Annotated in this window: 103 protein-coding genes, 2 other RNA genes and 1 pseudogene (1 of these 106 running past the window's edge); 67 read left to right on the top strand and 39 right to left on the bottom strand. The window is 65.3% G+C overall.

Features of this window, described 5'->3' with window-relative positions; all coding sequences use genetic code 11:
- The 15 genes from FG93_RS07710 to FG93_RS07640 form a co-directional block, all read left to right on the top strand.
- Positions 1-518: the final stretch of an amidohydrolase family protein gene (locus tag FG93_RS07710; protein WP_052513479.1), read on the top strand. It extends 985 nt beyond the left edge of the window; 518 of the gene's 1503 nt are visible here — the last part of the coding sequence; its start codon lies beyond the left edge, outside the window; its stop codon occupies positions 516-518.
- Positions 515-1507, top strand: coding sequence for an ABC transporter ATP-binding protein (locus FG93_RS07705; RefSeq protein ID WP_244448528.1), 993 nt, complete (start codon positions 515-517; stop codon positions 1505-1507). Before FG93_RS07710 ends, FG93_RS07705 begins: the two co-directional genes overlap by 4 nt.
- On the top strand, positions 1500-2468 hold the full coding sequence (locus FG93_RS07700) for an ABC transporter ATP-binding protein (protein WP_052513478.1): 969 nt from the start codon (positions 1500-1502) through the stop codon (positions 2466-2468). Before FG93_RS07705 ends, FG93_RS07700 begins: the two co-directional genes overlap by 8 nt.
- 107 nt (positions 2469-2575) lie before the next feature.
- Positions 2576-4030, top strand: coding sequence for a methyl-accepting chemotaxis protein (locus FG93_RS07695; protein WP_081881374.1), 1455 nt, complete (start codon positions 2576-2578; stop codon positions 4028-4030).
- A gap of 76 nt (positions 4031-4106) precedes the next feature.
- Complete coding sequence (locus FG93_RS07690) at positions 4107-4595, top strand: PleD family two-component system response regulator (protein WP_141740141.1); 489 nt, start codon at positions 4107-4109, stop codon at positions 4593-4595.
- A gap of 95 nt (positions 4596-4690) precedes the next feature.
- The gene (locus FG93_RS07685) at positions 4691-4987 is read left to right on the top strand and encodes an STAS domain-containing protein (protein ID WP_043233421.1); all 297 of its coding nucleotides are present in this window, start codon (positions 4691-4693) and stop codon (positions 4985-4987) included.
- 5 nt (positions 4988-4992) lie between these two features.
- Positions 4993-5352, top strand: a complete 360-nt coding sequence (locus tag FG93_RS07680) for a response regulator (protein WP_043233420.1) — start codon at positions 4993-4995, stop codon at positions 5350-5352.
- A 9-nt stretch (positions 5353-5361) separates the two neighbouring features.
- Complete coding sequence (locus FG93_RS07675; RefSeq protein WP_043233419.1) at positions 5362-7668, top strand: chemotaxis protein CheA; 2307 nt, start codon at positions 5362-5364, stop codon at positions 7666-7668.
- A gap of 2 nt (positions 7669-7670) precedes the next feature.
- Positions 7671-8180, top strand: coding sequence for a chemotaxis protein CheW (locus FG93_RS07670; RefSeq protein WP_052513505.1), 510 nt, complete (start codon positions 7671-7673; stop codon positions 8178-8180).
- 77 nt (positions 8181-8257) lie between these two features.
- The gene (locus tag FG93_RS07665; protein ID WP_081881372.1) at positions 8258-10258 is read left to right on the top strand and encodes a methyl-accepting chemotaxis protein; all 2001 of its coding nucleotides are present in this window, start codon (positions 8258-8260) and stop codon (positions 10256-10258) included.
- A 24-nt stretch (positions 10259-10282) separates the two neighbouring features.
- The gene (locus FG93_RS07660; protein ID WP_052513476.1) at positions 10283-11131 is read left to right on the top strand and encodes a protein-glutamate O-methyltransferase CheR; all 849 of its coding nucleotides are present in this window, start codon (positions 10283-10285) and stop codon (positions 11129-11131) included.
- Positions 11128-11724: a hypothetical protein gene (locus FG93_RS07655; RefSeq protein WP_043233417.1), complete on the top strand. Its 597-nt coding sequence runs from the start codon at positions 11128-11130 to the stop codon at positions 11722-11724. Before FG93_RS07660 ends, FG93_RS07655 begins: the two co-directional genes overlap by 4 nt.
- Entirely contained in the window at positions 11721-12833 is a 1113-nt protein-coding gene (gene cheB / locus FG93_RS07650) for a chemotaxis-specific protein-glutamate methyltransferase CheB (RefSeq protein ID WP_043233414.1), read from the top strand. The genes FG93_RS07655 and cheB overlap by 4 nt, the downstream gene beginning before the upstream one ends.
- 10 nt (positions 12834-12843) lie before the next feature.
- A complete protein-coding gene (locus tag FG93_RS07645) occupies positions 12844-13227 on the top strand; it encodes a response regulator (RefSeq protein WP_043233413.1) in 384 nt (127 codons plus the stop codon).
- A gap of 125 nt (positions 13228-13352) precedes the next feature.
- On the top strand, positions 13353-13922 hold the full coding sequence (locus tag FG93_RS07640) for a glutathione peroxidase (RefSeq protein WP_043233410.1): 570 nt from the start codon (positions 13353-13355) through the stop codon (positions 13920-13922).
- 8 nt (positions 13923-13930) lie between these two features.
- On the opposite strand, the gene FG93_RS07635 is transcribed toward FG93_RS07640, so the two are convergent.
- The 5 genes from FG93_RS07635 to FG93_RS07615 all read right to left on the bottom strand — a co-directional run bounded on the left by FG93_RS07635 (position 13931) and on the right by FG93_RS07615 (position 19395).
- Entirely contained in the window at positions 13931-15349 is a 1419-nt protein-coding gene (locus FG93_RS07635) for a mannose-1-phosphate guanylyltransferase/mannose-6-phosphate isomerase (protein ID WP_043233409.1), read from the bottom strand.
- Positions 15350-15452: 103 nt separating this feature from the next.
- A complete protein-coding gene (gene mog / locus FG93_RS07630) occupies positions 15453-15998 on the bottom strand; it encodes a molybdopterin adenylyltransferase (protein WP_043233407.1) in 546 nt (181 codons plus the stop codon).
- A 364-nt stretch (positions 15999-16362) separates the two neighbouring features.
- On the bottom strand, positions 16363-17505 hold the full coding sequence (locus FG93_RS07625; protein WP_043233405.1) for a GNAT family N-acetyltransferase: 1143 nt from the start codon (positions 17503-17505) through the stop codon (positions 16363-16365).
- Between the two features lie 46 nt (positions 17506-17551).
- Positions 17552-17845, bottom strand: coding sequence for an EscU/YscU/HrcU family type III secretion system export apparatus switch protein (locus FG93_RS07620; protein ID WP_043233404.1), 294 nt, complete (start codon positions 17843-17845; stop codon positions 17552-17554).
- Entirely contained in the window at positions 17842-19395 is a 1554-nt protein-coding gene (locus tag FG93_RS07615) for a flagellar hook-length control protein FliK (RefSeq protein WP_043233402.1), read from the bottom strand. Before FG93_RS07615 ends, FG93_RS07620 begins: the two co-directional genes overlap by 4 nt.
- A 148-nt stretch (positions 19396-19543) precedes the next feature.
- On the opposite strand from FG93_RS07615, the gene FG93_RS07610 reads away from it, so the two are divergent.
- Together FG93_RS07610 and FG93_RS07605 are read left to right on the top strand one after the other, a co-directional pair.
- The gene (locus FG93_RS07610) at positions 19544-20554 is read left to right on the top strand and encodes an aldo/keto reductase (RefSeq protein WP_043233401.1); all 1011 of its coding nucleotides are present in this window, start codon (positions 19544-19546) and stop codon (positions 20552-20554) included.
- A 218-nt stretch (positions 20555-20772) separates the two neighbouring features.
- Positions 20773-22590 (top strand): monovalent cation:proton antiporter-2 (CPA2) family protein, encoded by a 1818-nt coding sequence (locus tag FG93_RS07605; RefSeq protein ID WP_052513475.1) that lies wholly within the window; start codon positions 20773-20775, stop codon positions 22588-22590.
- Between the two features lie 102 nt (positions 22591-22692).
- On the opposite strand, the gene FG93_RS07600 is transcribed toward FG93_RS07605, so the two are convergent.
- Entirely contained in the window at positions 22693-23301 is a 609-nt protein-coding gene (locus tag FG93_RS07600; RefSeq protein WP_348270470.1) for a TetR/AcrR family transcriptional regulator, read from the bottom strand.
- A gap of 100 nt (positions 23302-23401) precedes the next feature.
- Between FG93_RS07600 and FG93_RS07595 the strand changes: the two genes are divergently transcribed.
- The gene (locus tag FG93_RS07595; protein ID WP_043233400.1) at positions 23402-24142 is read left to right on the top strand and encodes a 3-oxoacyl-ACP reductase family protein; all 741 of its coding nucleotides are present in this window, start codon (positions 23402-23404) and stop codon (positions 24140-24142) included.
- 20 nt (positions 24143-24162) lie between these two features.
- Here the strand turns inward: FG93_RS07595 and FG93_RS07590 are convergent, their stop codons facing one another.
- The 3 genes from FG93_RS07590 to FG93_RS07580 all read right to left on the bottom strand — a co-directional run bounded on the left by FG93_RS07590 (position 24163) and on the right by FG93_RS07580 (position 26014).
- Positions 24163-24489: a hypothetical protein gene (locus FG93_RS07590; RefSeq protein ID WP_043233398.1), complete on the bottom strand. Its 327-nt coding sequence runs from the start codon at positions 24487-24489 to the stop codon at positions 24163-24165.
- Positions 24490-24602: 113 nt separating this feature from the next.
- Positions 24603-25409, bottom strand: a complete 807-nt coding sequence (locus tag FG93_RS07585) for an MBL fold metallo-hydrolase (protein WP_043233396.1) — start codon at positions 25407-25409, stop codon at positions 24603-24605.
- A gap of 170 nt (positions 25410-25579) precedes the next feature.
- Positions 25580-26014, bottom strand: a complete 435-nt coding sequence (locus FG93_RS07580; protein ID WP_043233394.1) for an Lrp/AsnC family transcriptional regulator — start codon at positions 26012-26014, stop codon at positions 25580-25582.
- A gap of 130 nt (positions 26015-26144) precedes the next feature.
- Here FG93_RS07580 and FG93_RS07575 point away from each other — a divergent pair, with 130 nt between their 5' ends.
- Both FG93_RS07575 and ettA read left to right on the top strand, forming a co-directional pair.
- Entirely contained in the window at positions 26145-27056 is a 912-nt protein-coding gene (locus FG93_RS07575) for a DMT family transporter (protein WP_043233392.1), read from the top strand.
- Positions 27057-27444: 388 nt separating this feature from the next.
- On the top strand, positions 27445-29097 hold the full coding sequence (ettA, locus tag FG93_RS07565; protein WP_043233389.1) for an energy-dependent translational throttle protein EttA: 1653 nt from the start codon (positions 27445-27447) through the stop codon (positions 29095-29097).
- Between the two features lie 83 nt (positions 29098-29180).
- On the opposite strand, the gene FG93_RS07560 is transcribed toward ettA, so the two are convergent.
- Both FG93_RS07560 and FG93_RS07555 read right to left on the bottom strand, forming a co-directional pair.
- Positions 29181-30326, bottom strand: a complete 1146-nt coding sequence (locus FG93_RS07560; protein ID WP_043233387.1) for an alpha-hydroxy acid oxidase — start codon at positions 30324-30326, stop codon at positions 29181-29183.
- Between the two features lie 69 nt (positions 30327-30395).
- Positions 30396-31022 carry a YitT family protein gene (locus FG93_RS07555; protein ID WP_043233385.1) on the bottom strand — a complete coding sequence of 209 codons (627 nt, stop codon included), beginning with the start codon at positions 31020-31022 and terminating at the stop codon, positions 30396-30398.
- Positions 31023-31144: 122 nt separating this feature from the next.
- On the opposite strand from FG93_RS07555, the gene FG93_RS07550 reads away from it, so the two are divergent.
- The gene (locus FG93_RS07550; protein WP_043233383.1) at positions 31145-33343 is read left to right on the top strand and encodes a glycoside hydrolase family 3 N-terminal domain-containing protein; all 2199 of its coding nucleotides are present in this window, start codon (positions 31145-31147) and stop codon (positions 33341-33343) included.
- A 130-nt stretch (positions 33344-33473) separates the two neighbouring features.
- Positions 33474-33677: a cold-shock protein gene (locus tag FG93_RS07545; RefSeq protein ID WP_043233603.1), complete on the top strand. Its 204-nt coding sequence runs from the start codon at positions 33474-33476 to the stop codon at positions 33675-33677.
- A gap of 136 nt (positions 33678-33813) precedes the next feature.
- On the opposite strand, the gene FG93_RS07540 is transcribed toward FG93_RS07545, so the two are convergent.
- Positions 33814-34677, bottom strand: a complete 864-nt coding sequence (locus FG93_RS07540) for a DMT family transporter (protein WP_043233602.1) — start codon at positions 34675-34677, stop codon at positions 33814-33816.
- Positions 34678-34793: 116 nt separating this feature from the next.
- Here FG93_RS07540 and FG93_RS07535 point away from each other — a divergent pair, with 116 nt between their 5' ends.
- The 5 genes from FG93_RS07535 (at position 34794) to FG93_RS07515 (ending at position 42545) form a co-directional block, all read left to right on the top strand.
- On the top strand, positions 34794-36185 hold the full coding sequence (locus tag FG93_RS07535; RefSeq protein ID WP_043233381.1) for a PLP-dependent aminotransferase family protein: 1392 nt from the start codon (positions 34794-34796) through the stop codon (positions 36183-36185).
- 126 nt (positions 36186-36311) lie between these two features.
- Positions 36312-37328 (top strand): metalloregulator ArsR/SmtB family transcription factor, encoded by a 1017-nt coding sequence (locus FG93_RS07530; protein ID WP_081881370.1) that lies wholly within the window; start codon positions 36312-36314, stop codon positions 37326-37328.
- Positions 37328-38239, top strand: a complete 912-nt coding sequence (gene metF, locus FG93_RS07525; protein ID WP_043233380.1) for a methylenetetrahydrofolate reductase [NAD(P)H] — start codon at positions 37328-37330, stop codon at positions 38237-38239. The genes FG93_RS07530 and metF overlap by 1 nt, the downstream gene beginning before the upstream one ends.
- A gap of 128 nt (positions 38240-38367) precedes the next feature.
- Positions 38368-42123 (top strand): methionine synthase, encoded by a 3756-nt coding sequence (metH, locus tag FG93_RS07520; protein WP_043233600.1) that lies wholly within the window; start codon positions 38368-38370, stop codon positions 42121-42123.
- Entirely contained in the window at positions 42123-42545 is a 423-nt protein-coding gene (locus FG93_RS07515; protein WP_043233379.1) for a GNAT family N-acetyltransferase, read from the top strand. Before metH ends, FG93_RS07515 begins: the two co-directional genes overlap by 1 nt.
- 175 nt (positions 42546-42720) lie before the next feature.
- Here FG93_RS07515 and FG93_RS07510 read toward each other — a convergent pair whose 3' ends face one another.
- Entirely contained in the window at positions 42721-43101 is a 381-nt protein-coding gene (locus tag FG93_RS07510) for a nuclear transport factor 2 family protein (protein WP_043233378.1), read from the bottom strand.
- 14 nt (positions 43102-43115) lie between these two features.
- Positions 43116-43724 (bottom strand): glutathione transferase GstA, encoded by a 609-nt coding sequence (gstA, locus tag FG93_RS07505; protein WP_043233376.1) that lies wholly within the window; start codon positions 43722-43724, stop codon positions 43116-43118.
- Positions 43725-43847: 123 nt separating this feature from the next.
- On the opposite strand from gstA, the gene FG93_RS07500 reads away from it, so the two are divergent.
- Complete coding sequence (locus FG93_RS07500) at positions 43848-44210, top strand: helix-turn-helix domain-containing protein (RefSeq protein ID WP_043233375.1); 363 nt, start codon at positions 43848-43850, stop codon at positions 44208-44210.
- A gap of 6 nt (positions 44211-44216) precedes the next feature.
- On the opposite strand, the gene FG93_RS07495 is transcribed toward FG93_RS07500, so the two are convergent.
- From FG93_RS07495 to FG93_RS07470, 6 genes are all read right to left on the bottom strand, one after another.
- Positions 44217-45188, bottom strand: coding sequence for a diguanylate cyclase (locus FG93_RS07495; protein ID WP_081881369.1), 972 nt, complete (start codon positions 45186-45188; stop codon positions 44217-44219).
- Positions 45189-45306: 118 nt separating this feature from the next.
- Positions 45307-46539: an ABC transporter permease gene (locus FG93_RS07490; protein WP_043233373.1), complete on the bottom strand. Its 1233-nt coding sequence runs from the start codon at positions 46537-46539 to the stop codon at positions 45307-45309.
- Entirely contained in the window at positions 46536-47285 is a 750-nt protein-coding gene (locus FG93_RS07485) for an ABC transporter ATP-binding protein (protein ID WP_081881368.1), read from the bottom strand. Before FG93_RS07485 ends, FG93_RS07490 begins: the two co-directional genes overlap by 4 nt.
- A 10-nt stretch (positions 47286-47295) precedes the next feature.
- Complete coding sequence (locus FG93_RS07480) at positions 47296-48960, bottom strand: efflux RND transporter periplasmic adaptor subunit (RefSeq protein WP_161783788.1); 1665 nt, start codon at positions 48958-48960, stop codon at positions 47296-47298.
- Positions 48961-49087: 127 nt separating this feature from the next.
- The gene (locus tag FG93_RS07475) at positions 49088-49873 is read right to left on the bottom strand and encodes an N-acetylmuramoyl-L-alanine amidase (RefSeq protein WP_043233372.1); all 786 of its coding nucleotides are present in this window, start codon (positions 49871-49873) and stop codon (positions 49088-49090) included.
- Complete coding sequence (locus FG93_RS07470) at positions 49870-50619, bottom strand: TerB family tellurite resistance protein (RefSeq protein WP_043233371.1); 750 nt, start codon at positions 50617-50619, stop codon at positions 49870-49872. The genes FG93_RS07475 and FG93_RS07470 overlap by 4 nt, the downstream gene beginning before the upstream one ends.
- A 464-nt stretch (positions 50620-51083) precedes the next feature.
- On the opposite strand from FG93_RS07470, the gene FG93_RS31090 reads away from it, so the two are divergent.
- Entirely contained in the window at positions 51084-51782 is a 699-nt protein-coding gene (locus FG93_RS31090) for a lytic transglycosylase domain-containing protein (protein WP_052513471.1), read from the top strand.
- Between the two features lie 60 nt (positions 51783-51842).
- An RNA gene (rnpB, locus tag FG93_RS31115) (RNase P RNA component class A) lies at positions 51843-52234 on the top strand.
- A gap of 47 nt (positions 52235-52281) precedes the next feature.
- Here the strand turns inward: rnpB and FG93_RS07460 are convergent.
- Together FG93_RS07460 and FG93_RS07455 are read right to left on the bottom strand one after the other, a co-directional pair.
- Entirely contained in the window at positions 52282-53235 is a 954-nt protein-coding gene (locus FG93_RS07460) for an MBL fold metallo-hydrolase (protein WP_043233369.1), read from the bottom strand.
- A gap of 129 nt (positions 53236-53364) precedes the next feature.
- A complete protein-coding gene (locus FG93_RS07455) occupies positions 53365-53790 on the bottom strand; it encodes an organic hydroperoxide resistance protein (RefSeq protein ID WP_043233368.1) in 426 nt (141 codons plus the stop codon).
- A 163-nt stretch (positions 53791-53953) separates the two neighbouring features.
- Between FG93_RS07455 and FG93_RS07450 the strand changes: the two genes are divergently transcribed.
- From FG93_RS07450 to FG93_RS07350, 21 genes are all read left to right on the top strand, one after another.
- Complete coding sequence (locus FG93_RS07450) at positions 53954-54418, top strand: MarR family winged helix-turn-helix transcriptional regulator (protein ID WP_043233595.1); 465 nt, start codon at positions 53954-53956, stop codon at positions 54416-54418.
- A gap of 353 nt (positions 54419-54771) precedes the next feature.
- A complete protein-coding gene (locus FG93_RS07445; protein ID WP_043233366.1) occupies positions 54772-55251 on the top strand; it encodes a division/cell wall cluster transcriptional repressor MraZ in 480 nt (159 codons plus the stop codon).
- Positions 55248-56288, top strand: coding sequence for a 16S rRNA (cytosine(1402)-N(4))-methyltransferase RsmH (rsmH, locus tag FG93_RS07440; RefSeq protein ID WP_052513470.1), 1041 nt, complete (start codon positions 55248-55250; stop codon positions 56286-56288). The genes FG93_RS07445 and rsmH overlap by 4 nt, the downstream gene beginning before the upstream one ends.
- Positions 56289-56290: 2 nt before the next feature.
- Positions 56291-56680 (top strand): hypothetical protein, encoded by a 390-nt coding sequence (locus tag FG93_RS07435; RefSeq protein WP_043233362.1) that lies wholly within the window; start codon positions 56291-56293, stop codon positions 56678-56680.
- Positions 56677-58458: a penicillin-binding protein 2 gene (locus FG93_RS07430; protein WP_081881367.1), complete on the top strand. Its 1782-nt coding sequence runs from the start codon at positions 56677-56679 to the stop codon at positions 58456-58458. The genes FG93_RS07435 and FG93_RS07430 overlap by 4 nt, the downstream gene beginning before the upstream one ends.
- A gap of 25 nt (positions 58459-58483) precedes the next feature.
- Positions 58484-59941: a UDP-N-acetylmuramoyl-L-alanyl-D-glutamate--2,6-diaminopimelate ligase gene (locus FG93_RS07425; protein ID WP_043233361.1), complete on the top strand. Its 1458-nt coding sequence runs from the start codon at positions 58484-58486 to the stop codon at positions 59939-59941.
- Entirely contained in the window at positions 59938-61365 is a 1428-nt protein-coding gene (locus FG93_RS07420) for a UDP-N-acetylmuramoylalanyl-D-glutamyl-2,6-diaminopimelate--D-alanyl-D-alanine ligase (protein WP_043233359.1), read from the top strand. Before FG93_RS07425 ends, FG93_RS07420 begins: the two co-directional genes overlap by 4 nt.
- Before the next feature lie 19 nt (positions 61366-61384).
- On the top strand, positions 61385-62467 hold the full coding sequence (mraY, locus tag FG93_RS07415) for a phospho-N-acetylmuramoyl-pentapeptide-transferase (protein ID WP_043233357.1): 1083 nt from the start codon (positions 61385-61387) through the stop codon (positions 62465-62467).
- Positions 62468-62469: 2 nt separating this feature from the next.
- Positions 62470-63891: a UDP-N-acetylmuramoyl-L-alanine--D-glutamate ligase gene (murD, locus tag FG93_RS07410; RefSeq protein WP_043233356.1), complete on the top strand. Its 1422-nt coding sequence runs from the start codon at positions 62470-62472 to the stop codon at positions 63889-63891.
- Positions 63892-64000: 109 nt separating this feature from the next.
- Positions 64001-65134: an FtsW/RodA/SpoVE family cell cycle protein gene (locus FG93_RS07405; RefSeq protein ID WP_043233355.1), complete on the top strand. Its 1134-nt coding sequence runs from the start codon at positions 64001-64003 to the stop codon at positions 65132-65134.
- 5 nt (positions 65135-65139) lie between these two features.
- Entirely contained in the window at positions 65140-66240 is a 1101-nt protein-coding gene (gene murG / locus FG93_RS07400; protein WP_043233354.1) for an undecaprenyldiphospho-muramoylpentapeptide beta-N-acetylglucosaminyltransferase, read from the top strand.
- 71 nt (positions 66241-66311) lie between these two features.
- Positions 66312-67724 (top strand): UDP-N-acetylmuramate--L-alanine ligase, encoded by a 1413-nt coding sequence (gene murC / locus FG93_RS07395; RefSeq protein WP_043233352.1) that lies wholly within the window; start codon positions 66312-66314, stop codon positions 67722-67724.
- Positions 67721-68647 (top strand): UDP-N-acetylmuramate dehydrogenase, encoded by a 927-nt coding sequence (gene murB, locus FG93_RS07390; protein WP_043233351.1) that lies wholly within the window; start codon positions 67721-67723, stop codon positions 68645-68647. The genes murC and murB overlap by 4 nt, the downstream gene beginning before the upstream one ends.
- 232 nt (positions 68648-68879) lie before the next feature.
- Positions 68880-69794 carry a D-alanine--D-alanine ligase gene (locus FG93_RS07385; protein ID WP_043233349.1) on the top strand — a complete coding sequence of 305 codons (915 nt, stop codon included), beginning with the start codon at positions 68880-68882 and terminating at the stop codon, positions 69792-69794.
- A 107-nt stretch (positions 69795-69901) separates the two neighbouring features.
- The gene (locus FG93_RS07380; protein ID WP_244448527.1) at positions 69902-70723 is read left to right on the top strand and encodes a cell division protein FtsQ/DivIB; all 822 of its coding nucleotides are present in this window, start codon (positions 69902-69904) and stop codon (positions 70721-70723) included.
- Between the two features lie 29 nt (positions 70724-70752).
- Positions 70753-72045, top strand: a complete 1293-nt coding sequence (gene ftsA, locus FG93_RS07375) for a cell division protein FtsA (protein WP_043233346.1) — start codon at positions 70753-70755, stop codon at positions 72043-72045.
- 105 nt (positions 72046-72150) lie between these two features.
- On the top strand, positions 72151-73851 hold the full coding sequence (ftsZ, locus tag FG93_RS07370) for a cell division protein FtsZ (protein ID WP_043233345.1): 1701 nt from the start codon (positions 72151-72153) through the stop codon (positions 73849-73851).
- Positions 73852-74163: 312 nt separating this feature from the next.
- Positions 74164-75108 (top strand): UDP-3-O-acyl-N-acetylglucosamine deacetylase, encoded by a 945-nt coding sequence (gene lpxC / locus FG93_RS07365; RefSeq protein WP_043233344.1) that lies wholly within the window; start codon positions 74164-74166, stop codon positions 75106-75108.
- Positions 75109-75282: 174 nt separating this feature from the next.
- Positions 75283-76185 (top strand): outer membrane protein assembly factor BamD, encoded by a 903-nt coding sequence (locus tag FG93_RS07360; protein ID WP_081881389.1) that lies wholly within the window; start codon positions 75283-75285, stop codon positions 76183-76185.
- A 66-nt stretch (positions 76186-76251) separates the two neighbouring features.
- Positions 76252-77952: a DNA repair protein RecN gene (gene recN / locus FG93_RS07355; protein ID WP_043233341.1), complete on the top strand. Its 1701-nt coding sequence runs from the start codon at positions 76252-76254 to the stop codon at positions 77950-77952.
- 156 nt (positions 77953-78108) lie between these two features.
- Positions 78109-80226 (top strand): DEAD/DEAH box helicase, encoded by a 2118-nt coding sequence (locus FG93_RS07350; protein ID WP_043233340.1) that lies wholly within the window; start codon positions 78109-78111, stop codon positions 80224-80226.
- Positions 80227-80313: 87 nt separating this feature from the next.
- Here FG93_RS07350 and FG93_RS07345 read toward each other — a convergent pair whose 3' ends face one another.
- The 3 genes from FG93_RS07345 to FG93_RS07335 form a co-directional block, all read right to left on the bottom strand.
- Complete coding sequence (locus FG93_RS07345; RefSeq protein ID WP_043233339.1) at positions 80314-81519, bottom strand: ABC transporter substrate-binding protein; 1206 nt, start codon at positions 81517-81519, stop codon at positions 80314-80316.
- A gap of 829 nt (positions 81520-82348) precedes the next feature.
- Positions 82349-82654 (bottom strand): hypothetical protein, encoded by a 306-nt coding sequence (locus FG93_RS07340; RefSeq protein ID WP_052513469.1) that lies wholly within the window; start codon positions 82652-82654, stop codon positions 82349-82351.
- A gap of 165 nt (positions 82655-82819) precedes the next feature.
- Positions 82820-83620, bottom strand: a complete 801-nt coding sequence (locus tag FG93_RS07335; RefSeq protein WP_052513502.1) for a DUF2189 domain-containing protein — start codon at positions 83618-83620, stop codon at positions 82820-82822.
- Positions 83621-83847: 227 nt separating this feature from the next.
- Between FG93_RS07335 and ligA the strand changes: the two genes are divergently transcribed.
- A complete protein-coding gene (gene ligA / locus FG93_RS07330; protein ID WP_043233336.1) occupies positions 83848-85995 on the top strand; it encodes an NAD-dependent DNA ligase LigA in 2148 nt (715 codons plus the stop codon).
- 76 nt (positions 85996-86071) lie between these two features.
- On the opposite strand, the pseudogene FG93_RS07325 reads toward ligA, so the two are convergent.
- Positions 86072-87087, bottom strand: a pseudogene (locus tag FG93_RS07325) (AraC family transcriptional regulator).
- A 71-nt stretch (positions 87088-87158) separates the two neighbouring features.
- On the opposite strand from FG93_RS07325, the gene FG93_RS07320 reads away from it, so the two are divergent.
- The 4 genes from FG93_RS07320 to FG93_RS07305 all read left to right on the top strand — a co-directional run bounded on the left by FG93_RS07320 (position 87159) and on the right by FG93_RS07305 (position 90366).
- Positions 87159-88400: an MFS transporter gene (locus tag FG93_RS07320; protein ID WP_052513468.1), complete on the top strand. Its 1242-nt coding sequence runs from the start codon at positions 87159-87161 to the stop codon at positions 88398-88400.
- An 83-nt stretch (positions 88401-88483) separates the two neighbouring features.
- Positions 88484-89347 (top strand): AraC family transcriptional regulator, encoded by an 864-nt coding sequence (locus FG93_RS07315; RefSeq protein ID WP_043233334.1) that lies wholly within the window; start codon positions 88484-88486, stop codon positions 89345-89347.
- Positions 89348-89359: 12 nt separating this feature from the next.
- Positions 89360-90070: an AzlC family ABC transporter permease gene (locus tag FG93_RS07310; RefSeq protein ID WP_043233333.1), complete on the top strand. Its 711-nt coding sequence runs from the start codon at positions 89360-89362 to the stop codon at positions 90068-90070.
- Positions 90067-90366, top strand: coding sequence for an AzlD family protein (locus FG93_RS07305; RefSeq protein ID WP_043233331.1), 300 nt, complete (start codon positions 90067-90069; stop codon positions 90364-90366). The genes FG93_RS07310 and FG93_RS07305 overlap by 4 nt, the downstream gene beginning before the upstream one ends.
- A gap of 77 nt (positions 90367-90443) precedes the next feature.
- Here FG93_RS07305 and FG93_RS07300 read toward each other — a convergent pair whose 3' ends face one another.
- Complete coding sequence (locus FG93_RS07300) at positions 90444-92288, bottom strand: aminopeptidase P family protein (RefSeq protein ID WP_052513500.1); 1845 nt, start codon at positions 92286-92288, stop codon at positions 90444-90446.
- 304 nt (positions 92289-92592) lie between these two features.
- On the opposite strand from FG93_RS07300, the gene FG93_RS07295 reads away from it, so the two are divergent.
- Together FG93_RS07295 and FG93_RS33815 are read left to right on the top strand one after the other, a co-directional pair.
- Positions 92593-92823 (top strand): hypothetical protein, encoded by a 231-nt coding sequence (locus tag FG93_RS07295; RefSeq protein ID WP_043233330.1) that lies wholly within the window; start codon positions 92593-92595, stop codon positions 92821-92823.
- A 53-nt stretch (positions 92824-92876) separates the two neighbouring features.
- Positions 92877-93005, top strand: a complete 129-nt coding sequence (locus FG93_RS33815; protein WP_280114127.1) for a hypothetical protein — start codon at positions 92877-92879, stop codon at positions 93003-93005.
- Between the two features lie 43 nt (positions 93006-93048).
- Here FG93_RS33815 and FG93_RS07290 read toward each other — a convergent pair whose 3' ends face one another.
- The 3 genes from FG93_RS07290 to FG93_RS07280 form a co-directional block, all read right to left on the bottom strand.
- A complete protein-coding gene (locus FG93_RS07290; protein ID WP_043233329.1) occupies positions 93049-93996 on the bottom strand; it encodes a 50S ribosomal protein L11 methyltransferase in 948 nt (315 codons plus the stop codon).
- A gap of 31 nt (positions 93997-94027) precedes the next feature.
- A complete protein-coding gene (locus FG93_RS07285; RefSeq protein WP_043233588.1) occupies positions 94028-94474 on the bottom strand; it encodes a GNAT family N-acetyltransferase in 447 nt (148 codons plus the stop codon).
- 122 nt (positions 94475-94596) lie between these two features.
- The gene (locus tag FG93_RS07280) at positions 94597-96945 is read right to left on the bottom strand and encodes an ATP-dependent helicase (protein ID WP_244448533.1); all 2349 of its coding nucleotides are present in this window, start codon (positions 96943-96945) and stop codon (positions 94597-94599) included.
- Between the two features lie 145 nt (positions 96946-97090).
- Between FG93_RS07280 and FG93_RS07275 the strand changes: the two genes are divergently transcribed.
- The gene (locus FG93_RS07275) at positions 97091-98746 is read left to right on the top strand and encodes an acyl-CoA dehydrogenase family protein (protein ID WP_043233327.1); all 1656 of its coding nucleotides are present in this window, start codon (positions 97091-97093) and stop codon (positions 98744-98746) included.
- 62 nt (positions 98747-98808) lie between these two features.
- Here the strand turns inward: FG93_RS07275 and msrB are convergent, their stop codons facing one another.
- Positions 98809-99255, bottom strand: a complete 447-nt coding sequence (gene msrB / locus FG93_RS07270) for a peptide-methionine (R)-S-oxide reductase MsrB (protein WP_081881387.1) — start codon at positions 99253-99255, stop codon at positions 98809-98811.
- 197 nt (positions 99256-99452) lie between these two features.
- Between msrB and FG93_RS07265 the strand changes: the two genes are divergently transcribed.
- Genes FG93_RS07265 through FG93_RS07255 form a run of 3 tightly spaced genes read left to right on the top strand, consistent with a single transcriptional unit; the run spans position 99453 to position 102179 of the window.
- A complete protein-coding gene (locus FG93_RS07265; RefSeq protein ID WP_043233326.1) occupies positions 99453-100667 on the top strand; it encodes a DUF3419 family protein in 1215 nt (404 codons plus the stop codon).
- On the top strand, positions 100664-101332 hold the full coding sequence (locus FG93_RS07260; protein WP_043233325.1) for a class I SAM-dependent methyltransferase: 669 nt from the start codon (positions 100664-100666) through the stop codon (positions 101330-101332). Before FG93_RS07265 ends, FG93_RS07260 begins: the two co-directional genes overlap by 4 nt.
- 46 nt (positions 101333-101378) lie before the next feature.
- Positions 101379-102179, top strand: a complete 801-nt coding sequence (locus FG93_RS07255) for a potassium channel family protein (RefSeq protein WP_043233324.1) — start codon at positions 101379-101381, stop codon at positions 102177-102179.
- A gap of 38 nt (positions 102180-102217) precedes the next feature.
- Here the strand turns inward: FG93_RS07255 and FG93_RS07250 are convergent, their stop codons facing one another.
- Complete coding sequence (locus FG93_RS07250) at positions 102218-102496, bottom strand: DUF427 domain-containing protein (protein WP_043233323.1); 279 nt, start codon at positions 102494-102496, stop codon at positions 102218-102220.
- Between the two features lie 91 nt (positions 102497-102587).
- Positions 102588-103148, bottom strand: a complete 561-nt coding sequence (locus FG93_RS07245) for a thioesterase family protein (protein WP_043233321.1) — start codon at positions 103146-103148, stop codon at positions 102588-102590.
- 249 nt (positions 103149-103397) lie between these two features.
- Between FG93_RS07245 and FG93_RS07240 the strand changes: the two genes are divergently transcribed.
- A complete protein-coding gene (locus FG93_RS07240) occupies positions 103398-104831 on the top strand; it encodes an FAD-binding oxidoreductase (RefSeq protein WP_043233320.1) in 1434 nt (477 codons plus the stop codon).
- A gap of 106 nt (positions 104832-104937) precedes the next feature.
- Positions 104938-108543, top strand: coding sequence for an AsmA family protein (locus tag FG93_RS07235; RefSeq protein WP_043233319.1), 3606 nt, complete (start codon positions 104938-104940; stop codon positions 108541-108543).
- Between the two features lie 102 nt (positions 108544-108645).
- Here FG93_RS07235 and FG93_RS07230 read toward each other — a convergent pair whose 3' ends face one another.
- The 6 genes from FG93_RS07230 to FG93_RS07210 form a co-directional block, all read right to left on the bottom strand.
- The gene (locus tag FG93_RS07230; RefSeq protein ID WP_043233318.1) at positions 108646-108870 is read right to left on the bottom strand and encodes a ribbon-helix-helix domain-containing protein; all 225 of its coding nucleotides are present in this window, start codon (positions 108868-108870) and stop codon (positions 108646-108648) included.
- Positions 108867-109073, bottom strand: coding sequence for a DUF4169 family protein (locus FG93_RS07225; protein ID WP_043233316.1), 207 nt, complete (start codon positions 109071-109073; stop codon positions 108867-108869). Before FG93_RS07225 ends, FG93_RS07230 begins: the two co-directional genes overlap by 4 nt.
- Positions 109074-109088: 15 nt before the next feature.
- Positions 109089-110483, bottom strand: a complete 1395-nt coding sequence (gene fumC / locus FG93_RS07220; RefSeq protein ID WP_043233314.1) for a class II fumarate hydratase — start codon at positions 110481-110483, stop codon at positions 109089-109091.
- A 9-nt stretch (positions 110484-110492) separates the two neighbouring features.
- Positions 110493-111107, bottom strand: coding sequence for an SspB family protein (locus FG93_RS07215; RefSeq protein ID WP_043233313.1), 615 nt, complete (start codon positions 111105-111107; stop codon positions 110493-110495).
- A gap of 62 nt (positions 111108-111169) precedes the next feature.
- Positions 111170-111532, bottom strand: a transfer-messenger RNA (tmRNA) gene (ssrA, locus tag FG93_RS31700).
- A 36-nt stretch (positions 111533-111568) separates the two neighbouring features.
- On the bottom strand, positions 111569-111874 hold the full coding sequence (locus FG93_RS07210; RefSeq protein ID WP_081881364.1) for a PepSY domain-containing protein: 306 nt from the start codon (positions 111872-111874) through the stop codon (positions 111569-111571).
- Between the two features lie 189 nt (positions 111875-112063).
- Between FG93_RS07210 and FG93_RS07205 the strand changes: the two genes are divergently transcribed.
- The 3 genes from FG93_RS07205 to FG93_RS07195 are packed head-to-tail and all read left to right on the top strand — an operon-like array spanning position 112064 to position 113858.
- Complete coding sequence (locus FG93_RS07205; RefSeq protein ID WP_043233310.1) at positions 112064-112858, top strand: thymidylate synthase; 795 nt, start codon at positions 112064-112066, stop codon at positions 112856-112858.
- Entirely contained in the window at positions 112855-113337 is a 483-nt protein-coding gene (locus FG93_RS07200; protein WP_043233309.1) for a GNAT family N-acetyltransferase, read from the top strand. The genes FG93_RS07205 and FG93_RS07200 overlap by 4 nt, the downstream gene beginning before the upstream one ends.
- Positions 113334-113858: a dihydrofolate reductase gene (locus FG93_RS07195; RefSeq protein WP_043233308.1), complete on the top strand. Its 525-nt coding sequence runs from the start codon at positions 113334-113336 to the stop codon at positions 113856-113858. The genes FG93_RS07200 and FG93_RS07195 overlap by 4 nt, the downstream gene beginning before the upstream one ends.
- Positions 113859-114128 lie beyond the last annotated feature (270 nt).

Raw genomic sequence — 114128 nt, 5'->3', positions numbered from 1 at the left:
ATTTCGGACGCTATCGCGAGATGGGCCTGAACCTCGGCCTCGGCACCGATACCAGCCCGCCGGACATGATCATGAACATGCAGGTCGGCATGATCCTCGCCCGCACCATGGCCGGCAGTTCGGCTGGCGTCCGCAGCGAGGACTATTACGACGCAGCGACTATTGGCGGTGCCGATGCGCTTGGCCGCCCCGATCTCGGCAGGCTCCAGCCCGGCGCGCGGGCCGATATCACGGTCTTCGATCTCGACCGGCCGCATCTCGGCCAGGTCATCGATCCAATCCAGACCATGCTGCTCGCCGGACACGGCCGCGACTTCGCGACGGTGATCATCGACGGCCGTTTCGTCATGGAGGACCGGGAGATCCCAGGCGTCGATGAAGCCGCCGACAAGCGGCGCGCGCAGGACCAGTTCGAAGGCGTGATGGCGCAGTATCCGAGCCGGACACACGGCCACCCGCCGGCTTCCGAGATCTTCTCGTCAAGCTACCCGGTCGAACGCGTGGAGGAGAGAACATGACCGCCATGGCCGTTCCCCAGCCGCTGCTCTCGGTGCGAGACCTCAAGGTCGTCTTCGACGGCCGGCATGGCCCGCTGACGGCGCTCGACGGCGTTTCGCTCGATATCGCGCCGGGCGAGATCCTTGGCGTTGTCGGCGAGTCGGGGGCGGGCAAATCCCTGACCGGCACCGCGGTGATCGGCCTGCTCGATCCGCCCGGCCGGGTTGCGGGGGGCAGCATCCATCTCAACGGCCGGCGCATCGACAATCTCCCGGCCGAGGCAATGCGCCTCGTGCGGGGAAAGGAGATCGGTGCGATCTTCCAGGATCCGCTGACCTCCCTCCATCCGCTGCTCCGGGTCGGGGATCAGATCGTCGAGACGATCCTGGCGCATCTGCCGGTCAGTCGCGGCGAGGCGCGAGCACGGGCGCTCCAGCTTCTCAAGGAAGTCGGCATTCCCGCCGCCGAAATGCGGATCGACCACTATCCGCATCAGTTCTCGGGCGGCATGCGCCAGCGCGTGGTGATCGCGCTGGCTCTTTGCGCCGAACCCAAGCTGATCATCGCGGACGAACCGACGACGGCGCTCGACGTTTCGATCCAGGCGCAGATCATGAGCCTGCTCAAGCGGCTCTGCCGCGAGCATGGCACGGCAATCATGCTGGTAACGCACGACATGGGCGTGATCGCCGAGACCTCAGACAGGGTCGCGGTGATGTATGCCGGACGGGTTGTCGAGGTCGGCCCCGTGAAGGAGGTGACGCGCCGCCCGAGCCACCCCTATACGGCGGGGCTGATGGCCTCGATCCCGAGCGTGCATGAGCGCCATCGCCATCTCAACCAGATCGACGGCGCGATGCCGCGACTGAACGCCATTCCGAAGGGCTGCGCCTTCAACCCGCGGTGCGGGTCATGCCGCGATCGCTGCCGCGACGAACGGCCTTCGCTGGGCGCGGGGCTCCATATCGCTGCCTGCCATTTCCCCTTGCGCGAGTTGGTTCATGGCTGAAACCGAAACCATTCTCGAGGTGAAGGCGGCGTCGTGCCGCTTCGACGTCTCGGCGCCCTGGCTGTCCCGTCTGGCCTCGCATCAGCCGCGCCGTGTGCTGCGGGCAGTCGAGGATATCTCGTTCACGGTCCAGCGCGGCACGACCTTCAGCATCGTCGGCGAGTCCGGCTGCGGGAAATCGACGCTGGCACGCATGATCGTTGGGCTGCAGCGCCCGACCGAGGGCAGCTTGCGCTTTGCCGATATCCGCCGCATCGATGGCAGCTTCGGTCCACCGCGCGTCCAGATGATCTTCCAGGATCCCTATGCAAGCCTGAATCCGCGCTGGCGCGTCGGCGACATCATTGCCGAACCGATCCGCGAGCTAAAGCTGCGTGACGATGACGCCGCGGTGACGGGGCGTGTCGGCGACCTGCTCGAGATCGTCGGCCTGTCTCGCGCCGATGCCCGGCGCTTCCCGCATGAATTCTCCGGCGGCCAGCGGCAGCGCATCTCGATCGCCCGGGCTCTGGCGACAGAAGCTGATTTCCTGGTCTGCGACGAGCCGACCTCGGCGCTCGACGTCTCCGTGCAGGCACAGATCCTCAATCTCATGGTGAGGCTGCAGGCCGAGTTCGGCCTGACCTATCTCTTCATCAGCCATAATCTGTCGGTGGTTCGGCACATGTCCGACCATCTGGCGATCATGTATCTCGGCCGCTTCGTCGAGGCCGGGCCTGCCGATGGGGTCTTCAACCAGCCGCGCCATCCCTATACGCGGCTGCTGCTCGACACGATTCCCGATGTCGAGAGGCCGAACAGGGAGCGCAAGCCAATGTCGGGCGAGGTGCCTAGCCCGATCGCACCGCCAAGTGGCTGTGCGTTTCACCCGCGCTGCGCGAGCGCCGTCGAGCGGTGCTCGCAGCAACGCCCTGTGCTGCGCGATTTCGGCGATCTCCAGCTCGCTTGCGACCGGGTGTGATCGTCGTGTCAAGGGCAGGTTAACGGCGGAGCTGGCCGTTAACGGGCGATTTACCGTGTTTTGCCTAGGGTGAGCCAGGCTTCCTCTGGTCGCGGACATATCTCGCCATGCAAGCACAGGCGCTCAAGCTGCCGGAGCCGGCCAATGAGGATGTGCTCGATGGAGCTGCGGCCGCCCGCGCCATTGGCGAGATCGCGGAGCGCTTCGGCAAGCTCGGAGTCGAGATCACGGATATTTCCGGCCGTATCGGCGATGTCACACGGCAGCTCGAAGGCCAGGCCGAAGGGCTGCATCGCGTCGTTGCGTCCGTCGAGCAGGTTTCGCGCTCCAATCGATCGATCCAGAATTCGGCCGAAGAAGCCCAGAAGGCGGCTTCAGTCGTCAAGAGCGGGCTGGAACGCGTCACGGGAGCGGTCCGGCAAGGATTGAATGCCGCCCAGAGCGATATCGAGACGCTGAGCCAGGGGGCTGAATCGATTTCGACCGCGCTTGCCGAGGCTGTCACCAACGCCCACAAGGTTCGCGAGGCGAGCGACGCCATCCAGACGATCACGCGCGAGATCCAGCTGCTCTCGATCAATGCCGGTGTCGAAGCGGCGCGGAGTGGTTCGGCCGGGCGGGGCTTCGCCGTCATCGCGGCAGCGGTGAAGCAACTGGCCGAGCAGACGCGTGAAGCCACCGCGCTCAGCACCAGGCAGCTCGACGCGCTTGTGGAGACCGTCGATCAACTTTCTCGCCGCAGCGTCGAGAACGCAGCGGTGGCCCGCCGCGCGAGTGAGGAGAGCAGGGGAATATCCCTGCAGGTCGGCGAGCTCGACATTTTCGGCCGTTCCGTGGTCGGGTTGATTGGCGATATCGATGCGATCTCGAACCCGACGCGGGAGAATGCCATCGCCTTCGCCAAGGTTGGAGAGGATCTGAAGGCACTGGTCGCCGGTGTCGACCAGTCGAGCGGCAATCTCGATCTCGCCTCAGGCCGGGCGGCTTCGCTCGTCTCGATCAGCGAGGCGATCCTCGGCTCGATTGCGGCCTCCGGCGTGCGCACGGCGCAGTCGGAACTGATCGCCACCGCGATGGAGACGGCGCAAACCATTTCCCGCCTCTTCGAGGATGCCGTCGCGCGAGGCGAAGTCACGATCGCTGATCTCTTCGACGAAGCCTATCGCCCGATCGGGGGCTCGGATCCCCTGCAGCATATGACGCGTTTCGTCGCGCTGACCGATCGCCTGCTGCCGCCGCTCCAGGAAAAGCTGCTGGCCGCAAACAAGCGCATCGTGTTCTGCGCGGCGGTCGATCGCAACGGCTTTCTGCCTACCCATAATCGCAAGTATTCGCAGGCACAGGGAAGGGATTCCGTCTGGAACAATGCCAATTGCCGGAACCGCCGCATCTTCGCCGACCGCACCGGATTGGCGGCCGCCCGCAACCAGAAGCCCTTCCTGCTGCAGACCTATCGGCGCGACATGGGCGGCGGCCAGTTTCTCGTCATGGAGGACCTTTCGGCGCCGATCTGGATCAAGGGACGTCACTGGGGTGGTTTTCGCTTCGGTCTGAGCGTTTGAGGCACACGCATTAACGGCCTGTGAGCGTTCCTGCAGGCAAGACTATGCGCAGCGCCAGGATGGCGCGTCGGGTTGAGTGAGTGTCCGGTCCAGCGTCATGCATATCGCGCCGTCTTTTCCCAATCTCTCGGTCCTGCTGATCGATAGCAGCGCGCATTACCGGCGCATCGTCCGGACAATGCTCTACCAGGCGTCGCTCCATCGCATCTTCGAGGCAGCGGATCTGTCCTCGGCCGCAACGATGTTCATTCAAAAGCAGCCGAACATCGTGGTCCTGGACTGGGACCTGCCCGATTCCGGCAGCGTCAAATGCCTGGCGTCGATCCGTTCGTTCAAGACTTCGCCCTTCGCCAAGGCCCCGGTTCTGGTGATGATGGAGCGCCCCGACCGCCGCTCGGTGGTGCAGGCGGCCAAGCTTGGGGCCCACGAGATCATCACCAAACCGATTTCGCCAAACGCGCTCTGGCTGCACCTGTCCGGGATCATCAACATCCCGCGCAAGTACAAGGAGCAGAACGGCAGCATCTCGCTCGTTCCGCGCGCCATCAGCAACGCCATGTTCTAACCTCACGTGCCTTGGAAACGCCCAAAGCGTTGACGCCGGGGTGCGCTGATTAGCGAAATTTTTACCAATCTGGCGTGATCTTCCATCCGCCAATCATGGGTCCCGCCGCCGTGGTCATCACCGTCTCGCTTCCAGCCTTTCTCGGTCGTTCCGAGGCGGCAGCCTTTCGCAATCAGCTGCTCGTCGCGCTGGAGCAGAAGGAGAGCATCGCCGTCGAATGCGCTGGAGCTGGCCCTCTGCCCAGCCTCTGGATTCAGTTGCTCCATGCCGCTGCGACCAGCGCGCAGGCAAAGGGGCTCAGCGTCACTCTCAAAGCGGCCTCGGAAGAGTGCCGCCAGTCCCTGCAGGCGATCGGCTTCGATCCTGCCCAAAGCGCTCTCGCCCTGGAGTGATATCGATGCGAATCCTGGCCATCGACGATACGAAGACCCTGCTCAGTCTGCTCAGCCTGACGCTCCGCACTGCCGGACATGAGGTGGCGGAAGCGGAGAACGGCGAGGAAGGCCTGGTCAAGTTCGACCAGTTCCAGCCCGATCTGGTGATCACCGACCTCAACATGCCGTTGATGGACGGAATCGAGTTTACGCGCGCCTGCCGCGCTCGGCCGGCCGGCCAGAACACGCCGATCATCGTGCTGACGACCGAAAATGGCGCCGAGATCAAGGCGGAGGGCCGGCGCGCCGGCGCCAGCGCCTGGATGGTCAAGCCGTTCGAGCCCAACACCCTGCTCGGCCTCGTTGCTCGCTATCAGAACTAAGGCTGGCTGATGGATCCGTTAGCGGAACTCAAACAAACGTTCTTCCAGGAATGCGAAGAGCTTCTCGGCGCGCTGGAACAGAAGCTTCAGGCGCTTGATGAGGGCTCGCGCGAGCCCGAGGACGTCAACGCCGCATTTCGCGCGATCCATTCGATCAAGGGCGGGGCGGGGGCCTTCGGTTGCACCGAGCTCGTTGCCTTCGCCCATGTCTTCGAGGCGTCGCTCGATCATTTGCGTTCGGGACGTGTCGCGATCGAGGACGCCCCCTTCGGCCTGTTCCTGCGCTGCTCGGATGCTGTTGCCGATCTGGTGTCGGCCGCGCGCAATGACGAGCCGGCCCGGCCGCGTCCGGATCTGCTTGAGGCGCTGGAACGTGTCGGGCAGGCTGAACCCGTCGCGGCAGCTCCGGCTGCTGCTGCATCCGCAGCTTCCGTACCCTCGGCCCCAGTGCCCGCAAGCGATGATGCCCCGCCCGGCATCGCAGCGCTCGGCAATCTGCTTGCGATGGTCGAGGCGAAGTCCGCTGCATCAGTGAAGCCGGTCGATGACGGCTGGGACGACGAGCCGGCCGCTGCCGTCGCTCTCGGCGAGTCGGTGAAGGCCGGTAGCGAGATCTGCCTGCGCATCACGCCGGATCGCGACCTTTTCCGTCGCGTGATCGAGCCCCGCGTCGTGCTGGCGGCCCTGCCACCGGGGGACATTGTTTCCGTCTCCTGCGACTTGAGCCATGTGCCGTCGCTGGAGGAACTCGACGTCACCGATTGCTGGATGCGCTTTGCCGTGAACCTGCGCACGCAGATGTCGGTCGAAGAGTTGCACGGCAAGTTCGATTTCACCCTCGCGACCGAGGAGTTCGAGATCGAGGCGATGCCCGAACCGGCCAATGACGATGTGGCTTCGTTCGCGCCAGCTGTTGCCGTCGATGCAGAGGTGCCGCAGTCGGTTGCGGCCGATCTCTCGGCGATCCTCGCGAAGCTCGGCCCTGCTCCAGCCGCTGCGCCGGAACCCGTTCCTGTGCAGGCCCCCGCCCCGCCCCCGGTCGAGGCCGCGGCTCCGGCCGTGCCGCGTCCTGCCCTTCGTGCGCCTGCCAATGATGCTCCTGCGGCACGTCAACGCCAGGCGGTCAGCGTTCGTGTCGACCTCGACCGCATCGACAAGCTGATGAATCTTGTCGGCGAGATCGTCATTACCCAGTCCATGCTGGTCGAATGCGTGCGCTCGCTGCCCTACGACGTCTATGCCAAGACCGCCGAGGGCATCCTGACGCTGTCGCGCCAGACGCGCGAGTTGCAGGACCACGTCATGGCGGTGCGCGCGCAGCCGGTGAAAGCCGTGTTCCAGCGCATGCCGCGCCTCGTCCGCGAGCTTGCGCAGACCCTCGGCAAGGAAGTGCGCCTGGTGCTCGAAGGCGAGAACACCGAGGTCGACAAGACGATCATCGAGGAGCTCGCCGATCCGCTGACCCACATGATCCGCAATTCGATGGATCATGGCCTGGAGACGCCCGAAGAGCGCAGGGCGGCAGGCAAGGGGCCGGAGGGCACGATCCAGCTCACAGCCGAGCATCGGGCCGGGCGCATCGTGATCTCCGTCACCGATGACGGGCGCGGCATCAATCGCGAGAAGCTTCTTGGCAAGGCCCGCTCGCGCGGTCTCGTCGGGCCCGATGAAAAACTCGCGCCCGAGGAGATCGACCAGCTGATCTTCGCCGCCGGGCTTTCGACCGCAGAGGCCGTCAGCGACATCTCGGGCCGCGGCGTCGGCATGGATGTGGTGCGGCGCAATGTCGAATCGCTTGGCGGGCGCATCAGCGTCGATTCCGAGCCCGGCCGGGGCTGCAAATTCACCTTGGCGCTGCCGCTGACGCTCGCCGTGCTCGAGGGCATGGTGATCCGCTGCGGTGACGATCGCTACGTCATTCCGATTGCGAGCGTGATCGAGACCCAGCATCTCGCCAATACGCCGATCGAGCATCTCACCTTCGGCCAGGAGGTCCTGCGCTGGCGCGGAGAGGTGACACCGCTGTACCGGCTCGGCGCCGTGATGGGCTCGTCCGGGCAGCGCGACGAGAACATCATCATCATCGCCGAAACCGAGCGCGGCGGTAATGTCGGAATTGCGGTCGACGAGATCGTCGGCCAGCAGCAGGTCGTCGTGAAGAGCCTTGAGGCGAATTACGGCGCGGTCAACGGCGCATCCGCCGCGACCATCCTTGGCGACGGCCTCGTCGCCCTGATCCTCGATGTCGACTCGATGCTGAGACTGGCCGCGACCGGCGGCCGGCAACCCGTTCCCGAACTGAAAATGGCTGGATGAACATGACCCTTCAACTCGGCGAAAAGCACTTCTCGTCGGCGCAGCCTGAATCAGCCGTGCGCCGTATCGTCACCTTCCGCGTCGGTGATCGGACTTTCGGCATCGATGTCGGCATGGTTCGCGAAATCAAGGGCTGGCAGGTGACCACGCCACTGCCGCATGCGGCGCCGCATGTGCGCGGTGTGCTCAACCTGCGCGGTGTCATTCTCGCAGTGTACGACCTGCGCACCTCGATCGGCCTCGGCGTTACCGATGCCACGGCAACCCATGTCATCGTCGTCGTCGATGTCGAGGACAAGACCGCCGGCCTGCTGGTCGATTCGGTCTCCGATATCGTCGATGTCCCGGTCAGTGCGGTTCGCCCCGCGCCGGATCTGGAGCGTGACGAACATGGCCTGATCGAAGGCCTCGTGCTGCTCGACACCGAGATCGTCGCCCTGCTCGACCTCGCGGCCGTGATCCGCGAAGGCGGGGCCGAGGCCCCTCTCGCTCGGACGACCCGAGCCGCCTGATCGTCATGGTGGCGCGGCAACGCGCCAGATGACCGAGCCGGGGAAGGCCAACGCGCCAAGAAAGACACGACAAGAACATGGGCAGCTTCGCCGGTTCCCTTTCGAGACTCTCGGTACGGCTGCCGCTGATGTTTCTCGGCGCGGCTTTCGTCTCGGGTGGCGCCATCGGCGCCGCCGCCTATCATGTCGCCTGGGGGCGGCTGAGTGACCTCGCGCAGCTCGGGCTGAGCGCGGCCGATATCGACGGCGCCGTGCGAGCGGCCGTTCCGCAGATGCTGGGGATCAGCGCCGTTTCGCTGGCCGCGATTGCAGCAGTCGGCTGGCTTGCCGCGCGCTCGATCTATCGCCCCATCGTCGAGATGCGCGACGCGGTCGGCCTGCTGGCCCAGGGCGAGAACGCTGCGATCCCCGGCCTCGCCCGTGGCGACGAGATCGGCGACCTCGCCCGCGCCCTGAAGAGCATTCACGAGACCGGGGTCGAAGCTGCACGTATCCGTGCCGCACTCGATGACTGCCGCACCAATGTCATGGTTTGCGATCGGCAGAACCACGTTGTCTATGTCAACAAGTCGCTGCTCAGGTTCTTTGCCGAGGCCCAGGAGGATTTTCGCGCGGCCTTTCCGGGCTGCTCGGCCAAGGACATGCTTGGGCGGGTCATGGATGCTGTCTATGGCGACCCCGTGTTTGGGCGGCATGATCCCGGCGGGGCCCGCGCGATCCGCTACGCGCTCGGCCGGCGCACCATTTCGCTGTCGCTGAGTCCGGTTCTCCATGCCAATGGCGAGCGTCTTGGCACTGCCGTCGAATGGCTGGAACTGACGGATGAACTTGCGGCCGCCAGCGAGGTTGCGGATGTCGTCTCGGCCGCCGTCGAGGGCGATTTTTCCCGTCGTATCCCGCTCGCCGGCAAGCCGGAGGCCTTGGCTCGCATCGCTGAGGGCCTGAATCAGATCAACACGCTGGTCGAGGGTGCGGTCGGCGAATTCTCGAGCGTACTCGGCGGACTGGCCGAGGGCGACCTGAGCCACCGCATGGAGGGAGACTATCGCGGTCGCCTCGCCGAGCTGAAGCGCAGCCTGAATGGGGCACTCGCCCATCTCGGCCAGACGGTATCGACCATCCAACTGACGGCAGGCAACGTTTCGCGAGCTGCGATCGAGATCAATTCCGGCGCAGGCGACCTTGCCAAGCGGACTGAAGCGACAGCCGGCAATCTGGAGGAGACGGCCGCGACGACCGAGGAACTGGCAGCCTCCGTCAAGCAGAGCGCGGCCCGCTCCCGCGAGGCGACCCAATTGGCCGGAGAGGCCATGAGTGTGGCCAATGACGGCAAGATCGTCGTGTCTCAGGCCGTTGGCGCCATCGAACGGATCGAGACGTCCTCCGTTCGCATCTCGGAAATCGTCTCGGTGATCGACGGCATTGCCTTCCAGACCAATCTGCTGGCGCTCAATGCGGCGGTCGAGGCCGCGCGGGCTGGTGATGCCGGCAAGGGGTTTGCCGTCGTGGCCTCCGAGGTACGCGCCCTGGCACAGCGCTCCGCCCAGGCTGCGCGGGATATCAAGGGCCTGATCGCGACCTCCAACGAGCAGGTCGGCGAAGGCGTGCGCTTCGTGCGCAGCACGGGTGAGGTCCTGGAGCGGATCGTCGCCGCTGCGAGCAAGGTTTCAGCGACCGTTGCGGAAATCTCGTCCGCGACCGCCGAGCAGGCCCACGGCATCGAGGAGATGAGCCAGACCGTCGCCCACATGGACGAGATGACCCAGCAGAACTCGGCTTTGGCGGAGCAGAGCGCGTCATCGGCACATGAGCTGATGGCGGAGATCGATATGCTGAAACAGCTCGTTGCCGTCTTCCGCACCGAGGAAGGGTTCGCTGCGCCGCCGTTTCATGCTCCGCAGACCGAGCCAGCCCGACTGCAGCGACTTGCTGCTGCAGCGCTCGTCGAGCAGGCGCGTGTCGCGCCGGCCGTCCGCCGCCCGGAGCCGCGGCGGCCCGAACTGGCGAAGGCTCCGGCAGTACGTCCCGCGCCGCGCCGCATCGCCAATGGGCGCGTCGATGATTGGGCCGAGTTCTAGTTCGATGTTGTCAGGTTCACAGTGATGCTCGCGCCTCAAGGTCTTCCCGAAGCCACGCTGACGCGCGAGGACATGGGCTTCATCTCGAAGCTCGTCTACGAGCATGCCGGCATCGTCATCCGCGAACACAAGGAAGCGATGACGCGCGGTCGCCTTTCCCGACGGGTCAAGGCGCTGGGCATGGGCTCGGTCGCGGAGTACTGCGCCTTCCTGAAGACGCCAGGCGCGCAGGACGAGATCCCGGAGCTGATCAACGCGGTCACCACCAACCACACCGCCTTCTTCCGCGAGCGGCATCATTTCGACCATTTGCGCCGCGACGTGCTGCCGAGGCTGGTTCAGGAACGCGGCGGCCGGCGTGGGCGAATCCGGATCTGGTCCTCGGCCTGCTCCTCCGGCGAGGAGCCCTACAGCATCGCGGCTGTCTCGCGCGATGTGATCGGCTCGCGCAGCGATCTCGATTTCCGCATTCTGGCGACTGATATCGATACGGATATCCTCAACCGGGCGGAAGCCGGCATCTATCCCTCGGAGCTGTTCGAGCGTCTGCCCGCCGATGTCAGGCCGCTGCTCCGGCTGGAAGGGCAGGCCGGGCGAGGCGAGGCGAGGATCAGCGATGACCTGCGCCGGCTGATCGCCTTCAAGCGGCTCAATCTCATCGAAAGCTGGCCGATGCGTGGCCCATTCGATGCCATCTTCTGCCGAAACGTCTTCATCTATTTCGATACCCGGACCAAGGCCACGATCCTCGATCGCTTCGTCGATCTGCTTGCGCCGGGAGGCTTCCTCTATCTCGGCCATTCCGAGTCGCTACCGCAACCTCACCCGCAGCTCAGGCTGATCGGCCGCACGATCTACGAGAGAACCCCATGAGCGTTACGCGGTCCTCTCGACGCTATTTCGATCCCCGTTTCGAGGCGACGATCATCACCGTCGCGCCCGGCGAGCACGAGATCACCTCGGCGAAGGACGAGATCGTCGCGACCGTGCTGGGGTCCTGCATCTCGGTTTGCATGCGCGATCCGCAAGCAGGGGTCGGCGGGCTGAATCATTTCCTGTTGCCGAAGAACAATGGCGGCAACGATGCCAGCGCCGGCGAGCGCTATGGCGACACTGCGATGGAAGTCCTCATCAACGGCCTGCTCAAGCGGGGCGGCAAGCGAAATCACCTCGAAGCCAAGGTCTTTGGCGGGGCACGGGTCCTGTCCGGCGCAACCATGCTTGCCATCGGCGACGGCAACATCGCCTTCGTGCTCGACTTCCTCAACCGGGAAGGCATTCCGATCGTCTCCAAGGACGTCGGCGGAACGCGCTCGCGCCGAATCCACTACCAGCCCTTCACCGGGCGGGCCTGGGTTCAGCATGTGCAGCCGAGCGTGCGCAGCAGCGAGCACGAGCAGGAAGTGGCCTATCTCAACCGACTTAAGACCCAGCCTGTCGCAGGTGATGTCGAGATCTTCTCATGACGCTGAACCAAGCACCATCGGCCAAGCCCGTCTCTGTCCTCGTCGTCGACGATTCCGTCCTGATGCAGAAGCTGATGACGCAGATCATCGACTCCGCCCCCGGATACAAGGTGATCGGGGTCGCCGGCAGCGCGGAGGAGGGCTGGGACGCAATCCAGGAGTTGCGGCCGGACCTGCTGACGCTCGATCTCGAACTGCCGGGGCGGCACGGCCTCAAGTTGCTGGCGCGCGTGCTGAAGCAGGACCCGTTGCCGGTGCTGATCGTCTCAGCTTTCGGCGGGCCGGGCGCCGACAACACGATCCAGGCGCTGGAGCTGGGAGCGATCGATTTCATCGAGAAGCCGGACGGTACGACGCACACGCTCGAAGGCTTCATGAAGCATCTGGTGGCCGCGCTTCATCGCGCTTCGGCCAGTCGAAAGATGCTTGCGGCCGCGCGCGCTCTGGCGCGTGAGGCGGCGCCGGCAAGGCCGGTTCCAGTTCGTGAACCGGTGCGTGTTTCCGCCTCACCCGGTCGCACGTCGCTGATCGCGATCGGTGCCTCGACCGGTGGCGTGCCTGCCGTGCAGGTTGTGATGCGGGACCTTGCCAATTTGCGCATCCCGATGGTCGTGGTTCAACACATGCCCGCCGGCTACACTGCGAAATTCGCGGCACGCCTGGCGGCTGCCACCGGGCTAGACGTCCGCGAAGCTGCTGACGGGGACAAGCTGAAGCCTGGCATGGCGGTCGTCGCGCCAGGCGGCCTGCGCCATCTCGAGATCGAGGAGCGACGTGGCGAACTGGTCTGCGTCCTGAAGGAAGGGCCGCTGGTCAGCGGTCATTCGCCTTCGGTCGATGTCATGTTCCATTCTGTGGCGCGTAGCCTGGGTGCCCATGCGGTAGGCGTCCTGCTGACCGGGATGGGTCGGGACGGGGCTGACGGTTTGTTAGCCATGCGCAAAGCCGGCGCCGAGACGTTAATTCAAAGTGGCGAAACCTGTGTGGTAAACGGGATGCCGAAAGCAGCATTCGAGATCGGGGCCGCTGATCGCGTTGTGGCACTCGACCAGATTGGCGCCGCTATCGGCCACCTGATCGCAGAACGTCCGCATCAGCGCACCGCGTGAGGAGAGCGTGATGAAAGCCAGAAGTGACTACCGGATCCTCGTGGTCGACGACCAGAAGAGCATGCGCGGGCTTGCGACCTATTTCTTGAAACAGATCGAGTTCCAGGACATCGACGAGGCGGAGAACGCCCGCGAAGCGCTGATGAAGATGCAGACCAAGCGCTATGATCTGCTCCTGCTCGACTGGAACATGGACGGGATGAGCGGCATCGATCTGCTGCGGGCGATTCGTTCCGTGCCGGAACTCAACCAGATCAAGATCATCATGGCGACGTCCGAGCGATCGGTCGACAAGATGGATGAGGCGACCAGCAACGGCGCCGACCACTATGTCGTGAAACCCTATGAGCTGCGCGATCTCGAGGTGCGGGTTAAGAAGGTTCTCGCCTGCTGATCCGCATGCGGCTGAAGACCAATCTCACCATTGTGATCCAGCGCCCCTGGCCTTCACGGCTGCGGGGCGCTCTCTTTTGCGCCAATATCTGCGTCGCATCATGAGATTCTGCGGGAGGGAAGGCCATGCCGCTGCTTCGTCGTGACGTTTTGAGCCTGATCGGCGGGTTCGCTGCGAGCCCATCGCTTGCCATGTCGCCCGAGGCGCAGAGCGCGCCCGACGCCTACCAGTTTGCGTTCGACCGGCTTGAGGGTGGTCGCATTCCACTTGCGGCCTATCGCGGCAAACCGATCCTCATCGTCAACACGGCCACCAATTGCGGTTACGCAGGGCAGTTCGCAACGCTCGAGCAGCTTTGGCAACGCTATTCCGGCCGGGGCCTGATCCTGCTGGCGGTGCCGTGCAATGACTTCGGCGGGCAAGAACCGCTGGAAGGCATGGCGATCGCGGAAGCGGCGCGACAGATCTATGGCGCGACTTACCCCTTCGCAGCGAAATCGAGCGTGCGCGGCCCGGACGCCCACCCGTTCTATCGCTGGGCGGCCATCCGGCGGCCGGCCGAGGTTCCGACCTGGAACTTCCATAAATATCTGGTCGGGCGCGATGGCAGCCTCGTTGGAGGCTTCCCCGCGAGCTCGGATCCGGTCGGCTCACAACTGATCCGGGCCATCGGTCAGGAACTGCACGCAGCCTGAACCCGCTTTCAGCTGCGGGCGTAGATGTCCTCAATACGAATGATGTCGTCCTCTCCGGTATAGGAGCCGACCTGTACCTCGATCAGTTCGAGGTCGATCCTGCCGGGATTGCGCAAGCGGTGGACGCAGCCGATCGGCAAGTACACCGATTCATTTTCATGCACGTGGGTGACCTTGGCATCGACCGTAACCTCGGCCGTTCCCGAAACCACGACCCAATGCTCGGCGCGATGAAAGTGCTTCTGCAAGCTGAGCAGCCCGCCCGGTTTGACGTTGATGCGCTTGACCTGGAAGCGCTGGCCGATATCGATGCGCTGATACCAGCCCCACGGCCGGTAGACCCTCAGGTGCTCGCTCGCCTGCGGTCGGCCATCGGCCTTCATCAGCTCGACCAGGTTCTTGACCTTGCCGGCGGCGGCCATCGAGGCGACGAGCACGGCATCGCGTGTGGCAACGACAACGACATCGTCGAGGCCGAGTACCGTCGTCAGCATATCGTCGCTGCGGACATAGATGCCGTGGCTGTCTAGCGCCACCACGTCGCCTTCGAGGACGTTGCGATCGGCGTCCTTTGGTTTGACCTCGTGGATCGAGTCCCAGGCACCAATATCGGACCAGTCGAAGCTTGCCTGCACGACGCCAGCGGCCTGCGTCCGCTCCATCACGGCGTAGTCGATCGAAATCTTGGTTGCCTGGGCGAAGGCCTCCGGATCGAGGCGCAGGAAGTCGAGGTCGCGGGTCGCGCTGGCAATAGCGGCGCGCGCGGCACTCAGCACTTCGGGAACGTGATGCTCCAACTCGTCGCACATCGTCGCTGCGGCGAAGACGAAGTTGCCGCTGTTCCAGAGATACCCTTCTTCGAGATAGCGCGTGGCGCGCTCGAGATCGGGCTTCTCGACGAAACGCTGCAAACGTTTTGCGCGCTCGCCGGGCAGCGGCTCGCCGGGGGCGAGATAGCCATAGGCCGTCGAGGGATGCGTCGGGGGAATGCCGAGCGTCATGATCAGCCCGGATGCGGCGAGTTCGGCCGCGATCGCACAATCGTCGCGGAATGCAGCGGTGGCGTGGACGACGTGATCAGCTGCGAAGGCAGCGCAGATCGCGCCGGCCCTGCGCTGCCCCGCCAAAAGGGAGCCGACTGCAACCGCTGCGGCGGAATCGCGCCGTTCCGGTTCAAGGACGATCTCGCCCTTGACGCCGACCGCGAGCATCTGCTCGGCCGCGATAAAGCGAAAGTCGTTGTTGGTGATGACGATCGGTGCATCGAAGCGCGGATCCTGGAGCCGCTGCAGGGTCGCCTGGAAGGTCGAGATACCGTCTCCGAGCAGCGGAATGAACTGCTTGGGCAAAGTATCGCGCGACAGCGGCCAGAGCCGGGTGCCGGCTCCTCCGGCCATGACGAGCGGAACGATTTTCGGGACTGACATCGGGCGCGCTCTTTTCCGGCAGGTCGTGACCCTGCTCCCTTACAGCAACGTCACTGCCATTGGTTAAACCCGGGCATTGGTTAACCCCGGGGTCGTGAAACGTTCAGGCCTTGGTCTTCTGACCTGGACGGAAAGCGACGATAACGGCCGGGTCGGTTTCCAGATAGGGGCCTTCGATCAGGTCGATGCAGTAGGGTATGGCAGGCATCACGGCGTCGAGGCATTCGGCGATCGCGCGGGGGCGTCCCGGCAGATTGACGATAAGCGAGCGCCCGCGGATGCCGGCAGTCTGGCGCGAGAGTATTGCGGTCGGAACCTTGGTGAGGCTGACCTGGCGCATCAGTTCGCCGAAGCCGGGCATCGGTTTCTCCACAACGTCTTCTGTGGCCTCGGGCGTGACGTCGCGGGGTGCGGGACCGGTGCCCCCGGTCGTGACGATGAGGCAGCAGCCCTCGTGGTCGGAAAGTTCGATCAAGGTGTCGGAAATCGCCTTGCGATCGTCCGGGATGACCCGCGCAACGGCCGTCCAGGGCGAGGCGAGCGTGTTCTTCAGGTAGTCGCGAATGGCGGGGCCGCCCTCATCGGCATAGATGCCGGCCGAGGCCCTGTCGGATACTGTGACGATTCCGATCTTGATATCGCTGGTCATGCCGTCGCACCGTTGCAGGGATGATCGTGGCCGGTATCGGGCAGGCGTAGGGCTCGGTCAATGGAGAGTTCGGTCAATCTTGTCGCGTGCCGCCACCTTCCGAGCCGGATGTCGGCTCAAAGGAAGCGCGCGCGGTTCACGCGGCGGCCAAGGCTGTCATCCAGCCCTGCATTCAGGCGTTCAAACGCTTCGACATGGCAGCGTTGCGGGAGCTGTTTTCAGTTGATGCGCTCGCTTAGATCATCGGACCGGATATTGTATCCGGTCCGGTGATCTAAGCTTTTGTGTTTGCATCGGCTTCCCCGAAAACCGCAATCCACTTTTCGGGCCGATGCACTAGGGTGCTGGCCGCGCCGCGCGATCTTCATCGCTGCTTTGCCGATTGATGCCGATTCCGCAGGCGCCGCAACCACATACGGGCGAGGGCGGCGACCTGTGCCGGCCCCGGTGTGGCGCGGCCGATCGCGATGATCGCATTGGCCATGGTTCTGCGCTCGCCCCAGACATAGGTTCCGGGATCGACGCCGTCGCCAGCGCCGCTGTCGAAGAAGGCCGGTGGCGTTTCCGTGAAATCGGCTTGGAGCATCGCAAGGGTCAGCGCTCGCCCGGGCGAGTGGCGGGCTTGGGTTTCGTCATAGGCGATCTTCAGAAACTGGCGGGCGCTCCCGCTTTCGACGAGCAATCCCATCGCCATCGGCTTGCCATCGAGCAGCAACGTGTCGAGCTGCAGCGCATCCTGTTCGGCGAACAGCTCGACAAGCCGGTGGAAATAGGCCGTGTCGTCCGGCAGGCAGGCGATTGCGGTCGCGACCTCCCCCTTCCAGCCGGCCGCTTCGAGCGCGAGGAATGTCTCGAATGCTTCCCTGGCCGCCAGGCGACGCTTGCGCTGGAAGGACACCACGCCGTTGCGTCCGACCGCCCGGAACTGTTGCATGCGCTTCTTGTAGCCTGAGCCGAGTGCGCGCCGGAGATAGCGCTCGGCATCGTCGCCGGGCCGGGCGACCATCACGGGGCGCTGCCAGGTTTCGAACGTCGCCAGCCCGCTACCGGTGACGCGGCAAGCCTCCTGGAGCGCGCGAAAGCCTGGGCCCTCCATGGGCAGAAGCGGCAGCGCCAGGGTTTTTGGAAGGTCCCGCGATGCGGCGAGGTGGCGCAGCAGGGCGAGCGCGATATCGTCGGCATTATCGCGGTCCAGCACGGGGGCCGACGAAACCTCGTAGAGCGGCACCAGCGGAGCGGCGAGGATTGGGGCAAAGCCGCTGCGCCAGTCGCGCTGCCGCTGCAGCGGCCAGACTCCGACGAGGCTCTCGGAGCCGAGTGCTTCACTGCGCCAGGCCGTCAGGATGACGATGCGCTCGTCCGGAACCAGAACCCGCGCAGCTGCGACCGTGGCTGGCGACATGGCGGGATTAGGCTCGACCGCTCGTTCTGCGAGTTCGGCGAAGGCTGCACCATAGCCGACATAGTCGCCAAGCCGCGTGCGCCTGATGACGATCTCGGCGCTCATCTGACCCTCGTGCGGAGGCGGCAAGCCGGCTCTGAGCAGTGCTGGATCAAGACTGGCCGCCGCCCTGCCTGCCGAGGCGCATTTCACCACGCAATGATAGCACAAAGGCGATGACCTGCGCCGCGGCCCGGTAGAGCTCCTCTGGGATCTGATCGTCGAGCTCGACCGTGGAGAGAGCTTGCGCGAGCACGGCGTTCTGCTCGATGTCGACATCATGCTCGCGGGCGGTCTCGATGATGCGTTGAGCAAGCTCTCCGCGGCCCTTTGCGGTGACGCGCGGCGCGCCATGGCCGTCATACTCGAGTGCGACCGCGAGCGGGTCGGGAGAAGGGGAGGTCATGACAGGCGGTCCAGGAATTGGCCGGCGGTCGCTCGCCTGACTTGCGGCTGGCCGGTATGGATGTCGACAGTGCCGTCCTGAAACTGTGCATTGGCCAGCGCAGCCTGGAGGTCAGGCGCGGCGCCGCGCAGGAACTGGCTCGTTCCCTCGCGCTCGGCCCAGAGCGAGACGCTGACCGCGCGTCCCTGAAGCGTTACGACACCTTGCAGCGGACCCATCGGCTCGGCGTCGAGCGCAAAGCGCACGCGCCAGAGCGGCGCTTCGACGCCGGACGGGCCACGGCGTGGCGGGTCCCTCTCGATATGCAGCGGCAGGATCGCGGTGCCCGCATGGAATGCGAGGGGGATTTCCGTTACCCAGCGTTGGCCTTGTGCTGCCTCCGGACGGCTAGGCTCTGGCGGCAGCGATGCGAACTGGGCGAGCTTGACGCGGTCGAGCGCGGCTTCGGTCTGGTCGAGCAGGGTTCGTGCGATGACGAGCGGTTTCTCTCCGGCCGAGAGGCTGGGTTCGGCAATCGTTTGAGGGGTGAGCGCGCCGTCGCGTCGTGGCGGGGACGGGCGGATATGCGCTTCCGGCTCGTTCGCTGCCTGCTCTGCTGTCCTCGGTTCTGCTCCCGAGGGGTTGAGCATCGGAGCGGCGGTGTCCGGGGCGATAAGCGGGCGCAGCATGTCGCTGAGCGCGCGTAGCCCGGCCTTCAGGTCGCCGTGAGGAGAGAGGCCGGGTGCGCCTGCTTCCCGGCGGTCGTTTGCGCGCGAAGGCAGCCTTGCCTCCTGCGCATCCAGGAAAAGCCCGGAGCGCGCGACGGCCTGCTTCAAGCCCTGGCCGGTTACGGGTCTGCGCTCGACCGGCATGGCCTGGGCCAGGATCTGGTCGATGAGGCCCATCAAGGGCTTGGGCAGGACGAGGGAGACCGTACCGTTGGCAAGCGCCTGCAGATTGGCGAAGAGCGGCGCCAGACTGTCCTGGCGAGTGAGGGCCTCGCCCATTAGCGGGCCCGCAAGTGCGCGTGGCGAGGGGGCCGCCTCGGATTGCAGCAATTGGCCCGATGCAGGGGACGCCGCAGCGGTAGCGGGGACTGGCGAAGGTGCTGAAGAACTGAGGCCGGGAAGGCGCGGCGACGAAAGGAGCACGCCAGGGCCGGCGGCCTCCGGAGCCGACGGCTTGGCGCGACCGGTCTCCAGCGCAAGTGATGTGAGCGCTGGATCGCGTCGCGGACCGTCGACGGGCACCAGCTGCGCGGGAGGAGTGAGAGCTTCGCCAGGGGGGCGAGCCGCAAGCAGCGTTGCCCGCAACCCCGTTCCACCGTCTTCCGGAGCCTCAATCTTGAGTGTGAGCGTTGTGCCGGGCTGCAGCGCGGCCTGTCGGGCTTCCGGGCCGGCGAGAACGAGGTCGATCTTCACGCCATCGATCAGTGCAGTCGCGGTACCGTCCTTGCCCAGGGAGAGCAGGCGCGCTTCGACCGTCTTGCCGGGCTCGAGGCCGGCATCCGGGGCCAAGGCTGCAAGCAAGGTGGCGAGGGTCTGGCTCTGGACGAGAGCGGCGAGATTCATTGGGGAGCGACCATTGACTGACTGGCGCAGTTTCCCATGAAATCTTAAGGAATCTCTTGCCCTTGCAGGGCATCTCTGCATGCCGCGCTCTGGTGTGGGCGCTGGCAATGGCGCAGGTTTGCGCGCCCATGCATCAAGGACAACGCAGATGGATTATCGTCGGCTCGGCCGTTCCGGCCTGAAGGTATCGCCGCTATGCCTGGGAACGATGATGTTCGGAGGCGCGACGGAGGAAGGCGATGCGCGGGTCATCGTCGATCACGCGCGCGCGGCCGGGATCAATTTCATCGACACGGCCGACGTCTATAACGAAGGCCGCTCCGAAGAGGTGACCGGGCGAGCCATCGCCGCGAACCGGCATGAATGGGTGCTGGCCACCAAAGTCGCGAGCGTCATGGGGCCTGGGCCCTATCAGAGTGGCCTCTCCCGGAAATGGGTGATGCAGGCCTGCGAGGACAGTCTTCGGCGGCTCGGGACGGATTTCATCGATATCTACTATCTCCACAAGGAAGATCACACCGTGCCGCTCGGCGAAACGGTGCGTGCCCTCGGTGATCTCGTGCGGCAGGGCAAGATCCGGCATTTCGGCGTTTCGAACTACCGCTCCTGGCGGGTCGCCGAAATCTGCCGGCTCTGCGATGAATTCGGCATCGATCGGCCCGTGGTCAGCCAGCCCTACTACAACGCGATGAATCGCATGCCCGAGGTCGAGCATTTGCCGGCCTGCGACTTCTATGGCCTGGGTGTCGCGTCCTATTCGCCTCTTGCCCGCGGTGTGCTGACCGCGAAATACGAACCGGGTCAGGCACCTCCGGAGGGCACGCGGGCCGGCCGCGCCGACAAGCGGATCATGCAGACCGAATGGCGCGAGGAATCGCTGATCATCGCCCGCGCGATCCGCGACCATGCGGCCGGGAAGGGGCTCACCCCCGTTCAGTTCGCGGTGCGCTGGGTGCTGAACAACGCGCTGGTGACGGCGGCGATCGCCGGTCCGCGCACCCTTGAACAATGGCAGGCTTATCTCGCGGCGCTCGATGCCGGCTTCGATGCCGAGGACGAGGCGGTTGTCGATCAACTCGTACCCGCCGGCCACCCCTCGACGCCGGGCTACAGCGATCCGGCCTATCCGCTGGAGGGCAGGATCACGCGTACGGCCTGAGGCCAGCCTCATTGGCGCGGAGCTTGCTCTTTCCGAATGGGCTGCGCCATTAGACCATGCTGCGAAAAAGTGGCAACGGTTTTTCGAACTAAGCATGCTCTAAACTATTAGAGTCGATCACGTTTTCTGTGTTTGGACGATTTCGTCCAAACACAGTGTGATCTAGGCACCTGCGAGTGCCGCAGCCGGGCCCGCTCCCGGCGGGAGCAGGAGGGCGCATGGCGGTCGAAGGCCTTACCGGTGATCTCGTCAAGGTCGTGGCGCTCCTGGGGGCGGGCGTCGTCGCGGTGCCGATCTTTCGCCGTCTCGGTCTTGGTTCCGTGCTCGGTTACTTCACCGCCGGTGTCGCCATCGGGCCGTCGGGACTGGGTCTCTTCGCCAATCCGGAGGCTGTGCTCCACGTCGCCGAGTTCGGTGTCGTCATGTTCCTGTTCATCATCGGCCTGGAGATGCAGCCCTCCCGGCTCTGGAAGCTGAAGGGTGAGATCTTTGGGCTCGGTGCTGCGCAGGTCTGCTTGTGCGGGGCACTGCTGACAGGTGTCGGCCTGCTCGCAGGCCTGAGCCCTCCCGCTGCCTTCGTTGCCGGAATGGGCTTCGTCCTGTCCTCGACCGCCGTCGTCATGCAGATGCTGAACGAGCGCGGCGAGACCTCGACACTGCATGGGCAGCAGGCCGTGTCGATCCTTTTGCTCGAGGACCTCGCGATCGTGCCGCTGCTGGCCATCGTGGCGCTCCTTGCGCCGGCAAAGCCGGGTGATACCGGCGACTTGCTCCCGCTTCTGATTGCCGTCGGTTCGGTCGTTGGCCTCGTGGCGGCGGGCCGCTGGTTGCTCAACCCGATGTTCCGGCTGCTTGCGGCTGCGCAAGCCCGCGAAGTCATGACGGCGGCTGCCCTGCTGGTCGTGCTCGGGGCAGCGCTGGCCATGCAGCTGGGTGGTCTTTCCATGGCGATGGGCGCCTTTCTCGCCGGCGTGTTGTTGTCGGAGTCGAGTTTCCGACACCAGCTCGAAGCCGATATCGAGCCGTTCCGCGGGATCCTGCTCGGCCTGTTCTTCCTTGCCGTCGGCATGTCGCTCGAACTCGACCTGATTGCGCGCGAATGGCGTCTGGTCGCACTCGCCGTCGTGGCGTTCATGGCGGTCAAGGCCAGCGGAATCTTCATCGTGGCGAAGCTGTTCGGCTCCAGGTCCCGCGACGCCATCACCCGGGTGGCGCTGTTCTCGCAGGGCGGTGAGTTTGCCTTCGTGCTCTACGCTGCTGCGGCAGCAGCGGGCATCTTCGATGCGGAGGTCAACGCGGTGGCCAGCGCCACGGTCATCCTGTCGATGGCGCTTACGCCGCTGCTCGTGCTGGCTCTCGATCGCTTCCTGCCGCCGGAGCAGACCTCCTTGGACGGCGTCGAGCTTGCTTCCGGCCTGCATGGCAGCGCCCTGATGATCGGCTTTGGGCGTTTTGGACAGGTTGCGAGCCAGACCTTGCTCGCGCGTGGCTGTAGCGTCTCGATCATCGAGGTCGATGTCGAACTGATCCGCGCAGCGTCGAATTTCGGCTTCAAGGTCTATTACGGCGACGGCACGCGGCGCGAGATCCTGCATGCCGCCGGTGCCGAGAGGGCGCAGGTGATCCTGGTCTGTGTCGATAATCGCGTGACTGCCGACAGGATCGTCGCCATGGCGCAAGCCGAATTCCCGCACGCGAAACTGTTCGTGCGGGCTTATGATCGCGGCCACGCGATGGACCTGATCCGCACCAATGTCGAGTATCAGATTCGTGAGACCTTTGAATCTGCCATGCTTTTTGGCGCAGCCGCACTGCGCAGCATGGGGGTGTCGGAGGACGAGGTCGCGGAGATCGCCGAGGATGTGCGCCGTCGCGATGATGAACGGCTGGACCTGCAGGTGGCGAGCGATATCTATGCGGGCAACAATCTGCTTCACGGCAATACACCGATCCCGACCCCGCTGACCGCGCCGAAGGCGCCCGGCAAGATTCTGGGTTCCGCCCCGGACGATTATGGCGACGTCGGCGGCCCGTGAGTTAGATCACCGGACCGGATATCGTATCCTGTCCGATGATCTAATCTTCTGTGTTGCATCGGTTTCCCCGAAAATCGCAATCCACTTTTCGGGGCCGATGCTTTAGCCGGCCGTCAACTGCTCCCAGCCGGCCATCGCGCCGCGAACAACCGCTTCCAGTTGCTGGCGGGAGGCACCGTCGCGCGCCTGGATCGACATGCCCTGCTGAACGGTGACGTAATAGCTCGCGATGGCCTCGGCATCGATTCCGGGCGGGATCTCGCCGGCGTCGACCGCCGCGCGCAGTCGCGTGGCGAGGGCCGCGACGCTTCCGGCGCGCAGATCACGCAGCTTGGTCGCCGTCTCGTCGCTGACGCCAACCGCATTCACCGCGGAGAGCACGATCATGCAGCCGGGCGGACGCCCCGGCCGCGTGAATACCGCGGCGCTCGCAGCCAGGAAGGCAGAGACCGCCTCGCGGGCGGTCGGCGCCGATGTCAACGGGCCGGCGATCTCATCGCTTTCACTGGCCTCAAAGAAATCGATGGCCTCGCAATAGAGTTCCTCCTTGCTGCCGAAGGCGGCATAGAGGCTCGGCGAGCCAATGCCCATCGCTCCCGTCAGATCGCTGAGGGAGGTGGCCTGATAGCCCTTCGCCCAGAAGACCATCATCGCCTTCTTCAGGGCGTCGGATCGATCGAAGGCACGGGGGCGGCCGCGTTCCGTCATCATCATTCCTTTTCTGTGCCGACCGGTAGATAATTGCCTTGACGGCGGGAGGCAAGCATTCCAATTATTTCTGTATCGATCATTCTAAAAATGGATTTGCCCGATGTCACGCTTCACTGGAAAGAAGGCCCTGGTCACGGGCGGCAGCCGCGGCATCGGTGCCGCTATCGCCCTGCGGTTGGCTCGGGAGGGCGCCGATGTGGCGATCACCTATGAGCACTCAGCAGACAAGGCAGGCGAGGTGGTCCGCGCCATCGAGGCCCTTGGCCGCAAGGGTTTTGCAATCGCCGCCGACAGCGCTGACCCGGCTGCGGTGAAGGGGGCGGTCGACAAGGCCGCGGCCTCACTGGGCGGGCTCGATATCCTGGTCAACAATGCCGGCATCTGGCGCGGAGGAGCGGTTGCCGAGTGGAGTCTCGCCGATATCGACGCGACGCTTGCGGTCAATGTTCGCGCTGTCGTGCTCGCCTCGCAGGCGGCTGCGGCCCATCTCGGCGAAGGCGGACGCATCATCTCGACGGGGTCCTGCCTTGCCGATCGCGTGGTGGAAGAGGGCGCAACGCTCTATGCGATGAGCAAGGCGGCGTTGATCGGCTTCACCAAGGGGCTCGCCCGCGACCTCGGCCCGCGCGGCATCACGGTCAATATCGTGCATCCCGGCTCGACCGACACCGACATGAATCCGGCGATTGGCCCCCAGGCCGATGCGCAGCGCGCCCGCATGGCGATCCCGCGCTACGGCAAGCCAGAGGATATCGCGGGGCTGGTGGCCTATCTGGCGAGCGAGGAAGCGCGCTTCGTCACCGGAGCGGGCTTTGCAATCGATGGCGGCGCCAACACCTGACTGGAGGCGGACCCGGCACCTCAGTTCAGCATGCAGAAGCCGCCGACCACCACTTCGCTGCGGCACCAGACCCTTGGCTCCTCGGCGGTGCTGAGCCGCAGCATCGCCGGGGCTGCGGCGTTGGCGGTCGGGAAGGGAGCGCGCGGCAGGGCGTCGCCCTTGGCCGCTTCCTGCTGTGAGGATCGGCCGATCCGGGGCGTGACGACGAGGGAGCTCCCGCTTCCACCGCCGGAACTGGCCTCGGAACTTCCATGCGATGAACGGCTTCCGCCGCGGAATTTCGCGGCTTCGGCGCCCGCCGGCAGCAACACGGTGGCAATGACGGCAATCGCGAGAACCCGGATCATGCTGCACTCCCATGAGACAGGAACAGATTGCCGCCGCGGCATGGGAGTGCAAGCAAAGCCTCTCGCCACGCTGAGCGAGGGGTTAAGACGCAGCTGAAAACCGGAGAGGGAGGTCAGTTTTCCGGCAAAACGATGATCGTCGGCCTGGCGGGCAGCGTAGCCTTGCTGATCGTGATCTCCGCCCCTGTCCGGCGCTCGACTGGCCAGAGATCCTGGGAGCGCGCGAGGAAACGGCTGAGGCTCGAGCCGCCGAAGAAATGCATCGGGATCATCAGCTTGGCCTGCACCGATTTCAGCACCTCGATCATGCCTTCCTGATCGAGCGTATAGCTGCCATCGACCGGGAAGAGCACGACGTCGACACGGCCGAGCGCGCGCAGATGGCCAGGTTCGAGCGGGTGGTGCAGATGCCCGAGATGGGCAATGCAGAGATCGCCGATCTCGAAGACGAACATCGAGTTTCCGTCGAAATCGGTCGAGCCCGAATAGGAGCGGATATTGGTCGGCACATTGCGCACCCGCATGTCGCCGAGCGTGAGGTCGTGCTTCGCGGCGCCTTTGCCGGTCGGGTCCCAGCCGGGCAGGACCTGCTTGATGGCGGGATCGGGACTTCGCGAGTTGTGGGTCGAATGCGCCTTGTTCATCGTCGCGATGTCCGGCGTTTCGCGCGGTCGGATGTAGTCGTTGTAGTCGGTCGCGGCCTTCACGCCGCCGGGCGTCTCGATCAGGAAGGTGGCGTGGCCGACGAAGGTCAGCCGGACCTCGTCCTTGGCGAGCGCCGCGCGCTGGATCGGCAGGCGCTGGCTTGCCATCTCCGGGCGGCAGCCAGGCTCGTCGGCCTGGGCTCGCGCCGGCGTCAGGCAGGCGAGCGTCGCGAGCAACCCGAAGACGGTTCGGCCTAGCGTCGTCGACAGTCTCATGAACTTCGCTCCCGCTGCGTTCCCACAGTCAAGGTTTAGGCAAAAACCCGGCTTGTGAAAGCCGGGTTGTCAGCTTCGTGACAATCGTCCGGGAGCCGCCGGCCGTTCGCCATTATGCCGTTGGATTGCTGCAACGTCGGAACGGAGCTGTCCGAAGCGGAGCCCGCACCTCATAGCGGCGGGAGGCGCCGCTTCACCGGTTGGCTTTTCACGATGGCCGAACTGGTCTCGGCCTTGTCCGCGATCCGGTCGAGGATCTGGTCGAGTTGCTCGATGGAGCGCAGATGCAGCCGGCCGATGAAGCAGTCATCGCCGGTGACCTTGTCGCATTCCGAGAATTCCGGAATCTCCTCGATCAGCTGCTGGACCGCATGCAGCTTGCCGGGGAGGGGGCGGATCCGGACGATCGCCTGCAACTGATAACCGATCGCGTGGGGATCGATGTCGACGGTGAAGGCGCGGATCACGCCGCGCTCCTCCAGCCGCCGCAGCCGCTCGGAGACGCTGGGCGAGGAGAGGTTCACGCGCTGGGCCAGCTCCTTCAGGGAGATGCGGGCGTCCCCGGCCAGAATGTCGATGATGTTTCGATCAAGCTCGTCGATCATGTTGTTATCAGGCCATTTGCGGGTTCGTCCTTACAATGTAAGGTATTTTCTCTGATCTGTCTCTGCCTGTCCATAGAAACCCGGATTCTGTCCTCCTATCATCCGGTTTCATACTTGGGTGGAGGTTATCATGTTGGACCATAGGCGCGGCGTGGCCGAGATGACGGCTGCCATGACGATCTCGGGCACGATCGGCTGGTTCGTGGTTCGCTCCGGCCAGCCGGTGATGGATGTGGTGTTCTGGCGCTGCGTTTTCGGTGCTGCGACCTTGCTGATCGTCTGCGGAGCCTTGGGGCTGCTTCGGCGCGACGCGCTCACCGGCCGCCAGCTTGCGCTCGCCGCCATAGGCGGCGTCGCCGTCGTCCTGAACTGGCTGCTGCTGTTCTCTGCCTATTCGCGCGCCTCGATCTCGGTCGCGACGGTGGTCTACAACACCCAGCCTTTCATGCTCGTCGGGCTCGGCGCGCTGTTGTTTGCCGAGCGGTTGACTGTCACGAAGCTGTTCTGGCTCGCGATCTCCTTCACCGGCATGGTGCTGATCGTGCAGGCCAAGCCGGGCGCGGGGGCGGTCGGGACCGACTATCTCACGGGCATCGCGATGGCGCTCGGCGCAGCCTTCTTCTACGCGCTGGCCGCTATCGTCGCGAAGGCGCTGAAGGGCGTTGCACCCTATCTGATCGTGCTGGTCCAGGTTCTGGTCGGGATCGCGATGCTCTCCCCCTTCGCCAGCCTGGCGCAGCTGCCGACCGGCGCGGAGACCTGGGCGCTGCTTGGCACGCTCGGTATCGTTCATACCGGGCTGATGTTCGTGCTGCTCTATATGGCGATCCAGCGGCTGCCCACGACACTGACCGGCGCGCTGTCCTTCATCTATCCGATCGTCGCGATCATCGTCGATCTCACGGCCTTCGGCCACCAGCCGCAGCTTCTCCAGATCGTCGGGGCCGCTGCGATCCTGGTCGCCGCGGCGGGAATGACGCTTGGCTGGGTGCCGTGGCGGCGGCCTGATGCCGCGACGATCGCAAGGCTTCCGGCCGAATAGGCGCAGCGATCGCGTTCATGCGCCGGCGAGCGCATGGGCTGCCGCACGGAGCGTCTGCCCGGCGGCCAAAACCCAAAACGGGGCGCGAAGGCTACGCCTCGCCTGGCCCGTGCATATCTGGCCGGTACACAGTCAGCCGTTGCGGCAGCATATCGGCGGGGCGGGCCGCATGGCGACGGCGAAGGCGATGGCCGCTGTCGGGCGGGACCTGGCGGCCGCGACCATCCCTATCTGACGGGCGCCTCGATCGTCGTCGACGGCGCGCTGACGCTGCGGGCATGATCGAGTTGACGGCGGGCGGTTGCAGCAAGCGGCCAGCCTCGCTACATACGCGGCACTCATCCCGAAAGCCCCCGGCGCGATCAGTCCGAAGCGGAGCCGCTCATCCATGTCCCGTCAGTTCATCTACCATATGCGCGGCCTGTCGAAGACCTATCCGGGCGGCAAGCAGGTGCTGAAGGACATCCATCTGTCGTTCTACCCGGATGCCAAGATCGGTGTGCTCGGCGTCAACGGCGCCGGCAAGTCGACCCTGCTCAAGATCATGGCAGGCTACGACAAGGAATGGACCGGCGAGGCCTGGGTGGCCGAGGGCGCGCGCGTCGGCTACCTGCCGCAGGAGCCCAAACTCGATGAGGGCCTGAATGTACGCGACAACGTGATGCTCGGCGTTGCGCCGCAGAAGGCGATCCTCGACCGCTACAACGAACTCGCGATGAACTACTCGGACGAGACCGCGGACGAGATGACAAAGCTCCAGGACGAGATCGAGGCCAAGGGCCTGTGGGATCTCGATTCCAAGGTCGACCAGGCGATGGACGCGTTACGCTGCCCGCCTGACGACTGGGAGGTCTCCAAGCTCTCGGGTGGCGAACGCCGCCGTGTCGCACTCTGCAAGCTCCTGCTCGAGCAGCCGGAACTGCTGCTGCTCGACGAACCGACCAACCATCTCGATGCCGAAACGACCGCCTGGCTCGAAGGTCATTTGCGGACCTATCCGGGCGCGATCCTGATCGTTACCCACGATCGCTACTTCCTCGACAACGTCACGAGCTGGATTCTCGAGCTCGATCGCGGCCAGGGCATTCCCTACGAAGGGAATTACTCGGCCTGGTCGGTGCAGAAGCAGAAGCGCCTCGCCCAGGAAGGCCGGGAGGACGTCTCGCGCCAGAAGACGCTGGAACGCGAGCAGGAATGGATTTCGGCTTCGCCCAAGGCGCGCCAGGCCAAGAGCAAGGCCCGCATCCAGCGCTATGACGAGCTGGTGCAGAAGGCTTCGAACAAGGGGCCGGACACCGCGCAGATCGTCATTCCGATCGCCGAGCGCCTCGGCAACAATGTCGTCGATTTCGAGAACCTGTCGAAGGGCTTCCAGGACAAGCTGCTGATCGACGGGCTGTCCTTCAAGCTGCCGCCGGGTGGTATCGTCGGCATCATCGGACCGAACGGCGCCGGCAAGACCACGCTGTTCCGGATGATCACCGGGCAGGAGAAGCCGGATTCCGGTTCGATCACCATCGGCGAGAGCGTCAAGCTCGGCTATGTCGACCAGAGCCGCGACTCGCTCGACGACAAGAAGAACGTCTGGGAGGAGATCTCCGGCGGCAACGACATCCTCTACCTCGGCAAGCGCGAGGTGAATTCGCGCGCCTATTGCTCGACCTTCAATTTCAAGGGCGGCGACCAGCAGAAGAAGGTCGGATCTCTCTCGGGCGGTGAGCGCAACCGCGTCCATCTTGCCAAGATGCTGAAATCGGGCGCCAACGTCCTGCTGCTCGACGAGCCGACCAACGATCTCGACGTCGACACGCTGCGCGCACTCGAAGAGGCGCTGGAGGATTATGCCGGCTGCGCCGTGATCATCAGCCACGATCGCTGGTTCCTCGACCGCATCGCGACCCATATCCTCGCCTTCGAGGGCGACAGCCATGTCGAATGGTTCGAGGGCAATTTTGCCGATTACGAGGAAGACAAGAAGCGCCGGCTGGGGATCGATTCCACGATCCCGAAGCGGATTCAGTACAAGAAGTTCTCGCGCTGACCCTCTGAGCCTCGAAGGAAAGGCCCGCGCTCCTGAAAGGGAGCGCGGGCCTTATCCGTTGGGGGCGCCGATTTGAGCGAGGCTCAGGCCTTGCCTTTTACCAGGATGTTTCCGTCGACCTGCTGGATGTCGCGCAGGCCGCAGAGCGCCATGGTGACGTCGAGTTCCTTGCGGATGATGTCGAGGCAGCGGGTCACACCTTCCTCGCCCATGGCGCCGAGGCCGTAGAGGAAGGCGCGGCCGATCATCACGCCGCGGGCGCCGAGCGCCACGGCCTTGATCACGTCCTGTCCGGAGCGGATGCCGCCATCCATCAGCACTTCCATGCGCCCGCCGACCTGTTCGACGATGCCCGGCAGCGCCACGATGGAGGAGACGGCGCCGTCGAGCTGGCGGCCGCCATGGTTCGAGACGATCAACGCGTCGGCACCGCTCCTGGCGGCGAGTTCGGCATCCTCCGGATCGAGAATGCCCTTGAGGATCAGCTTGCCGCCCCAGCGATCCTTGATCGACTTCACATCATCCCAGCTCAGCGCCGGATCGAACTGTTCCGCCGTCCAGGAGGAGAGCGAGGAGAGATCGCCGACGCCCTTGGCATGGCCGACGATGTTTCCAAAGGTGCGGCGCTTGGTGCCGAGCATGCCGAGGCACCAGCGCGGCTTGGTCGCAAGGTTGATCAGATTGGCGATCGTCGGCTTCGGCGGGGCGGAGAGCCCGTTGCGGATATCCTTGTGGCGCTGGCCGAGGATCTGGAGGTCGAGCGTCAGGACCAGCGCCGAGCACTGCGCCGCCTTGGCGCGGTCGATCAGGCGGTTGATGAAGTCGCGGTCCTTCATCACGTAAAGCTGGAACCAGAAAGGCGCGTCGGTGTTCTCGGCGACATCCTCGATCGAGCAGATGCTCATGGTCGAGAGCGTGAAGGGCACGCCGGCCCTGGCGGCGGCGCGGGCGGCAAGGATTTCGCCGTCGGCGTGCTGCATACCGGTGAGGCCCGTTGGTGCGAGTGCAACCGGCATCGTGGCGGCCTGGCCCGCGAGCGTGGTCGCCAGCGTACGGTTGGTCATGTCGACGGCGACGCGCTGGCGCAGCTTGATGGCCGCGAAGTCGGCCTCGTTGGCGCGATAGGTGCCCTCGGTCCAGGCGCCGGAATCGGCGTAGTCGTAGAACATGCGCGGCACCCGGCGCTGGGCCAGGATGCGCAGGTCTTCGATGGTCAAGGGCTGGGACATGTCGGCCGGCTCCGCAATTTCGCTCCTGACCGCTCGGTCGCATGGAACCCTGCCGCAGGCAACCGCCCGCTACGTGATCCCGCTATACCGGCCGGGCTTGTGATTGACCGCCAGGATCAGGTTGAGCACCGCAGCGCCTAGCAGCGAAATCAGCACTTTCTCCAGCGGCAGCATGAAGAGCGCGCAGAAGAGGATCAGCGCGTCGATGCCAAGCTGAAACCAGCCGGCGCGGATATCGTGTTTCTCCTGCAGGTAGAGCGCGAGGATGTTGACGCCGCCCAGGCCGGTGCGATGGCGGAACAGTGCAAGGACGCCAAGCCCCATCAGGCTGCCGCCGGCGACCGCGGCGTAGATCGGGTCCACCGTCGCGATCGCCAGCCAGCCGGGCGTGAACCAGGTGAAGAGCGAGACGAGCCCGACCGCGATGAAGGTCCGCAAGGCGAAGCGCCAGCCCATGCGACGGACCGCGAGCCAGTAGAATGGGAGGTTGATGGCGAAGAAAACCAGGCCAAAATTGATCCCGGTGGCAAACTGGAACAGCAATGCCACCCCAGCCGCCCCGCTCGTGAGCAGGGTCGCCTTGGTATAGAGGCTGATGCCGATGCTGACGAGCAATGTGCCGAGCAGCATGGCGAAGACGTCTTCGTAGAAGCGATGGCGCTCGGTCGGTGGGGCTGAGGTCGCCGCGTCGCTCATGGTGCATGTCCGGCTGGGTTGAGGGGCTTTGGTCGTTTGTGCGCGACGATGCAATAGTTGAGCCGCGCCGGATGATCCTGTAGGGCCGGATCATCCCTACCGCTACCCTGCGAGATCTCCTCATGATTCTGCGGCTCGCCGCTGCGCTTTGCCTGACGCTCCTTGCCCACGCCGCGCCGGCACAGGACACCGTTGCCTGGAAGACCGGGCGCGAGGCGAAGCTGATCGAGACGCGCATCGAGGCGCTGCTCAAGAGGATGACGCTCGACGAGAAGGTCGGTCAGCTCCATCTCTCTGGCCGCGGCGAGGGTTTCAACGCCGCGCGCATTCGCGAGGGCCGGATGGGCGGGGTGATGAACTTCGTCGTGCCGCAAGAGGTTGCCGATGTCCAGAAGGCGGCGCGCGAGTCCCGGCTGAAGATCCCGCTGATCATTGGCCTTGATGCCGTTCATGGCTTCTCGACCTATTTTCCGCTACCGCTTGGCCAGGCTTCGACCTGGAATCCGGAGTTGATCGAGGCGGCGGCCTATTGGACGGGGCGCGAAGCGCGCGCCGCCGGCATCCAGTGGACTTTTGCGCCGATGGTCGACATCTCGCGTGATCCGCGCTGGGGCCGCGTGCTCGAAGGGGCGGGTGAAGACGCCTATTTCGGCTCCATCGTCGCGGCAGCGCGCACGCATGGCTATCAGCGCGGCGGCGTGGCGACGACGGTCAAGCATTTTGTCGGTTACGGCGCGGGCGAAGCCGGGCGCGACTACAATTCGACCTGGATACCGACCAGTCAGCTCTTCGACCTCTACCTGCCACCGTTCAAGGCCTCGTTCGAGGCCGGTTCGATGACGGCGATGGCGGCATTCAACGCGCTGAACGGCGTGCCGACCACTGCGCATGGGGGGCTGCTGACCGGGCTGCTGCGCCAGAATTGGGGATTCAAGGGCTTCGTCGCCTCTGATTTCGGTTCGATCACCGAACTCAGACTGCACGGTATCGCCAAGGACGACGCCGAGGCTGCGCGCAAGGCGCTGCTGGCCGGCATCGACATGGACATGATGGGTGACGTCTATGACAAGCACCTGGCTGCCGAGGTGAAGGCCGGTCGTGTCCCGGTGAAGATGCTCGACGAGGCGGTGCGCCGGGTGTTGCGCGTCAAGTTCCATCTGGGCCTGTTCGAGCGCCCTGATGTCGACCCGGCGGCCGCTCAGGCGCTGATGCAGACGCAGGAGGCCCGTGAGGTCGCGCTACGCGCGGCGCGCGAAGGCATCATCCTGCTCAAGAACGCCAACGAAACCCTGCCGATTGCGCCCTCCGTCAAGAGGCTCGCCGTGATCGGCGCCATGGCCGAGCCGGAAGCCGAGCGCGTCTGGACCGATCCGGCCGGGCTCGGCCGGCGCGCCATCCAGTCGCTGCCCGATGCGCTCAAGGAGCGCGTCCAAGCCGGGGTCGAGGTCGTCTACGAGTCGGCCTTCACAAAGAACTGCGGCACGGAATTCGCGGACAAGGAGGCAGCGCTGCGCGCGGCTGCGGCAAGCGATCTCGTCATTGCCATGCTCGGCGAGGATTGCGAGTTCATGGGGGAGGGCGCCTCGCGCGCGAATCTCGGCCTGCCCGGCGTGCAGCAGGACCTGCTCGAGGCGCTTGTCGCGACGGGCAAGCCCGTCGTGCTGGTGCTGGCCACTGGCCGCCCACTGGTCCTCACCTGGGCCGACGCCCATGTCGCGGCGATCGTGCAGACCTTCCATGGCGGCACTGAGGGGCGCACGGCGATCGCCGAGGTTCTGACGGGAGCGGCGAATCCGTCAGGCCGCACGCCGATGAGCTTTCCGCGCTCGGTCGGGCAGATCCCGGTCTACTACAACCATCTCCCAACGGGGCGGCCGCAGAAGATCCGGCAGCGCTACGAGTCGATCTACATGGATGAGAAGAACGAGCCGCTCTATCCCTTCGGTTTCGGTCTTTCCTACTCCCGCTTCAGCTATGCCAATCCGCGTGTCGACCGCTCGCGCATCGCGATCAATGGCACTGCCGAAATCTCGGTCGATGTGACCAATTCCGGTTCGCGCGACGGCCAGGAAGTGACGCAGCTCTATATCCGCCAGCCGGTCGCGACCCGGTCCCGGCCAGTCCGCGAACTCAAGGGCTTCAGCAAGCTCGCGATCAAGGCGGGCGAAACCAGGACCGTCAGTTTCAAGCTCGAAGCCCAGAAGCTGGGATATCACGATGACACCGGGCGCTATGTTGTCGAGCCGGGTCTGTTCGAGGTTTATCTTGGCGGTTCCGCGTTGGCGGAGGCGAAGACACAGTTTGAGGTGATCAAGCCATAGTCATCGCCAGACGGCCCTGCTTGACGTTTGGTCTCGACATCTTTGTGTTTTCGGTCAATCCTCCTCTGGTCGGGCATTCGGATGCATGCATCCGAAGATCCGCAAGAAGCTGGCTTCAGGGGATGCGGCTATGGCGACCGGAACCGTAAAATGGTTCAATACTGAGAAGGGCTTCGGATTCATTCAGCCTTCGGATGGCGGCAAGGATGTGTTCGTACACATCACGGCCGTGAAAGAAGCGGGCCTGATGACTCTGACGGAAGGACAGAAAGTCTCGTTCGATTTGAAGACCGAACGCGGAAAAACGGCGGCAGGCTCGCTCCAGCTGCTCTGACCTCTCGGGCCTCGCGCGCTCATGGCGACCCTTGAAACGGCCGCTATGATGGGCGGTCGCGCGCGGCCCACCCACTGTTCGGGATGTGGGGCTGGCTCCAGACCCTGCCGATGCCGTGGCGGTTCCGCCACACGGACTACCGCGCGAAGCGTTTGGCACCTGCCACACAGAGTGCCACGCCGGCGGTGACGGCGACCATGGGCCAGCTCACGGCCTCATGCAGCAGCAGCGCGGCGAGCATCAGCCCAAAAAAGGGCTGCAGCAATTGCAGCTGCCCGACGGCGGCGATACCGCCCTGCGCCAGGCCGCGATACCAGAACACGAACCCCACCAGCATGCTGAACACCGAGACATAGGCGAGGCCGAGCCAGGCTGGCCGGCCGACATCCGCAAGCGAGTCCGGAAAGGTCATTGCGCTGAGCGTGACCATGACGGGCAGGGAGAGCACCAGCGCCCAGGAAATCACCTGCCAGCCTCCGAGCTTTCGCGACAGCCGCGCTCCCTCGGCGTAGCCGAGGCCGCAGATGATGACCGCGGCGAGCATCAGCAGGTCCCCGACCGGGGAGGCGACAAAGCCCTGGGTCATCGCAAATCCTGCGACGAGCGTGCTGCCCAGGCAGGAAAACAGCCAGAAGACCGGGCGAGGACGCTCGCCGCCGCGCAGGACGCCGAAGCTCGCCGTCGCCAGCGGCAGAAGGCCGATGAAGACGATCGAATGGGCCGAACTGACATGTTTCAGCGCCAGCGCCGTCAGCAGCGGGAAGCCGACGACAACGCTCAGCGCCACCACGATGAGCGGGAGAAGGTCGCTCCGCTGCGGCCGGGTCTGCCGGAAGGCGAGAAGCAGGCACAGGCCCAACAGGCCAGCAATTGCAGCGCGCGCGGCGGTCAGAAAGACAGGGTCGAGATCGATCACGGCAACACGCGTTGCAGGCAGCGAGGCGCTGAAGATCAGCACGCCGAGAAACCCGTTGATCCAACCGCTCATGCTCTTGTCCATCAGGAAGATTCCGTTCGCGGCCTGCATTCGCCGGGATATGCATCTTTTGCCAGAGACGGTGCATAACAGTTGATGCAAACTGTCCTGCCGTACGAGCAATACAATTAGGCGATCGGATGACGCTCTTGGACGATGACGGCACGCTTGTCGGGCGAGTCATGCAGGCTGTTCGCCAGCGCATGGCGGGGCGCATATTGGCTCCGGGGGCCAAGCTGCCCTCGATCCGCGGCTTTGCCGAAACGATGGGCGTCTCGAAGTCGACGGTGGTCGAAGCGTATGACCGGCTTGCCGCAGAGGGCGCAATCCGCTCGCGGCGCGGCTCCGGTTTCTACGTCGCGGGCCATCTGCCACCCCTGTCGCTGGCGGAGATCGGTCCCAGGCTCGACCGTGCGGTCGATCCGCTCTGGGTGTCGCGACAATCGCTGGAGGCCGGTGAGGATTTCCTGAAGCCCGGCTGCGGCTGGCTGCCCGCATCGTGGCTGCCGGAGGAGAGTCTTCGCAGAACGCTGCGATCGCTCTCGCGCGCCGATGCCTCCACATTGACCGACTATGGCACGCCACTCGGGCTGCTGCCGCTTCGCCATCTGCTCGCCCGGCGCGTGGCAGAGCGCGGCATCGAGGCCAGGCCCGACCAGATCATGCTGACCGAGTCCGGAACCCAGGCCATCGACCTGCTCTGCCGCTTCCTGATCGAGCCGGGGGATACGGTGGTGGTCGACGACCCCTGCTACTTCAACTTCCAGGCTCTGCTGCGGGCTCATCGAGCCAGGATCGTCAGTGTCCCCTACACGCCAAACGGTCCCGATATCGTGCGCTTCGAACATGTGCTCGCCGAGCATCGGCCACGGCTCTATGTCACCAATTCCGCGCTGCACAATCCAACGGGAGCCGTGCTGTCTCCTGTGATCGCGCATCGGGTGCTCAAGCTGGCTGAACAGTCGGGGCTGACGATCATCGAGGACGATATCTTTGCCGATTTCGAGCTGGAGCCGGCGCCGCGGCTCGCCGCTTTCGATGGTCTCGATCGGGTCGTGCATATCGGCAGCTTCTCCAAGACGCTGTCGGCCTCGCTGCGATGCGGCTTCATTGCGGCGCGGCGCGACTGGATCGAGGGGCTGACTGATCTCAAGATCGCCACCTCCTTCGGGGCCAGCCGGGTCTCCGCGGAATTTGTGCTGGGCGTCTTGAAGGACGGAACCTATCGCAAGCATATGGACGGCCTGCGCGGGCGGCTGGGTCGCGCCATGACGGAGACCGGCGGGCGGTTGAAAGCCATCGGAATCGAGCCATGGGTCGAGCCGCGTGCCGGCATGTTCCTGTGGTGTCGCCTGCCGGACGGGCTGGATGCCGCCGAGATCGCGCAGCGTGTGCTGGTGCAGAATATCGTCCTGGCTCCCGGAAATGCCTTCAGCATGTCGCTATCGGCGGGGCGCTTCCTGCGCTTCAATGTTGCGCAATCGTCGGACCCTCGCATCTTCCATGCGCTCGAAGCGGCGATGCGGCGCTGAGCAATGCGGCCATTGGCGTAACAGGGTGCGCAGGATCTCGCTGACGCGCGGAGGGTGCTTGCGTTTTCTCCCTTTTTGACATAAAGATATCTTTATATCTTTTTCTACGCTTTGAAAGCTAATCGCTTGCGCCAACCCACGACGCTGTCCTCGTCATCCTTGCTTGCGGGCCTGCGCGCGGCCGGCGAGGAGACGCGGCTGCGTATCCTGGCGCTGTTGGCGGAGGGCGAACTCTCTGTTTCGGATCTGACCGACATTCTCGGGCAGTCTCAGCCCCGCATTTCCCGCCATCTCAAGCTCCTGGCCGAGGCCGGGCTGGTGCGGCGCTATCGCGAGGGAGCCTGGGCCTTCTTCCGGCTCGACGAGTCGGGGGCGGGCGGCGCCTTCGCTGCCTCCCTGGCTGCATGGCTCGACCGGGCGGATCCGGAACTCGCTGCGGATCGCGAGAGGCTCGCGGCCGTTCGCTCCGCGCGCGCCGAGGCGGCGCAGTCCTATTTCGCCAGCGTGGCTCGGGACTGGGATCGGCTGCGCTCCCTGCATGTCCCCGATGACGCCGTCGAGGCGGCTGTCGAGGCGGCGGCCGGGGAGGGCTCTTCCGGCGCGGTGCTCGACCTTGGCACGGGGACCGGCCGGATGCTGGAGCGGATCGCCCCGAAATTCGGCCGTGCCATTGGTGTCGATGCCAGCCATGCCATGCTCGCGGTGGCGCGCGCCAATCTCGAGAAGGCGGGCCTGTCCCGGGTTGAGCTGCGACAGGGCGACATTCACGCCTTGCCTTTCGCGCGCGGGACCTTCGATCTCGTCATCATCCATCAGGTTCTGCATTTTCTCGACGACCCCGGCCGCGCGCTGCGCGAGGCCGCCGCAATGCTCGCTCCCGGCGGCCGGCTGATCGTGGTCGATTTCGCGCCGCACGAGATGGAGTTCCTGCGGACCGAGCACGCGCATCGCCGGCTCGGTTTCTCACGGGCGCAGATCGCGGGCTGGTTTGCGGAGGCAGGGTTGAGCTGCGACCTCTCCGAAGAGGTGACGTCGGCCGAGGGGGCGTCCGGCCAACTCTCTGTGATGCTCTGGCGCGGACGTGACCGGCGCGTGCAGGGGGATTTCCCACTGCGCAAGAATTCCAGTTTCGAGGTGGCTTGATGAATGCGTTTCGCCCCAGCCGGCACGGCACCCGCCGGCCCAGCGTCTCTTTCGAGTTCTTTCCGCCGAAGACGCCGGAGATGGAGACGACACTCTGGGAGAGCGTGCGCCGTCTCGAGCCGCTTGGTCCAACCTTCGTGTCGGTGACCTATGGCGCAGGCGGTTCGACACGTGAACGCACCCATAACACCGTCAAGCGCATGGTTGAGGAGACCCGGCTGAAGCCGGCCGCGCACCTGACCTGCGTTTCGGCCACCTGCGCCGAGGTTGATGACGTCATCCGCTCCTATTGGGCGGCCGGCGTGCGCCATATCGTGGCGCTGCGTGGTGACCCGGCCGGTGGGCTTGGAACAGTCTACGAGCCGCACCCGCAGGGCTATCACCAGACCTCCGATCTCGTTGCCGGGATCCGGCGCGTCGGTGATTTCGAGGTGACGGTTTCGGCTTATCCCGAGAAGCATCCGGAAGCGGCCTCGCTCGATGCCGATATCGATGCCCTGAAGAAGAAGGTCGATGCCGGCGCAACCCGGGCGATCACACAGTTCTTCTTCGATAACGACGTCTATTTTCGCTATCTCGACAAGGTTCGGGCTCGGGGAATCGACATCCCGATCCTGCCCGGCATCGTTCCCGTCCAGAATTTCAAGCAGACGGCGAGCTTCGCTACCAAGACCGGCGCGAGCGTACCGCAATGGCTGGCCGACCGGTTCGAGGGCCTGGAAGACGACGCCGCGACGCGCCGGCTCGTGGCGGCCGCGGTTTGCGCCGAGCAGGTGCTCGACCTGATCGACCGCGGCGTCTCGGACCTGCATTTCTACACGATGAACAAGGCCGACCTGGTCTATGCGATCTGCCATCTGGTCGGCTTGAAGCCCGACAGGACCGTGCAGCAGCAGGCGGCCGCGGAATAGCGTGCCAGCCGTCATTGGGAGCGAGGCGATCCGGCCTGTCTGAGTGGCCTCTGGATTGCTTCGTCGCTTTGCTCCTCGCAATGACGGGAAGACCATAGGAACAGAGTTTCATGACGAAGGCGCTCGCGATGTCAGACTACAATCCCAGCCAGGTCGATGGCATCGAGATCGAGTGCGCGCTTCGCCAGTCCGCGTCCGAGCGCATCCTCGTGCTGGACGGTGCGATGGGGACGCAGATCCAGAACCTGAAGCTCTCGGAGGCCGAATTTCGCGGCGAGCGCTTCAAGGGCTGGAACCACGATCTCAAGGGCAATAACGACCTGCTGGTCCTGACCCAGCCGGATGCGATTCGCGAAATCCACCTGGCCTATTTCCAGGCGGGTGCCGACATCGTCGAGACCAACACGTTTTCGTCGACGCAGATCGCCCAGGCCGATTACGGCATGGAGGCGCTGGCCTATGAGTTGAACGTCGCCTCGGCGAAGCTCGCGCGCGAAGCGGCCGCTCTCGCTGAGAAGGCCGATGGGCGCCGTCGCTTCGTCGCCGGCGCGATCGGGCCGACGAACCGCACGCTTTCGATCTCGCCGGATGTGAACAATCCCGGCTTCCGCGCCGTGACCTTCGATCAGGTGCGCGAATCCTATGCCGAACAGGTGCGCGGCCTGATCGATGGTGGCTCCGAGCTGATACTGGTCGAAACCATCTTCGACACGCTCAACGCCAAGGCTGCGATCGTTGCCATCGAGGAGGTCTATCGCGAGAAGGGCCTGCGCCTGCCGGTGATGATCTCCGGCACGATCACCGACCTTTCGGGGCGCACGCTCTCGGGCCAGACCACGGAAGCGTTCTGGAACGCGATCCGCCATGCCGCGCCGCTGACAGTCGGCCTCAACTGTGCGCTCGGCGCGCGCGAGATGCGGGCGCATATCAAGGATCTGTCGCGCGTTGCCGACACGCTGATCTGCGCCTATCCGAATGCCGGCCTGCCCAACGAATTCGGCATGTATGACGAAAGCCCCGAGGCGACGGCCGGCATGCTGGCCGAATTCGCCGATGCCGGGCTCGTGAATGTCGTCGGCGGCTGCTGCGGCACGACGCCTGGCCATATCCGCGCCATCGCGGAAGCCGTCGCCGGCAAGGCGCCTCGCGCGGTGCCGGAAATCAAACGGTATCTGCGGCTGGCAGGGCTCGAGCCCTTCACGCTCGACGAGACCATTCCCTTCGTCAATGTCGGCGAGCGCACCAACGTTACCGGGTCGGCCCGCTTCCGCAAGCTGGTCAAGGAAGGCGACTTCGCCGCCGCGCTGGATGTCGCGCGTGACCAGGTCGCCAATGGTGCGCAGGTCATCGACATCAACATGGACGAGGGCCTGCTCGATTCCGAGAAGGCAATGACCGAGTTCTGCAATCTGATCGCCTCGGAGCCTGATATCTCCCGGGTGCCGATCATGGTCGACTCGTCGAAATTCCACGTCATCGAAGCCGGCCTGAAGACGATCCAGGGCAAGCCGATCGTCAATTCGATCTCGATGAAGGAAGGCGAGGAGGCTTTCCTCGAACACGCCCGCATCTGCCGCAACTACGGCGCAGCCGTCGTGGTGATGGCCTTCGACGAAACCGGCCAGGCCGACACCTTCGAGCGCAAGATCGAGATCTGCACACGGGCCTACAAGCTCTTGACCGAGCAGATCGGTTTCCCGCCCGAGGACATCATCTTCGATCCCAACATCTTTGCCGTCGCGACCGGCATCGAGGAGCACGACAACTACGGCAACGACTTCATCGAGGCGACCAAGGCGATCCGCGAGACCCTGCCGCATGCCCATATCTCGGGCGGCGTCTCAAACCTGTCCTTCTCGTTCCGCGGCAACGAGAAGGTCCGCGAAGCGATGCATTCGGTGTTCCTGTACCACTGCATCAAGGCCGGCATGGACATGGGCATCGTCAATGCGGGCCAGCTCGGCTCCTATGACGATCTCGATCCGGAACTGCGCGAACTCTGCGAGGATGTCGTCCTCAACCGTCGCAAGGATTCGACCGAGCGCCTGCTCGATGCAGCCCCGCGCTTCAAGGGCGACGGTTCGGTCGCGATTTCCGGCAAGGACATGGCCTGGCGCGATAACCCGGTCGAGAAGCGGCTGGAATACGCGCTGGTCAACGGCATCACCGCCTTCATCGACACCGATGTCGAGGAGGCACGCGCTGCGGCCGAGAAGCCGCTCCATGTCATCGAGGGGCCGCTGATGGCCGGCATGAACGTGGTCGGAGATCTGTTCGGCGCCGGCAAGATGTTCCTGCCGCAGGTGGTGAAATCCGCTCGCGTGATGAAGCAGGCCGTGGCCTATCTGATGCCTTACATGGAGGAGGAGAAGCGCCTGAACGGTGGCTCCGAGCGTTCGGCCGCCGGCAAGGTGCTGATGGCGACCGTGAAGGGCGATGTCCATGACATCGGCAAGAACATCGTCGGCGTCGTGCTGCAGTGCAATAATTACGAGGTCATCGACCTCGGCGTGATGGTGCCCACGCAGAAGATCCTCGATGTTGCGCGCAAGGAGAAGGTCGACATCATCGGCCTCTCCGGCCTGATCACGCCTTCGCTCGACGAGATGGTCACCGTCGCCTCCGAGATGGAGCGCGAAGGCTTCGATATTCCGCTCCTGATCGGCGGCGCAACGACCAGCCGCGTGCATACGGCGGTGAAGATCCATCCGGCCTATAGCCAGGGTCAGACGGTCTATGTCACCGACGCGTCGCGCGCTGTCGGTGTCGTCTCGAGCCTGCTCTCGCAGGACCAAAAGCCGGCCTATGTCGAGGGCGTCAGGGGTGAATATGCCAAGGTCGCGGCCGCCCACCGACGCTCGGAGGCCGACAAGCAGCGCCTGCCGCTCGCGAAGGCGCGGGCCAACGCCTTCAAGGCGGATTGGGCGAGCTACACCCCGCCGAAGCCGAGCTTCCTCGGCACGCGCGTGTTCCGGACCTATGACATCGCCGATCTCGTGCCGGTGATCGACTGGACGCCGTTCTTCCAGACCTGGGAGATGAAGGGACGCTTCCCTGCGATCTTGCAGGACGAGAAGCAGGGCGAGGCGGCACGTGCGCTCTGGGACGATGCGCAGGCGATGCTGAAGCGCATCGTCGAGGAGCGCTGGTTCAATCCCAAGGCGGTGATCGGCTTCTGGCCGGCCAATGCCGTTGGGGACGACATCCGGCTTTATACCGGGGAGAGCCGCCAGGACATGCTCGCGACCTTCCATGGGTTGCGTCAGCAGCTTTCCAAGCGCGACGGCAAGCCGAACATGTGCATCTCGGACTTCATCGCGCCCGAGGCCATCGAACGGCCTGATTACATCGGCGCCTTTGTCGTGACAGCGGGCGCGGAAGAGGAGCGCATTTCCGAGAAGTTCGCTCGTGACAACGACGATTACCGCTCGATCATGGTCAAGGCGCTGGCCGACCGCTTCGCAGAGGCGATGGCCGAACGCATGCACCAGCTCGTTCGCACGCAGTTCTGGGGCTATGCACCCGACGAGAACCTCGCCAATGACGATTTGATCCGCGAGGAGTATCGCGGCATCCGGCCGGCGCCGGGCTATCCGGCCCAGCCCGACCATACCGAGAAGGAAACGCTGTTCGAGTTGCTGCAGGCCGAGCGGCGGGTCGGCGTGAAGCTGACGGAGAGCTTTGCGATGTGGCCGGGCTCCTCTGTCTCGGGGCTCTATCTGTCGCATCCGGACGCCTATTATTTCGGTGTCGCCAAGGTCGAGCGCGACCAGGTCGAGGATTACGCAGCGCGCAAGGGCATGGCGATCCACGAGGTCGAGCGCTGGCTTGCGCCGATCCTCAATTATGAGCCCAGCGCCTATCGGCTGGAGGCTGCCGAGTGATGCTGCGGGCGGCTACCCCAGCCGATCTGCCACGCATCGGCGTGATCCGGCAGGCTGTGAAGGAGAACGTGCTCCACGACCCCTCCAAGGTCAGCGATGAGGAGGTCGCCTGGTATATGGAGCAGGCCATCTTCCTCGTCAGCGAGGAGGGCGGCGAGGTTGTCGGCTTCACCTGCGCCAACCACCAGACGGCTCTCGTCTGGGCGCTGTTCATCGATCCCGATCACGAAGGGCACGGCCATGGTCGTGCACTCCTGGATGCGGCGCTGGAGCGGCTTGCGGGAAACGGCCACCGGCAAGCTTACCTGACGACAGGCGCGACGACCCGTGCTGCACGCTTCTATCGCCAGCATGGCTGGCGCGACATGGGCCCTGCGCTCGACGGCCAGACCGTCTTCGTCATGCCGCTCGGACCGGCTTAGGCCCGCTTCGCTCCAACCCTGACGTGATTGCGGCCGGCGCTTCCAGCTGAGGATGGCCGGCTTCGGTGATGCCGGCGTTGAGTTGGCGCCCTTGCTCAGCCGCCACGCCCGCGCGCTTGGATCGACATCAGGCGCGCTCCTCCTTTACAGGCCGTTCGGTACGGGGAACGCGCGGTCACGGAGACGCCGCCAGATCGAAGTGAAAGACCTTGGCGATGATTTGCCAGCGCCCATCCAGCTGGACGACGCTGAGCAGATCGGTGAAGGATTTCGGCCCGATGGCGCATGCGACGCGGGCGAGCGCGGTCACCGGCCCGGCGAACTCGATCGAGAGGATGCGGTCCTGCCGCGCCTCGCCCCGGCTTGCCGGGGAGGGACGCTTTGCGACCATGGGCAGATAGGCGTCCATGGTCAGGTGGGTGAGACTGCCCTCGCTGGCGCAGGCATAGATCGCCTGCGGATGGAAGACCCCGGCGAGCTTGCCGGCATCGCTGTGATAGAGGCCATCGAAATAGCGCGTCAGAACCTCGACGATTTCGGCAAACCGGGTATCCATCGCAGGCGCCTCGTTCAGATCAGGCCTTCGGCCTGCATGGCCTGGCGCACGGTGTTGCGGCCGGTCAGGCGCTGCATGAAAGCCTGGAGCTTCGGCCAGGCATCGAGCGCGACGCCGGTATGGTTGGCCCAGTTCGTGACGACGAAGAGATAGGCGTCCGCGACGCTGAAGGTCTCGCCGAGAAGATAGGGGCGCCCGTCCGAGAGCTTCTGCTCGACATCGCCGAAACGTCGGGCGACCTTCTCCTTCGCTTCGCGCCTGGCATCGTCGCCAAGCGTGGTGCTGAACAGCGGCGCGAAGGCCTTGTGCAACTCGGAGGCGATGAAATTGAGCTCTTCCTGCAGCCGTGCGCGCGCCAGCGTTCCGGCCTTTGGCGCGAGTTCCGCCTCGGGCTTCAAGTCCGCGATGTACTGGACGATCGCCGCGCCTTCGGTCAGCACCTCGCCGCTGTCGAGCTGCAGGGCCGGTACATAGCCGCGCGGATTGACTGTGGTGAAGTCGGCGCCGGTCTCGGTCGTCCTGGTCTTGGTGTCGACCTTCTCGAGGGTGAAGGGCAGGCCGGCTTCGCGCAGCGCGATGTGGGGCGAGAGCGAGCAGGCGCCGGGAGCGTAGTAGAGTTTCATGGTGGTGCGTCTCCGTGTTGACCGGTGGCCAGAGCGGTAGGCTGGGTGATAACCTTTGTATACTCGGTAACTTGTCGTTACTGCATTTTCCGGTATCATTCCGGTAACCGGAGAAAACCTGGCATGGTGCTGAAGATACGGAAGAATCGGGCGAAGAACCCGCCGCCGACCTGTGCTGTCGGTACGTGCATGCAGGTGCTCGGCAAGGCCTGGACGCCGAATGTGATCTGGTATCTGAGTGCCGGTCCGCGTCGCTTCGGCGAGTTGCGTCATGACATGCCGCTGATCTCGGCCAAGATGCTGAGCGAGCGCCTGCGCGATCTCGAAAGCCGGGGCATCGTCGAGCGGCGAATCCTGACGAGCTCGCCGCCATCAGCCGAATATGGGCTGACCGGTCTCGGGCTGGAACTGATGCCGGCGATCGAGGCGATCGTCGCGGTCGGGCAGCGCCTGAAGGAACGCATGGGGCAGGCGGCGGCCGCCTGAAGCGCATCAACCGGCGCGAAGCGCCCTGATGTCCGCGAGCGCGCCATGCATCGCGTCGGCGCCGGGATGTCCCTGCAATGGCTCGCCGAAAAGATGCAGCCGATTACGACCCGACGCTTTGGCGACGTAGAGCGCAGAATCGGCTTCGGCGAGGCTCCGGTCGGGATCATGGTGCCGGCCCGGCAGCAGCATCGTCGCGCCGATCGAGGCACTGATCTCGATCGACCGCCCGTTCCAGGTGACCGGGCGCGAGAGCACTGCAAGGGCCTGGTTCAGCCGGTGCAGGATATGGGGCCAGCCGGCGGTCGAGCAGATCAGCAGCGCGAATTCGTCGCCGCCGATACGGGCAATCGTCAGCGCGTCGCTCAGCGTGGCTTCCAGCCGCAGTGCCACTTGCCGCAGGCATTCATCGCCAGCGGCGTGGCCGAGATGGTCATTGATCGGCTTGAACATGTCGAGATCGATGAGGGCGAGCGCGCCAAGGGCAGTGCCGTCAGCGGGCATGCGCCGCAGCTCGGATAGCTGCGCCTCGAACGCCCGGCGATTGGCGAGGCCGGTGAGCGGATCGCTGTAGGCGAGCTGACGCAAGCCCTGCCACATCTGCTTCTCGCCGGTGACGTCCTGCTTGGCGCCGTAAATGCGCCAGGGCCGGCCCTGCTGGTGCGTGATGTCGGCGCTCAGGCGCATCCAGCGGCTGGTGCCTCCGGCGGTCAGGATCCTGGCGTCGAGGACGAAGCCCTTGCCGGAGCGGATCATCGTGCCGCGAAGCTGCTCCATCTCGGCGCGCGAGTCGTTCGTGTAGAGGTCGACGATGGACGGGCGGTGCAAGGCCGAGCCGCGCGGCAGGCCGAAAAGATCGTAGACGCCGCCTGTCCAGGTGAGCTGTTCGGTGGCGAGTTCGCATTCCCAGGCGCCGATCCCGGCCAACTGCGCGGCCTGATCGTAGAGACGTCTGGCTTCGGCGTCATGCAGCGACATGGGATTCAGGTCTCGGCTTGGGCGCCAAGCAACCGGCTTTGCGCCTCCGGCCGCAGTGTCGCCGAAGCTAGGCGATGATGATTAACGGGTTGTTGCAGCCGCAGGGATTCGCATTCCGCTATTCCCGCCGCAGGGCTTCGATCGGGTCCAACCGTGCAGCCTGCCGCGCCGGATAGAAGCCGAAGAAGACGCCGATCATCCCGGAGACGCCGACCGCGATCAGGATTGTCTCGATCGAGATGACGGACGGCCAGTTGGCGATGCGGGCGATGGTGAGAGCCGCGCCGACGCCAAGCGCGATGCCCACGGCGCCGCCGATGGTCGCGAGCGTCGTCGCCTCGATCAGGAACTGGGCCAGCACGTCGCGCTGGCGTGCACCCACTGCGAGCCGCAGCCCGATCTCGCGGGTGCGCTCGGTCACCGAGACCAACATGATGTTCATGATGCCGATGCCGCCCACCAGCAGCGACACGGCGGCGACGGCGGCGAGCAGCCAGGAGAGCGTGGTGGCGGCGGCTGTCGCGGTGTTGGCGATCTCGGTCAGATTGCGAACGATGAAATCGTCGTCCTGGTCCTCGGGAAGCCTGTGACGCTGGCGCAGCAGTGCAGTCGTGTCCGCGATGCCTGGCGCGATCGCGTCCTCACTGGCAAATTTCACCATGATGGTCTGGACCGAACGATCACGGGCATAGTTGCGGCCGATGATCCGGCGCCGACCGGTGTCCAGCGGCACGAAGATGACATCGTCCTGATCCTGGCCCAGCGCCGACTGGCCCTTGGGCGCCATCACGCCGATGACCTTGAATGGCACGTTGCGGATGCGGAACATCTGGTCGAGCGGATCCTGCTCGCCGAAGAGGTTCTTCGCCACGGTCTGGCCGATGACGGCGACGATCTCGCCACGCCGCAACTCCTCCGGCTCGAACAGCCGGCCCTCGGCCACGTCCCATTCGCGTGCGGTGAAGAAATCGAGATCGGTCGCCGTGATCTGTGTCGACCAGTTGGTGCCGGCATAGACGGCCTGGGCGCGGGTGATGATGACGGGTGCCGCAGCAGTGACGTTCTCGACCTCGGCAAGGACGGCGCGAGCATCCTCGTCGGTCAAGGTCGAAGAGGCGCCAGCGCCCAGCCTGACGCCCCCTTGCGTGACGTTGCCGGACTGGATGATGGCGAGATTGGCGCCGAGCGACTTGATCTGCCCGGTGACGCGTTCACGCGCACCGGAGCCGATCGCAATCATGGCGATGACGGCGGCTACGCCAATGATGATGCCGAGCATCGTCAGCGCCGAGCGCAACGCGTTGGCGCCGATGGCGGAAAGAGCCGAGCGAATGGCTTCCCAGATGCTCATGCCGCGACCTCGGCGGTCGGAGGCGCGCGGTCGAGCGCTGCCAGCGCGGCACGCGCGTCGGCTGGCTCCTGCCGCTCATCGGAGAGGATGTGTCCGTCACGGAAGCGAATGACGCGCCGCGCGTGGCGCGCGACCTCGGCATCGTGGGTGACGATGACGACGGTCACACCTTCGTGGTTCAGGTCCTGAAACAGGGCCAGGATTTCGAGCGCGGTCCGGCTGTCGAGCGCGCCGGTCGGTTCGTCTGCGAGCAGAAGGCGCGGTTCGTTCACCAGTGCGCGGGCGATGGCGACACGCTGCTGCTGGCCGCCGGACAGCTGCATCGGCCGATGATGAGCGCGCTCCGCCAGCCCGACGCGCCCAAGCGCGGCAAGTGCCTTCTCGCGCCGTATCTTCCGGTCGCGACCGGCATAGACCATGGGAAGCTCGACATTGGCACAGGCATCGACGCGTGGCAGCAGGTTGAACTGCTGGAAGACGAAGCCGAGCTTGCGGTTGCGCAGCTCGGCCAAACCATCGCTCGACAAGGTTTCGACCGCAACCCCATCGAGCCGGTAATGGCCGCCGGTCGGCCGATCCAGGCAGCCGATCAGGTTCATGAACGTGGATTTTCCCGAGCCGGAGGGGCCCATCACCGCGACAAGATCGCCGGTTTCGATCTCAAGCGAGACCCGGTCGAGCGCGATCACGCTGCCGGAATCGAGGCTGTAGATCCGGCTGAGTTCATGCACTTCGATCAGGGCCATGAGGCTGCCTTCAGAACAGACGCGGACCGCGCACTGGCGGACGGCCGGCGGGTTCCGCTGTGGCAGTGCTGCGCGGGCCGCCGCCGACGAGGACCTGCATGCCTTCCTTGAGGTCGCTGGAGACGATCTCGGTATAGGCGCCATCGGTTGGACCGAGCATGAGCTGGATCACCTTGGGCTGGCCCTCGCTGTCGAGCACATAGACGCGTCCGGGAATTCCCTTTTGCGAGGGCGCGCGGCCTTCTTCCATCATCGTCTCGAACTTGGCGCGACGTTCGGGATCGAGCGCAGCCGAGATCTTCGCGCGCATTTCGCTGCGGGCAGCGCGGAAGGCCGCGCGACGCTCGTCCTCGGAGAGGCCGGCCATCGCGGCTCGGCCGGGCCCCCGGCGCTCCTCGATGATGGCGGTGATCGCCTGCCTCTGTTCGGCCGTCGGCTGCAGCTCGGTTTCGAGGCGCTCGCGCAGCGCGGTCACAGCACGGGCACCACCGCGTCCGGCCTGCGGACTTCCTGATGGGGACGCAGCAGCCCCTGCAGGTCCCGCTGCCTGACCGGGCGGGCGGAAGCGCAAGGCTGCATTGGGGACACGCAATGCGTTGCTGCGGTCTTCCGTGATCACCTGAATATTGGCCGTCATGCCCGGGAGCAGCGCCATGTCGCGGTTCTCGACACGCACGACGCCGGTATAGGTTACGACGTTCTGGATGGTCTGCGCACCCAGCCGCACTATGTTGACGCGACCTTCGAAGGTGCGGTTTGGATAGGCGTTGACCGTGAAGGAGACGGGCTGGCCAGGTTGGAGGCGGCCCACATCGGCCTCGTCGATATTGGCGTAGATGTCGATCTCGCGCAGGTCCTGCGCGATCTGGAACAGAACAGGTGCGGAGAGCGAGGCGGCGACCGTCTGACCGAGATCGATCTGGCGCTGGACCACGACGCCGTCGACCGGCGAACGGATATCGGTTCGCTCGAGATCGATCAGGATGTCCTTGAGCTTGGCCTCGCGACTGGCGATCAGTGCTTCGCCGGACTGAAGCTGCCCCTCCGCCAGCAGGATGTCGGCGTCCAGCCCATTGAGTTCGGCCTTGGCCGAGGAAATCTGCGCCTCTGTCGAGGCGAGCGTGGCTGTCTGGATTTCGACCTGGGTGCGGGCGCTGTCCAGGTTCTGCTGGGAGCCGGTGTTGCGGTTGAAGAGCTCGTTCTGCCGGTCGAAAGTGCGTTTTGCATCGGCCAACTGGGCGGCGACGCGATCGCGCTGTGCCTCAAGGTCCTTGACGGTCGAATTGGCCTTGAGACGGCTCGATTTGGCGCGCTCGAGCTGGGCGCGCTTGACGATGAGGTCGGCCTTGCTCTGGGCCAGATCGGCGGCGGCGGCATCGCGCCGCGTCCGGATCTGGTCGCTGTTGAGCCGTGCCACCACCTGCCCGGCCTTCACCTGCGAATTGTAGTCCGCAAGGATCTCGACGATCTGGCCCGACAGCATCGAGCCGACCAGGACGGTGGTCATCGGAGTCAATGTGCCGGTGGCGCGCACGGCTGCGGTGATCTGGCCCCGATCAATCGACGCCGTACGATAGGCGACGTCACTGGCTGCTCCCCCCGTGGGGCGGATTGCCCAATAGCCTGCTGCTGCGGCGGTCAAGCCAAGGCCGGCAGCGATCACCAGTTTGCGCAAGTCGTTGTCCCCGTCATCCGGCGTAGCCGGACACATTTCGCAGGGTCCGAACGATGCCAGAAAGCGAGCACGCAGGCGAGTTAACTTACGGCAATGTTTGGAGCGTGTCTGCGCCCAGCTCTCGGGCTCACGCCATCCGCGCGCTTTGCGTCATGGCCACCAGGTCGCGCAGCGTCGTGATCGTCGAAGCATCGGCGACGCCGTCGACCTTCTCCTGCCGCCAATGGCGCTGGAAGGCTGCGACGACGGCTTCGAATTTCTCGTCGTAGATGCCGTCGACCGTGACGCCATAGCCGAGCATGGCAAACATCGCCTGCAGCGCCTCGACCGGCTGGCCGCGCTCGCCGCGCGCGAAGAAGCGACCGCCACGGATCGGGGCCGGCTCGGACCAGATGCCGACGCCGCCCTCCGCGAATTGCCGCCATGGGAACTTCTCACCGGGATCGATCTTGCGGCCGGGTGCGATGTCGGAATGGGCGAGGACCCGCTCTGGTGGAATGCTCCAGCGCTCGCAGATATCGCGGCTCAGATTGAGTGTGGCGATCACCTGTTCCGGCGTGAAATCGGGCAGGCCGCCGGGATGGCCGGGGTTGGCGATCTCGATGCCGATCGAACAGGAGTTGATATCGGTTTCGCCGGCCCAATGCGATGCGCCGGCATGCCAGGCGCGACGGCCTTCGGGAACGAGTTGCAGCACATGACCGTTCTCGAAGACGAAATAATGTGAGGAAACCTGCGAGACCGGGTTGCAGAGCCATTGCAGCGCTTCGCCGGCATCGCTCATGCCGGTGTAGTGCAGGATCAGCATGTCGGGGCGTCGGAGGACATCGTTCGCGTCCCGGCGTTCGCCGTGGTTCGGCGAGGGAAAGACTTTGGCGGCGAAACGGCTGTCAGGGGTAGCAATGAGGCTCATGCGGGCTCCGGAAGTCTGGCGGTGCCGAGGCCTCGCTCCTTCTCGATCAGATCCCAGGCAGCGTTGATGGCGGCGAGGCGGTTCGTGGCGATCGCGATCGCTTCCTCGGGCAGCCCGCGCGCGATCTCGCGATCAGGATGGTTCTCGGCGACGAGGCGGCGATAATGCTTTTTCAGCTGGGCATCGCTCATCTCCCGGCTGGCGCCGAGCACGAGATAGGGGTCGTCCGGCCGGCGCATATGGCGTGCCTCGATGCGGGCAAAACCAGCGGCGTTGATCGAGAAGATCTGCGCCACATTGCGCAGATAGTCATGCTCGGCCTCGTGGATCGCGCCGTCGGCTGCGGCGATCAGGAACAGCCCGTCGAGCACATCCTCGAGCAGCGCCGGCTCATCCTTGAAGCTCTCGGCGATCTGCGTGGCGTAGGCCTCGAAGCCGGCGCTTGTCTGCTTGGCGAGATCGAACAGGCTCTCAATCCGGGCCTCGTGCTCGGGAGGCACCGTGACGATCCGCTCGAAGGCAGCGACCTCGTCGCGGGTGACGACACCGTCGGAGCGGGCCATCTTCGCGGAGAGGGCAACCAGTCCGGTCGTGAAAATCAGCTCGCGCGGTGCGGGAGCGAAGGGCGCCCCCTCGCGATCGACCAGGACATGGCCGGCAAGCGCACCGACCAGCGCGCCGAGCGGGCCGCCCAGCGCCAGTCCAAGACCGCCGCCACCGAGCGCGCCCCAAAAAGACGAAACCATCGTTCAGGCAACTCCCCGATTCAGCCCCGCGCGCAGTTTGCCCGGTCCCGCCGGGCCATCCAAGCCCAGTCCGACGAAAACCGCCCGCAAGCGACAGGCGAAGCGACCCAGGGCATGGCAGATGTCGCGCAGACGGGGTGGCAGGGGTCGCTCGGGGGCTCTTCCGGCGGCCGCGCGATCCTCCGGGTGGTGGAAAATGAGGACAAATGCGGCTTTCGACCCGGAATACGTCAGCAATGGGGCAATGGTTTGATTCGGCTCGCCCCGGTTGCGAACGCTTTGGCAGCGTGTTCGCGATGTCGGATAATACACGATGAATACCTCTATCGTAGTAAAGGCATTAATAAAAATTTGCGCCGAGTATAGTTTAGATTCGCCCTGCCAGTCGTCAGATTATCAACACATTCTCCGATCAGTTCGGTCTCCCCATCAAACGCCTTTCTGATGGATGGGGTCCACAAAAGATGAAATATACCTCCAGCGGTGCTGCTGCCGCGCTCATGATTTGCCTCGCCTCTTTGCAGCCTGCCAAGGCTGCTACGAACAGCGAGAGCGATGCTCTCGCCTTCATCGTCCGGGACGCGGAAATCAAGCGTGAGGCATCTGCGCAGGAGGCCGGTTCGGCGACCTCGAAGACCGAGAGCGCCGCTCCGGCGGAGCGTGGAAAGCGCGCCAAGGCGAGCGCCAGCCGCCGTACCGCTGTGGCCGCTTTGACTGCGGCAGCCCCGGTCGCGGATGAGGGCGTGACGGCAAGCAACGGCCGCCCCCGGACGCTGGCCGCTCCGGCTGGTGCCGACGGGCTCAAGGCCATCGTTGCGCGCCACGCCGCCGCCAATGGCGTTCCGTTTGCGCTGGCCGACGCGGTCGTGCGCATCGAGAGCCGCTACAACCCCCGGGCCTCGAATGCCGGCAATTATGGGCTGATGCAGATCCGCCACCAGACCGCGCGCGGCATGGGCTATACCGGTAGCGCCAGCGGTTTGCTCGATGCCGAGACCAATGCCCGCTACGCCGTGAAATATCTGGCGGAAGCCTACCGCCTGGCCGGCGGCGATACCTGCCGCACTGTGATGAAATACCAGAGCGGGCACATGGCCCAGCGCATGAGCGGCGCCAACCGCACCTATTGCGCCAAGGTCCGCACGATCAGCGCGCAGAATTGACGGGCAAACCGCCTCGGCCTCGCTTGACGCGGGGCGGGGGAGGGCGCACTAGCGCCGCTGCCAGTCGGCCGGACGGCCGCTCCCGTTCGCGGGGGAGGAAAGTCCGGGCTCCACGGAAACACGGTGCCGGATAACGTCCGGCGGGGGCGACCCCAGGGAAAGCGCCACAGAGATCGAACCGCCTCGCGCTTCGGCGCGGGGTAAGGGTGAAAAGGTGCGGTAAGAGCGCACCGCGGACCCGGCAACGGGGACGGCATGGCAAGCCCCACCGGGAGCAAAACCGAATAGGGACGATGCCTCTCCCGCAAGGGCGAGGGGGCCGGTTTCCAGGCCTGGTCGTCCGGGTTGGTTGCTCGAGGCGCACAGCAATGTGCGTCCCAGAGGAATGGCCGTCACGTCGGCGTAGCAATGCGCCGGCCATCCAGAACCCGGCTTACAGGCCGGCTGGCACCTTCTGCCCCGCAGGGCAACGAGCGGCCTATGCCGCTCTTCGCGTCTTTCACAGTGCGTAGGTCCATTCGGCCGGCACGAACTTGAAGGCCGCGCCGTCCTTCATCACCTTGCCGAAGCCCGGGAAGGCGATATGCGAGCCGGTGATCAGGACACCGTCGCTCGCCACCATGTCGAGCACGCGTTTGCGCGAGGCGGCTGCCTGTTTGCCATCAAGATCGAAGACGAAGGCGATGTCGGGGCGTGCCGTCTGAATCGCGGCATTGTGGATGGTATCGCCCACAAGCATGAGCTGCTCGGAACCCGAACTGATCCGGAGCAGGCTATGGCCAGGCGTATGGCCCGGTACCAGCTCGAGGCTGAGGCCAGGCGCGACCTCGCCGGGTTTCACCTTGCGGGTGCGGCTCGCATAGGGGGCGAGCGAATTGCGGGCCGAGGCGAAGAAAGGCTTGGCTTCAGCTGGCGCCTGGGCGAGCACGCCCTCGTCATGCCAGAAGGCGTATTCGGCCTCGCTGATGATCAGTTCGGCATTGGGGAAGCGCGCTGTCTTCTCTGCCGTCAGAAGGCCCTCGGCATGATCCGGGTGGGCATGGGTCAGGATCACCGCGTCGACCTGTGCCGGATCGATGCCAGCTGCGCGCAGATTGCCTTCTGCGCGTCCCATCGTCGGGCCGAAGGCCATGTTGAAGCCAGTGCCGGTGTCGACAAGGTAGGTCCGCTCGCGGGTGTTGACGACGAAGGCATTGACCGAGGTCGGCAAGCTCTCGCCCAAGCCCGCGGTGGCCAGGATCTGTTTGACCTGGGCGGGATCCGCGCCGAGGAAGGCCTGGGCATTCAGTGGAATATAGCCATCGAGAATGGCAGTGACTTCGATATCGCCGACCTTGCGGCGATAAATGCCTGCAACCTGCGCTGCCGTTTGCGGAGCGCGGGCAAGAGCGGGGAGTGCGGGCAGCATGCTGGTTGCAGCCGCGCCGGCGAGGAAGTTGCGGCGGTTGAACATGGTCTGTTCCAGAGGCGAGAGGGATCGAAAGCGTCCGGAAACGATGCCTGCGCCTGTCTTGCGCCCGGCTTGATCGTCTCGTGGTCGGGTTGGTGTCCGGCCACGAGAGTTCAGATGGGCAGCGTCGCCTCAGGCCGCAACCTGGAGATCAACGTCGATATTTCCGCGCGTCGCGTGGGAATACGGGCAGACGATATGGGCCTTCCTGACGAGGTCCTCGACCACGGCCTTGTCGACGCCCGGGACCGAGATGGTCAGTTTCACGGCGATGCCGAAGCCAGTGCCGTCGTCGCGCGGGCCGATGCCGACATCGGCGCTGACGCGCGCCTCCGGCGGAATCTTTACCTGCTCCTTGCCGGCGACGAACTTCAGCGCACCGAGGAAGCAGGCGGAATAGCCCATCGAGAACAGCTGTTCGGGATTGGTGCCGTCGCCGCCCCCGCCGCCCAGCTCCTTCGGCGTATTCAGCACCAGCTTGACGTTGCCCGTGTCGGTGGCTGCCTCGCCTTCACGGCCGCCGGTGGCGGAGCCATGAGCGGTGTAGAGGATCTTCATGATCGAACTCCTTGGGCTCGGGGGAACTTGCATGTCGATTTAGATTGTGCACAATTAAATTGTCAACAGGATGACACGCGCATCACGGATCGGTGATCGGTGATCGGGCCGCGGAAAGCCTGGAGTTTGAAGGGCCCGTCGCTTCATGCCAAACGAAGAGATGATGACGCCGAAGGTTCCCGCCACCCCACTTCCGAAGGCGGAGGAGCAGCTCTGTTTCGCGATCTATTCTGCGGGGCATGCCTTCACCCGCCTCTATCGTACGGTGCTTGCTGAACTCGGCCTGACCTACCCGCAATATCTCGTCATGCTTGTCTTGTGGGATCATGACGGCGTGACGATGAAGGAGATCGGCGAGCGATTGATGCTCGATTCCGGCACGCTGACGCCATTGCTGAAACGGCTGGAGGTCGCTGGTCTGGTCCGCCGCGAGCGCGACCGCCGGGATGAGCGGCAGGTCCGGCTGAGCCTGACCGAAGCAGGACGGGCGCTCAGCGAGAGGGCGCGTCGCGTGCCTGAAAGGATGGTCTGCGCGATCGGCGGTTCGGCGGAGCGGGTCGCCGCGCTGACCGAAGATCTGCATAGGCTGCGCCAGGCGCTGCTCACGGCTGCCGACGGACCGGCGTAAACCCTCCGCGACATTTTTCATCCAGGTCGCCCGGCCGGGACGCCGCAGGCGAGCGCTTGTGCGTCCCGGATTCCCGAGAAAACGCCCGCGCTTACGGATGCTTAACCTTAACAGGCTGTGATGCGAAGCAGGGCCGGCGTCACTGCGTCGGTGAACGCGATTCCATTGACGCCCAAATTTGCCCATGCTATCCCAAATCATCCCGTCGAAGCCGGCAGGCAGAACGCAGAACAAGGTCCGTGTGCCGCGCGGATCTTGCGTCTCGACCCTGCTGTGCCTGCTTCGATGGGAGGCCTCGAACCCGCCGCCGAGGCGCTGCTACGCGCCGGTGGGGAGCGAGCCGGGAGGCGGCGTTGACGGACCGCTTCGTCTCGAATTTCACCAATCGGCTGGATGCCAAGGGGCGCGTCTCGATCCCCGCGAGCTTTCGCGCCGTCCTGGCGAAGGATGGCTACGAAGGGCTTTACGTCCATCCCTCGCTCGACCTGGAAGCGCTCGATGCGGGCGGCCACGCGCTGCGAGCCACCATCGACGACATTCTCTCCCGCTTTTCTCCCTTTTCGGACGAGTGGGAATCTCTCTCGACAGCGCTGAACGGCACCTCGGAGGTGCTGAAGGTCGATCCGGAAGGGCGTATCATGCTCAGCGAGACCCTGAGGGCGCATGCCGGCATCGCCGATGCGGTCACCTTCGTGGGCCATGGCCACAAGTTTCAGATCTGGGAGCCGGCCCGCTTCCAGTCACATCTGGAGGCGGCGCGCAGCCGCTTGCGCGACGTCAAGCGCACGCTGGGTTCGCACATGACGACTTCACCGGGAGCGACAGGCGCATGACGGGGCACGGCAGCCGGGATCACGGGGCCGCTGGCGGATCGACCCGACATGTTCCGGTCCTCATGGCGGAAGCTATCGACGCGCTCGCGATCAAGCCGGGGGGACGCTATCTCGACGGCACCTTTGGCGCTGGCGGCTATTCTCGCCAGCTGCTGGAGCGAGAGCCGACGGCGACCTTGCTCGCGCTCGACCGCGACCCGACGGCAATCGCCGGCGGGGCAGGGTTGGTCGCCGAAATGAACGGGCGGCTGATCTTGTCGCAGGCATGCTTCGGAGACCTCGCCAAGGAAGCGCGGCTGTTCAAGATGATGCCGCTGGACGGTGTCGTGCTCGATATCGGCGTCTCCTCGATGCAGATCGACGAGGCAGAGCGCGGTTTCTCGTTCCGCTTCGATGGCCCGCTCGACATGCGCATGGGCCGGGATGGGCAGAGTGCCGCCGACCTCGTCAACGAGGCCGAAGAGGGACTGCTCGCCAACATCTTCTATCATTATGGCGAGGAGCGTCGCTCGCGAGGCGTCGCGCGCGCGATCGTCGAGGCCCGGCGCAAGGCGCCGCTGACGACGACGAAGCAACTGGCCGATCTCGTGGCCAGCATCGTCTGGGCGGAGCCCGGCGGCGCGCACCCGGCGACGCGGGTATTCCAGGCCTTGCGCATCGCGGTCAATGACGAGCTCGGCGAATTGGTGCGGGCCCTGCACGCTGCCGAGGAGGTGCTGGGCGAGGGCGGGCGCCTGGCCGTCGTGACCTTTCATTCGCTTGAGGACCGCATCGTCAAGCAGTTCCTGGCGACCCGTTCCGGGCGCGCGCCGGCCGCTTCGCGCCATGCGCCAGCCACGACAGCGCCAGCCGCGACCTTCTCGCTGGTGACCAGGGGAGCAGTCGCGCCTTCCGAAGAGGAGATGCGGAGCAATCCGCGCGCTCGTTCCGCCAAATTGCGCGCTGCGCAACGCACTGCTGCCCCGGCTCGCGGGCCGGAGGCTGAACTCACTGCGCTTGCAGGCGTGCCGTCACCGCAGCCTCGCCGGAGACCCTAGGGATGATCAAGCTCCTGCATGTGGTCGCGATCTGCGCACTGGTCTCCTCGGCGCTCTATGCCTACACGATCAAATACGAGACGACGCTCGAATCCGAGCAGTTGCAAAAGCTCAAGGCCAAGGCGCAGCGCGAGCGCGATGCGATCGCCGTGCTCAAGGCCGAATGGCAGTTCCTGAACCGGCCTGATCGGTTGCAGGCACTGACCGAGCGCCATCTCGACCTCCAGCCGTTCACGGTGACGCAGGTCGTGCGCGCCTCGGATATCCCGAACCGCGGCCCGAAGGTGGATTCCATCGGCCGCAAGCTTGAGGATCTCGGCCTCGGTCTGCCGACCGAGACGCCGAGGGATCGCAAGACGAGTGGCGTCACCACGCCGGGAGCCCGCCCATGACGGAGCCGAAGCTCTCTGCGACAGATCACCTGCGCCCGGACAATATCGAGGAAGGCCAGTCGGTGCCGCGCGGTCGGCTCCACTTCCTGCGCGATGTCTTCCGGATGAGCGGCGAGAAGAGCCAGCCGCGCGTCGGTCTCGTGATCCTGGGCTTCTCCGCCCTGTTCCTGGCCATTACCGGCCGTCTGGTGATGCTCGCCACCTTGCCGAACGAGCAGGTCGGTCTGCGCCGCGCGACCTCCAACGCGATCTCGGCCGCACGGCCTGATATCGTCGACCGGAACGGAACCGTTCTCGCGACCGACGTCAGGACCGTCTCGGTCTTCGCCGAGCCGCGCAAGATTCTCGACAAGGACGAGGCAACGGAGCTGCTGACCGCCGTGCTGCCCGATCTCGACGCGAAGGATCTGCGCGACAGGCTCGGCACCAAACGCGGCTTCATCTGGGTCAAGCGCGAGATCACGCCGCGCCAGCAGGCGGAGGTTCATCGCCTCGGCATTCCCGGCGTCGGCTTCGTGCCGGAGAACAAGCGCGTTTACCCGAACGGGCCGGCAGCGGCGCATGTGCTCGGCTTTGCCAATGTCGACAATGTCGGCATTGCCGGCATAGAGAAATACATCGACTCGCAGGGGCTGCAGGACCTGAACGGCGCCGGTCTTGCGACCCAGGGGTCGGATCTCAAGCCCGTGGCGCTGTCGATCGACCTGCGCGTGCAGCACCTGCTGCGCGACGAACTGGTCAAAGGTATGGAGAAGTACCGGGCCATCGCGGCGGCGGGCGCGATCATGGATGTGACGACAGGCGAGATGATCGCTTCGGTTTCTCTTCCTGACTATGATCCGAGCAACCCGGTCGATGCGCATGAGAAGGACCGCATCAACCGGATCAATGTCGGTGTCTACGAGATGGGCTCGACCTTCAAGGCGCTGACGGTTGCGATGGCGCTCGACTCCGGCAAGGCGAACATCAACTCCACCTATTCGACCGCCGGCGGCATGATGCGCTTCGGCCGCCATGTCATTCGCGAATACCATGGCACCGGCCGGACACTGACCGTCCCCGAGGTGTTCGTGCATTCGTCGAACATGGGTTCGGTCAAGATGGCGCTGTCTGTCGGCGTCGAGGGCCACAAGGCCTTCCTGCGCAAGATGGCCCAGCTCGATCGCATGCGGACCGAATTGCCCGAGAGCGCCGAACCGCTCATCCCGCCGCGCTGGGGCGAGCTCAACACCGCGACCATTGCCTTCGGTCACGGCCTCGCGGTTGCGCCGATCCAGGCACTCGCCGCTGTCGGGGCCCTGGTCAATGGCGGCAATCTGATCACTCCAACCTTCGTCAAGCGCTCGGAGGAGGACGCCAAGCGCCTGGGGCTTCGCGTCATCAAGCCGGAAACCTCCGAGGCGATGCGCTATATCATGCGTCTCAATGGCGAGCGCGGCTCTGCCCGCAAAGCGGATGTCCCGGGCTATTTTGTCGGCGGCAAGACCGGCACGGCCGAAAAGGTCATTGGCGGGCGCTACGCCAAGAACCGCAACTTCACGACCTTCATGGCGATCGTGCCAGCGGACAAGCCGCGCTATCTGTTCCTCTCGATCTATGACGAGCCCAAGGGCTATGCCGAGAGCGGCGGCTATTCGACCGCCGCCTGGAATGCCGGTATCACGACCGGCAAGGTCATCGAGCGTGCGGCGCCGGTCCTCGGCTTGCCGCCGCGTTTCGAGCCGCCGGTCGCTCCGTTCCCGTTGATGGCGAAGCTCGGCGCCTGGGGAACGCGCTGAAGCAACGAAACTGACAGGCGAGATCATGGGCAGCAGCGAATTCAGTCTCGGTGAACTCTTCCCCGGGGCATTCGCCGAAGATGCGTCCCGCCGTGTCGGCGGGGTTGCGATGGACAGCCGCAAGGTCAAGCCGGGGGACGTCTTTGTCGCCTATGCGGGCGCCAGGACAGACGGCGCGCGCTTTGTCGCAGATGCCGTGGCGCGCGGTGCAGCCGCCATCGTCACAGATCATGCGCGTCCCGCAGATCTCGAAGCGTCGGTGGCCTTCGCCCGCGTCGACGACCCGCGCCGGGCTCTGGCGCTTGCGGCCGCGCGGGTGCATCCGCGCCAGCCCGGCACGATCGTCGCGGTGACCGGGACCAGCGGTAAATCCTCGGTTGCCGACTTCACCCGTCAGATCTTCTCGGCATTGGGCCATGAAGCCGCCAGTCTCGGCACGATTGGCGTCGTGACGTCGAAGGGAGCTGATTACGGTTCCCTGACCACGCCGGATCCGCTCTCCCTGCACGCCTCGCTCGACAAGCTTGCCGGCGAGGGCATCAGCCATCTCGCGATGGAAGCGTCCTCCCACGGACTAGACCAGCGCCGCCTGGACGGGGTGAGATTGAAAGCAGGCGCCTTCCTCAATCTCGGGCACGACCATCTCGATTATCATCCGAGCGTGGCCGATTATCTCGCTGCCAAGCTGAGGCTCTGGGAGCTTCTGCCGGATGGAGCGCCGGTCGTGATCAATCGCGACGAGCCTTACGCCGCCGAGGCAGCGCAGGCCGCGCTCGCCAAGGGGCATCCGGTGATCGGCATCGGCAAGGCAGGTGAAACGCTGACCCTGCTCGGCGCGGCGCGCGAAGGTTTTTCGCAGCGGCTCAGAATTCGGACCAAGCAGCGCGACCTGGAGGTCGTGCTGCCTCTGGTCGGCGACTTCATGGCCGGCAATGCACTGGTTGCAGCTGGTCTCGCAATCGCAACGGGCGAAGATGAAGATTCATCGCTGCAGGCGATTTCGGGGCTACGCGGCGTGGCTGGGCGGCTCGAGCGTGTCGGCGAGATCAAGGGCGGCCTCGTCATCGTCGACTATGCCCATAAGCCGGATGCGCTGGCGGCCGTATTGGCGACCTTGCGGCCCTATGCACCCGGGCGATTGATCTGCGTCTTCGGCTGCGGCGGCGACCGCGATCGCGGCAAGCGCCCGATCATGGGGCGCATTGCGGCCGAGCGCTCCGATATCGCGATCGTCACCGACGACAACCCACGCAGCGAAAATCCCGCTGCTATCCGCGCCGAGATCCTGGCGGCCGCTCCGGGGCTGCGTGAAATAGGCGACCGGACGGAGGCCATTCGCACCGCAGTCGGCCTGATCGCCCCTGGGGATCTTCTCGTCGTGGCTGGAAAAGGCCATGAAACCGGCCAGATCGTAGGCGATCGGACCTTGCCTTTCTCCGATCACGACGTGGTGCGGACGGCCATCGCGGAGATCGAAGCATGAGCGGCGTGCCTTTGTGGTCGGGAGAGCGTCTGATCGGCGCCATGGGAGCCAGTCTGCACGGCGATATGCCTGCCGCTGTGACCGGCGCTTCGATCGACACCCGGACGCTGCAACCCGGCGACGTATTTTTCGCGATCAAGGGCGGCGAACGCGATGGTCATGAATTCGTCGAGGCCGCCCTCGCAAAGGGCGCGGCCCTTGCCGTCATCGATGAAGCCCATGCTGCAGGCTTTGTCGGGGCAGGGTCGTGCGCCGTCGTTTCCGACGTGCTGCACGCGATGGAATTGGCCGGCATGGCTCGCCGGGCCGAGCTCAAGGCCGCGGTCGTCGCGGTAACCGGATCGGTCGGCAAGACCGGCACCAAGGAGGCCTTGAGACTCGTCCTGTCCCGCCAGGGCGAGACCCATGCTCCCGTCGCATCCTACAACAATCACTGGGGCGTGCCGCTGACGCTGACGCGCACGCCGGCTTCGGTGCGCTACGGCGTCTACGAGATCGGCATGAGCAATCCGGGCGAGATCCTGCCACTCGCCAAGATGGTTTCACCGGACGTCGCGATCATCACCACTGTCCAGCCCGTCCATCTGGCTGCCTTCGAGTCGATCGAGGGGATCGCCGAGGAAAAGGCCGCGATCTTCACAGGGCTGAAGCCGGGCGGCACCGCCATCATCAATGCCGACATTGCACAGGCGGAGCTGCTGCGGCGCCTGGCCGAGGAGAGCCCTGCCGGGCGGGTCATCAGCTTCGGCGAGCGTGCCGATGCCGATGTCAGGCTCCTATCCTGCTCGCTCAAGCCTGATGTCTCGACGGTCGACGCGGTGGTGCTCGGCAAGCCTGTGACCTACCGACTCGGCAGTCCGGGCAAGCATATCGTGCTGAACTCGCTTGCGGTTCTCGCCGCGGTCGAGGCCGTCGGCGCTGATCTGGCACTGGCGGCGCTCGCGCTCGGCGACCTCACGCCGCCAGCTGGTCGTGGCGCTCGCCAGATGCTGAGCACGCCATCCGGCCCGTTCACGCTGATCGACGAGAGCTATAACGGCAACCCGGCTTCGGTCCGGGCTGCAATCGAGAATCTCGGTCGCATTCCGGTGACCGGACGAGGCCGCCGTGTCGCAGTACTGGGCGACATGCGGGAGCTCGGTCCGAGTGCTCCGGAGCTGCACGCGGGGCTCGTGGAGCCCATCACCGGAAACGCGATCGACCGGGTCTTTGCCTGTGGGCCGCTGATGCGCGGACTTTACGACATCTTGCCATCCGGCATGCGTGGCGCTTATGCCGCGCAGTCGAGCGAGCTTGCACCGCTTGTCCTGGACGCCATCCGGGCCGGGGACGTCGTCACCGTCAAGGGGTCGCTCGGTTCCCATATGGGCTTGGTCGTCAAGGCCATTGCCGCCCGGTTCCCTGCCGTGCCTGCCGACGACTGAGACAAGAGGAACATAGCCGATGCTCGTCTGGCTTGCCGATTTCGCCGGGGCCTTCCCGATTCTGAACGTGTTCCGCTACATCACGTTCCGCGCCGGCGGCGCCACTGCGACCGCGCTGCTTTTCGTCTTCTTCTTCGGGCCTGCCGCGATTTCCTGGCTCCGGATCAAGCAAGGCAAGGGCCAGCCGATCCGGACCGACGGTCCAGAGACGCATCTTGCCAAGCGTGGCACGCCGACGATGGGCGGCCTGATGATCCTGTCGGGACTGTTCGCTGCGGTCCTGCTCTGGGGCAATCTGCGCAACTCCTATGTCTGGATCGTGCTCGGCGTGACCGCCGCCTATGGCGCCATCGGTTTCTATGACGACTATCTCAAGGTCACTAAGCAGTCGCATAAGGGCTTTTCCGGCAAGGCACGGCTTTCCATCGAGGTCGTGATCGCACTCATCGCCTGCTACTTGATCATGCGGCTCGGTCCGCCGGCGATTTCATCCGGCTTCGCGATGCCGTTCCTGAAGGAACTGGTCATTCCTCTCGGCCTGCTCTTTCCCTTTGTGACCGCCTTCGTGGTGGTCGGAGCCGGCAATGCGGTCAATCTCACCGACGGGCTCGACGGGCTTGCGATCGTGCCGGTGATGATTGCAGCCGCGACATTCGGCTTCATCTCCTATCTCGCGGGCAACGCGATCTTCGCCAACTACCTGCAGATCCACCATGTACCGGGCGCCGGCGAGCTTGCCGTGATCTGCGGCGCCGTGATCGGGGCCGGCCTGGGCTTCCTCTGGTTCAACGCACCGCCGGCCCAGATCTTTATGGGCGACACCGGCTCGCTCGGCCTCGGCGGCTTGCTTGGCGTGATCGCGGTTGCGACCAAGCATGAGATCGTGCTGGCCATCGTCGGCGGCCTCTTCGTGGTCGAGGCGCTTTCGGTCATCATCCAGGTCTTCGTCTTCAAGCGTACCGGCAAGCGCGTCTTCCTGATGGCGCCGATCCATCACCATTTCGAGAAACTGGGCTGGACAGAGCCGCAGGTCGTGATCCGCTTCTGGATCATTTCCGTTGTGCTGGCCTTGGTCGGCCTCGCCACGCTGAAGCTGCGCTGATCATGACGCCGGTTACCGTATTTGCTGGCCGCAAGGTCGCGTTGTTCGGCCTCGGCGGCTCGGGTCTGGCGACGGCGCGCGCCTTGATCGCAGGCGGTGCCGATGTCGCGGCCTGGGACGACAAGGCCGAGAGCCGCGACAAGGCGGCGGGCGAGGGCATGGCGATCGTCGATCTCGCAACCGCCGACTGGGCTGATTTCGCGAGCTTCATCCTCTCGCCGGGCGTGCCCCTGACCCATCCGCAACCGCATTGGACAGTCGGAAAGGCGCAAGCCGCTGGCGTCGAGATCGTCGGCGATATCGAACTCTTCTTCCGCGAGCGGGCGAAAGTTGCCCCCGGTGCCCTGGTGATCTGCATCACCGGCACCAACGGCAAGTCGACCACGACCGCGCTGATCAGCCATGTGCTGCGTCAGGCCGGCCGTGACGTGCAAATGGGTGGCAATATCGGCACCGCCGTTCTCGCGCTCGAGCCGCCGGCCGAGGGCCGTGTCCATGTCATCGAATGCTCGACCTTCCAGATCGACCTGACACCGTCACTGGCGCCGAGTGTCGGAATCCAGATGAACCTGACGCCGGACCATCTCGACCGGCATGGCACGCTGGCGGCCTACGCTGCGATCAAGGAGCGCATGGTCGAGGCCGCGGACATTGCCGTCGTTGGCGTCGATGACGAGGCCTCCAAGCAGATGGCGCGCCGGCGCGCTGCGTCCGGGCGTCCGCTGGTGAGGATCAGTGGAGAGCAGCCGCTCGACGAGGGCGTCTTCGCTGGTGTCACGGCCAATGCCGGCAAGCTCGACACCCGCATCGTCGAGGTCAGGGACGGCAAGCCGCGCGTTGTCGCCAATCTCGCCGGCATCGGCTCGCTGCGGGGCTCGCACAATGCGCAGAATGCGGCGGCTGCCTTTGCCGCCTGCGCGGCTATCGGCCTCTCCGCCGAGGAGATCGCTGCCGGCTTCAAGACCTATCCCGGACTCGCACACCGCATGGAGGAGATCGGCCGCGTCGGTCGCGTCGTCTTCATCAACGATTCCAAGGCGACCAATGCGGATTCGACCGAGAAGGCGCTGACCTCGTTTCGCGACATCTTCTGGATCCTTGGCGGCAAGGCCAAGGAGGGCGGCATCGAGAGCCTGAGGCGCTACTTCCCGAACATCGCGAGGGCCTATTTGATCGGCGCCGCGACAGACGCCTTCGCCGTGACCTTCGATGAGGATGGCCGAGTGGATTATGTCCGCAGCGGCACGCTCGACGTCGCGGTCGCGGCGGCTGCCAGCGACGCAGCGGCGCATCCGGGTGATGCCGAGATTGCCGTGCTGCTCTCGCCAGCCTGCGCGTCCTACGATCAGTACCCGAATTTCGAGGTGCGGGGCGATGCGTTCCGCGCGCTCGTGAAGGCGCTGCCGGGCTTCGAGGCAGGTTGAAAACGGGCGTTCGCATCAAGTCGGAATCAATCGGTTAACCAATCGTTGCCAATGTGATTCGCTGAAACGGGCGGCTGAATTTCGCCCGTCTGGTTGATGGAGCCAGAGCATGGTCTCACGCGCGGAACCCAGTCTCAGCGGTCGCTGGTGGTGGTCGATCGACCGCATCATCCTGTCCACCCTGGTGACGTTGATGGTCTCCGGCGTCGTGCTGCTGATGGCGGGAGGCCCGCCGGTGGCAGAGCGCCTCGGCCTTTCGACCTTCCACTTCGTCAACCGGCAGGCATTCTACCTGCTGGTCGCCTTTGCCATCTTCCTTGCGACCTCGTTCATGACCCCCCGACAGGTCCGGCGGGCGGCGCTGCTGATCTATGTGGTCGCGCTCGCGATGGTGGTGGCGACGCTGTATTTCGGCGTCGAGGTGAAGGGTGCGCGTCGCTGGCTGACGCTCGGCCCGCTCGGCTCCGTCCAGCCATCTGAATTCCTGAAGCCCGCATTCGTCGTGCTCGCTGCCTGGGCCTTTTCGGAGGGCATGCGCCGGCCGGACCTGCCGGGTACGCTCATGGCCTTCGCCCTGTTGCCGTTGACGATCACGCCCCTGGTCCTGCAGCCGGATTTCGGCCAGACCGTGCTGGTCAGCCTCGTCTGGGGCGGGCTGTTCTTCGTTGCCGGCTTGCACTGGTTCTGGGTGGCCGGTCTTGGCGGCGCCGGCATGTTCGGCCTGCTTATCGCCTATCAGCTCGTTCCACATGTGCGCGCCCGTATCGAGCGCTTCATGGACAAGGGCTCGGGCGACACCTTCCAGATCGATACCGCGCTCGAGAGCTTTGCTCAGGGCGGTTGGCTTGGCAAAGGGCCGGGCGAGGGCACCGTGAAGCGCATCCTGCCCGACGCGCATACCGATTTCATCTTCGCCGTCACGGCGGAGGAGTTCGGCATCGTCGTCTGCATCCTGCTGGTGGCGCTGTTCGCCCTGATCGTGCTGCGCGCGCTCTTCGTGGCCCAGAAGGCCGAGGATCCCTTCATTCGCCTCGCAGTGACAGGGCTGGCGCTGTTGTTCGGCATCCAGGCGGCGATCAACATGATGGTCAACCTGCACATGATGCCGGCCAAGGGCATGACCTTGCCATTCATCTCCTATGGTGGCTCCTCGCTGCTCTCGCTGGCGCTAGGCACAGGCTTCCTGCTGGCCCTGACCCGCAAACGCCCGCGCGCCGAGGGCTTTGGTGAATTCGGGCGTTGACGGACATGACACAGCGCCCGCTCGTCGCTCTCGCCGCAGGTGGCACCGGCGGCCACCTCTTTCCCGCCGAGGCGCTGAGCCATGCGCTGCAGCGTCATGACGTGCGTGTCGCGCTCGTCACCGACGCGCGCGCGGTCGAATATGCCGGCAGCTTCCCGGCCGAGTCCGTTCACCCGGTCCCGGCGGCGACACCGTCCGGTCGCTCTCCGCTCAAGATGGCAGGCGCGGCGCTCGAACTGATGAAGGGCGTCTTTGTCGCACGCCGCGTCATCAAGACACTGCAGCCTGCCGTCGTCGTCGGCTTCGGCGGTTATCCGACGGTTCCGCCGGTGCTCGCCGCCTCCTTCGCCGGCGTGAAAACGATGGTGCATGAGCAGAACGCCGTCATCGGCCGCGCCAACCGCTTCCTGTCGGGCCGGGTCGACATCATTGCGACGGGCTTCGCCGAGGTCGGAGGCCTCGATGCCGCTCGCGCTGCAAAATGCAGGCAGGTTGGCAATCCCGTTCGCCCCGCGGTCGTTGCCGCTGTCTCTCCCTATGCCGATCCCTCGACGGGGCCGTTGCGGCTGCTCGTCTTCGGCGGCAGCCAGGGCGCCCGGATCATGGCCGATATCGTGCCGCCGGCGATTCAGCTGCTGACGCCCGCGGAACGAGGCCGTCTCCATATCGTGCAGCAGGCCCGCGTGGAGGATAACGAGCGCGTCCGGCGGATCTATTCCGAGCTCGGCGTCGCCGCAGAGATCGCGCCCTTCTTCAAGGACCTGCCAACGCGTATGGGGGCAGCGCATCTCGTGATCGGCAGGGCCGGCGCTTCGACTGTCGCCGAGCTCACCGTGATCGGCAGGCCGTCGCTGCTGGTGCCCTTGCCGGGGGCGCTCGATCAGGACCAGGCCGCCAATGCGGCTGTGCTCGAGCGGGCGGGCGGCACCATCCGCATCCTGCAGTCGGAGTTCACGCCGCGCCGGCTGGCGGGCGAGCTCTCGACTCTGATCGCAGAGCCATCGCGCTTGACTGCCATGGCCGACAGCGCCAAGAGCGCGGGAATTCCCGATGCGGCCGACCGGCTTGCCCGCTTGGTTCTGCAGGTCGCAGGGATCACGTTCTGAGGCATGTCTTGACGGAAAGCCGGTTCCCACCTTTTCGCGACATGTCGTAATCCGCAGGAGACACCTGACCCATGAAGCTGCCGCCCAAGCTCGGCTCCATTCATTTCGTCGGCATCGGCGGCATCGGCATGTCCGGTATCGCCGAGGTGCTGCATAATCTCGGCTACAAGGTCCAGGGCTCGGACGCGTCCGACAATGCCAATGTCCGTCGCCTCGCCGACAAGGGCATCAAGACCTTCGTCGGCCATGCCGCGGAAAACATCGAGGGGGCTGAGGTCGTCGTCGTCTCCACGGCGATCAGGCGCGACAATCCCGAACTCACGGCCGCGCGCGAGCAGCGCCTGCCGGTGGTGCGCCGCGCCGAAATGCTGGCCGAACTGATGCGGCTGAAATCTTGCGTCGCGATCGCCGGCACGCATGGTAAGACGACCACGACCTCGCTGGTCGCCACCCTGCTGGAGAAGGGCGGGCTCGACCCGACGGTGATCAATGGCGGCATCATCAACGCCTATGGCACCAATGCGCGCATGGGCGAGAGCGACTGGATGGTGGTCGAGGCCGACGAGTCGGACGGCACCTTCCTGAAGCTCCCCGCCGACGTGGCGATCGTCACCAATATCGATCCCGAGCATCTCGACCACTTCAAGACCTTCGATGCCATCAAGGAGGCCTTCCGCTCGTTCGTCGAGAACCTGCCCTTCTACGGCTTCGCGGTGATGTGCATCGATCATCCCACGGTGCAGGGCCTCGTCGGGCAGATCGAGGATCGGCGCGTCGTTACCTATGGCGAGAACCCGCAGGCGGATTTCCGGTTGATCGACATCGACCTCTCCGGCGGACAAGCCAGGTTCACGCTTCTGATCCGCGACCGCAAGCGTGGGCGCGACGAGGTCGTGCGCGATCTCGTGATGCCGATGCCCGGTCACCACAATGCGCTGAATGCCACCGCCGCGATCGCGGTCGCCTATGACCTTGGCATTCCGGTGGAGAAGATCCGCGAGGCGCTTGCCGGTTTCGGCGGCGTCAAGCGCCGCTTCACCAAGACCGGCGAGTGGAACGGCGCGCTGATCTTCGACGATTACGGCCATCACCCCGTCGAAATCGCTGCCGTGCTCAAGGCGGCGCGCGCCTCGACCAAGAGCAAGGTCATCGCCGTCGTCCAGCCGCATCGCTATACGCGGCTTTCCAGCCTGTTCGACGATTTTGCGGCCTGCTTCAACGACGCCGATACGGTGATCGTCGCCGACACCTACGCTGCGGGAGAGGCGCCGATTCCCGGTGCCGACCGGGACAGCCTCGTCTCGGGCATCAAGGCGCGCGGCCACCGCCACGCGCTGGCCCTCGAGGCTCCCGAGAAGCTCGCGGGCATGGTGGCGGAATTCGCGGGGCCGGGCGACTATGTCGTCCTGCTGGGCGCCGGCAACATCACGCAATGGGCCTATGCGCTGCCGGGGGAACTCGCCGGGCTGGATGGCAAGCAGTGAGCTTCCCCGATATCACGCCCGAACTTCGCGCGGCCGCGCCCGAACTGCGCGGCCGGCTCCTGGCCAACCAAGAGATGGCGGGGCTGACCTGGTTCCGCGTCGGTGGACCGGCGCAGGTGCTGTTCACGCCGGCTGACGAGCAGGACCTGGCCTATCTGCTGTCCAGGCTCCCGGCCGGGCTTCCCGTCACGGTCGTCGGGCTCGGCTCGAACCTGATCGTGCGTGACGGGGGCATTCCCGGCGTCGTTGTTCGACTCGGCGGCAAGGCGTTTGGCGAGATATCGCTCGAAGAAGGCAACCGGCTTCGCAGTGGCACGGCGGTGCCGGACGTCAAGGTGGCGCGGGCGGCAGCCGATGCTTCGCTCGACGGGCTCGCCTTCTATCGCGGTATCCCGGGCTGCATCGGCGGTGCCTTGCGGATGAACGCGGGGGCTCACGGCGGCGAGACCACCGGTGTGCTCATCTCTGCGCGCGGCGTGACCCGCAAAGGCGAGATCGTCACGCTCTCCCATGCGGAGATGGGCTTCACCTACCGCAACAGTGCGGCAGCGACGATGGACATCGTCTTCACGTCGGCCCTGTTCCAGGGGCGGCCGGGCGATCAGGCTGCGATCTTCGCGGAGATGGACCGGGTGACGGCGGCGCGTGAGGCTGCTCAGCCGATCAAGGAGCGCACCGGTGGTTCGACCTTCAAGAACCCGCCCGGCGGCAAAGCCTGGCAACTGATCGACGCCGCCGGCTGCCGTGGCTTGCGGGTCGGCGGCGCCCAGGTCTCCGAGATGCATTGCAACTTCCTGATCAATGCCGGCGGCGCGACCGCCGCCGATATCGAAGGTCTGGGCGAGGAGGTTCGCCGCAGGGTCAAGGAGACCTCGGGCTTCGACCTGCACTGGGAGATCAAGCGGCTGGGCGTCGCAGCCTAGGCCGTTGGGCACTGAATGGATCAGGACTGCGCCCGTCCCCCGTAACAGCCGCTGTCCGGGTTGCGATCGTGCGGAGTGCGCGACGCAGTCCGCGCCTTCGCCCGAATAGTCACTCGCAGCGGGCTTGCGTCGTCGGAGGCGACGCGGTGTTTCGATCGCCTCGCCATCGCTGCGTTAACGCGTCGTTAACCATGCTCCCCCGAGGGTCTGGGCGAAGCGGAGTAGCGATTCCATGACCAAACACGTCGCAGTCTTGATGGGTGGATGGTCCGTCGAGCGGGAGGTCAGCCTCAATACGGGCGACGGTTGTGCGAGGGCATTGGAGAGCGTCGGCTACCGCGTGACGCGAATCGATGTGCAGCGCGATATTGCGGATGTGCTGGACCGGCTGCGCCCAGACGTCGCCTTCAATGCACTTCATGGCCGCTATGGCGAAGACGGCACGATCCAGGGCCTGCTCGAGATTCTGCGGATCCCCTACACCCATTCCGGGGTGCTCGCCTCAGCGCTCGCCCTGCGCAAGGACAGGGCGAAGACGGTCGTTGCGGCTGCCGGGGTTCCGGTCGCGCGCGGAGTTACGCTGTCGCGCTTCGAGGCCGCCAAGAAGCACCCCTTGCCGCCGCCCTATGTGCTCAAACCCATCAACGAGGGGTCCTCGGTCGGGGTCATCATCGTGAAGAAGGGGCGCGAACATCCTCCGCAGGAAGTGGCGCGGGAGGACTGGCCCTGCGGTGACATGTTGCTGGCCGAGAGCTTCGTCGCCGGGCGGGAGCTGACCTGCGCCATCATGGGCGACCGATCCCTCGGTGTAACCGAGATCCGGGCCGCCACAGGCGAGTTCTACGACTACGATGCGAAATACACGAAAGGTGGTTCGATCCACATCTGCCCGGCTCAAATTTTACCAAAAATTTACCAGCAGATCGAAGAGTGTGCGTTAACGGCGCATCAAGCAATCGGGTGCCGGGGCGTCAGCCGTTCTGACTTCCGCTACGACGACGAGAGCGACACTCTCGTCTGGCTGGAGGTCAATACGCAGCCCGGGATGACCGAAACCAGCCTGGTGCCCGAGTTGGCTGCCCACGCGGGCCTGAACTTCGGTGAGCTCGTCAAATGGATGGTGGAGGACGCCTCCCTCGATCGATGAAAGCGGCGGCGGTGCCCGCCCGACGTTCATCGATGCCGGCCGCAGGGCCGCAACTTCTGGTCGGCGAGCGTTCGCGCCGCTGGTTCCGGTCGTCGCGGCGCAGCGCGGTGGCTCTCCCGCTGTGGCAGCGCCTGCCGCAGCGGATCGGGACCTGGCTGGCTCTTGGGTTTCTTGGATTGAGTATCGGGGCAGGCTTCGTGCTGGGCGGACATGTCGAAACGATGCGGGAGAACTACGGCGAGCCGCGCCATATGCTGGCGCGCCTGGTTGGGCTCGGCGTCGATAGGGTGACGATCTCCGGAATCGCCGAGCTGTCGGAGATCGAGGTTCTGATCGCCGCCGGGATCGATTCGAAGACCTCGGTCGCCTTCTTCGATGCCGACGAGGCGCGCCGTCGCCTCGAGGCGACGCCGCTGATTCGCCAGGCAACGGTTCGCAAGCTCTATCCAAGCGAGATCGCGATCACGCTGACCGAGCGCGAACCCTTCGCCCTCTGGCAGGTGAAGGGTGACCTTTTCCTGATCGCCGCCGATGGCACCGTCATCGACAAGATGGACGATGGTCGCTTCGCCCATCTGCCGCTCGTGGTCGGGCCCGACGCCAATACCCGCGCCCGCGAATACGTCGCGCTGCTCGCGGACGCCGGGCCGTTGGCGCCGCGCATCCGTGCGGCCAGCCTGATTGCCGGCCGGCGCTGGAACCTCAAGCTCGACAACGGCATGGATATCCGCCTGCCGGAGATTGCGCCGGGAGAGGCCGTGAAACGCCTGGCTGGCCTCGAATCGGATTTCAGGCTGCTGGACAAGGACCTGCTCGCCATCGACCTGCGCCAGCCCGACCGGGTGGTGATGCGGTTGACGGAAGAGGGGGCGGCGACCCGCGCCGAGCAGCTCAAGAGCAAGACCAAGAAGAAGGGAGGCGAGGCGTGAACTTCACCTCTCAGGGCCTGACACCTCGGATGCGTCCGCTTTCGTCGCGCAAGAGCGCGACCTTGTCGATTCTGGACGTCGGCACCAGCAAGGTGGTCTGCCTGATCGCCGAGCTGAATCCGGCGGAGGCGAACGAGCGGTTGCGCGGGCGCACCCATGTCGCGCGCATCATCGGCATTGGCCATCAGCGCTCCCTCGGCGTGAAGGGCGGCGCCATCATCGATCTCGAAAACGCCGAGCGCGCGATCCGGGCCGCGGTCGATGCGGCCGAGCGCATGGCCAAGGTCGAGGTCCAGTCCGTCATCGTCAACCTGACGGGCGGGCGCATCGGCTCGCAGCATTATGCCGCCAGCGTCGACCTGCGCAGCGGCTCCGTCAGCGATTCCGATGTGAAGCGGGTACTCGCGGTCGCCGCGACGCATGCGATCAAGCCCGGCAAGGCGGTGATGCACGCATTGCCCACCGGGTACGCGCTCGATGGCGTGCCGGGCGTGCTCGATCCGCGTGGCCTCGTCGGCGGCAAGCTCTCGGTCGACATGCATGTCGTCGCCAGCGAGGCGGCCGCTGCCCGCAACGTCATGCTGGCGGTCGAGCGCTGCCATCTCGAGGTCGAGGCGGTCGTCGCGTCTCCCTATGCTTCGGGTCTCTCCGTTCTCGTCGATGACGAGGCCGAAATGGGCGTCGTCGTCGTCGACATGGGCGGCGGCACCACCAGCCTCGGCGTTTTCTCGGGCGGCCATCTGGTCCATGCCGACGCCATTGCGGTGGGTGGCAATCACATCACCATGGACGTGGCGCGCGGGTTGTCGACGCGCGTCTCGGCCGCCGAGCGGCTGAAGACGCTGCACGGATCGGCGATCTCCAGCGCTTCGGACGAGCGCGACATGATCTCGGTGCCGCAGGTCGACGATGACGAGCGCGACACCCCGAACCATCTCGCGAAATCGCATCTGATCCGCATCATCAAGCCGCGGGTCGAGGAAATCCTCGAACTCGTGCGCGACAGGCTCAACGCCGCCGGCTTTTCGGCCCAGGCCGGCCGCCGCGTCGTGCTGACAGGCGGCGCCTGCCAGTTGACCGGCCTGCCGGAGACGGCGCGCCGGCTGCTCGGCGGCCAGGTCCGCACCGGCCGGCCGCTGGGCATCAAGGGCTTGCCCGAGGCCGGCAAGGGGCCAGCTTTTGCAACCGCGGTCGGCCTGCTGGTCTACCCGCAGGTCGCGCATGTCGAACATTTCGAGCCGCGCGCGAGCGGCGCTTACTTCGCGACGGGGACGGACGGGTATTTCTCGCGTGTCGGGCGTTGGCTGAAAGACAGTTTCTAAGGGTATCGGGCCGGGCGGCGCGGCGCCGTTCCGGCCCAAGAGTAAAATCGTAGCAATCGGGACGGCACCCGCCAGGCGCCGGACAAGAAATCGAAAGAGGCAACCATGGCGATGAATCTGCAAGCCCCTGACATCCGGGAGCTAAAGCCCCGGATCACCGTGTTCGGTGTCGGCGGAGCCGGCGGCAACGCGGTCAACAACATGATCGAAGCCGGCCTCGATGGTGTCGATTTCGTCGTCGCCAACACCGATGCGCAGGCTCTGGCGCTCTCGCGTGCTTCGCGCATCGTGCAGATGGGCCTGCAGGTCACCGAAGGCCTCGGCGCCGGTTCGCAGCCGGAAGTCGGGCGTGCGGCGGCGGAAGAGGTGATCGACGAGATCCGTGACCACCTTGCCGGTGCGCACATGGTCTTCATCACCGCCGGCATGGGCGGTGGCACCGGTACCGGTGCAGCCCCCGCGATTGCCCGCGTCGCCCGCGACATGGGTATACTGACCGTCGGCGTCGTCACCAAGCCGTTCCAGTTCGAGGGCCATCGCCGCATGCGCATGGCGGAGGCCGGCATTTCGGAGCTGAACGAGGCGGTCGATACGCTGATCGTCATCCCGAACCAGAACCTGTTCCGCGTCGCCAACGAGACCACCGGCTTCGCCGATGCCTTCGGCATGGCCGACCAGGTTCTCTATTCCGGCGTGGCCTGCATCACCGACCTGATGGTCCGTCCCGGCCTGATCAACCTCGACTTCGCCGACGTTCGCGCCGTGATGCGCGGCATGGGCAAGGCGATGATGGGCACCGGCGAAGCGCAGGGCGAGAAGCGTGCGCTGACCGCGGCCCAGGCTGCGATCAACAATCCGCTGCTCGATGATGTCTCGATGAAGGGCGCGCGTGGCCTGCTGATCTCGATCACCGGCGGGCGCGACATGAAGCTCTATGAGGTCGACGAAGCGGCCACCCGCATCCGCGAGGAGGTCGATTCAGAAGCCAACATCATCGTCGGTGCGACGTTCGACGAATCGCTCGAGGGCGTCGTGCGCGTCTCCGTCGTGGCCACCGGCATCGACAAGCCGATCAGCACCCAGGCTGAAATGGACGATACCGAAGCCCGTATCGCCCAGGTTGCCGAGCGCCTGAAGGCCGAAGCACGTTTGCGCAATACGGCCGCCGCACCGCGGGCCGCGGCTCCGGTTCATGCCGAGCCGATGCTGGAGATGCGTGCGCCGGTGAATGTCGAGACCGTGCGCCAGGCGGCTCCGGTGCAGCCGAGCGTTGCGGAAGATATCCGCATCGAGCCGGTGCAGCCGCGTCCGGTAATCGCGGCCGCTCCCGTGAGCCAGCCGATGCTGCATGAAGAGCCGGTGATGCGTCACGAGGACAGCTTCATCGCCCCGGCCCCGGAGCGTGCGGTCGTCCGCCCGACCCGGATGCCGCGGATCGAGGACCTGCCGATGCCGGCGCAGAACCAGATCGCGGCGAGCCGTGGCGCGCAGTCGGTGCCGCAGCCTCCGGCGCAGGCCGACCAGAAGCGCATGTCGCTGATGCAGCGCCTCGCCTCGGTTGGTTTCGGCCGCAAGGATGAGGACGAGGCCCAGCCGCAGGCCCCGGTGCGCCACGCGCCTCCGCCGATGCAGCCTGCCGCTCCGGCACCCAGCGCAGCCCATGCCGAGTATATGCGCCGTCCGGCTCCGCCGGCCTCGCGCCCGGCCCAGGGCCAGCTCGACCAGCTTGGCCGTGCAGCGCCGAATCGCAACAGCGAAGAGGATCAGCTGGAGATTCCCGCCTTCCTGCGCCGCCAGGCGAACTGAGCGCCACAGCGACTGCGACAGCGTTGTAACAGAGCCCGGAGCGAACCCTCGCTCCGGGCTCTGTTTACGTTTGAAAAACCATATACTTCAATGGGATGGTTATTTTTCTCTGATTGAGTTGGCTTGTTACAGAGCGAAAGAAAGCGTGATTTTGTCGGCATCCACCTAAGGCGTATGTTGCGCTTGCCCCAAAGGGGGATGACGGCACCGGCAACCGCCAGGCGCCGCCCAACTGAAGGACCGCAAACGACCATCAGGCAGCCCGTAGCGTTGTGCAGCCGAGATCGTTAGCGTTCGAGATTGGATACCGGAATGAATTTTGATCGGCAGACCACACTCCGCGCTCCCGTGTCCTTGAAGGGAATCGGTGTTCATTCCGGAGCTCCCGCCGGAATCTGCCTCAAGCCTTCCAGCGCGAATTCCGGCATCGTCTTCCTCCGCAAGGAGTCCGAGGGCGGCCCTTCGCACCTTATCCATGCCCGCTACAACAAGGTGAGTGCCGCTGAGCTCTGCACCGTGATCGGCGATCGTGGTGCCGCATCCGTCGCGACCATCGAGCACCTGATGTCGGCTTGCGCCGGCCTTGGACTCGACAACGTCCTGATCGAGATCGACGGCCCCGAGATGCCGATCATGGACGGCAGCGCTGCGGAGTTCGTCGCAGCGATCGAAGATGCAGGCGTCGTCACGCTTGGCGCGAACCGCCGTTATCTCAAGATCCTGCAGCCTGTGCGTGTCGAGAAGGGCCGCGGCTTCGCCGAGCTTGCGCCGTTCGACAGCGGCTTCCGCCTCGATGTCGAGATCGATTTCGACACCCCGGCGATCGGCCGTCAGCGCAAGATCTTCGACCTCGAGCCGGTCGCCTATGCCCGCGAGATTTCGCGTGCCCGCACCTTCGGTTTCATGCGCGAAGTCGAGCAGCTCTGGAAGGCGGGCTTCGCGCTCGGCGCCTCGCTCGACAACACCGTCGCGATCGGCGACGACAAGGTGGTCAACCCTGAAGGCCTGCGCTACGCGGACGAGTTCGTGCGCCACAAGGTGCTCGACGCGGTCGGCGATCTTGCGCTGGCCGGCTATCCGATCCTCGGCGAGTTTCGCTCCTATTGCGGTGGTCACCGCATGAACGTGACCGTTCTGGAAGCCTTGTTTGCGGATCGCGCGAATTACGCGATCGTCGAGGCCGAACCGGTTTACGCGCATCGTGCCGCGCAGATGGCCGCTGCGGCTCCGGCGGCTTTCGCGCCCGATCTGCACTGAGCAGCCGAACAGTTTAGCGCGCGCCTTGCATTCGCCCGGTTTTTGTCGAATGCAGCATGGCCTCGCATGTTCGTAACCTGCCTTTCGACGGTAGCGTGAGCGCTGCGTCTGAGGTAAAGGCATCCTTCGCCATCTTGCGGTGACGAGCGAAAGAGGACGGACGACGTGAGCGTCATGCGGCTGAACAACCCGACTTCCCAAAGCGCCCGACCGATGCGGATGGGCGTTGCCCTCGCGCTCGGCGCCGCCTTGCTGCTCGGCGGCTGCGATACGATGTCGTCGCTCAATCCGTTCGACAGGCCCGAGGTCTACAAGCCGGAAATCGTCGCGGATGTGCCGGCCGATAAGCTCTATAACGAGGGGCTGGCTCGCTCTCAGAACGGCGACAGCGAAGGCGCCGTCAAGAAGTTCGAGGAGATCGACAAGCAGGCGCCATTCTCGCCCTATGCGAAGAAGGGCCTGATCATGGTCGCCTATACGAATTTTCAGGCGGCGAAGTACGAGGACGCGATCACGGCGTCCAAGCGCTTCCTGGCGCAGAATCCGGCCAGTCCGGATGCCGCCTACGCGCAGTACATCCTGGCGATGTCCTATTATAATCAGATCCCGGACGCGACGCGCGACCAGGAACGGACCGAGCGCGCGCTTGCCGCGATGCAGGAACTGCTCGATCGCTATCCGAAGTCCGAATATGTGATCGACACCCGCGAGAAGATGCTGGTTGCGCGCGATCAGCTCGCGGGCAAGGAGATGAATGTCGGCCGCTACTATCTCGAGAAGCGCAATTATACCGGTGCCGTGAACCGCTTCCGCGACGTCATCACCAAATATCAGACCACTCGCCATGTCGAGGAGGCGTTGATGCGCCTGACCGAGGCCTATATGGCGATGGGCATCACCAATGAGGCGCAGACTGCCGCTGCCGTGCTCGGGCATAACTTCCCCGACAGCCCCTGGTACAAGGACGCCTATACCCTCCTTCAGAGCGGCGGCCTCGAGCCCCGCGAGGATCGCGGCTCCTATATCAGCCGGTTGTTCAACGGCTTCACCCGTTCGGTCGTCGGCCTCGTTCGCTGAGGCCGGGCAGGTGCATGGGCGGGTGACGGACCGCATGCCACTCCCTTCAATCACTCGCTGAGCGTCATGCTGGCGCAGCTTTCGATCCGTGACATCGTCCTGATCGACCGGCTCGATCTGGCGTTCGGCGCCGGGTTGAGCGTGCTGACTGGTGAGACCGGCGCCGGGAAGTCGATCCTGCTCGACGGCTTTGCTCTGGCGCTCGGTGGGCGCGGCGACGGCGGGCTCGTGCGCCATGGCGAGGCGCAAGGTCAGGTCAGTGCGGTCTTCGATCTGCCGCTCGCCCATCCAGCTCGCAAGCTGGCGCAGGCGCAGGAGATCGACACAGACGGCGATCTGATCCTGCGGCGGGTGCAGTATGCCGATGGACGGACACGCGCCTTCATCAATGACCAGCCGGTCAGCGTCCAGATCCTGCGGCTGATCGGTAGCGCCATCGTCGAAATCCACGGCCAGCATGATGACCGGGCCCTGACCGATGCAGCACAGCACCGCGCCATTCTCGACGGTTTTGCCGGTCTCGAAGGACAGGCCGAAGTCACCGCAACGGCCAGCGATGTACTGAAGCGCGCGCGGCAGGCCCTGCAAACCCAGCGCATCCGTGTCGAGGCCGCACGCAAGGAGGCCGATTTCCTGCGCCACGCCGTGGCCGAACTCGGCAAGCTTGCACCGGAGCCGGGCGAGGAAGATGCGCTGGCCAGCCGACGTCAGGACATGATGCAGGCGGAGAAGGTGGCGCGCGATCTTGCCGATGCCTATGAGGCGGTCGGCGGCCAGGCCTCGTCTGTTCCCGCCCTTGCGGCAGTGCTTCGCCGGCTGGAGCGGCGGGCAGCGCAGGCACCGGAGCTCGTCGATCCGTCGATGGCAGCGCTCAATACTGCGATCGTGGCGCTGGAAGAAGCGGGCGAAGCGCTCGCGGCGGCCATGCGTGCAGCGGAATACGATCCGCGCGAGCAGGAGCGAGTCGAGGAGCGGCTGTTCGCCTTGCGGGCGGCGGGCCGAAAGTTCGACGTTCCGGTCGAGGCGCTTGCCGATCTTGCAGCCAGGATGAGTGCCGACCTTGCCGAACTCGATGAGAGCGAGGGTTCCCTGTCCCGGCTCGAAGCGGAGCTCGCTCAGGCGGAAGCCGATTATCTTGCCAAGGCGCGGGCACTCTCTGCTGCCCGCGGTGAGGCCGCGGTGCGTCTCGACAACGCGGTCAGGGCGGAGCTGCCGCCGCTGAAGCTCGAGCGCGCTCGCTTCATCACCCATATTGATCGCGACGAGGATGCGCGGGGGCCAGAAGGGTTCGATCGCGTCGAGTTCTGGGTCGAGACCAACCCCGGCACGCGGCCAGGTCCGATGATGAAGGTTGCCTCCGGGGGCGAGCTCTCGCGCTTCATGCTCGCCCTGAAGGTCGTGCTTGCCGAGCGCGGTTCGGCGCCGACCCTGGTCTTCGACGAAATCGATACCGGAGTCGGGGGGGCGGTGGCTGATGCGATCGGAGAGCGGCTGGCACGCCTGGCGGGGCAGGTGCAGGTCATCTCGGTGACGCATGCGCCGCAGGTCGCGGCCAAGGCAGGCCGGCATTTCCTGATCGCCAAGTCGGCGCTGGACAATGACGCGGCCTCGCGCACGGTGACGCGCGTGACGCCGCTCGAGGATCGGACACGGCGCGAGGAGATCGCTCGCATGCTTGCCGGTGCCAGCATCACCGAGGAGGCGAGGGCGGCCGCTGCTCGTCTGCTTGACGCAGCTGGCATTCATGGCGCGGCGGCGCGGGCCTGACCACTGCGATCCGCATTCCCTTTCTGCGAATTCTGCTCTAAGAGCGGCACAGACTGGCTTATGGTGTTATGGCTGCGTTGTACGCGCCGCGATGCCTGCCTCACGATCTCCCGCGCCGCATCACGCCGCGCGCATGAACTCAAGGCCGATTAACCAATGGCATTCCTTCCCACGAGCCCGCCGCTCGCGCGTGCGCTCGCCGAACGCAACTACAATGATCCGACGCCCGTCCAGAATGCGGTTCTGGAGGAAGCGGCCGCCGGACGCGACCTTCTGGTCTCGTCGCAGACGGGCTCAGGCAAGACCGTCGCCTATGGGCTTGCCATCGGCGAGACCCTCCTGGAGGGCGCTGAAGTCCTGGGCCGCGCCGCGCAACCCTTGGCGCTGATCATCGCGCCGACGCGCGAACTGGCGTTGCAGGTCCAGCGCGAACTCGCCTGGCTCTACAAGCATGCCGGTGCCCGCGTGATCTCCTGTGTCGGTGGCATGGATCCGCGCCGCGAGGCCGCCTTGCTGGACGAGGGTGCGCATATCGTCGTCGGCACGCCCGGCCGCTTGCGTGACCATATCGAGCGGCACAGGCTCGATGTCTCGGCGCTCCGAGCCGTCGTCCTCGACGAGGCCGACGAGATGCTCGATCTCGGTTTCCGCGACGATCTCGAATTCATCCTGAAGACGACCCCCGCGGAGCGTCGTAGCCTGCTCTTCTCAGCGACCTTGCCGAAGGCCATCATCGCGCTGGCGAGGAGCTATCAGCGCGATGCTCTGCGCATCGAGGTGGCCGGCTCCGCAACCGGGCATGCCGACATCGAGTATCGCGCGATCCGGGTCTTTCCGAAGGAAGCCGAGCTCGCAGTCGTCAATCTGCTGCGCTTCCACGATTCGCCCTGCGCGCTGGTCTTCTGCAACACCCGCAATGCGGTCCGCCATCTCGAGGCGATCCTGCTGGAGCGCGGCTTTTCGGCCGTGGCGCTCTCGGGCGAACTCAGCCAGAGCGAGCGCAACTCGGCGCTGCAGGCGCTGCGCGACGGGCGCGCCCGCGTCTGCGTCGCGACCGACGTGGCTGCGCGCGGCATCGACCTGCCGGGCCTGACGCTGGTCATTCACGCCGAGCTGCCGAACGATCCAGAGGTCATGCAGCACCGCAGCGGCCGGACGGGCCGCGCGGGCAACAAGGGCACCAGCGTGCTGCTGGTGCCGCCTTCTCGGCGTCGCAAGGCCGACATGCTGCTGTCCGAAGCCAAGGTCGAGGCCGTCTGGGCTGGCGCTCCGACGCAGGAGGAAATCCGTGCTCTCGATCAGGAGCGGCTGCTGCAGGATCCGCTGCTCACTGGCGAGGCCAGCGAGGATGATGCCGGCATGGTCGAGGCCCTTCTCGCCGGTCGCTCTGCGCAGGAGATCGCGGCCGCCCTGGTCAGGGTCTATCGTTCGCGCCTGCCGGCAGCGGAGGAGGTCGGTGATCCGGGTTTCGGACGCGACGAGCGCAGGCCGGTGCGCAGCAGCGAGGATTACGCCCGCCCACGCGAGCGTGACCGCGAGCAGGGCGAGAGGCCGCACAAGGCCGGGCCGCGCGGCGATACGGTTTGGTTCCGCCTGAATATCGGCCGCCGTGACGGCGCCGATCCTCGCCAACTGCTGCCGATGCTCTGCCGTCGCGGCAAGATCACCCGTGACGAGGTCGGCGCCATCCGCATCTTCGACACGGAAACCAAGGTCGAGATCGATGCCGATGTCGCGGAGCGCTTTGCGTCACTGGCGAGCGCGACCGACCGGGACAAGATCCTGATCGAGCCCGTGACCGGCGAAGCCGAGCGGCGCCCGGCCAAGCCCTTTGCGGAGAAGGCAAGCCATACGCGTGCCCCGCGCGAAGATGAAAGGGCAAGTGCGCCGTTCGCAGGCAAGAAGAAGCCTTACGAAGGCAAGGGCAAGCCTTTCGGGGCCAAGGCGCATGGCGGCAAGCCCTATGATCCGGCGCGGCGCGATCGCGAGCCTGTTTACGACGAGAACGCCGTGCTGCGGCCCGGCGAACGCCCCTTCGACAAGAAGTCCGGTCCCTCGGACAAGCCCTTCTCCAAGGGCAAGGCTTTTGCCGGTGCCAAGCCTTTCGCCGGCGCCAAGCCCTTCGCCGGCGCCAAGCCCTTTTCCGGCAAGCCAAGCCATGGCGGGAAGAGCTTCGGCCATGGCAAGCCGGACGCCGGATTTGCGGGCGGTGAGCGCGGCAAGCCTGCCGGCAAGCCGTTCAAGAGCAAGAAGCCGCGTCGGGACGATCGCTGATCGGCATCCCTAACGGCAGGGCTCGAAACCATGCAGAAGCGCCCCTTCCCAAGCCGGGAGGGGGCGTTTCGTGTATTCGGTGATCGATCAGTTCTTCTTGACCAGCGGGCAGGCGCTGGCAGAGAGCGGCTGGGTCACCTCTGCGGCCGGGATCGTGCGCAGGACCCGGTAATAGTCCCACGGTGCCTTGGACTCTTCAGGCTTCTTGACCTCAACGAGGTACATGTCCTTGACCAACCTTCCGTCGGCACGAACCTCACCCTTGGTGGCGAAGAAATCGTTGACCGGCAGCTCCCGCATCTTCTTGGCGACGGTCGGGCCATCGTCGGTCTTGGCTGCCTCGATGGCCTTCAGATAGTGCAGGACCGAGGAATAGGTTCCGGCCTGGACCATGCCCGGCTTGCGGCCGGTGCGGGCCTCGAAGCGTTTCGACCATTCGCGGCTGGCGTCGTCACGGTCCCAGTAAAACGCCGTTGTCGCAAGAAGGCCCTGCGCCTGCTTCAGGCCGAGCGCATGGACGTCGCTGATGACGATCACGAGCCCCGCAAGGTTCTGGCCGCCCTGCGCAATGCCGAATTCGCTGGCCTGCTTGATCGCGTTGATCGTGTCCGTGCCCGCGTTGGCTAGGCCGATGATCTCGGCACCCGAGGATTGCGCCTGCAGCAAGAAGGAACCGAAGTCAGCTGTGCCGAGGGGATGCCGCACGCTGCCTGAGATCGTGCCTCCGCCCTTGGTCACCACATTGGTCAGCTCAGACGCCATCTGGTGGCCGAAGGCGTAGTCGGCCGTCAGCAGGAACCACTTCTTCTTGCCCTGTTCCAGGATGGAGCGGGCGGTGCCGACCGATTGCGAATAGGTGTCGAAAACCCAGTGGAAGCCGGTTGGTGAACAGTCTTCGTTGGTCAGGCGGGTCGTGGCCGGCCCGGTCATCAGCGTGACCTTGCCGCGTTCCTTGCCAATCGTGTTGACCGCGATGGCAACAGCCGAGTTGGTCAGATCGGCAATGGCGTCGACGCCGTCGACATCGAACCAGCGCCGGGCGAGAGCTGAGGCGATGTCGGCCTTGTTCTGGTGGTCGGCGGCGATGATCTCGATCTTGAGGCCCTTGGCGGCGGCGCCGAAGTCCTCGGCCGCCATGCGTGCGGCTTCGACCGAGGTCAGCCCGCCGAAATCGGCATAAGTTCCCGTTTGGTCGTTCAGCACACCGATGCGAATGACATCGCCGCTGATCCCTTGCGCATTGGCCATGACGGTCGAGGCCAGCGAAGCGGCAATGAAACTGAACTTCCTCATGCCTTCCTCCCGTGCTTGATTGTCTAATGAATTCGCGTCGAGGCGATATTCATAACTAATTATCGATCAATCATCGGCTTTATCAAGCATATCAATCGTATCGATCGCCTGTTATTGTGCGTATATTGTATTATATGCGTGCTCGATAATTATCATGTGTACGTATGAATTCTATCGAACAGGCTGGCATGCCGCTTGGGAGTTGGCTAGCGAAAACAGAGGAGAATTTTACCTCATTTTCGCATGATCCATCTGGTCGATTACGCACCGCACGCTGAGCCGGCGGGCGAAGACAGGGCAGGATGAGGTGTCGCTGACGTCAGGACGCCGTGGCGCCGCAATTCAAGGCAAGGTCGGACTGTGCTGAGCAGGTACGCCGGCCTGCTGCCGTTGCGTGCCGGCGGCGATCGAGTGCACACGATTCCCGCTCCCGTCGACGGGGCATCGCTATCGTCTGGAGTGTTCGCCAGCTTGCCGCGACCGGGCGCGCTTGGCGTAAGCCTGGATCAGCGCAGGCCCAGGAAGGACAGGATGGCGATGACCACGACGACGAGGCCGACGATGTAAATGATGTTGTTCATGAGAAGCCCCCTGCTTTGATCGGGCTGCTGGCGCCCGCATGATTGAGCGTCACCATGCTGTTGTGATGAGAACTGAACCGGTGCGGCCGGCAAAGGTTCCCAATAGGAGCGGCGGACAGGCGCGACGCAACTCCGAAGGATCTCGGGAAATCAGGACCGGCAGGGATTGGGGTGCCTCGCCGCCGGCGGCCAACGTCGAGAAGGAGCCGGATCGCTCCGGCCCCTCTTTCAGACGAACTCATGCGTGTTCAGCGGCAGATGGTGACTGGGCGAACCACCGGCCCTACGCCGGGAACGAAGCCGCGACGGAACACCTTGTAGCAGCCGCCATAATAGGCGCTGGCGTAGACCGGGCGGTAGCCCCAGCCGGGACGGCCCCAGCCCCAGGGGCGGCGATGGTGGAACCCGTGGCCGAAATGGCCGTGATGGCCATGGCCGTGCCAGCCAGGCGCCGCTTGCGCGGAGGTGGCGGTGGCGAGCGAGCCGCCGATGAGGGTGCCGGCGCCGAGAACGAAAGCGGTGGCAAGGCCGGTGAGGATCGTGCGGGCGGTCATGAAATCTCTCCCTTGGCTTTGTGCGAGGCCGCGGGATGCAGCCTCATGACCTTTGGTCGCGTGAGCCGCGAGGCAGGTTCAAAGCTGCGGGAGATTTTTTGATGGGCGCGGTCTTTGATGGACTCGGCGCAACCGGGCCGAACCGGCCCGGTTGCGAAAGATGGGCTATTTCTCCACGACCTTGCGGTAGAGATGCCAGGTCGCGTGGCCGAGGATCGGCATGACCAGGACGAGACCAACCAGCACGGGCAGGCAGCCGAGGATGAGCAGGCCTGTGACGATGAGACCCCAGATCATCATGACGCGCGGATTGGCTTCGACCGCGGAAACCGAGGTGCGGATCGCAGTTGCCACATCGACATGCTTGTCGAGCACCAGCGGGAAGGAGATCACGGTCATCGAAAAGGCGGTAATCGCGAAGAGCGCGCCGACTGCGTTGCCGACGATGATCATGGTCCAGCCGTTCGGTGTCGTCAGCACCTCACTGAGGAAGCCGCTGATCGACGTCACGGGCACGTCACCAAGAAGCCAGCGATAGATCAGCCAGGCGGAGAGCAGCCAGGCGATGAAGAGCCCGGTCAGCAATGCGCCGAGTGCCAGGATTGTCCCGATCGAGCGGGATTTCAGGATCGCGAAGGCATGCGCCCATGAGGAGTTCATGCCGCGCTCCCGGCGTCGACTGATCTCATAGAGGCCGATGGCCGCGAAGGGGCCGAGCAGGGCAAAGCCCGACAACAGCGGGAAAAGCAATGGGAAGATGTTATAGCTCACGGTGAGCTGAGCGATGACGATGCCCGCGATCGGATAGATCAGCGCGATAAAGACGAGATGGCTCGGCTGTGCCATGAAGTCCTCATAGCCGCGCCAGAGCGCATCGCGCAGATCGGCCGTGGTAATGGTGCGCACGCGCGGTTCAATGACCGGCCTGGCAGGCGTATTCGTCTTGCGGTCAGCATTGGAGACCATGCTGTCGAGATTGGCCATTGGCAGTCCTCCCGGTTCTGGCCCGGTGCGCAATGGCGGTCCTGACGCGATCCTTGGGTCAAGTCGCCGAAGGCGTCGAGCATCCAATTCCAGCACGATCACTATACGCCTGATGACGGATTTTGTCGCAAGCCCATGTGAACACGATGGTGAGACGCACGCAGGCGACGGTCTTTCTCGACTCTAGCAACTCGCCTAAGACAACGGTCATGAGCGAAGCCGAACCTCTACCCGTCGAAGACCTCACGCCCCGTCAGGCGCGCGCCGAATACAAGGCGCTGGCCGCCGAGATCGCGGAGGCCGACCGCGCCTATTTCCAGGACGACGCGCCGATCCTCGACGATTCCGTCTATGATGCGAAGCGTCGGCGGCTGGTTGCCCTGGAAGAGGTTTTTCCGGAGCTGAAGGGCAATGAGGCGCTGAGCGACAAGGTTGGCGCCAGGCCATCCTCGAAATTCGCGAAGATCCGGCATCGCGTGCCGATGCTCTCGCTCGCCAATGCGTTCTCCGACGATGACGTCGCTGATTTTGCCGCGCGGATTCGCAGCTTCCTCGGCCGCAAGAACGATGCCGAGCTCGCAATCACCGCCGAACCCAAGATCGACGGGCTCTCGCTGTCGCTGCGATACGAGAAGGGCGAACTCGTCTCCGCGGCGACGCGTGGAGATGGAGAGGAGGGTGAGGATGTCACGCTCAACGCCCGCACCATTTCGGAGATCCCGAACAAGCTCGTCGGCAACGATGTGCCGGAGGTCGCGGAGGTCCGCGGCGAGGTCTATCTCGGCCATGCTGATTTTGCGGCTATCAATGATCGCCAGCGCGAGAAGGGTGAGCGCGAATTCGCCAATCCGCGCAATGCCGCGGCAGGCTCTCTGCGCCAGCTCGACGTCTCGATAACTGCGGCACGGCCGCTGCGCTTCTTCGCCTATGCCTGGGGCGAGATGTCGAACCTGCCAGCTGTGACACAGTTCGGTGTGGTCGAGGCTTTTCGGCGCTGGGGCTTCAAGACCAATCCGCTGATGTGTCGCTGCGAACGCGTCAGCGAGCTCCTGGCGCATTACCGCGCGATCGAGGCCCAGCGTGCGACGCTGGGCTATGATATCGATGGCGTGGTCTACAAGGTCGACGATCTTGCGCTGCAGACCCGACTCGGTTTCGTCGCGCGCGCACCGCGTTGGGCGATCGCGCATAAATTCCCGGCGGAGCTGGCGACCACCCTTCTGGAGGCGATCGACATTCAGGTCGGGCGCACCGGAGCGCTCAGCCCCGTTGCGCGGCTACGCCCGGTCACCGTGGGTGGTGTCGTCGTCACCAATGCGACGCTGCACAACGAGGATTACATCCGGGGTTTCGACTCCAAGGGCCAGCCGATCCGCGACGGAGCCGATATCCGTGTCGGCGACACGGTGACGGTGAAGCGGGCGGGCGACGTTATCCCGCGTGTTCAATCCGTTGATCTCGGCAAACGACCGGGGGATTCGCAGCCCTATGTCTTCCCGACGCTGTGTCCGGTCTGCGGCAGCCATGCGACGCGCGAAATCAATCCGCGTACGGGCAAGGAAGATGCCGTGCGCCGCTGCACCGGAGGGCTCATCTGCTCGGCTCAGGCTGTCGAGCGCCTGAAACATTTCGTTTCCCGCGACGCGCTCGATATCGACGGGCTCGGCGACAAGCAGATCGAGTTTTTCCACGTCGATCCCGACCTGCCGGTACGGGAACCCGCCGACATCTATACGCTGGCGGCCCGCGACGCTGCCAACTTCAAGAAGCTGAAGAACAAGGAAGGCTTCGGCGCGCAAAGCGTGAGGAAGCTCTTTGATGCGATCGAGGACCGGCGCACGCCTCCGCTCAACCGCTTCGTCTTCGGGCTCGGCATCCGTCATGTCGGTGAAACCACGGCACGGCTGCTGGCGCGACATTATGGATCGTTCGAGGCCCTGCGCGAGGCAGCCACCTCGGCCGACTCACAATCCCACGAGCGGCAGGCGCTCGATGCGATCGATGGCATCGGCCCGACCGTCGTCGAGGCCTTGGTCGAGTTCTTCGCCGAGGCCCACAATCAGGAAACGCTCGACCGGCTGCTGGCGCAGGTGACGCCGCAGCCGCTGGAGGCGGTCGCTTCGACCAGTCCGGTCGCCGGCAAGATCGTCGTCTTTACCGGCGCGCTGGAGCAGATGACACGCGACGAGGCCAAGGCCATGGCCGAGCGGCTCGGCGCCAAGGTCGCGGGCTCGGTCTCGTCGAAGACCGATCTGCTGGTCGCCGGGCCGGGAGCTGGCTCAAAGCTCAAGGACGCTGCGAAGCACGGGGTCAAGGTGATCGACGAGGCCGGTTGGTTCGAACTGGTCGGCGGGTAGCGCCATCGGGTGCGGAGCTGCTCCATCCTTCCGGAGCAGGCCGCAGGTGCGGGGTGCGAAATGACGGGCGGCTTGGTCAGGGACCGCCGAACTGCTGCGGTGGCGCAGAGCCTGGCCGCGGGGCGTTATCCAACGCCCGTAGCCCCTCCGTTTCCGCTGCCCGGAAATGGCTCGGCGGTGCACCTATGACGCGCTTGAAGGCGCGGCTGAAGGCAGCCTCCGATTCATAGCCGAGCCGGCGCGCGACGATGGCGATCTTCATCCGGTCGCGGACGAGCCATTGCCGGGCCTGATGCATCCTGACCTGCGCGACATAGCGGGCCGGCGTCTCGCCAACGACGCTGGCGAAGCGCTCGGCGAAAGCGGAGCGGGAGGCGTGCATGACCCGGGCAAGCGCCTCGACGGTCCAATCCTCGCTCGGATTGAGATGGATCGCGGCCAGGACCCGGCCGATATCGGGATCGCGCGCCGCGGCGACCCAGCCGGTCGAATCACCGCAACCCCGCTCGACCCAGGAGCGGATCAACGCGGCCGCGACGACATCGGCCAGGCGGGTAAGGATGCTGCCGGCACCGACCCGGTCCAGCGCAAGCTCGCAGGCCATGGTCGCGAGCAAGGGCGGGATGCCGGGCTCGTTGGCAGCGAGTTCGTGCATCCGCATCAGTTCCGGCATCATCCGCAGCAGCGGATGCTGGCCATCGACGTTGAAGTTCATGCTGCCGCTGAAGAACATGGTCTGTTCGCCGTCGCCACCGCCGCGTGCCTCGGCTATGTCGCCGCAGACCGTCTGGAGCTGGCATTGTCCGAGCGGCTTGGTGCAGGCGCCGGGCGCGCTCGCCAAAGCATGCTCGGCGCCGCGCGGCAGCAGAGCGGCATCGCCCTGCTCGAGGCGGATCCACTCGTTCTCCGGCGTCCGCAGCCAGCAGCCGCGTTCGGCGACGAAGTGGAAGCGCGCCGCCTGCTGCGCCGAAAAGAGCAGGCCCCAGGGGGCGGTCATCTGGAAGCGAGCATAGTCGACGCCCTCCAGCCGCAGGCCACGGAGCATTTCTGTCAGCGGATCGGTCATGGAATCCTGGACGAATGATCAAGCATTGCGGATTTCCTAACATGGAAGCTCCAGGGCGTCATCTCTACTTGTCGGCTTCGACGTCCTGGAGACCGCCATGTCCGACTCTCTTTCCGCTACGGCGGACCCGCAATTCATCCCTGCCGAGTTCGAAGACCGCACCGACGCGGCGTGGCCGGCCATCTTCTCGCTCACCATGGGTGTGTTCGGGCTGGTGACGGCCGAGTTCCTGCCGGCAAGCCTATTGACGCCGATCGCAGCCGAACTGGGCATCAGCGACGGGGCGGCCGGGCAGGCGGTAACGGCGACTGCCGTCATCGGCGCGATCGCCGGCATCGCGACCGCGATCATGACGAGGAGCATCGACAGGCGCATCGTGATGTGGGCGCTGACGTCGCTGCTGGTGGTGTCGAGTCTGCTGGCCGCGGTCGCCACCGGGCTGACAACGCTTCTCTTCGCGCGCCTGCTGCTGGGCATCGGCCTCGGCGGCTTCTGGTCAATGGCAGCGGCGACCGCAATGCGGCTGGTCCCGGCAAGGCTGCTGCCGCGGGCCATGTCGATCATCTTCACGGGTGTCTCGGTCGCGACAGTCAGCGCCGCGCCGATCGGCGCCTATCTCGGCGAGGCGATCGGCTGGCGCGCCGTCTTTGCCATTTCCGCCGGGATCGGGGCGGTAACGCTGCTCGCCCAGGTGCTGACGCTGCCGAAGCTGCCGCCGCTGGCGGCGCCGAGCATTGGCACTCTCTTCGAGCTGCTGGGGCGGCCGAGCATCCGGCTGGTCCTGTTCGCCGTGCTGGTGATCATCTCGGGGCACTTCGCCGGATTCACCTACGTCCGCCCGTTCCTCGAGCAGGTGCCGCTGCTGAAGGTCGAGGCGATCTCGCTGGTCCTGCTGGCCTATGGCGTCGGTGGCTTCTTCGGCAATTTCGCCGGCGGTGCCGTGGTCGCGCGTAGCGTCAAGGCCGCCGTCGTGCTTGGCTCGCTCGCCATTGGTCTGGCGGCGCTCACGATGCTGCTCTTCGGCGCCTCGACCGTCGTTTCTGGCCTCGCGATTGCGCTGTGGGGGTTCGCCTTCGGCTTTCTGCCGGTCGGCATCCAGACCTGGACGGTGCGTGTAGCCGCCGATCAGGCTGAAGCCGCGGGCGGCCTTCTCGTCGCCGCCTTCCAGATCGCGATTGCGGGCGGAGCGATCTTCGGCGGATTACTGGTCGACCATCTCGGCGCGTTGGGCGCCGTCGGCTATCTCGCCGCCGCGACGCTGCTCGGTGCTGCCCTCGTCCTCGGCGTAGGCCGCGAGCCGCCGGCTGCCGGCGGCGCGGCGCCGGCCCTGGCCGGCTGAGATCGGATGGCGACGGTCCGCGTGATCGTCGCCATCACTTTTCTTCAAGACATCCGGGCGGATATCCGCTGTATCCTGCCGGCATGGAATTGATCAGCCAAGGCGAAGCGCTGCTGGACACTCCGCTGTTGGCGGAGGAGCATGCCCGCATCTTCACCGCCTCGCGCTTCGCGGGGCTGGAGTGCCTGTCGGCCAAGTTCCAGACGCATTCCTACGCCCCGCATGCGCACGAGACCTATGCGATCGGCACGATCGAAGCGGGCTGCGAGATCTGGCATGCACGGGGCCAGCGGCTTTATGCCCATGCAGGCGACATGGTCTTCAACCATCCGCTCGATGTCCATGACGGCTTGCCGCATGCTGGTGGCTATCGCTACCGCATGACCTATCCGACCATTGAGTTGATGCAGGAGGTTGCTGCCTCGCTGACTGGGTACGAGGTGATCGGCACGCCGTTCTTCGCCGAGCCCTGCGTTCACGACCCGGAGGCTGCCGCGCTGTTTTGTGCCGCGCACCGTCTGCTGGAGGAAAGCGGCGATGCCCTGGCAGGTGAAGAGGGGCTCCTGCGCGCCTACGCCTTCTGCCTGGCGCGCCATGCCGATCTTTCGGTTCGCCCGGTCGGGCGCGAGCGCGGGCCGATCGCCGAGGCACGTGCGCTGCTCGAGCAGCGCTATGACGAGGACCTTTCGCTGGCCGAGATGGCGCGGCGTTGCGGGTTGCCACGGCATCATCTGATCCGGGCCTTCCGTCGCGAGACCGGGCTGACGCCGCATGCCTACCTCGTCGACATCCGCGTCCGTCGGGCGCGGGATCGCCTGCGCCGCGGCGAGATGCCCGGCGACGTTGCCGCGGCGACCGGCTTTTGCGACCAGGCGCATCTGACCCGCGCCTTCAAGGCGCGGCTCGGCGTCACTCCGGGCGCCTTCCGCACCGCCCATCTGGCTTGAAGGGCTGTTTGCATGTCCATCCTCGACGATGCCCGTCTGGGCTTCAGCGATATCTGGCCGGCCGCCTTGGCTGCGGTTCCGATCGGTCTGCTCTTTGGGGCGCTCGCAGCCGGCAAGGGCCTCTCGCCGCTCGAGGTCTTCGTCATGGGCGCGCTGGTCTTTGCCGGCGGGGCCCAGTTCGCCGCGGTTGAACTCTGGGCGAGTCCGGCGCCCGTCTTCGCCATCATCTTCTCGACCCTGCTGATCAATGCCCGCCATGTGCTGATGAGCGCGTCGATTGCACCAAAGCTCGGGCGGTTCAGCACGGCCCAGAAGCTGACGGGCCTGTACTACATGGCCGACGAGAACTGGGCGCTGGCCGAGAAGCGCGCCCGGCTGCGGCAACTCACGCCCGCCTACTGGTTCGGCATGATCGTGCCCTTCGTTTCGTGCTGGCTGATGACCACGACGGTGGGCGCGACGGTCGGTGCGGCAATGGGCGACCCGCGCGAGCTCGGGGCCGATTTTGCCTTCACCGCGCTGTTCATCGCGCTGGTCGCCTCGTTCTGGAAGGGCAGGGTGACGTTCTGGACGGTGGCGGCTGCCGGTATCGCATCGGCGCTGACCTACAAGCTCGTCGGGCCGCCCTGGCATGTCGCCGCGGGGGCGCTGAGCGGTCTGCTGGCCGCCTGGCTGGCTGCGGGGACGGAACCCCATGTGCTTGCGGAGGGCGTGCAGTCGTGACGCTCGACGCGCTGAATCTCATCGCCATCCTGGGTATGGCGGCCGTCACCTATCTGACGCGGATCGCCGGGCTGGCACTGGCCGGGCGGCTCGATCTCTCCCCGCGCGCGCAAGCAGCCTTCGACGCTATTCCCCCGGCCGTGCTCGTGGCGGTCATCGCGCCGAGTGCGCTGGCGACCGGCTGGGTGGAGACCGGCGCCGCACTCCTCGCTGCACTCGCCGCAACGCGGCTACCACTGCTGGCCGTCGTTGCCGTTGGCGTGCTCGCCGTGGTCGGGCTGAGGATGGTGATTTAGGGGAAAGACCCCGCGCAGCCGCCATGGTCGGGGCAAGCCCGACAATGGCGGCTGCGCGTCATGGACGTAGCCTTCGTCTATAGCGGCCTGCAGGCTGCTTCCAGCCAAGCCTTCGCCTCGTCTTCCAATTGCGGGCTGAGCTTGGCCCAGACCTGCGCGTGATAGGCGTCGATCCAGGCGATCTCGCCCGCATCGAGCAGCGAGGGCTCGATCAGCGCCCGCTCATAGGGGCACCAGGTGATCGTCTCGAAACCATAGATCGTACGGTCGCCGCCGGGGATCTTCCGCTCCTCGACCACGATCAGGTTCTCGATGCGGATGCCATACTCCCCCTGCTTGTAGTAGCCGGGCTCGTTGGACAGGATCATGCCAGGCTCCAGTGGCGTCGTGCCGAGCTTGGAAAGCCGCTGCGGCCCCTCATGCACCGAAAGATAGCTACCGACGCCATGGCCGGTGCCATGATCGAAGTCGAGCCCGGCCTGCCAGAGCGGCAGGCGGGCCAGTGCGTCGAGCTGCGCGCCGGACGTTCCCTTGACGAACACCACGCGTGAGATCGCCAGATGGCCCTTGAGCACGCGGGTATAGCGATCGCGCATCTCGTCGGTCGGCGTACCGACCGCAATGGTGCGGGTGATATCGGTGGTGCCGTCCTCGTACTGTGCTCCGGAATCGACCAGGAAGATGCCCGGTTCGAGCCGGCGATTGCTCGATTCCGTGACGCGATAATGGGGCAGGGCGGCATTGGGACCGGCACCGGCGATGGTGGTGAAGGAGACGTCCTTGAGCAGGCCGGTCTTCAGCCGTTCGGCCTCCAGTGCCGCAACTGCGTCGATCTCGGTGAGTTTGCCCTTCGGTGCCTCGCGCGTGAGCCATGACAGATAGCGCACGATGGCCACGCCGTCGCGCAGATGCGCGGCGCGCGTGCCGTTGAGCTCGGCCTCGTTCTTTCTTGCCTTCATCAGCGCGATCGGGTCGGCGCCGGCATCTGGCGTGCCGCCGGCTTCGCGGATCAGGGTGGCGAGCGCGGAGGCAGCCGTCGCCTGATCGAGACGGACCTTGGCCCTGGCCTTGCCCAGCGCCTGGAGCTGCTTCTCGAGGGCTGCAGGCGGGGCGATCTCGCCGACCGCGCCGATGGCGTCGCCGGCCTCGTTGGTGATCTTTTCGGGTGCGAGGAAGACCGTCGGGCGCCCCTCGCGCGGTACGATGCCGTAGCCCAGCGGCAGGGGCGTGTGTTCGACATCACCGCCGCGAATATTGAAGGTCCAGGCCAGGGCATGCGGGTCGGAAATGACCAATGCGTCGACCTTGGCCTTGGCCAGCGCCTCCTGGATGCGTGCAAGTTTGCTGGCGGTGGTCTCACCGGCATAGTCGCCGCGATGCGCTTTGACCGCAGCGGCCGGCGGGGCCGGGCGATTGCTCCAGAGGGCATCGATCGGGTTCTGCGAAACGGCGGTCAGCATGCCGCCGGCAGCCTCGACCGCCTTCTCGAGCTTGGCGACGCCATCGACCGTGTGCAGCCAGGGATCGTAGCCCAGCTTCGCCCCTGCAGGCAGGTTCGCCTCGATCCAGCGCTCGAGCGGGGTCTCCTCCATCTTCACCGGCGCAACGACCTTCGTGTCGGTCTGCTCTGCCGACTGGATGGTGTAACGGCCGTCGACGATCAGGACAGCCTTGACGGCCAGCACGACGGCATTGCCGGCCGAGCCGGTGAAGCCGGTGAGCCAGGCGAGCCGCGCCATATGGGCGGGGACATATTCGCCTTGATGCTGGTCGGCGCGCGGCACGATGAACCCGTCCAGGCCTTGCGCAGCGAGTGCCTTGCGCAGGGCCGCGACGCGAGGCGCGACCTCGGCCGGATTGCTCGGTTCGGAAAAGGACTGGAAGCGGCAGGTCGGCAAGCTGTGCGCGGGCGATTCGGTCATGGCGGGTCCAAGCATGGCGATATTTGCCATCGTCGCGTCAGAACCGGCGGAAGGCCAGCGCAAAAGCGGCATCCTGCCCTGCTTCGTCAGTAGGCCCTCATGGGCGCTGTTTTGGGCGCTCTGCCTCTTCGCTATGCGATTGGTGTCAATTGTTAATCGAAATTGCGGCCGCGCATGCGTCTAGTGCATATCTCGCATCTGCGAAATCATCTTCTCGCAAGTGCGAAGAAGTACCACTTTGGTTGCATAAGAGAACGAGGAAGCGACCGGGACTGTCCTTCGTTTGGAATGAGGAGATGGACCTGTGACCTATGTACTGAATGCGACCGACGCCCTGCCTGCCGCCAAAGCCGTGAACACGGCGGGCCTGAGCTTCTGGCAGCGCCTCTACGTTGCAATGATCGAAAGCCGTCGCCGCTCTGCCATCCGTGAGCTGCGCGCGCGCTCCTACCTCGTCAACGAGGCGGAGATCGTGCTCGGCGGCTTTCCACAAACGGCGCTGAAGAACGACGCCGCGCTTCCGTTCAACCGCTGATTTTTGGCGCCGCGCCCGAAGGGGCCGCCCGCGCTCAGAAAAGGACCAAGACCATGATCGCCATCGTCAAGCACGCTTTCGAATGGGTCGTCGATACGGCCAAGTTCACCGCCGCCGTCTGGCACGACGCTCGCGCCCTGCAGGCCGAGGCGGAACAGAAGTACGGCCACATCGGCTTCTGAGCCTGAGGCTCGAAGCGACAAACGCCCTCTTCGGGTGGCTGGCCTAGTAAGGGCGGCGCGGTCTTGGGGCCGCGCCGCCCTTTTTCATGACCAGGGTAGCCCAGCCATCGCGCTGGGACTGACGCGCCAGGAACAGGCCCTGGTGCCGGTAGGTCGAGACGATCCCGGCGACATCCATCGCCAGAAGCCCGGAGAGGATCAAGCTTCCGTCCCGCGCCAGCACGCGCGCGAGCGACGGGGCGAGGCGCTTGAGCGGGCCGGCCAGAATATTGGCGAAGACCAGATCGAAATGGCCTGGCCGGTTTGCCTTGGCATGGAGCAGACCAGGCGCGACATAGAGATCGAGCGCCCCTGGCGCATGGTTGACGCGGGCGTTGCGCGCTGCGACCCCGACCGCGACGGCATCAATATCGCCGGCGACGACGCGGCGCTTCGTCTGCAGCGCCAGCGCGAGCCCCAGAATCCCGGTGCCGGTGCCGACATCCAGGCCGCGCAGCGGGCGGCGCTTCTTGAGTTCGGCATCAAGAGCCAGCAGGCAGCCGGCCGTGGTGCCGTGATGGCCGGTGCCGAAGGCGAGCGCCGCCTCGATCTCGATCGCGACGTCGTTCACCCGCACCATGTCGCGGTCATGCGCGCCATGGACGAGCACGCGTCCGGCCCGCACGGGCTTGAGCCCGTCGAGGCTGGTGGCGACCCAGTCCTTCTGGTTGACGGTGGTAAAGGGGGTTGCATCGATGCTGTCGCCGACGATCGGGCGCAGCATGTCTCGCACCGCATCCTCATCAGGATGGGTCGCGAAGTAGATTTCGACCTTCCACGGCGTGCTCAGCGAGAGCGTGGTGATGCCGTCCTCGATCTCGAATGAGGAAATCGCCGTCTCGGTCGGATCGAAGATCTCGCCGAGCAGTTCCGTCAGCGCGCGCGCCTTGTCGCCGCTGGTTGAGAGTTCGAGCACGGTCGCGACCGTGGCTGGGAGAAGACCTTCACGCATGCGGGCGGGATAGCAGGGGTGGGGGCGGATGTCATGCGCCGTCGGCAGGGGCGACGAGGTCCTTGGTCATGAAATAACGGGTCGCCCCGGGCGGTTCGAGTGCGATCTCTCCGAAGACGCTCCAGCCAAAGCGCTTGTAGAACTCCGGTGCCTGGAAGCTGAGCGTGTAGAGCACCGCCTTGCGACAGCCTCGGCGAAAACCCTCTGCCTCGGCCATCTGTAGAATGCGGGTGCCGAGGCCCGACCCGCGCTGGGTCTTGGGCAGATAGAACAGATCGATGAACAGCAGACCGAGCGAGGTGCGGCCGAGCAGCCCGCCGATCAGTTCGCCGCTCTCGCTGTCCTTGATGGTGATCGTCAGCGGCGTGTGATCACTGACGCCACCCATCTCGACATTGTAGCTCCGCAGCCCCTGGGAGATCACGGAGTGGAGATCGGGATTGGCAGTGTCGGTCAGAGTGACCGCGACGTTGGGCATCATGCTGATCCTGCTGGCTTGGAGCCAGCATTCCTGCGGGACCGGCCCGAGGCGATCCCGGCGTGCATAACCACTTCGGAGATGCTGCACATCGCCGCGCCGGGCATGACGGCTGCACTTGCTCAGCCCGCCTTCTGCACGAAGGAGTCCAGCACCATCTTCCGGCCGGCCTTGTCGAAATCGACGGTCAGCTTGTTGCCGTCGACGCTGGCGACAGAACCGGGGCCGAATTTGATATGGAAGACACGGGCGCCGGCATCGAAGGCGGAGCTGCCGGTCGATTTCGCAGTCAGCTCGCCTTCGATCAGCAGCGGGCCGCGCTGGCGGCCTGAACCCGAGCCACCCTGGCCGAAACCACGGCCGCCATTGTCCGAGAAGCCTGAGCCGCCACCGTTCCGCGCGCGGTTCTCCTGCGCGCGCTGCCAGCCCGGCGTCTGGTAGGACGAGCCGAAACTCTCCATGCGGTCGAAGCGCGAGGCGCCATAGCCACCCTGGCTATAGGTCGAAGGGGCCTGCACGACCTCGACATGCTCCTCCGGCAACTCGTCGATGAAGCGGCTCGGCAGGCTCGACTGCCAGAGGCCGTGAATGCGGCGGTTCGAGGCGAAGAGGAGTTTCAGGCGCTTGCGGGCGCGGGTCAGGCCGACATGGGCGAGGCGGCGCTCTTCTTCCAGTCCGGCGCGGCCGCTCTCGTCGAGCGCGCGCTGGTTCGGGAAGAGGCCTTCCTCCCAGCCGGGCAGGAAGACGGTGTCGAATTCGAGACCCTTGGCCGCGTGCAGCGTCATGATGCTGACACGCGCCTCGGCCTCGCCGCCATCGGCATCCATCACCAGCGAGACGTGCTCGAGGAAGGCCGGCAGGTCGGGGAACTCGTCCAGCGAGCGCACCAGTTCCTTGAGGTTCTCGAGGCGACCGGCGGCATCGGCCGAGCGATCCTTCTGCCACATCTCGGTATAGCCGGATTCCTCCAGCACCTGCTCGGCAAGCTCGCCCTGCTTCATGTGCTCGGCCTTGGCCGACCAACGGGCAAAGGCCTCGACCAGTTCGCGCAGCGCGGTGCGGGCCTTCGGCTTCAGTTCCTCGGTCTCGACCACGGCACGTGCCGATTGCAGCAGTGACAGGTTGGTTGCGCGGGCATGGTTGTGCAGGAGCTGGACTGTCGCGTCGCCGAGCCCGCGCTTCGGCACATTGACGATGCGCTCGAAGGCGAGATCGTCGGTCTGGCTCACCACGCAGCGCAGATAGGCCATCGCGTCACGGATCTCGGCCCGCTCGTAGAAGCGCGGGCCGCCGATGACGCGATAAGGCACGCCGACATGGACGAAGCGCTCCTCGATCTCGCGCATCTGGGCGGAGATGCGAACGAGGATGGCGACCTCGGCAAGGTTTTCACCCTTGCTCTGCATCGCCTCGATCTCGTCGCTGATCAGGCGGGCTTCTTCCTGGCTGTCCCAGGCGCCGGTGATGGTGACCTTCTCCCCGGCCTCGTCCTCGGTGCGCAGCGTCTTGCCGAGCCGGCCCTCGTTGCGGGCGATCAGCTTCGAGGCGGTGGCGAGGATATGGCCGGTCGAGCGGTAGTTGCGTTCCAACCGGACCACGACCGCGCCGGGAAAATCGTGCTCGAAGCGCAGGATGTTGTCGACCTCGGCGCCGCGCCAGCCATAGATCGACTGGTCATCGTCGCCAACGCAGGCGATGTTGCGCCGGCCCTGCGCCAGTAGGCGCAGCCAGAGATACTGCGCGGTGTTGGTGTCCTGGTACTCGTCGACAAGGATGTAGCGGAAGCGCTCATGATAGGTCGCGAGCACATCGGCATTCTCGCGGAACAGCGTCAGGCAGTGCAGCAGCAGATCGCCGAAATCGACGGCGTTCAGCGTCTTCAGCCGCTCCTGATAGGCGGCATAAAGGGCGCCGCCCTTGCCTCCGGCGAAGACGCCGGCTTCCCCCGGCGGTACGTCCTTGGGGGCAAGCCCGCGGTTCTTCCAGCTATCGATGAAACCCGCCAGCATGCGCCCGGGCCAGCGCTTCTCGTCGATCCCGGCGGCCGTGATGACCTGCTTCATCAGGCGGATCTGGTCGTCGGTATCGAGAATGGTGAAGTCCGAGCGCAGATCGAGGAGCTCGGCGTGGCGGCGCAGGATCTTGGCCGAGATCGAGTGGAAGGTGCCCAGCCAGGGCATGCCTTCGGCAACGGGGCCGACGAGGCTTGCGACGCGCTCCTTCATCTCGCGCGCTGCCTTGTTGGTGAAGGTCACCGAGAGGATCTGGGACGGGTAGGCGCGGTTCGTGGCGATCAGATGGGCGATGCGAGTGGTCAGCACGCGGGTCTTGCCGGTGCCGGCGCCGGCAAGGACCAGGACCGGGCCATCCGTGGCCTCGACCGCTTGCCGCTGCTCCGGGTTTAGGCCTGCCAGATAGCCGGCCGCCGGCTGTGCGGCAGCGCGGGCGGCGAGGCCGCCGGGGCGGGGCAGAGGGGCGGAGGTCGTGTGATCGGACAAGGCTTCAGGTCGCTTTGATCGTGATTCGTTCCAGAGGCAATATAGGCTGTTGCGCCGCAGATTGCTGGATAACGCTGATGGGCGTTGAATGCTCGCCCGATCGTCAGGACGCGCCGCGATGAATGTGGATATCGCCTCCCGCCATTCCACCCATGAAGTGACGAACCAGGTTCCCATACTGACCGATTACGACGCCTTCGCGGCTGATCCGGTGCTGCGGGCAGCCGTCGCGGCCTTCGACGCAGCCTGGGCCTCCGAGCGTCTGCATGAGGCGGGGCGCACAGTCGGCTCGGCGCAGGTGCAGGATCTGGCGCGATTGGCGAACAGATTCACGCCCGAACTCAGGACGCATGACCGGTTCGGCAACCGCATCGACCAGATCGAGTTTCATCCGGCCTGGCACGAACTGATGGGGCTCGCGATCGGGCAGGAGACCCATTCGCTCGCATGGACCAGGCCGGGCCCGGGCGCACAGGTGGCGCGTGCTGCGCTGTCCTATCTCTGGAGCCAAGGCGAAAGCGGTATCTGCTGCCCGATCAGCATGACCTATGCGGCGATCCCGATCCTGAAGCAGGAGCCCGACCTCTGGAGCGAGTGGGGCGCCCTGGTCAGCTCCAACCGCTACGACCGCCGCCAGACGACCGCCTCCGCCAAGACGGGAGCGACCGTCGGCACGGCAATGACCGAGAAGCAGGGAGGCTCGGACCTGCGCCAGACCCAGACCATGGCCCACGACAATGGCGACGGGACCTGGTCCCTGACCGGGCACAAGTGGTTCTTTTCGGTGCCGCATTCCGACCTGTTCCTGACCTTGGCCCGAACTGCCGAGGGCATTTCCTGCTTCGTGGTGCCGGGCTGGCTGCCGGATGGCTCGCGCAACGGCGTGGCGATCCAGCGGCTCAAGGACAAATGCGGCAATCGCTCGAATGCCTCGTCGGAGGTCGAGTTCCGCGGCGCTATCGGCCGGATGATCGGCGAGCCGGGCCGGGGCCTGCGCACAGGCCTGTCCATGAACCAGGGTTCCCGGCTGGACATCGCGGCGGCGTCGGCCGGGCAGATGCGGCTCGCCGTTTCGCTGGCGGCCCATCACGCGGCCCATCGGCGCGCCTTCCAGCGAGGGCTGATCGACCAGCCGATCATGCAGAACGTGCTGGCCGATCTTGCGATCGAGGCCGAGGCTGCAGCCTGGCTCGCCTTTCGGCTCTTTGCGGCGCTCGACCGTCAGGAGGCGAGCGAGAGTGAGCGGTTGCTGGCGCGGATCGGAGCGCCGATCGCGAAATATTGGGTATCGAAACGCACACCGGCGGTGGTGGTCGAGGCTCTGGAATGCCATGGCGGCAACGGCTTCATCGAGGAGAACCCCATGGCCCGGCTCTATCGGGAAGCGCCGCTCAACAGTGTCTGGGAGGGCTCGGGCAACGTCATTTGTCTCGATGTGCTGCGCTCGCTGGAGCGAGAGCCGGGCTCGCTCGTGGCGCTGATCGAGGAGATGCGGAGCTCCTGCGGAGCCGACAATCGCTTCGATGCGCATCTGAGTGCGCTGGAGGCGGAGATTCCCGCACTGGTGCGAAGCGAAGGACAGGCGCGGCGGCTGGTCGAGCAACTGGCGCTGGCATTGCAGGCCTCGCTGCTGTTGCGGCATGCACCTCACATGGTCGCAGATGCCTTCATCGCGACGCGGCTCGAAGGTCGCTGGTCGGGACATTTCGGCGATCTGCCGGTGTCCGTGGATGCTGCCGCGCTGGCGCGTCGGGCGATGCCGGCCGTGGCGTAGCGCTCATGAGTTTGCGCGCGCCCTCTCTCCAGAGCGCGAGAGGGGCGCGCGGTTGATCCGGCTCAGGTCTCGGCCTCAGCCGGCGCGAAATCCATCGCGACGCCGTTGATGCAGTAGCGCAGTCCGGTCGGCGGCGGGCCGTCAGGGAAGACATGGCCGAGATGGCCGCCGCAGCGGGCGCAATGCACCTCGGTGCGATGCATCATGTAGCTGTTGTCCTCGCTGATTCCGACCGCGCCCTCCAGCGGCTGGTCGAAGCTCGGCCAGCCCGTGCCGCTCTCGAATTTCTTGCCGGACTGGAACAAGGGGTTGCCGCAGCCGGCGCAGGTGAAGCGCCCGGCGCGCTTCTCGAAGTTCAAGGCGCAGGAGCCGGCGCGCTCGGTGCCGTGCCCGCGCAGCACGTGGTACTGCTCCGGCGTCAGGCGGCGGCGCCACTCCTCATCGGTCAGCTGGAATTCGAACTCACCGGCTTCCCTCGCCTTGCCGCCGAACAGTCCGGACAGTCCCATCGTCATTCTCCCGTTCAAAGGTTTCGGGCGGAATATGGGGATGATTGCGCTCCGCGTCAGCCCGCCATCACGGATAGCTGATCCCGATAGTGCGTCACCCAACCGTCACGCGACTCCTCTAGTCGGCTCGCCATCGCAACGGACCGCGCGAGGAACGAAGAATGCAGACGGCGCGTACGGTTCGGAGGGAAACCACAATGGGCCTGACCACGGCGGTGCATCGCAGCAAGCCGCTATCGCGGGCGGGCATCCTGGAACGCCTGTTCACCCTGGCCTTTTCCGGTCTCGTCTATCCGCAGATCTGGGAAGACCCGGTCGTCGACATGGAGGCGCTGGACCTGCGCCCTGACGATCATGTCGTCGCAATCGCGTCCGGCTCCTGCAACATCCTGTCCTATCTCACCGCCAACCCGGCGAAGATCAGTGCTGTCGATCTCAACGGCGCCCATATCGCGCTCGGCAAGCTCAAGCTCGCCGCGCTCGCCAGCCTGGCAGGCCACGAGGAATTCCTGCGCTTCTTCGGCGAGGCGCAGTCCCAGGCCAATGTCGCGCTCTATGACCGCGAGATCGCGACACGTCTCGATGCCGTGTCGCGCAGCTACTGGGAAGGCCGTAGCCTGAGCGGACGCCGGCGCGTCCAGGTCTTTGCCCGCAATTTCTATCGATACGGCCTGCTCGGCCGTTTCATCGGGGCCGGGCATCTCCTTGGCCGCACGCTCGGCTGCGATCCGCGCGTGATGCTTCAGGCGCGCGACATGGCTGAGCAGCGCGTGCTGTTCGACAGGCATATCGCTCCCGTCTTCGACAAGCCCCTGGTGCGTTGGCTGGTGCGCCAGCCGGCATCGCTCTATGGGCTCGGCATTCCGCCGGCCCAGTACAAGGCGCTCGCGGCCGACGGCGACGCCGGGATACGCGGCGTGCTTCGGCATCGGCTGGAGCGACTGGCCTGCGGCTTCGACCTGAAGTCGAACTATTTTGCCCGGCAGGCCTTTGGACGGGGCTATGCGACGGACGAGAACGCGTCCTTGCCACCCTATCTTGAAAGGCGGAATTTCGCGGCCGTCCGGGAGCGGGCAGGGCGCGTCGCCTATCATCAGAGCGCGATCACCACCTTCCTCGAGAATCAGCCTGCGAAGAGCTGCGATGCCTATGTGCTGCTCGATGCTCAGGACTGGATGAATGACGCAGATCTCACGGCGCTCTGGACGCAGATCATGCGTACGGCGCGACCCGGCGCCCGCGTGATCTTCCGGACGGCCGCCGATGAGCGGCTGCTGCCCGGCCGGGTGCCGGCCTCGATCCTCGCGCAATGGCGCTATGAGGAGGCGCGCAGCCGGGAGCTTGGAGCGCGTGATCGCTCGTCGATCTATGGCGCCTTCCATCTCCATGTGCTGCCGGGAGCGACGGCATGAGCGCTGACCGCGCCACGACCGAGACCGCCGGCCTCATGGACCGGATGTATCGCCACCAGCGCCATATCTACGACGCCAGCCGCAAATTCTATCTGCTTGGCCGCGATCAGCTTATCGCCGAGCTCGATCCTCCGCCGGCTGGCTCGATCCTGGAAATCGGCTGCGGCACTGGACGCAACCTGATCAAGCTCGCTCGGACCTATCCTGACACGCAGTGTTACGGTCTCGACGTCTCCGCCGAGATGCTCGCGACTGCCGGGAGAAGCGTGGCAAGATCGGGACTTTCGGAGCGCATCCATCTCGCACAGGCCGATGCCACCTGCTTCGACGCCGCGGCCCTGTTCGGGCGCGATGGATTTGATCGCATCGTCATCTCCTACGCGCTCTCGATGATCCCGCCCTGGCGAGGCGTGATCGCCCAGGCGCTGCGGACACTGACGGCCACCGGTTCGCTGCATATTGTCGATTTCGGTGACCAACGCGGCCTGCCTGCGTCATTTCGTGTCCTGCTGAATCGCTGGCTGACGCTGTTCCATGTCACGCCAAGGCATGATCTGCCCGAGGCGATCGCCGAACTCTCGCGGATCGAGGGCGCCGAGAGCCGTACGAGGCGGCTCCTTCGCGGCTACGCCATCCATGCCGTGGCAACGCGGCGGGCAGCCTGAGCAGCGGGCGCTGGACGCGCCATCCTTTGGCCTGTAACGCCATGGAATGGCTGAGAATACGACGTCCGGTCGCAGGCAAGGGCAGGTCGAACGGCTGCGGGGCGACCTGCGCCAGCTCTACCATGGTCGCTCGCCCGAGGCGGTGCGCTTTCAGCTTGCGATGGCGGTTGTCGATCTGCTGATCATCGCCTTTTTCATCGCGACACCGCTGATCCGTGAACGTCCGCTCTTCTATTGGCTCGATTACGCGGTGGCAGTGATCATGGTCATCGAGATCGGCGCGCGGATGCTGGCCTCCTCGAACATTCCGCGCCTGCTGCGCCAGCCGAGCATGCTGCTCGACCTCTTCATCCTGGCGACGCTGCTGGCGCCGCAATGGCTGGAAAACTTCGGCTTCCTGCGCATCCTGCGGCTCTGGTCGCTGTCACAGCGCGGGCTGATCTGGGAGCGGCTGCGCGCCGCGGGCTATTCCGAATGGGAGAGCGCGGCGCGGGCGCTGGTCAATATCGTGACCTTCCTGTTCGTGGTGACCGGCTTCATCTACACCTTCTTCTTTCGCGAGACGGCGGGCTTCGCGGGCTATGTCGACGCCTTCTATTTCACGGTCGCGACTGTGACGACGACCGGCTTCGGCGACATCACCTTGCCCGGCACCGCCGGCAAGCTGACCTCGATCGTGGTGATGATCGTCGGGATCTCGCTGTTCGTGCGCCTGGCGCAAGCGATCTTCCGGCCCAACAAGGTCACCTTTCCCTGCCCGCAATGCGCGCTGCAGCGGCACGAGCCGGACGCAGTGCATTGCAAGGCCTGCGGGCATGTCCTGAAGATCCCCGATCACAATGACTGATCAGGAAATCCCGGACTGATCAGGAAATCTTGGACTGATCAGGAAATCTCGACGCCCTTCCAGAAGGCGATGCGGTCCTTGATCTCGGCGGCAGCGGCCTTCGGCTCGGCATAGTACCAGGCGGCGTCCCTGTTCTCAGCGCCACCAACGACGATCGAATGATTGGCCGTGCCCTTCCACGGACAGATCGAGGTCGTGTCGCTTGGCTTGAAGAATTCAGGACGGATCGCGCTGCGTGGAAAATAGTGGTTGCCTTCGACCACGACCGTCTTGTCGGATTCCGCCAGAACGGCGCCGTTCCAGGTTGCCTTGACCATCTCCGCTCCTTTCGACCGGCGCTGATCGTCGAAGATGGGGCGGCCTCAGGCCCAATGACAGGAGCAAGTTGCCACCGCCGGCTCTGCGTTGTCAGTGGCGCGTTTCGAGCTCACGCTCGTCGTGCAGGTCCTCGACCGTGATCGTTGTCTTCTTCGGCATGCCGATGATGCGCCCGATCGTGGCCGGCAGCGGCATGCGACAATGCGCCGCTTTCATCAGGGCGAGATTGGCCAGGATATCGGGCGGAAACGGCGAGACCTTGCGGGTCGCCATGTCGACATGCAGCGAGAGGTTTTCACTTGTCGCCGCGAGCCAGCCTTCGCTCGCATGCCGCATTTCGAGATAGTAGTGCAGGCGCTTTTCGTCGAAGGCGATCAGTTGCGCGGTGACCCGCACGAGATCGTCCTCGGTCAATTCGCGCTTGTAGAGGATGTGGCATTCGGCCGCGAAATAGGACGCGTTGCGCGTGTCGACATAGTCCTGATTCAGGCCGACGAGCGAGAAGACCTCGTCGACTGCCCGATCGAACAGCACGTGATAATAGGCCATGTTGAGATGGCCATTATAGTCGATCCATGGCGTTTCGACCCGCATTGCGGATGATACGAAGGGGGAGAAGAACAGCGCCGGAGCGCGGATCTCGTCTTTCATGGCCGCCTCCCGCAGAGTTTTCGCGTGCGGCGGAACGGAACTCCACTGACACGCTACCATCGTCTTGAAGACGCCGCCGGACGAGCCTTGCCCTGCCTGATGCACCGCCTCCCATGCGCCCGGCGATCTTGCTGCCGGCAGCGACACGCAGGACAAACACGCCTGCTGCCGCTAGGGTCTGCCTTGTCAGATTCAACCGCTTCAGAAGCCGACCAGTTCCAAGTTAAGCGCCAAGCCCGGAAAAAGACAATGAGCCTTTTTGCAACTGCTTCTCATGCCGCCTCAGCCGCAACCCTGCCGCCGTCGCTGGCTGCGATCGAGGCGGTGACCCGGGCACTCGCCGCCAGCTTCGGCAATCGGCTGGTGACGAGCCAGGCGGTACGGGAACAGCATGGCCACACGCTGACCTGGATTCCGAACCAGCCGCCCGATGCGGTCGTCTATCCGCAGAGCACCGAAGAGGTGTCGGAGATCGTCAAGCTCTGCGCGAGCCATGGCGTCCCGGTCATCGCATTCGGCACGGGCACCTCGCTCGAAGGCCATGTCAACGCGCCCTTTGGGGGCGTCTGCGTCGATCTCAGCCAGATGAAGCGCATCATTGCCGTCCATGCCGAGGATCTCGATTGCGTCGTCGAAGCCGGCGTGACCCGCAAGGAACTCAACGAGCACCTGCGCGACCAGGGGCTGTTCTTCCCGATCGATCCCGGCGCGGACGCGTCCATCGGCGGCATGGCGGCGACGCGCGCCTCGGGCACCAATGCGGTGCGCTACGGCACGATGAAGGACAATGTCCTCTCCCTGACTGCGGTGATGGCAGACGGCTCGGTCGTGAAGACATCCAGCCGGGCGCGGAAGACCTCCGCCGGCTATGATCTCACCCGCCTGCTCGTCGGCTCGGAGGGTACGCTCGGCATCATCACGCAAATCACACTCAAGCTGCATGGCATCCCGGAGGCGATTTCGGCTGGCGTCTGCCCATTCCCTTCGGTGAAGGCAGCCTGCGACGCGACCATCGTGACGATCCAGTCCGGTCTGCCTGTCGCGCGCATCGAATTGGTCGACGATGTGATGATCCGCGGCGTGAATCTGCATTCCAAGCTCGGCTTGCCGGAGACGACAATGCTTTTCGTCGAGTTCCACGGCACGGAAGCGGGCGTGAAGGAGCAGGCGGAGCGCTTCGGCGATATTGCTGCCGATTTCGGCGGTGGACCGTTCGACTGGGCGACCAAGGCCGAGGACCGGACGAAGCTCTGGCAGGCTCGCCACGACGCCTACTGGGCCGCCCGCGCATTGCGGCCGGGCGTTGAATCGGTGGCGACCGATGTCTGCGTGCCGATCTCTCAGCTCGCCGAATGCGTCGAGGAAACCAAGCGTGACATCGAGGCCAGCGGTTTGATCGCTCCGATCGCCGGTCATGTCGGCGACGGCAATTTCCATACCCAGCCGCTCGTCGATCTCGCCGATGAGGACGAGATGGAGCGCTGCCGCGGTTTCATCGACCGGCTGGTGAAGCGCGCACTCGCCATGGGCGGCACTTGCACAGGCGAGCATGGCGTCGGGCAGAAGAAGATCAAGTATCTCGAGATCGAGCACGGCCCGGCGACGCTGGATGTCATGCGCCTGCTCAAGCGCTCGCTCGATCCGCAGAACATTCTCAATCCGGGCAAAATCCTCGTCTTGTGACATCCAGACAGCTTGCGCGGCGGTATCGGGAACTGGAATGTCGTGATCTCGCCGCGACCTGGCGGCAAGATCGCATAACCGCCGATAAGAGGGATGATGCTGGAAGGTGCGTGAGACCCTGACCGTCCTGGCCGGTCTTCTGGTGCTGGCATTGCTGGCCGCGTTGATCGGACCAGGCTTTGTCGATTGGCGACTGTATCGACCGCAGATCGAGGAGCGCCTGAGCGCTACGCTCGGCGCGGAGACGCGCGTTGCCGGTGGAATCGGCCTGAGGTTGCTGCCATCGCCGCGGCTGACCCTGGCCGATGTCCGCATCGGCGATCAGGGCGGACAGGCGAGCCACGCGACGATCGAGCATCTCACGGTCGAGCTTGCGCTGACCGCGCTTGCACGTGGCGAGTTCCGTTTCTCCGATGCCGATGTCGAAGGCGCAACGCTCTCGCTTGTCGCCAACGAGGCGGGTGCGGTGCTGCTGCCTCGCCCGATTGGCGCGGGTCTGCCGGTGCAGACCAGCCTCGACCATTTCAGCATCCGCCGCTCGGCGCTGATCTGGCGGGAGACGGGCAAGGAACCCGTCACGTTGTCGCCGATCGCCGCGGAGCTCACCGCGGTCAGTCTTGCCGGCCCATGGCGCATGGAGGGCGAAGTCGGCGGCTCTTCGTTGCGTCTTGCGACCGGAACGATCGAGCCGGATGGTCGCCTGCGCGCCAAGGTTACCGTGACGGGGCAGGAGGGCCAGCTCAGCTTTGACGGCGCCTTCCTGCTGCCGACAGAGAAGGGCGGCGTCACACCTGGGCTGGACGGTTTGTTCACGGCCGCGCCGGGGGGAGCAGTCAGCCTCTCGGGCCGGGTGAGCGGCGGCAGCCACCTGTTCGACCTGAGCGGGCTGACGGTCGATCTTGCCGGCGGCGTCGCCCGACTGGAGGGCGAGGGGCAGTTCCAGCCCATGCAAGGCACAGGCTCGGTTGCCTTGCGGGCGCGGCGCGTGGATGGCGATGCGTTGGCTACGGCTCTTGGCGAACGCGCTGGTTTTGCGCGGGCCTTGCGCGGGCTTCCCGGCGCGCTCGATCTCAGCCTTGATCTCGATCAACTCGCGTGGCGAGGCGAGGATTTCTCGGCTGTCGCCGTGCGCGGGCGGTTGAACGAGGTCGGGCTCGCCAATGCTTCGGCCTCGGTTCGCGTCGCAGGCGCCCTGATTGGGGCGACGGGCGCTGTCGACCCCGCGGGGTTTCGCGGCAAGCTCAACCTCAAGGCGGATGACGCGCGCCGCGTCGGGCTGGCGCTGGCGCGGGCCGGGCTTGATGCGGCCCTCGCCGACCTGATCGCCGACCTGAAGCAGATCGATGCGGAAGCCGTTGGCGATTGGGGCTCGGAACAGCTGCGCTTCGAGCGCCTGACCATTGCCGGGGCCTCCGGTTTCAGACTGGACGGATCCGGAGAGATTGCTGCGGATCGGCTGGCCGCAAAGCTCGCGCTGCAGGGCCTCGATCTCAATACCCTGCCAGCGGGCGGGAGTTTTGCCGGGCTGATCGGGACGCGCGACCTGGCGCTCGACCTTTCTCTGAGCGGAGCCCGTTTCCGCAATGCAGCGCCCGGTTCCGCCCGGCTCGCCCTCGCGCGCGAAGGCAGCAACTGGCGGCTCAACCGGCTTGCCGTCGACGGGTTTGGCGGGATTTCAGTCAATGGTGCCGGCGCGCTGCTGCCGGAGGGTGGCGAAATCTCCGGCCGCATTCGTGCGCCGCGCTTCGAGGCGCTTGCGGCCCTTGCCGGGCCACTTCTGCCAGAGGAGCTCCGCCAATCACTCGCGCGCGCTGGTGACGGGCTCTCGCGGCTGGATGCAAGCTACCGCCTGACGCGCACGGTTACCGGCGACACGGCCTTGCTGCTGGAAGGTGACGCCCAGGCCGGAACGCTGGCCCTGAATGCGCGGTTGGACCGGAGCGGAGCATGGACCAGCGCCAATCTGCGCTTTGATCTTGCGGATCGTCGACAGCTCTTCGCGGCGCTGGGCCTGCCGGCACCGATGCAGGATGGACCGGGCCGCCTCGTTCTTGATCGCGAGCAGGGGCGTCTCAGCGGCTCGCTGGCAGGGCCGGGGCTGTCGATCGTGGTCGACGGCGAGTCAGGCGCGGCTGCGCCGCGCCTGACGGTGCAAGCGGATCGTCCCGGCCAGATCCTGCCCGAGGGGCTGGCGCGCGCCTTGCCCGATGTTGTGCTGGACGCGCATGGCATGGTTCGTTTCGCCACCGACCAGGTCGCCCTCGATGGTCTCGTCGCCAATCTTGGCGGAAGCAGCGCGCAGGGAGCGCTGGCGTTGCCGAGGGAGGGGCCAATCTCCGGCAAGCTCATGCTGCCACGTGCCGATCTGCGGACCGTGATCGGCTCGGTCCTGGGAACCGCAGCGGCGTCTCCGGGCAGCAACTGGTCGGCCGCCCGTTTCGGCACGGCGTCGGGCCTTGGCGAGATCAGCTTGTCAGTTGAAGCCAAATCCCTGCTCGTCAGTGACGATATCGCTCTGAACGATGCGGCCTTCGCCCTGCATGCCAGCTCCAGCGAAATCCTGATCGAGGCACTCTCTGGAAGCTATGCCGGCGGTAAGGTCTCGGGGCGGGTAACGGCACGGCGTGAAGGCGGGCTTGCGCAGCTCTCCGGCCGGATCGCGCTGTCGCAGCTCGATCTCGCCATGCTCACGGGCAATGGCCTTGCCGGGAAGCTGTCGGGACAAGTGGAGGGAGGCGGTTCCGGAGAGAGCCCCGCGCGGCTGGTTGCGGGGTTGGGGGGAGCCGGTACCTTCAGCATCGCAGGCGCGAGCCTCGCCCGGTTTGATCCCGGTGGCTATGCCCGCGTCATCGCCGCGACCGGAGAGGATGCATCCGAAAGCGAGACCGGCCGTTTGCAGAGCCGGCTGGCGGATGCGCTCGACCGGGGCTCATGGCCTCTCGGCGATGTCGCGCTGCCCTTCACGCTGGCCGGTGGTCTCGTGCGGCTCGCACCGTTGACGATCGAGCGTGCGGGCCTCCGGGCAGAGGCAAGCGGAGTGGTCGATCTCCGGGCATTGACGGCGGATCTGAGGTTGGGACTGCGCCCGCTCGGCTCAATGCCCAAGGGGTGGTCGATGGCGACGCCCGCACTTGGCGTGGCCTGGCGCGGGCCGCTATCGGGACTGCGGCGCGAGACCGATGTCGGAGCTTTCGCGAATGCCGTGGCAGCGCGAGCACTGGCGCGCGAGATGGAGCGGGTCGAGGCCTTCGAGGCGGATGCGCGCGAGCGCGCTATGCATGCACGCCGCCTGCGCGCCGAGCGTGAGATGCGTGAGAACGAACGCAAGCTCGCGGATTTCCTGAAGGCGGAGGAAGAGCGCCGCCTCGCCGAGGAAAAGCGTGCAGAAGAGGAGCGCCGCGCCGCGGAGGCGCGCGCCCAGGAAGAGGCAAGGCGTGCTCTGGAGGCGCAGCGTCTCGATGAGCAGCGCCGGGCCGAAGAGGTCAGGCGGGCGGACGAGGCGAGGCGTCGAGCGGAGGCCGAGGCGCGCGCTGCAGCGACGCGTGCAGCTCAACCTCAGCATCAAGGCGGTCCGCTGATCCTGCCCGGCGCGCCGCGCGAGAACTTTCCGGAGCAGACTTTGCGACCCGTGATACCCGCTCCACCGCTGAGGCCGCCGCTGCAGATCGAGCCCGTGCCGCGCCCGCTGTCGCGGAGTCCGCACCCCGACTGATTCAAGATCTTCGCATTTTGATTCAGGTTCTTGTCAGCTTGAATCAGCGCGCCTGTGCAGGGTCTTGAAACTGAAGGGATTCGGCTCTGCCGGTGATGCCCGTCAGCCTCGTCCCGCAAGGCGCTGGTAATGCGCCAGCACATGCAGGCGCAGTGCCGAGGAGAGATTGGCCTCGCCGCGGTGGGAATCGACATCGGCGACGAGTGCAGCAAGTGTGCGGCGCTCTTGTGCCGCGATCACCTTCAGTGCCGCCCAGAATGGTTCCTCGAGCGATACGCTGGTGCGGTGCCCGGCAATGGCGAGAGAATGTTTGCGCTCGCGGCTCACCGCGGGTTCTCGCCCTTGTCATCGGGCGGGGGAGTAAGCTTGTGCCCGTCGAGTTCGCGGGTTGCCTTCTCGCGCCGCGCTTCAGTCAAGCTGCGCTCGGCCTTGCTCCGGCCGAAGTCGATACGGTTCTGGTCGGCCTTGGTTTCGGTCGCTACGCGTTGGCGCTGTTTGCGGGCGCGCCGGAGATTGATGATCTCTGCCATTCCGCCCGGCCTTGCTCAGGACGGGCCGAGCATACGCTCAGGCCGGACCGTGCTGTCGAACAACTCGGCATCGACGCCGGCCCTCAATGCTTCCTCGCGCAGGGTCGTGCCATTGTGATGGGCGGCCTTGGCGATGTTGGCAGCCTTGTCGTAGCCGATGGCCGGAGCCAGTGCCGTGACCAACATCAGCGAGCGTGACAGCAACTCGGCGAGGCGGCCCTCGTTGGCGACGATCCCATCGATACAGTGGACACGGAAGCTCTCGGCGGCGTCGGCAAGCAGCCTGACCGACTGCAGGAAGGCGGCTGCTATCACCGGCTTGAAGACGTTCAGTTCGAAATGGCCCTGGCTTGCGGCGAAGCCGATCGTCGCCTGGTTGCCGTGAACCTGCGTGGCCACCATGGTCAATGCTTCGGCCTGGGTCGGATTGACCTTGCCGGGCATGATCGACGAACCGGGCTCGTTCTCGGGCAGGCTGATCTCGCCGAGACCCGAGCGTGGGCCCGAGCCCATCAGCCGAATGTCATTGGCGATCTTGAACAGATCCATGGCAAGCGCGGCGAGCGCGCCATGGGCGGCGCTCAGCGCGCCATGGCTCGCCAACGCCTCGAAGGCATTGGCGGCGGGGCGGAAGGGCAGGCCGGTGAGCCCCGCCATTTCCTTGGCAAAGAAGGCGGCGAAGTCGCGATGGGTGTTGATGCCGGTGCCGACCGCCGTGCCGCCCTGGGCGAGCGCATGCAGCCCGCCGAGCGAGGCCTCGATCCGTCCGATGCCGAGATGGATCTGTGTGGCGTAGCCCGAAAACTCCTGACCGAGCGTGACCGGCGTTGCGTCCTGGAGATGCGTCCGGCCGATCTTGATCAGCGAGGCGAAGCGCTGCGCCTTGTCCTGCAGGGCCTGTTCGAGCTTGCGCAGGGAAGGAAGCAGCAGGCGCGAAATCTCGAGCGCCGCGGCAATATGCATCGCGGTGGGGAAGCAGTCATTCGATGACTGGCCGCGGTTGACCTGGTCATTGGGGTGAACCGGGCTCTTCGCACCGAGGCCGGCGTCGAGAATCTCGTTGGCGCGGTTGGAGAGGACCTCATTGACGTTCATGTTGGTCTGGGTACCGGAGCCGGTCTGCCAGACGACGAGCGGGAAGTGGTCGTCAAACCGCCCGCCCAATGCTTCATCCGCCGCCTGGCCAATGGCGCCGGCGACACGCTGGTCGATCAATCCCAGCCGAGCATTGACGTGTGCGGCTGCCTTCTTGACCAGCACCAATGCATGGATCAGCGGGAGCGGCATGCGCTCGCTCGGTCCGCCAATGCGGAAATTCTCGAGCGAACGCTGGGTCTGGGCGCCCCAGTAGCGATCTGCGGGAACGGCGATGGGGCCGAAGGAGTCAGTCTCTGTGCGGGTGTCCGGCATAGGCTCTGATCAGGTCTTCTTGCGGAAGGAATCGAGGCTGACGACCTGAGCGCCGCCACTCTCGTCACCATCCGCGCCGGCGTCCGGCTTCGCCGGGTCCACTTCGTCATCGGCGGCCGCCTTGTTCTTCGCAGCGGCACTTGCGGATTGCGGCTTTACCGGGAGGGCAAGCGGTGTCGGGGCGGCCACGCTGGGCTCGGACCCCGCTCCACGTGGCGCCCTTGCGGCTCCCGCGGTCTGATCGCTCGTGGAGGCTTCTTCGGGGGCCTCCTGGGTTTCGAACTTCAGGCCGAACTGAACCGAGGGATCGAAGAAGGTGGTGATCGAATCAAAGGGGACCAGCAACCTTTCGGGCACGCCTGAGAACGAGAGACCAACCTCGAAGGCGTGGTCACTGACGTTGAGGTCCCAGAACTGATGCTGGAGCACGACGGTCATCTCGTCGGGGTGCTTTTCGCGCAGGCGCTGCGAGAGGCGCACGCCGGGGGCCGTTGTCCGGAACGTGATGTAGAAATGATGTTCGCCCGGCAGGCCGTCGCGGCTCGCCTCGGCCAGGATCTTCCGTACGACACCCTTCAGCGCGTCCTGCACCATGAGATCGTAGCGAAGAATATCCTGTACCATCGTATCGACTATCCGTGTCCGCTTCCGAGCAAGGCAGAAAGTCGCCGGCCCTCGCATAAAAAAGTGGAGGCTTCTGTTGCCAGGCGCCTCCGAGCCCCGCCTTACGCGGCTAAGCGCAAGGGCTTTGGTTTGGGAACCAGCACCGCTTACGCGGCGACGGCAACCCGAGCATTGTTGTCGTTGGCAACTATGCAATGGCCCGATAACGGCGGAACCATGCCGAGCAAAAGAACGACCTTTACACCCTCGTCGATCCTATTTCGCCCCCGCCGGAACCCGTCTCGCGAATCGCGTACGGGCTCTGGTGGAGGCGCCGGGTACCGCCCCCGGGTCCGAAAGGCTTATTTCGACGTTCGTTTATCGCCATAGCCGCTCTTGCGAGTGGCAACCCGAATATAGGCACTCGGAGCGCGCGGGGAAAGAGACCATTGTCACTCCATCCGAAGCAATTTCGCCGGCTCTCAACGGGACGGGATATCGAGATTGGGCTCATCCCGGACGATCCTGAGCACCCTGCCGTCACGGACGCTGACATCGATCGCAATTTCGGCGCCGTTATTGTCGGCGCCGCCGAGCTCCCAGCGACCGCCATGAAGCTCGATGTCCTCGATCCAGGCCATGCCGTTGTCGAAAGCGATCCGGCGGGCTTCCGCGATCGAGATGTCCCGAGTGTTCGGAGCGGGGGGCGGCAGGGTGTTGGTTGCCACGGCAGGGAAGGAGAGCAGGGTGGCGATCGGCAGGATCCACATTGTGCTGCGAAACGACATTGTGATTCTCCTTAGCCTGAGCGCAGGGAAGGAGCGGCTCAATCATGGCTTTGTTTCGGCTGGCGTGAGGCGCTTCCTTGCGGCCTATCGCATTGCCGTGAGCGCATGCGCTCATCGCAATGCGATGGCTCTGGACGATGCGATTCCGGCTCTTGGGAATGGCGCGCGAATCCGGCTAGAAGCATCGTCATGCGCCAGTATCACGAGCTATTGCAACGCGTCCTGAGCGAGGGGGTCCGCAAGGACGATCGTACCGGCACCGGCACGCTTGCCGTGTTCGGCCATCAGATGCGTTTTGACCTCGCGCAGGGGTTTCCCCTGGTCACGACCAAGAAGCTACATCTGAAATCGATCATCCACGAGCTGATCTGGTTCCTGCGCGGTGACACCAATGTGCGCTACCTGCAAGAGAACGGCGTCACCATCTGGGATGAATGGGCCGATGCCAACGGCGATCTCGGTCCGGTCTATGGACGGCAATGGCGCTCCTGGCCGGCGCCAGACGGCAGCACCATCGACCAGATCGCCTGGCTGGTGAACGAAATCCGGCGTAATCCCGATTCGCGCCGGTTGATCGTCTCGGCCTGGAATCCGGCCGATATCCCGAAGATGGCGCTGGCGCCCTGCCACTGCCTGTTCCAGTTCTTCGTCGCGGACGGCAAGCTCTCCTGCCAGCTCTACCAGCGCTCGGCCGACGTCTTCCTCGGTGTGCCGTTCAATATCGCAAGCTACGCGCTGCTGACCCATATGGTCGCCCAGGTGACAGGGCTGGGCGCAGGCGAGTTCGTGCACTCCTTCGGCGATACGCATCTCTATGTGAACCATCTCGACCAGGCCCGGCTGCAACTCAGCCGCGAGCCGCGTGCGCTGCCGCGCCTGACGCTCAATCCGACGGTGGCGCGGCTCGAGGATTTCCGTTTCGAGGATGTGATGATCGAAGCCTACGATCCCCATCCCGGTATCAAGGCGCCAATCGCAGTATGACCCTCACCATTCGTCCCGCCCGACCCGACGAGGCCGGCCTCGTCCTGACCTTCATCAGGGAGCTCGCCGAATTCGAAGAGCTTCTGCACGAGGTTACAGCCAACGAAGGTCAACTCGCACAGGCCCTGTTCGGGCCAGATCCCAAGGTCTCCTGCGATATCGCCGAATGGGATGGAGCACCTGCAGGGTTCGCCGTCTGGTTCTATACCTATTCGACCTTCTCGGGCCGCCATGGCATCTGGCTGGAAGATCTCTATGTCCGGCCCGAATTTCGCGGCAAGGGAATCGGCAAGGCCCTGATTGCAGGGCTGGCGAAGCGCTGTATCGACGAAGGTCTGCCGCGCCTCGCCTGGTGGGTGCTGAACTGGAACGAGCCCTCGCGCGTGTTCTACCGCTCGCTCGGCGCCAATGCGCAGTCGGAGTGGACGGTCAAGCGCCTGGACGGCGAGGCGCTGCGGCGGCTGGGGGAGAGCGCGTGAGTGGACACCCGGCCCTTCCCATCGTCGTCATCGCCGCCGTCGCCGATAATGGCGTGATCGGCGACGATAATCGCCTGATCTGGCGGCTGAAGACGGACCTCAGGCATTTTCGTGGCCTTACGCTCGGGCGGCCGGTGCTGATGGGGCGCAAGACCTTTCTCTCAATCGGGAAGCCGTTGCCGGGTCGCGAGACGATCGTCTTGACCCGCGATCCCGGTTTTCGTGCCGAAGGCGTGCATGTTGCCCACGGCCTCGACGAGGCGATCGCGGCCGGCCAGCGGCTCGGCCTCGCGATGGGCGCGGATTCGGTCGCAGTTGCGGGGGGCGCCGAGATCTACGCCCAGGCCTTGCCGCTGGCTGACCGGATTGAACTGACCCAGGTTCATGTGGAGCCCGAAGGCGATGCTCATTTTCCGGCCTGGGACAGGGCGGCGTTCGAGCGCGTGAAGCAGGAGAACCACCCTCGCAGTGCCGATGACGAGCATGCTTTCACCTTCGCGACCTTTCGCCGCCGGGCCTGAACGCGGTTTCCGTTGACGATGAAGGGCTTGCGTCGTTGACGAATCCGTGTCCGATGACCAAGTCACGGACACGCGTTCCCTAAGGGCGCTGACAAACAGCCGCCGTTCGCCTATGGCACGTGTGGTACAGATGTGAGGAACGGCACGAGTATGCCTTGGAGCAACCAGAGCGGCGGTAGCGGTGGCGGCGGGGGAGGACCCTGGGGGCAGCGCGGGGGGGGGGGGGGCGGGGGCCCCCGGGGGGGGGGGCCCGGGGGGGGGGGGGGGGGG

The sequence above is a fragment of the Allobosea sp. LC85 genome (assembly GCF_000735605.1).
Classification (GTDB): Bacteria; Pseudomonadota; Alphaproteobacteria; order Rhizobiales; family Beijerinckiaceae; genus Allobosea.
Note: the sequence above shows the minus strand (reverse complement) of the source record. Positions and strands in the feature narration are given on the sequence as shown.

Coding starts and splice junctions, on each gene's coding strand:
- FG93_RS07705 (WP_244448528.1), top strand. CDS start 515: ATGACCGCCATGGCCGTTCCCCAGCCGCTGCTCTCGGTGCGAGACCTC.
- FG93_RS07700 (WP_052513478.1), top strand. CDS start 1,500: ATGGCTGAAACCGAAACCATTCTCGAGGTGAAGGCGGCGTCGTGCCGC.
- FG93_RS07695 (WP_081881374.1), top strand. CDS start 2,576: ATGCAAGCACAGGCGCTCAAGCTGCCGGAGCCGGCCAATGAGGATGTG.
- FG93_RS07685 (WP_043233421.1), top strand. CDS start 4,691: ATGGGTCCCGCCGCCGTGGTCATCACCGTCTCGCTTCCAGCCTTTCTC.
- FG93_RS07680 (WP_043233420.1), top strand. CDS start 4,993: ATGCGAATCCTGGCCATCGACGATACGAAGACCCTGCTCAGTCTGCTC.
- FG93_RS07675 (WP_043233419.1), top strand. CDS start 5,362: ATGGATCCGTTAGCGGAACTCAAACAAACGTTCTTCCAGGAATGCGAA.
- FG93_RS07670 (WP_052513505.1), top strand. CDS start 7,671: ATGACCCTTCAACTCGGCGAAAAGCACTTCTCGTCGGCGCAGCCTGAA.
- FG93_RS07665 (WP_081881372.1), top strand. CDS start 8,258: ATGGGCAGCTTCGCCGGTTCCCTTTCGAGACTCTCGGTACGGCTGCCG.
- FG93_RS07660 (WP_052513476.1), top strand. CDS start 10,283: ATGCTCGCGCCTCAAGGTCTTCCCGAAGCCACGCTGACGCGCGAGGAC.
- FG93_RS07655 (WP_043233417.1), top strand. CDS start 11,128: ATGAGCGTTACGCGGTCCTCTCGACGCTATTTCGATCCCCGTTTCGAG.
- cheB (WP_043233414.1), top strand. CDS start 11,721: ATGACGCTGAACCAAGCACCATCGGCCAAGCCCGTCTCTGTCCTCGTC.
- FG93_RS07645 (WP_043233413.1), top strand. CDS start 12,844: ATGAAAGCCAGAAGTGACTACCGGATCCTCGTGGTCGACGACCAGAAG.
- FG93_RS07640 (WP_043233410.1), top strand. CDS start 13,353: ATGCCGCTGCTTCGTCGTGACGTTTTGAGCCTGATCGGCGGGTTCGCT.
- FG93_RS07635 (WP_043233409.1), bottom strand. CDS start 15,349: ATGTCAGTCCCGAAAATCGTTCCGCTCGTCATGGCCGGAGGAGCCGGC.
- mog (WP_043233407.1), bottom strand. CDS start 15,998: ATGACCAGCGATATCAAGATCGGAATCGTCACAGTATCCGACAGGGCC.
- FG93_RS07625 (WP_043233405.1), bottom strand. CDS start 17,505: ATGAGCGCCGAGATCGTCATCAGGCGCACGCGGCTTGGCGACTATGTC.
- FG93_RS07620 (WP_043233404.1), bottom strand. CDS start 17,845: ATGACCTCCCCTTCTCCCGACCCGCTCGCGGTCGCACTCGAGTATGAC.
- FG93_RS07615 (WP_043233402.1), bottom strand. CDS start 19,395: ATGAATCTCGCCGCTCTCGTCCAGAGCCAGACCCTCGCCACCTTGCTT.
- FG93_RS07610 (WP_043233401.1), top strand. CDS start 19,544: ATGGATTATCGTCGGCTCGGCCGTTCCGGCCTGAAGGTATCGCCGCTA.
- FG93_RS07605 (WP_052513475.1), top strand. CDS start 20,773: ATGGCGGTCGAAGGCCTTACCGGTGATCTCGTCAAGGTCGTGGCGCTC.
- FG93_RS07600 (WP_348270470.1), bottom strand. CDS start 23,301: ATGATGACGGAACGCGGCCGCCCCCGTGCCTTCGATCGATCCGACGCC.
- FG93_RS07595 (WP_043233400.1), top strand. CDS start 23,402: ATGTCACGCTTCACTGGAAAGAAGGCCCTGGTCACGGGCGGCAGCCGC.
- FG93_RS07590 (WP_043233398.1), bottom strand. CDS start 24,489: ATGATCCGGGTTCTCGCGATTGCCGTCATTGCCACCGTGTTGCTGCCG.
- FG93_RS07585 (WP_043233396.1), bottom strand. CDS start 25,409: ATGAGACTGTCGACGACGCTAGGCCGAACCGTCTTCGGGTTGCTCGCG.
- FG93_RS07580 (WP_043233394.1), bottom strand. CDS start 26,014: ATGATCGACGAGCTTGATCGAAACATCATCGACATTCTGGCCGGGGAC.
- FG93_RS07575 (WP_043233392.1), top strand. CDS start 26,145: ATGTTGGACCATAGGCGCGGCGTGGCCGAGATGACGGCTGCCATGACG.
- ettA (WP_043233389.1), top strand. CDS start 27,445: ATGTCCCGTCAGTTCATCTACCATATGCGCGGCCTGTCGAAGACCTAT.
- FG93_RS07560 (WP_043233387.1), bottom strand. CDS start 30,326: ATGTCCCAGCCCTTGACCATCGAAGACCTGCGCATCCTGGCCCAGCGC.
- FG93_RS07555 (WP_043233385.1), bottom strand. CDS start 31,022: ATGAGCGACGCGGCGACCTCAGCCCCACCGACCGAGCGCCATCGCTTC.
- FG93_RS07550 (WP_043233383.1), top strand. CDS start 31,145: ATGATTCTGCGGCTCGCCGCTGCGCTTTGCCTGACGCTCCTTGCCCAC.
- FG93_RS07545 (WP_043233603.1), top strand. CDS start 33,474: ATGGCGACCGGAACCGTAAAATGGTTCAATACTGAGAAGGGCTTCGGA.
- FG93_RS07540 (WP_043233602.1), bottom strand. CDS start 34,677: ATGGACAAGAGCATGAGCGGTTGGATCAACGGGTTTCTCGGCGTGCTG.
- FG93_RS07535 (WP_043233381.1), top strand. CDS start 34,794: ATGACGCTCTTGGACGATGACGGCACGCTTGTCGGGCGAGTCATGCAG.
- metF (WP_043233380.1), top strand. CDS start 37,328: ATGAATGCGTTTCGCCCCAGCCGGCACGGCACCCGCCGGCCCAGCGTC.
- metH (WP_043233600.1), top strand. CDS start 38,368: ATGTCAGACTACAATCCCAGCCAGGTCGATGGCATCGAGATCGAGTGC.
- FG93_RS07515 (WP_043233379.1), top strand. CDS start 42,123: ATGCTGCGGGCGGCTACCCCAGCCGATCTGCCACGCATCGGCGTGATC.
- FG93_RS07510 (WP_043233378.1), bottom strand. CDS start 43,101: ATGGATACCCGGTTTGCCGAAATCGTCGAGGTTCTGACGCGCTATTTC.
- gstA (WP_043233376.1), bottom strand. CDS start 43,724: ATGAAACTCTACTACGCTCCCGGCGCCTGCTCGCTCTCGCCCCACATC.
- FG93_RS07500 (WP_043233375.1), top strand. CDS start 43,848: ATGGTGCTGAAGATACGGAAGAATCGGGCGAAGAACCCGCCGCCGACC.
- FG93_RS07495 (WP_081881369.1), bottom strand. CDS start 45,188: ATGTCGCTGCATGACGCCGAAGCCAGACGTCTCTACGATCAGGCCGCG.
- FG93_RS07490 (WP_043233373.1), bottom strand. CDS start 46,539: ATGAGCATCTGGGAAGCCATTCGCTCGGCTCTTTCCGCCATCGGCGCC.
- FG93_RS07485 (WP_081881368.1), bottom strand. CDS start 47,285: ATGGCCCTGATCGAAGTGCATGAACTCAGCCGGATCTACAGCCTCGAT.
- FG93_RS07475 (WP_043233372.1), bottom strand. CDS start 49,873: ATGAGCCTCATTGCTACCCCTGACAGCCGTTTCGCCGCCAAAGTCTTT.
- FG93_RS07470 (WP_043233371.1), bottom strand. CDS start 50,619: ATGGTTTCGTCTTTTTGGGGCGCGCTCGGTGGCGGCGGTCTTGGACTG.
- FG93_RS31090 (WP_052513471.1), top strand. CDS start 51,084: ATGAAATATACCTCCAGCGGTGCTGCTGCCGCGCTCATGATTTGCCTC.
- FG93_RS07460 (WP_043233369.1), bottom strand. CDS start 53,235: ATGTTCAACCGCCGCAACTTCCTCGCCGGCGCGGCTGCAACCAGCATG.
- FG93_RS07455 (WP_043233368.1), bottom strand. CDS start 53,790: ATGAAGATCCTCTACACCGCTCATGGCTCCGCCACCGGCGGCCGTGAA.
- FG93_RS07450 (WP_043233595.1), top strand. CDS start 53,954: ATGACGCCGAAGGTTCCCGCCACCCCACTTCCGAAGGCGGAGGAGCAG.
- rsmH (WP_052513470.1), top strand. CDS start 55,248: ATGACGGGGCACGGCAGCCGGGATCACGGGGCCGCTGGCGGATCGACC.
- FG93_RS07435 (WP_043233362.1), top strand. CDS start 56,291: ATGATCAAGCTCCTGCATGTGGTCGCGATCTGCGCACTGGTCTCCTCG.
- FG93_RS07430 (WP_081881367.1), top strand. CDS start 56,677: ATGACGGAGCCGAAGCTCTCTGCGACAGATCACCTGCGCCCGGACAAT.
- FG93_RS07425 (WP_043233361.1), top strand. CDS start 58,484: ATGGGCAGCAGCGAATTCAGTCTCGGTGAACTCTTCCCCGGGGCATTC.
- FG93_RS07420 (WP_043233359.1), top strand. CDS start 59,938: ATGAGCGGCGTGCCTTTGTGGTCGGGAGAGCGTCTGATCGGCGCCATG.
- mraY (WP_043233357.1), top strand. CDS start 61,385: ATGCTCGTCTGGCTTGCCGATTTCGCCGGGGCCTTCCCGATTCTGAAC.
- murD (WP_043233356.1), top strand. CDS start 62,470: ATGACGCCGGTTACCGTATTTGCTGGCCGCAAGGTCGCGTTGTTCGGC.
- FG93_RS07405 (WP_043233355.1), top strand. CDS start 64,001: ATGGTCTCACGCGCGGAACCCAGTCTCAGCGGTCGCTGGTGGTGGTCG.
- murG (WP_043233354.1), top strand. CDS start 65,140: ATGACACAGCGCCCGCTCGTCGCTCTCGCCGCAGGTGGCACCGGCGGC.
- murC (WP_043233352.1), top strand. CDS start 66,312: ATGAAGCTGCCGCCCAAGCTCGGCTCCATTCATTTCGTCGGCATCGGC.
- FG93_RS07385 (WP_043233349.1), top strand. CDS start 68,880: ATGACCAAACACGTCGCAGTCTTGATGGGTGGATGGTCCGTCGAGCGG.
- ftsA (WP_043233346.1), top strand. CDS start 70,753: ATGCGTCCGCTTTCGTCGCGCAAGAGCGCGACCTTGTCGATTCTGGAC.
- ftsZ (WP_043233345.1), top strand. CDS start 72,151: ATGGCGATGAATCTGCAAGCCCCTGACATCCGGGAGCTAAAGCCCCGG.
- lpxC (WP_043233344.1), top strand. CDS start 74,164: ATGAATTTTGATCGGCAGACCACACTCCGCGCTCCCGTGTCCTTGAAG.
- FG93_RS07360 (WP_081881389.1), top strand. CDS start 75,283: ATGCGGCTGAACAACCCGACTTCCCAAAGCGCCCGACCGATGCGGATG.
- recN (WP_043233341.1), top strand. CDS start 76,252: ATGCTGGCGCAGCTTTCGATCCGTGACATCGTCCTGATCGACCGGCTC.
- FG93_RS07350 (WP_043233340.1), top strand. CDS start 78,109: ATGGCATTCCTTCCCACGAGCCCGCCGCTCGCGCGTGCGCTCGCCGAA.
- FG93_RS07345 (WP_043233339.1), bottom strand. CDS start 81,519: ATGAGGAAGTTCAGTTTCATTGCCGCTTCGCTGGCCTCGACCGTCATG.
- FG93_RS07340 (WP_052513469.1), bottom strand. CDS start 82,654: ATGACCGCCCGCACGATCCTCACCGGCCTTGCCACCGCTTTCGTTCTC.
- FG93_RS07335 (WP_052513502.1), bottom strand. CDS start 83,620: ATGGTCTCCAATGCTGACCGCAAGACGAATACGCCTGCCAGGCCGGTC.
- ligA (WP_043233336.1), top strand. CDS start 83,848: ATGAGCGAAGCCGAACCTCTACCCGTCGAAGACCTCACGCCCCGTCAG.
- FG93_RS07320 (WP_052513468.1), top strand. CDS start 87,159: ATGTCCGACTCTCTTTCCGCTACGGCGGACCCGCAATTCATCCCTGCC.
- FG93_RS07315 (WP_043233334.1), top strand. CDS start 88,484: ATGGAATTGATCAGCCAAGGCGAAGCGCTGCTGGACACTCCGCTGTTG.
- FG93_RS07310 (WP_043233333.1), top strand. CDS start 89,360: ATGTCCATCCTCGACGATGCCCGTCTGGGCTTCAGCGATATCTGGCCG.
- FG93_RS07300 (WP_052513500.1), bottom strand. CDS start 92,288: ATGACCGAATCGCCCGCGCACAGCTTGCCGACCTGCCGCTTCCAGTCC.
- FG93_RS33815 (WP_280114127.1), top strand. CDS start 92,877: ATGATCGCCATCGTCAAGCACGCTTTCGAATGGGTCGTCGATACGGCC.
- FG93_RS07290 (WP_043233329.1), bottom strand. CDS start 93,996: ATGCGTGAAGGTCTTCTCCCAGCCACGGTCGCGACCGTGCTCGAACTC.
- FG93_RS07285 (WP_043233588.1), bottom strand. CDS start 94,474: ATGCCCAACGTCGCGGTCACTCTGACCGACACTGCCAATCCCGATCTC.
- FG93_RS07275 (WP_043233327.1), top strand. CDS start 97,091: ATGAATGTGGATATCGCCTCCCGCCATTCCACCCATGAAGTGACGAAC.
- msrB (WP_081881387.1), bottom strand. CDS start 99,255: ATGGGACTGTCCGGACTGTTCGGCGGCAAGGCGAGGGAAGCCGGTGAG.
- FG93_RS07265 (WP_043233326.1), top strand. CDS start 99,453: ATGGGCCTGACCACGGCGGTGCATCGCAGCAAGCCGCTATCGCGGGCG.
- FG93_RS07260 (WP_043233325.1), top strand. CDS start 100,664: ATGAGCGCTGACCGCGCCACGACCGAGACCGCCGGCCTCATGGACCGG.
- FG93_RS07255 (WP_043233324.1), top strand. CDS start 101,379: ATGGCTGAGAATACGACGTCCGGTCGCAGGCAAGGGCAGGTCGAACGG.
- FG93_RS07250 (WP_043233323.1), bottom strand. CDS start 102,496: ATGGTCAAGGCAACCTGGAACGGCGCCGTTCTGGCGGAATCCGACAAG.
- FG93_RS07245 (WP_043233321.1), bottom strand. CDS start 103,148: ATGAAAGACGAGATCCGCGCTCCGGCGCTGTTCTTCTCCCCCTTCGTA.
- FG93_RS07240 (WP_043233320.1), top strand. CDS start 103,398: ATGAGCCTTTTTGCAACTGCTTCTCATGCCGCCTCAGCCGCAACCCTG.
- FG93_RS07225 (WP_043233316.1), bottom strand. CDS start 109,073: ATGGCAGAGATCATCAATCTCCGGCGCGCCCGCAAACAGCGCCAACGC.
- fumC (WP_043233314.1), bottom strand. CDS start 110,483: ATGCCGGACACCCGCACAGAGACTGACTCCTTCGGCCCCATCGCCGTT.
- FG93_RS07215 (WP_043233313.1), bottom strand. CDS start 111,107: ATGGTACAGGATATTCTTCGCTACGATCTCATGGTGCAGGACGCGCTG.
- FG93_RS07210 (WP_081881364.1), bottom strand. CDS start 111,874: ATGTCGTTTCGCAGCACAATGTGGATCCTGCCGATCGCCACCCTGCTC.
- FG93_RS07205 (WP_043233310.1), top strand. CDS start 112,064: ATGCGCCAGTATCACGAGCTATTGCAACGCGTCCTGAGCGAGGGGGTC.
- FG93_RS07200 (WP_043233309.1), top strand. CDS start 112,855: ATGACCCTCACCATTCGTCCCGCCCGACCCGACGAGGCCGGCCTCGTC.